The 98,740-nt window shown below is 75.6% G+C and carries 59 protein-coding genes and 1 pseudogene (1 of these 60 only partly in view); 25 read left to right on the top strand and 35 right to left on the bottom strand.

Annotation, left to right across the window (positions count from 1 at the left end; genetic code table 11):
- Positions 1-290: 290 nt before the first annotated feature.
- Positions 291-626 carry a GNAT family N-acetyltransferase gene (locus tag ACZ58X_RS17530; protein ID WP_470334517.1) on the top strand — a complete coding sequence of 112 codons (336 nt, stop codon included), beginning with the start codon at positions 291-293 and terminating at the stop codon, positions 624-626.
- 194 nt (positions 627-820) lie between these two features.
- Here ACZ58X_RS17530 and lpdA read toward each other — a convergent pair whose 3' ends face one another.
- Positions 821-2,227 (bottom strand): dihydrolipoyl dehydrogenase, encoded by a 1,407-nt coding sequence (gene lpdA, locus ACZ58X_RS17525; RefSeq protein ID WP_470334516.1) that lies wholly within the window; start codon positions 2,225-2,227, stop codon positions 821-823.
- 267 nt (positions 2,228-2,494) lie between these two features.
- Positions 2,495-4,096: a M28 family metallopeptidase gene (locus tag ACZ58X_RS17520; RefSeq protein ID WP_470334515.1), complete on the bottom strand. Its 1,602-nt coding sequence runs from the start codon at positions 4,094-4,096 to the stop codon at positions 2,495-2,497.
- Between the two features lie 147 nt (positions 4,097-4,243).
- On the opposite strand from ACZ58X_RS17520, the gene ACZ58X_RS17515 reads away from it, so the two are divergent.
- Positions 4,244-4,420, top strand: coding sequence for an antitoxin (locus ACZ58X_RS17515; protein WP_470334514.1), 177 nt, complete (start codon positions 4,244-4,246; stop codon positions 4,418-4,420).
- A gap of 39 nt (positions 4,421-4,459) precedes the next feature.
- Here the strand turns inward: ACZ58X_RS17515 and ACZ58X_RS17510 are convergent, their stop codons facing one another.
- The gene (locus ACZ58X_RS17510; RefSeq protein WP_470334513.1) at positions 4,460-4,627 is read right to left on the bottom strand and encodes a hypothetical protein; all 168 of its coding nucleotides are present in this window, start codon (positions 4,625-4,627) and stop codon (positions 4,460-4,462) included.
- 74 nt (positions 4,628-4,701) lie between these two features.
- Between ACZ58X_RS17510 and ACZ58X_RS17505 the strand changes: the two genes are divergently transcribed.
- Together ACZ58X_RS17505 and ACZ58X_RS17500 are read left to right on the top strand one after the other, a co-directional pair.
- Positions 4,702-5,292 carry a TetR/AcrR family transcriptional regulator gene (locus ACZ58X_RS17505; protein ID WP_470334512.1) on the top strand — a complete coding sequence of 197 codons (591 nt, stop codon included), beginning with the start codon at positions 4,702-4,704 and terminating at the stop codon, positions 5,290-5,292.
- The gene (locus tag ACZ58X_RS17500; RefSeq protein WP_470334511.1) at positions 5,289-6,671 is read left to right on the top strand and encodes an MFS transporter; all 1,383 of its coding nucleotides are present in this window, start codon (positions 5,289-5,291) and stop codon (positions 6,669-6,671) included. The genes ACZ58X_RS17505 and ACZ58X_RS17500 overlap by 4 nt, the downstream gene beginning before the upstream one ends.
- A gap of 79 nt (positions 6,672-6,750) precedes the next feature.
- Here the strand turns inward: ACZ58X_RS17500 and ACZ58X_RS17495 are convergent, their stop codons facing one another.
- The 6 genes from ACZ58X_RS17495 to ACZ58X_RS17470 form a co-directional block, all read right to left on the bottom strand.
- Entirely contained in the window at positions 6,751-7,278 is a 528-nt protein-coding gene (locus ACZ58X_RS17495; protein WP_470334510.1) for a DinB family protein, read from the bottom strand.
- Between the two features lie 72 nt (positions 7,279-7,350).
- On the bottom strand, positions 7,351-7,863 hold the full coding sequence (locus tag ACZ58X_RS17490) for a GNAT family N-acetyltransferase (RefSeq protein WP_470334509.1): 513 nt from the start codon (positions 7,861-7,863) through the stop codon (positions 7,351-7,353).
- A 34-nt stretch (positions 7,864-7,897) separates the two neighbouring features.
- Entirely contained in the window at positions 7,898-8,101 is a 204-nt protein-coding gene (locus tag ACZ58X_RS17485) for an MbtH family protein (RefSeq protein ID WP_470334508.1), read from the bottom strand.
- 66 nt (positions 8,102-8,167) lie between these two features.
- The gene (locus ACZ58X_RS17480; RefSeq protein ID WP_470334507.1) at positions 8,168-28,231 is read right to left on the bottom strand and encodes a non-ribosomal peptide synthase/polyketide synthase; all 20,064 of its coding nucleotides are present in this window, start codon (positions 28,229-28,231) and stop codon (positions 8,168-8,170) included.
- A gap of 13 nt (positions 28,232-28,244) precedes the next feature.
- Positions 28,245-47,207: a non-ribosomal peptide synthetase gene (locus tag ACZ58X_RS17475; RefSeq protein ID WP_470334506.1), complete on the bottom strand. Its 18,963-nt coding sequence runs from the start codon at positions 47,205-47,207 to the stop codon at positions 28,245-28,247.
- Between the two features lie 175 nt (positions 47,208-47,382).
- Positions 47,383-48,765 (bottom strand): serine hydrolase domain-containing protein, encoded by a 1,383-nt coding sequence (locus ACZ58X_RS17470; RefSeq protein ID WP_470334505.1) that lies wholly within the window; start codon positions 48,763-48,765, stop codon positions 47,383-47,385.
- Between the two features lie 1,051 nt (positions 48,766-49,816).
- Here ACZ58X_RS17470 and ACZ58X_RS17465 point away from each other — a divergent pair.
- Positions 49,817-50,305, top strand: a complete 489-nt coding sequence (locus ACZ58X_RS17465) for a flavodoxin family protein (protein ID WP_470334504.1) — start codon at positions 49,817-49,819, stop codon at positions 50,303-50,305.
- An 86-nt stretch (positions 50,306-50,391) separates the two neighbouring features.
- On the opposite strand, the gene ACZ58X_RS17460 is transcribed toward ACZ58X_RS17465, so the two are convergent.
- The gene (locus ACZ58X_RS17460) at positions 50,392-51,750 is read right to left on the bottom strand and encodes an MATE family efflux transporter (RefSeq protein ID WP_470334503.1); all 1,359 of its coding nucleotides are present in this window, start codon (positions 51,748-51,750) and stop codon (positions 50,392-50,394) included.
- Positions 51,751-51,897: 147 nt separating this feature from the next.
- Here ACZ58X_RS17460 and ACZ58X_RS17455 point away from each other — a divergent pair, with 147 nt between their 5' ends.
- From ACZ58X_RS17455 to ACZ58X_RS17435, 5 genes are all read left to right on the top strand, one after another.
- Complete coding sequence (locus ACZ58X_RS17455) at positions 51,898-52,446, top strand: PadR family transcriptional regulator (RefSeq protein WP_470334502.1); 549 nt, start codon at positions 51,898-51,900, stop codon at positions 52,444-52,446.
- A gap of 295 nt (positions 52,447-52,741) precedes the next feature.
- Positions 52,742-53,617, top strand: coding sequence for a class I SAM-dependent methyltransferase (locus ACZ58X_RS17450; RefSeq protein ID WP_470334501.1), 876 nt, complete (start codon positions 52,742-52,744; stop codon positions 53,615-53,617).
- Positions 53,618-54,075: 458 nt separating this feature from the next.
- Complete coding sequence (locus ACZ58X_RS17445) at positions 54,076-54,960, top strand: isocitrate lyase/PEP mutase family protein (RefSeq protein WP_470334500.1); 885 nt, start codon at positions 54,076-54,078, stop codon at positions 54,958-54,960.
- Positions 54,957-55,250, top strand: a complete 294-nt coding sequence (locus ACZ58X_RS17440) for a hypothetical protein (protein ID WP_470334499.1) — start codon at positions 54,957-54,959, stop codon at positions 55,248-55,250. The genes ACZ58X_RS17445 and ACZ58X_RS17440 overlap by 4 nt, the downstream gene beginning before the upstream one ends.
- On the top strand, positions 55,247-56,287 hold the full coding sequence (locus ACZ58X_RS17435; protein WP_470334498.1) for a bile acid:sodium symporter family protein: 1,041 nt from the start codon (positions 55,247-55,249) through the stop codon (positions 56,285-56,287). Before ACZ58X_RS17440 ends, ACZ58X_RS17435 begins: the two co-directional genes overlap by 4 nt.
- Here the strand turns inward: ACZ58X_RS17435 and ACZ58X_RS17430 are convergent.
- From ACZ58X_RS17430 to ACZ58X_RS17405, 6 genes are all read right to left on the bottom strand, one after another.
- Positions 56,253-56,726: a hypothetical protein gene (locus ACZ58X_RS17430; RefSeq protein ID WP_470334497.1), complete on the bottom strand. Its 474-nt coding sequence runs from the start codon at positions 56,724-56,726 to the stop codon at positions 56,253-56,255. The genes ACZ58X_RS17435 and ACZ58X_RS17430 overlap by 35 nt on opposite strands.
- A 240-nt stretch (positions 56,727-56,966) precedes the next feature.
- The gene (locus tag ACZ58X_RS17425) at positions 56,967-57,809 is read right to left on the bottom strand and encodes a hypothetical protein (protein ID WP_470334496.1); all 843 of its coding nucleotides are present in this window, start codon (positions 57,807-57,809) and stop codon (positions 56,967-56,969) included.
- The gene (locus ACZ58X_RS17420; protein ID WP_470334495.1) at positions 57,806-59,587 is read right to left on the bottom strand and encodes a GMC family oxidoreductase; all 1,782 of its coding nucleotides are present in this window, start codon (positions 59,585-59,587) and stop codon (positions 57,806-57,808) included. The genes ACZ58X_RS17425 and ACZ58X_RS17420 overlap by 4 nt, the downstream gene beginning before the upstream one ends.
- The gene (locus ACZ58X_RS17415; protein ID WP_470334494.1) at positions 59,584-59,982 is read right to left on the bottom strand and encodes a hypothetical protein; all 399 of its coding nucleotides are present in this window, start codon (positions 59,980-59,982) and stop codon (positions 59,584-59,586) included. The genes ACZ58X_RS17420 and ACZ58X_RS17415 overlap by 4 nt, the downstream gene beginning before the upstream one ends.
- Positions 59,983-60,194: 212 nt before the next feature.
- Entirely contained in the window at positions 60,195-61,241 is a 1,047-nt protein-coding gene (locus ACZ58X_RS17410) for a TIGR03617 family F420-dependent LLM class oxidoreductase (RefSeq protein WP_470334493.1), read from the bottom strand.
- Between the two features lie 149 nt (positions 61,242-61,390).
- Entirely contained in the window at positions 61,391-62,008 is a 618-nt protein-coding gene (locus ACZ58X_RS17405; protein ID WP_470334492.1) for a TetR/AcrR family transcriptional regulator, read from the bottom strand.
- A 101-nt stretch (positions 62,009-62,109) separates the two neighbouring features.
- Here ACZ58X_RS17405 and ACZ58X_RS17400 point away from each other — a divergent pair, with 101 nt between their 5' ends.
- On the top strand, positions 62,110-63,600 hold the full coding sequence (locus tag ACZ58X_RS17400) for a carboxylesterase/lipase family protein (protein ID WP_470334491.1): 1,491 nt from the start codon (positions 62,110-62,112) through the stop codon (positions 63,598-63,600).
- Positions 63,601-63,644: 44 nt separating this feature from the next.
- On the opposite strand, the gene ACZ58X_RS17395 is transcribed toward ACZ58X_RS17400, so the two are convergent.
- Positions 63,645-64,883: a styrene monooxygenase/indole monooxygenase family protein gene (locus tag ACZ58X_RS17395; RefSeq protein WP_470334490.1), complete on the bottom strand. Its 1,239-nt coding sequence runs from the start codon at positions 64,881-64,883 to the stop codon at positions 63,645-63,647.
- Between the two features lie 288 nt (positions 64,884-65,171).
- On the opposite strand from ACZ58X_RS17395, the gene argJ reads away from it, so the two are divergent.
- Positions 65,172-66,326 carry a bifunctional glutamate N-acetyltransferase/amino-acid acetyltransferase ArgJ gene (gene argJ / locus ACZ58X_RS17390; RefSeq protein WP_470334489.1) on the top strand — a complete coding sequence of 385 codons (1,155 nt, stop codon included), beginning with the start codon at positions 65,172-65,174 and terminating at the stop codon, positions 66,324-66,326.
- 102 nt (positions 66,327-66,428) lie between these two features.
- On the opposite strand, the gene ACZ58X_RS17385 is transcribed toward argJ, so the two are convergent.
- The 5 genes from ACZ58X_RS17385 to ACZ58X_RS17365 form a co-directional block, all read right to left on the bottom strand.
- Entirely contained in the window at positions 66,429-67,181 is a 753-nt protein-coding gene (locus ACZ58X_RS17385; protein WP_470334488.1) for a thioesterase II family protein, read from the bottom strand.
- A 147-nt stretch (positions 67,182-67,328) separates the two neighbouring features.
- On the bottom strand, positions 67,329-68,573 hold the full coding sequence (locus ACZ58X_RS17380; protein WP_470334487.1) for a serpin family protein: 1,245 nt from the start codon (positions 68,571-68,573) through the stop codon (positions 67,329-67,331).
- 77 nt (positions 68,574-68,650) lie between these two features.
- Entirely contained in the window at positions 68,651-69,193 is a 543-nt protein-coding gene (locus tag ACZ58X_RS17375; protein WP_402476558.1) for a GNAT family N-acetyltransferase, read from the bottom strand.
- A 43-nt stretch (positions 69,194-69,236) separates the two neighbouring features.
- Positions 69,237-69,812, bottom strand: coding sequence for an O-methyltransferase (locus tag ACZ58X_RS17370; protein WP_470334486.1), 576 nt, complete (start codon positions 69,810-69,812; stop codon positions 69,237-69,239).
- Between the two features lie 101 nt (positions 69,813-69,913).
- The gene (locus ACZ58X_RS17365) at positions 69,914-70,582 is read right to left on the bottom strand and encodes an AAA family ATPase (protein WP_470334485.1); all 669 of its coding nucleotides are present in this window, start codon (positions 70,580-70,582) and stop codon (positions 69,914-69,916) included.
- Positions 70,583-70,767: 185 nt separating this feature from the next.
- Here ACZ58X_RS17365 and ACZ58X_RS17360 point away from each other — a divergent pair, with 185 nt between their 5' ends.
- Positions 70,768-72,312: an AMP-binding protein gene (locus tag ACZ58X_RS17360; RefSeq protein ID WP_470334484.1), complete on the top strand. Its 1,545-nt coding sequence runs from the start codon at positions 70,768-70,770 to the stop codon at positions 72,310-72,312.
- A 151-nt stretch (positions 72,313-72,463) separates the two neighbouring features.
- Complete coding sequence (locus tag ACZ58X_RS17355; RefSeq protein ID WP_470334483.1) at positions 72,464-72,646, top strand: hypothetical protein; 183 nt, start codon at positions 72,464-72,466, stop codon at positions 72,644-72,646.
- Positions 72,647-72,673: 27 nt separating this feature from the next.
- Here ACZ58X_RS17355 and ACZ58X_RS17350 read toward each other — a convergent pair whose 3' ends face one another.
- The 3 genes from ACZ58X_RS17350 to ACZ58X_RS17340 all read right to left on the bottom strand — a co-directional run bounded on the left by ACZ58X_RS17350 (position 72,674) and on the right by ACZ58X_RS17340 (position 79,975).
- Complete coding sequence (locus tag ACZ58X_RS17350) at positions 72,674-73,663, bottom strand: ABC transporter ATP-binding protein (protein ID WP_470334482.1); 990 nt, start codon at positions 73,661-73,663, stop codon at positions 72,674-72,676.
- A gap of 169 nt (positions 73,664-73,832) precedes the next feature.
- Positions 73,833-76,649, bottom strand: coding sequence for a hypothetical protein (locus ACZ58X_RS17345; RefSeq protein WP_470334481.1), 2,817 nt, complete (start codon positions 76,647-76,649; stop codon positions 73,833-73,835).
- Positions 76,646-79,975, bottom strand: a complete 3,330-nt coding sequence (locus ACZ58X_RS17340; RefSeq protein WP_470334480.1) for an ABC transporter permease — start codon at positions 79,973-79,975, stop codon at positions 76,646-76,648. The genes ACZ58X_RS17345 and ACZ58X_RS17340 overlap by 4 nt, the downstream gene beginning before the upstream one ends.
- Positions 79,976-80,381: 406 nt before the next feature.
- Between ACZ58X_RS17340 and ACZ58X_RS17335 the strand changes: the two genes are divergently transcribed.
- Positions 80,382-81,116 (top strand): ABC transporter ATP-binding protein, encoded by a 735-nt coding sequence (locus tag ACZ58X_RS17335; protein WP_470334479.1) that lies wholly within the window; start codon positions 80,382-80,384, stop codon positions 81,114-81,116.
- Between the two features lie 530 nt (positions 81,117-81,646).
- Here the strand turns inward: ACZ58X_RS17335 and ACZ58X_RS17330 are convergent.
- Complete coding sequence (locus ACZ58X_RS17330; RefSeq protein ID WP_470334478.1) at positions 81,647-83,269, bottom strand: alpha/beta hydrolase; 1,623 nt, start codon at positions 83,267-83,269, stop codon at positions 81,647-81,649.
- Between the two features lie 401 nt (positions 83,270-83,670).
- Positions 83,671-84,315, bottom strand: coding sequence for a TetR/AcrR family transcriptional regulator (locus ACZ58X_RS17325; RefSeq protein ID WP_470334477.1), 645 nt, complete (start codon positions 84,313-84,315; stop codon positions 83,671-83,673).
- A gap of 143 nt (positions 84,316-84,458) precedes the next feature.
- On the opposite strand from ACZ58X_RS17325, the gene ACZ58X_RS17320 reads away from it, so the two are divergent.
- Entirely contained in the window at positions 84,459-85,640 is a 1,182-nt protein-coding gene (locus tag ACZ58X_RS17320; protein WP_470334476.1) for an FAD-dependent monooxygenase, read from the top strand.
- A 218-nt stretch (positions 85,641-85,858) separates the two neighbouring features.
- Positions 85,859-87,355, top strand: coding sequence for a purine-cytosine permease family protein (locus ACZ58X_RS17315; RefSeq protein ID WP_470334475.1), 1,497 nt, complete (start codon positions 85,859-85,861; stop codon positions 87,353-87,355).
- A gap of 155 nt (positions 87,356-87,510) precedes the next feature.
- On the opposite strand, the gene ACZ58X_RS17310 is transcribed toward ACZ58X_RS17315, so the two are convergent.
- The 6 genes from ACZ58X_RS17310 to ACZ58X_RS17285 all read right to left on the bottom strand — a co-directional run bounded on the left by ACZ58X_RS17310 (position 87,511) and on the right by ACZ58X_RS17285 (position 91,286).
- The gene (locus ACZ58X_RS17310; RefSeq protein WP_470334474.1) at positions 87,511-87,888 is read right to left on the bottom strand and encodes a bleomycin resistance protein; all 378 of its coding nucleotides are present in this window, start codon (positions 87,886-87,888) and stop codon (positions 87,511-87,513) included.
- A gap of 104 nt (positions 87,889-87,992) precedes the next feature.
- The gene (locus tag ACZ58X_RS17305; protein ID WP_470334473.1) at positions 87,993-88,559 is read right to left on the bottom strand and encodes a dihydrofolate reductase family protein; all 567 of its coding nucleotides are present in this window, start codon (positions 88,557-88,559) and stop codon (positions 87,993-87,995) included.
- Positions 88,560-88,706: 147 nt separating this feature from the next.
- The gene (locus ACZ58X_RS17300; protein WP_470334472.1) at positions 88,707-89,267 is read right to left on the bottom strand and encodes a hypothetical protein; all 561 of its coding nucleotides are present in this window, start codon (positions 89,265-89,267) and stop codon (positions 88,707-88,709) included.
- Positions 89,268-89,305: 38 nt separating this feature from the next.
- The gene (locus tag ACZ58X_RS17295) at positions 89,306-89,434 is read right to left on the bottom strand and encodes a hypothetical protein (protein ID WP_470334471.1); all 129 of its coding nucleotides are present in this window, start codon (positions 89,432-89,434) and stop codon (positions 89,306-89,308) included.
- Positions 89,435-89,500: 66 nt separating this feature from the next.
- Complete coding sequence (locus ACZ58X_RS17290; RefSeq protein WP_470334470.1) at positions 89,501-90,274, bottom strand: DUF4232 domain-containing protein; 774 nt, start codon at positions 90,272-90,274, stop codon at positions 89,501-89,503.
- A gap of 205 nt (positions 90,275-90,479) precedes the next feature.
- Complete coding sequence (locus tag ACZ58X_RS17285; RefSeq protein WP_470334469.1) at positions 90,480-91,286, bottom strand: pyrroline-5-carboxylate reductase family protein; 807 nt, start codon at positions 91,284-91,286, stop codon at positions 90,480-90,482.
- A gap of 264 nt (positions 91,287-91,550) precedes the next feature.
- On the opposite strand from ACZ58X_RS17285, the gene ACZ58X_RS17280 reads away from it, so the two are divergent.
- Both ACZ58X_RS17280 and ACZ58X_RS17275 read left to right on the top strand, forming a co-directional pair.
- A complete protein-coding gene (locus ACZ58X_RS17280; protein WP_470334468.1) occupies positions 91,551-91,826 on the top strand; it encodes a hypothetical protein in 276 nt (91 codons plus the stop codon).
- A gap of 139 nt (positions 91,827-91,965) precedes the next feature.
- On the top strand, positions 91,966-93,174 hold the full coding sequence (locus tag ACZ58X_RS17275; RefSeq protein ID WP_470334467.1) for a response regulator: 1,209 nt from the start codon (positions 91,966-91,968) through the stop codon (positions 93,172-93,174).
- Between the two features lie 67 nt (positions 93,175-93,241).
- Here ACZ58X_RS17275 and ACZ58X_RS17270 read toward each other — a convergent pair whose 3' ends face one another.
- Both ACZ58X_RS17270 and ACZ58X_RS17265 read right to left on the bottom strand, forming a co-directional pair.
- Complete coding sequence (locus tag ACZ58X_RS17270) at positions 93,242-94,237, bottom strand: hypothetical protein (RefSeq protein ID WP_470334466.1); 996 nt, start codon at positions 94,235-94,237, stop codon at positions 93,242-93,244.
- 123 nt (positions 94,238-94,360) lie between these two features.
- Positions 94,361-94,552: pseudogene (locus ACZ58X_RS17265) on the bottom strand (hypothetical protein); the annotation flags it as partial.
- Between the two features lie 289 nt (positions 94,553-94,841).
- On the opposite strand from ACZ58X_RS17265, the gene ACZ58X_RS17260 reads away from it, so the two are divergent.
- From ACZ58X_RS17260 to ACZ58X_RS17235, 6 genes are all read left to right on the top strand, one after another.
- The gene (locus ACZ58X_RS17260) at positions 94,842-95,333 is read left to right on the top strand and encodes a YcxB family protein (RefSeq protein ID WP_470334465.1); all 492 of its coding nucleotides are present in this window, start codon (positions 94,842-94,844) and stop codon (positions 95,331-95,333) included.
- Between the two features lie 88 nt (positions 95,334-95,421).
- Positions 95,422-95,556 carry a hypothetical protein gene (locus tag ACZ58X_RS17255; protein WP_470334464.1) on the top strand — a complete coding sequence of 45 codons (135 nt, stop codon included), beginning with the start codon at positions 95,422-95,424 and terminating at the stop codon, positions 95,554-95,556.
- 565 nt (positions 95,557-96,121) lie between these two features.
- Positions 96,122-96,643 carry a MarR family winged helix-turn-helix transcriptional regulator gene (locus tag ACZ58X_RS17250; protein WP_470334463.1) on the top strand — a complete coding sequence of 174 codons (522 nt, stop codon included), beginning with the start codon at positions 96,122-96,124 and terminating at the stop codon, positions 96,641-96,643.
- A gap of 156 nt (positions 96,644-96,799) precedes the next feature.
- Positions 96,800-97,303: a hypothetical protein gene (locus tag ACZ58X_RS17245; protein ID WP_470334462.1), complete on the top strand. Its 504-nt coding sequence runs from the start codon at positions 96,800-96,802 to the stop codon at positions 97,301-97,303.
- Positions 97,300-98,166 carry an NmrA family NAD(P)-binding protein gene (locus tag ACZ58X_RS17240; protein ID WP_470334461.1) on the top strand — a complete coding sequence of 289 codons (867 nt, stop codon included), beginning with the start codon at positions 97,300-97,302 and terminating at the stop codon, positions 98,164-98,166. Before ACZ58X_RS17245 ends, ACZ58X_RS17240 begins: the two co-directional genes overlap by 4 nt.
- Before the next feature lie 405 nt (positions 98,167-98,571).
- On the top strand, positions 98,572-98,740 hold the start of the coding sequence (locus tag ACZ58X_RS17235; protein WP_470334460.1) for a Pls/PosA family non-ribosomal peptide synthetase. 3,758 nt of this gene lie beyond the right edge of the window; 169 of the gene's 3,927 nt are visible here — the first part of the coding sequence; the start codon lies at positions 98,572-98,574; its stop codon lies off the right edge, out of view.

Here is a 98,740-nt window from a genome sequence, read left to right as displayed (position 1 = left end):
TGTAGGGAGGAGGCGGAGAGGGCCAGGACGCCGTTGCGAAACGAACCAGCAACGGCTCCTCCGCTCTCCTCTGGGGTAGAGACGGCCAAGGGCCCGGCGCCGTCGCGCCCACGTTAGGGGGCCGGGGCGCCCGGCGCCCCTCGGCCCGCACCCGTCCGGCTCAGTCGGCCGCCCGTCGCACGGCCCGGCGGGGTGGGCGCCGGCACGGTCCGGAACCGACCGTCCCGCCGGGCCGACGGATAGTCTGGCCCGGCACCGAAAGCCCGTACGAACCGCGAGAGGCCTTCCCGATGAGCACCCCCAGCACCCCCGTCGTCGAGCGGTCGGACGAGCGGCACCGCTACGAGATCCTGGTCGACGGCGAACTCGCCGGTTTCACCGAGTACTTGGACCACGACGGGCAGCGCGTCTTCTACCACACCCTGGTCGAGGAGGCCTTCGCCGGCCGCGGCCTGGCCGGGCGGCTGGTCCAGGAGGCGCTGGCGGACGTCCGGGCCGCCGGGAAGCGGATCGTCCCGATCTGCCCGTACGTGGCCGCGTTCCTGACCAAGCACCAGGAGTTCGCGGACCTCGCCGACGAGGTCACCCCCGAGGTCAAGGCCTGGCTGCGCGGCCAGCTGCGCTAGAGGGGTTGTCCGGCCCGGGGTGGTGGGGTGTTCTTCGCCGATCCGGCGGGCGGCCGGGGGCGGGTGCCCTACCGGCGCTCCGACGGCCGGCCGGGGCGGATCTCCGCCCGCGGCGGACCTCCGGCCGGGGCCGAGGGAACGGAGGACGGTGCGGCCCCGCCGGGCGGGGCCGCACCGTCGGCGCGTCCGGGTCGTCACATGTTGATCATGTGACCGGCGAGGCCGTGGATGGCCTCCTTGACGGCCTCGCCCAGGGTCGGGTGGGCGTGCACGTTGCGGGCGACCTCGTGGACCGTGAGGTCCCACTGCTGGGCCAGCGTCAGCTCGGGCAGCAGCTCGGTGACCTCGGGGCCGATCAGGTGGGCACCGAGCAGCTCGCCGTGGGTGTTGTCGCAGATCACCTTGACGAAGCCGATCGGGTGGCCGAGGCCGTGCGCCTTGCCGTTCGCGGTGAACGGGAACTTGGCGACCTTGACGTCGTAGCCGAGGTCACGGGCCTGGGCCTCGGTGTAGCCGAAGGAGGCGATCTGCGGCTGGCAGTAGGTGGCGCGCGGGATCATCGCGAAGTCGACCTCCATGGTCTCCGCCCCGCCGATGGTCTCGGCGGCGATCACGGCCATCGTCTCGGCGGCGTGCGCGAGCATCAGCTTGGCGGTGACGTCGCCGATCGCGAAGATGTGGTCGACGCTGGTGCGGCCGCGCCCGTCCACCGCGATGGCGTTGCGGTCGGTCAGCTTGACCCCGGTGTTCTCCAGGCCGTAGCCGTTGACCCGCGGCGCGAAGCCGATCGCCTGGAGCACCTTGTCGGCCTCCAGCACCTGCTGCGCGCCGTCCTTGGTGACGGTCACCCGCACCTTGGCGTTCGGGTCGCTGTCGTCGATCGACTCGACCCGGGTCGAGGTGAGCACCTCGATGCCCAGCTTGCGGTACTGCTTGGCGAGTTCGGTGGAGACCTCGACGTCCTCCAGCGGCACCACGCGGTCCAGGAACTCGACGATGGTGACCTTCACGCCGTAGTTGTGCAGCACGTAGGCGAACTCGACGCCGATCGCGCCGGCACCCGCGATGATGATGCTCTCCGGCAGCTGCTCGGTGAGGATCTGCTCCTCGTAGGTCACCACGCGCTCGCTCAGGCTGGTGCCGGGCAGCAGGCGGGTGGTGGCACCGGAGGCGATGACGCAGTGGTCGAAGGTGACCACGTCGAAGCCGCCGCCGCTGAGCGCGACCTGGAGGGTGTGGTCGTCGACGAAGGTGCCCCAGCCGTCGTACTCGGTGATGCCGTTCTTCTTCATCAGGTAGTGGACGCCCTTGACCCGGCCGTCGGCCACCGAGCGGCTGCGCTTGAAGGCCTCGGAGAAGTCGAAGGTCACCTGGCCCTCGACCTTGATGCCGAAGGTCTTGGCCTCCTTGGTGAAGATGTGGGCGAGCTCGGCGTTGCGCAGCAGGGCCTTGGAGGGGATGCAGCCGACGTTGAGGCAGACGCCGCCCCAGTACTTGGCCTCGATGACCGCGACCTTCAGACCCAGCTGGGCCGAACGGACGGCGGCGGTGTAGCCGCCGGGGCCCGCGCCGAGGACGACGACGTCGTAGTGCGTGCTCATGTTGCTGACTCCTCCGAGGGTGTCACGGTGTCGTGATCTCGGTCCCATGGTGTCAGGACCGGACTCGACGCACCCACCGGGTCTCGGCGGATGCGCTCCGCGCGGCACCGTACAGGGCCGGGGGCCGATTGTCAGTGGCGTCCACTACGGTGGCCCGTACCCTGACCCACCAGGGGCGATGGCGGACGGGAGGTGCCGGATGGACGGTGTGCGCACGGCCGGTGGGTGGGCCCGCCGCCCGAGGACGGCAGCGGGCCCACCCGGGCGTCAGGCCGCCACCGCGTGGGCGTCGGCGCCGCCCGCTCCGGCGCCGCCCGGGGTGTCCGTACCCGCTCCGCCGGCCGCCCGAGCGGCCGGGCGCTGCCCGGGTACGGGCCGCTGCAGCGAGGAGAGGTCCCAGGCGTAGGTGCCGACGGCATGGGCGATCACGTCGATGTTGTCGTCGAAGGCCGCCATGTCCAGGTTGTCCAGGTCGTCACAGGCCTTGTGGTAGCAGGCGTCGAAGGCGGTGCCCGCCGTGCCGCCGTAACGGGCCTGCTGCTCGGGGGACTTGATCACCTCGGCGCCGGTGTCGGTGCCGCCGGCCGGGATGCCCGCGTCGATGAACGGACCGTAGTCGGAGCGGCCGTCGAAGGCGCGCGGCTCGTGCGGCAGCTCGCGGTCGTCCAGGTAGTCGGTGAGGAAGCGCTCGATCTGGGCCGAGCCCTCCGGGCCCGCGCCGCCGCCCGCGTTGCCGGAGCCGTTGTAGACGAACTGCGCGTAGTTGGGGGATGCGATCATGTCGAAGTTGAGGTAGAGCCGGATGTTCTTCCGGTCCGCGTCGGAGAGCGACTTCACGTACGCCTCGGAGCCCTTGAGGCCGAACTCCTCGGCGGACCACCAGGCGAACCGGACCTTGTTCTTCACCGGCCGGGTGCCGAGGTTCTTCGCGACCTCCAGGATGCCGGCCGTGCCGGAGCCGTTGTCGTTGATGCCGGGCCCGGCCGGGACGGAGTCCAGGTGGGCGCCGATCATCACGGTGTTCGCCGGATCGCCGCCCCGGGTCTCGGCGATGACGTTCCAGGTCTTGCGCTGCTCCATGAAGGTGCGGAGGTCCAGGGTCACCCGCACCGGCCCGGCGGCGGCCTCGGCGGCCAGCGCCTTGCCCGCCGCCTCGGTGATCCCGCCGGTCGGGACCTTCCCGGCGGTGGGCTTGCCGAGGGTCCCGTTCAGCTCGCCGTCGGTGTTGTTGTAGATCAGCGCCCCGAGGGCGCCGGCCGTGGCCGCGGCCGCCTGCTTCTCGGCGAAGCTGCACCCGCCGCGCCGGATCAGCGCGATCCGGCCGGTGACGGAGCCCGCCGGGTAGTCGGCGGGCGTGCAACCGGTGGTGGCGCCCACCGGGGCGACGCCCAACTCGGCGGTCAGGCCCGCCTCCGGGCCACTCACCGAGTAGGTCATCGCCAGCACCGGCACCGACTCCGCCCGGGGCGACAGCACGTCCAGGCGCTGTGTCCGGGCGTCGAAGAAGGTGTACTCGAAGTCCTGCCGGGAGACCTTGAGCCCGGCCCGCCGCGCCTGGTCGTAGATGTACCGCGCGGACAGGTCGTGGCCCTTCGAACCGGCTGCCCTGGTACCGCCGTTGCGGTCGGCGAACCGTTGCAGCGCGACCAGGGTGTCCCGGGCGTCCTCGGCACTGCTGGCCCCGACCAGCCGCTCGGCCAGCTTGGCGCCCCGGCGGGCCGGGTCCGGGTCGGCATGGGCACTGCCCGCGCCGACGAGGAGTAACGGGGCGACCAGGGCGGCGGCGGTCAGGGCGGCGAGCGGGGACGTCCGGGACCGGGATCGAAAACGGGAGCGGGAACGGGATCGGCAACGGGGGCGGGGCTTCAAGGCGACTCCTTCCGACGGTCGGTGGGTTCACGATTTGACATGACGGCGACCGCCTTGCCAAGGGCGCCGCGCGGCCGCGAAGTGCGCGGGACGCCCAGGGCGGTGATCCTGGAGGGGTGGGGGCGTCTCATCCAGGAGGGTGACCACATGTCCATGCTGGATAAGCTCAAGGGCCTGTTGAAGGGCCACGAGGACCAGGCCGAGAAGGGTGTCGACAAGGCCGGCGACTACGTCGACGAACGCACCCAGGGCAAGTACCAGGGCCAGGTCGACACCGCCCAGGAGAAGCTCAAGGAGCAGTTCCGCGACCAGCCGCCGCAGTAGCGCGGCCCCGGTGCTGCTCGGCCGGGCCGGCGGCGGCGCTCAGGCGTCGCCCCGGCCCGGCCCTTCGGCGGGCCCGTCCGCCTCCGTGCCCGCCGCCCCGCCCGCGCCGCGGTTCTCGCACGGCCCGGGGCCGGGCCGCTCGCGCCACCGCCCACACTCCGGGCACACCCGGTCCAGCCGGCAGGCCGACTCGCCGCCTTCGTCCATGCCCGCGATGGTGCCCGATGGACCCTCGGCCCGGCGAGTAGACACTGTCTACGATGATCCGGTAGACAGTGTCCATGACCGAACAGGACCGCGACCTGCGCGCCCGCCTGGTGGCCGCCGGCATCGAGCTGGTGACCGAGGAGGGCGTCCACGCCCTCGGGCTGCGGGAGATCGCCCGCCGCGCCGGGGTCTCCCACGGAGCACCACGCCGCTACTTCCCCACCCACCGTGAACTGCTCGCCGCCGTCGCCCGACACGGCTTCGGCCGGCTCACCGACACCCTCGCCGGTGCCGACGCCCTCGCCGCCGGAACCGGGGCCGACCCCCGCACCCGGATCGAGGCCCTCGCCCGCGCCTACCTCGGCTTCGCCGCGGCCAACCCCGGCATGTTCGAGCTGATGTTCCGCCACGACCTGCTGGAGGGCAGCGGCACCGAACTGCGCCGCTCCACCCTGCCGCTGTTCCTCACCTTCGTCGGCCTGGTCGGCGAACTCCACCCGCAGGACGAGGACCCGACCGCCGCCACCGCCGCACTCTGGGCCAACCTGCACGGCCTGGCCCAACTCCGCACCTGGGGCAGCCTCGCCCTGGCCACCGGCGGCGACGGCATCGAACCCCTGCTGGGCGCCGCCCTGACCGCCCACCTCGGCCCGGCCACCCGGTGAAACCCCGGCGCCGCGAGCGGCTCACCCTCGCCACCAGCGTCACCGGTGCCGTCCTCGTCGCCCTGGACGGCACCGTGCTCGGCGTCGCCCAGCCGACCCTCCAGCGCGACCTGCACGCCTCCCTGACCGCCGTCCAGTGGACCAGTACCGGCTACCTGGTGACCGTCGCCGCCCTGCTGGTCTTCGCCGGCCGGCTCGGCGACCGCTACGGGCACCGGCGCACCTTCACCCTCGGGGTGGCCGGCTTCGCCGCCACCTCCACCGGGATCGCCCTCGCGCCCGACATCGGCTGGGTGATCGCACTGCGCGTGCTCCAGGGCCTCTGCGGCGCCCTGCTCCAGCCCGCCACCATCGGCCTGCTGCGCGCCGTCTGGCCCGCCGACCGGCTGCCCGGCGCGATCGCCCTGCGCACCGCCGCGCTCGGCGTCTCGGCCGCCGCCGGACCGCTGGTCGGCGGCGCGCTCACCACCCACTTCGGCTGGCGGGCGGTCTTCCTGCTCGGACTGCTGCCCGCCGCGGCGGCTCTGGTCGCCGCCCTCGCCGTCCCCCCGGTCCGCATCGAACCGGCTACGGCTACCGGCGGCCTCGACCTGCCCGGCGCGGGACTGCTCGCGGTCACCCTGGCCGCCCTGGTGCACACCCTGGTGACCCTGCCGACCGACGGCTGGTCGACCGGCACCGCGCTCACCCTCACGGCGGCCGCCCTGGCCACCCTCGCCCTCGCCCGGCACGAGCGCCGCACCGCCCGCCCCCTGCTGCCCGCCGCCCTGCTGCGCGCACCCGCCGTGGGCCCCGCGCTCGGAGTCCTGCTCGCGGCCTCGGCCGCGCTCTTCGCGACGCTCTTCCCGGCCAGCTACTTCCTCCAGGACGTCCTCGGCCTCGACCCCCTGCAGAGCGCCCTGCGGGCGTCGCCCCTCGCGGTGGCGATGGTCGTCGCCGCACCCGTCTCGGCCGCACTGGCGAAGCGTCGCGGCACCCGCGACACCGTGCTGGGCGCGATGGCGCTGCTCACGGCGGGCGCGCTGCTCACCGCCCGGCTCGGCCCGTCCTCGGGCGCCGTCGCGATCGGCGGCTGCTTCCTGCTGCTCGGCGGCGGCTTCGGCACGGTGATGGCCGTCGCCACCTCCGCCGTCGTCCGGGGCGCGGCCGCCGCCGAGGCGGGTGTGGCGGGCGGGCTCCAGCAGACCGCGATGAACATCGGCCCGGCCCTGGGCGTCGCCCTGGCCACCGTCCTGGCCGGGCGCGCGGCACCGGGCACGGCGCTCGCCCCGGCCGCGCTGGCCGCGGCCGCCGTGGCGGCGGCGGGCCTGCTGCTCGCCAGCCGGCTGCCCGGCCGGGCCGGCGCCGCCCGGCCTCGGGAGGCCGCCGGCCGCCCCTGACATCCGCCCGGCAAGGACGGCCAGGACGGCCAGGACGGCCAGGACGGGCCAGGGCGGGCCAGGGCGGCCCGGCGAACCGTCAGACGCCCGTGGTGCCGTCGAGGGCCTCGCGCAGCAGGTCGGCGTGGCCGTTGTGGCGGGCGTACTCCTCGATCAGGTGCACCAGGATCCAGCGCAGCGAGGCGGTCTCGGCGCCGAGGACCGCCGCCAACGGAGCAGGCAGCGGTCCGGCCGCGTCCAGCGGCACCCCGCGGGTGAGCTCCCGGCCGTGCTCGACCTCCGCCCGCCAGTCGGCCAGCGCCTGCGCCATCCCGCGCGCGGCGTCCAGCCCGTAACCGTCCGGGTTCTCCGGGCCGTACCGCGGCGGCACCTCCTGGCCGGCGAACACCCGCTGGTACCACGTGCGTTCGACCTCCGTCAGGTGCTGGACCAGCCCGAGCAGGGTCATCGTCGAGGGCGGCACCGAGGCCGTCCGCACCTGTGCGTCGTCCAGCCCGGAGGCCTTCTGCTCCAGGGTGGCCCGCTGGAAGTCCAGCCAGCCCTCCAGCGTGGCCCGTTCGCCTGCCTCCGGCGACGGGATCGGCCGCCCGTCCGGTGTCGTCGTCATGGCCGCCACTGTGCCACGCACCACCGACAGCGGCCCCCGGCGCGGCCGAGCGCGCCGGGAGCCGGTCCGGGGTCAGGCCTGGCCGGTCGTGGAGACCACCACCACCCGGGCCACCGTGCCGTCCTCGTCCACCGAGTCCCGCAGGTGGCGGAAGCCCAGCTTCTCGCACATCGCCAGGCTCGGCGTGTTCTCGGCGCCCACCAGGCCGTAGACCTCCTTGAGGCCCAACTCGTCGGCGGCGTACCGGATCAGGCCGCGGACCACCTCGGTGCCCAGGCCGCGGCCCCAGAACCCGGGGGCGAGGGCGGCGACCAGCTCGTGCCCGTCGACGTTCCCGGTCCGCTTCACCTCCGCGTGGCCCGCGTAGGCGCCGTCCACCCACAGGCCCCAGACGTCGAACAGCCGCTGGGGGTACACATCGCTCAGGATCGCGCGGAACAGCGTGCGCAGCTGCGGTTCGGGCACCAGCTCCTGGCCCATCCAGCGGCAGACCTCGGCGTCGCGGAGCAGGGCGACGAAGTCGTCCTCGTCCTCGGGCCGGTAGGGGACGAACTCCAGGCGTTCGGTGTGCAGCACGGGGGTCACGGCGGCTCCTCTGTCTCGTGGTGGGGCGGTCGGGTCAGGCCTCGGCGTTCTCCATGCGCTCGCGCAGGCTGCGCGGCCGCATGTCGGTCCACACCTCGTCGACGTAGGCGGAGCACTCGGCCTCGGTGCCCTCCTTGCCGACGGGCTGCCAGCCGGCCGGGACGTCGAGGTCGACCGGCCAGAGCGAGTACTGCTCCTCGTCGTTGCGCAGCACCTGGAAGCGGGTGTTCTCGTCCATGGCGTTCCTGCCTCTTCTCGTGGGTCGGTACGGGTCAGCGGGTCAGCGGGTCAGCGGGTCAGCGGGTCAGCGGCCCTGCCGGGCGTGCCGGGCGATGTGGCGCAGCGCCTCGGCGAACTCCTCGGCGGCCCGGCGCACCTCGGCCGGGTCGTGGACGGCGGGGCGGTGGTGCCAGGTGAAGGCGAGCCGGCCCCGCTGGGCGGCGCCGACCACCTCCAGCGGGTGGGAGCCGGGGTCACGGGGGTCGTGGTCCTGGCCGCAGGAGCCGAGTTCGGCGCGGACCAGGCCCTGGCCCCCGGCCTCGGGGCGGGCGTCCCACTGGCCGAGGTAGTTGAAGACCACCTGGCCGTGGGCTGCGGCGGCGAGGCGTTCGCGGACCTCGGGCGGGCCGAAGGTGCGCAGGGCGCCGAAGCCGAGCCCGTTGCCGGGCACGGCGCGCAGTTGCCGGCGGACGGCCTTGACCAGGGCGCGCCAGTCGCGGTCGGGGCCGAGCTGTTCGGGCGCGGGGACATCGAGGCCGACCGGGTGGACGGTGGTGAACCAGCCGACCGTACGGGTCAGGTCGACGCCGTCCAGCAGGTCCTCCCGGCCGTGGCCCTCCAGGTCGAGGCGGATCCGGGACTGCCCGGTCCAGCGGGCCAGGGCGAGGGCGAGGGCGGCCAGCAGCACGTCGTTGACCCGGGTGCGGTAGGCGGCGGGGGCGGCGCGCAGCAGGGCCTCGGTGTCCGCCTCGTCGAGTTCCACCGTGACGGCCGCGGTCTCGGCGCCGGCGCCGGATCCGTCGGCGCGGCCGTCGGCGGGGCCGTCGGCGGGGCGCGCGGGCGGTTCGGCGCGGCCCGTCACCGCCTGCTCCCAGTAGGGCAGTTCGTGGTCGAGGCCGCCCTCGGCGACATGGGCGGCGAGCCGCCGGGCCCAGTCCCGGAAGGAGGTGCCGCGCTCCCCCAGGCCGATCGGGCCGCCCGCGCGGGCCTGGTGGTAGGCGCTCTCCAGGTCGTCGCGCAGCACCCGCCAGGAGACGGCGTCGATCACCAGGTGGTGGGCGACCAGCAGGAGCAGCGGCGGGCGGTCCGGCTCGCCGGTGAAGGTGAACAGGGCGGCGCGCAGCAACGGGCCGTGGGCCAGGTCGAAGCCGCCGTGCAGCTCGTCGGCGGCCTTGGCGAGGGCGCTTTCGGCGGACTCGGGCGACTGCCCGGTCAGGTCGTGGTGGACCAGGAGGTCCGCGGTGCGGGCGGGCGGCGGGTTGAACTGGTGCCAGCCGGAGGCGTCGTGGGTGAAGCGCATCCGCAGCGCGTCGTGGTGCTCCAGCAGGGCGTCCAGCGCGGCCTCCAGGGCTGCGCGCAGGGCGGGTTGGTCGGGGTCGGGGCCGAGTTCGAGCAGCGCGGACTGGTTGAAGTGGTGGTGGGCGGCGCGCGGGGTGGTGAGGAACCACGTCTGGATCGGGGTGAGCGGCACGGCGCCGGTGACCGGTCCGTCGTCGGCGCGGTCGGGGGCGCCGCGCACCACGGTGGCGAGTTCGGCGACGGTCTGGTGGGTGAAGAGGTCGCGGGTGGCCAGGTGCAGGCCGTCCCGGCGCAGTCGGGAGACCACCTGCATGCTGAGGATGGAGTCGCCGCCGAGCAGGAAGAAGTTGTCGTCGGCGCCGACCTGTTCGACGCCGAGGACGTCGGCCCAGATCCGGGCGATCCGGCGTTCGGTGTCGTTCTGCGGCGGGCGGTGCGGGCCGGTCGAGGCCCGCACCGGGCCGGGGTCGGGCAGGGCCCGGCGGTCGGTCTTGCCGTTGGGGGTGAGCGGCAGCCGCTCCAGTGGGACGAACACGGCGGGGACGAGGTGCGGGGGCAGTGACTCGGCGAGCCGGGCGCGCAGTTCGAGGGCGGTGCCGGCCGGGTCGAGGGCGGCGGCGGCCGGGTCTGTGTGGACGACGTGGGCGACCAGCCGCCCGCCGCCGGGGGCGTCGGTGCGGACGGTGACGACGGCGTCGCGCACCAGCGGGCTGCGGCGCAGCGCGCTCTCGATCTCGCCCGGTTCGATCCGGAAGCCGCGCAGCTTGATCTGGTCGTCGGCGCGGCCGCAGTAGCGCAGCCGGCCGTCGGCGTCGCGGCGGGCGAGGTCCCCGGTGCGGTACATCCGCGTGCCGGGGGCGCCGTACGGGTCGGGCAGGAAGCGCCGGGCGGTCAGGCCGGGGCGGCCGAGGTAGCCGCGGGCCAGGCCGGGGCCGGCCAGGTGGAGTTCGCCGGTCACGCCGGGCGGGACGGGGCGCAGGGCGGCGTCGAGCAGGTAGGCGCGGGTGGCGCCGCTGGGGTGGCCGATGGGGGGTGCGGTGCCGGTGCCGGGGGTGAGCGGGCCGGTCCAGGTGGCGACCACGGTGGCCTCGGTGGGGCCGTAGGAGTTGACCATGCGGCGGCCGGGGGCCCAGGTGTCGACCAGGTCGGCGGGGCAGGCTTCGGCGCCGACCACCAGGGTGCGCAGGTCGGGCAGCGCGTCGGCGGTGCCGGGTTCGAGGGTGGCCAGGGCCGCCGGGGGGATCAGGGCGTGGCTGATCCGGCGTCCGGCGAGGGCCTCGGCGAGGCGTTCGCCGACCAGCGGGCCCTCCTCGCCGGTGACCAGGGCGGCGCCGCTGAGCAGGGAGATGCACAGTTCCAGTACGGAGGCGTCGAAGCTGGGCGAGGCGAACTGGAGCACCCGGTCGCCGGGGCCGACGGCGTACTGCCGGGCGGCGGCGGCCGCGAAGGAGGCGAGTCCGGCGTGGGTGACCACGACGCCCTTGGGGGTGCCGGTGGAGCCGGAGGTGTAGACGACGTACGCCGGGTGTCCGGGGGTGAGGGGGGTGGTGCGGTCGGCGTCGGTGGGGGCGGTGTCGGGGCCGTCGGCGGCCCACACCCGGGCGGGGTCGTCGATCAGGACGGTGGCGCCCGCGTCGCGGACCATGAACTCCCGCCGGGCGGGCGGGTAGTCGGGGTCGACCGGGAGGAAGGCGCCGCCGGCCTTGGCGACGGCGAGCTGGGCGACCACGGCGGCCGCCGAGCGGGGCAGGGCGAGGGCGACCAGCCGCTCCGGTCCGATGCCCTCGCGGATCAGCTGCCGGGCCAGGCGGTTGGCCGCGCGGTCGAGTTCGGCGTAGCCGATCACCCGGTCGCCGTCGAGCAGGGCGGGCGCGTCGGGGGTGTGGGCCGCCTGCCGTTCGAACAGCTGGGGCAGGGTCGCCGCCGGCACCGGTGGGAAGTCACCGGTGGCCAGGGCGAGTTCGGCGGCGAGCCGGTCGGGGCCGGCCAGCGGCAGGGAGCCGAGGGCGCACTGCGGGTCCGCGGTGACGGCGGTCAGCAGGGTGGCCAGCTGCTCGGCCATCCGCTCGGCGGTGGCGGACTCGAACAGGTCGGTGTTGTAGGTGAGTTGGCCGTGCAGCGCGCCGTCGTCGCCGCGGGCGAACTCCAGCACCAGGTCGAAGGCCGTGCCGGTGGCGTCGATCGGGACGTCGGTCACCTCCAGGCCCGGCAGGTCGAGTTCGGCCGTCGGGGTGTTCTGCAGGACGACCAGCACCTGGAAGAGCGGGCTGCGGCTGGTGTCGCGCACCGGCTGCACCTCGTCGACCACCCGCTCGAAGGGCACGTCCTGGTGGGCGAAGGCGTCCCGGACGGTCTGCCGGACCTCGGCGAGGAAGGCGGTGAAGGGCTGCCCGGGTTCGATCCGGGAGCGCAGCACCAGGGTGTTGACGAAGAAGCCGATCAGCTGCTGGGTCCCGGGGTGCTCACGGCCGGCGGTGACGGTGCCGACGGCGATGTCCCGGTCGCCGCCGAGCCGGGCCAGGTAGGCCTGGGCGGCGGCGACCAGGGTGGTGAACAGGGTGGCGTCGCCCTCGCGGGCGACCCGGGCGAGCCCCCGGGCGGTGTCGGCGGGCAGGTCGATCCGGACGCTGCCCGCGGAGCTGGTGCGGACCGTCGGCCGGGGCCGGTCGAGCGGCAGCCGGACCGGGTCGATGTCGGCCAACTGCGCCTTCCAGTAAGCGAGCTGGTCGGTGGCGTCGTGGCCGCGCTGCCAGTGGGCGTGGTCAGCGTACTGCACCGGCAGCGGGGCGAGCGGCGGGTGGGCTGGGTCGAGGGCGGCGCGGTAGAGGTGGGCCAGGTCGGTGAGCAGGACGGCGTTGGACCAGCCGTCGGTGACGATGTGGTGCAGGGTCAGGGCCAGGACGTGGTCGGCGTCGGCGAGCCGGACCAGCGCGGGGCGCAGCAGCGGGCCCCGGCGCAGGTCGAAGGGGCGGGCGCGTTCGGCGGCGAGCCGGCCGCGCAGGGCCTCCTCCCGCTCCCCGGGCGGCAGTTCGGCGAGGTCGTGGCGGGGCAGCGGCACCGGGTGGGGCGGGTGGACGAGCTGGACGCCGTGGCCGTCGACGCCGTCGAAGGTGGTGCGCAGCGACTCGTGCCGGGCGACCAGGGCGGTCAGCGCCGTACCGAGGGCGTCGCGGTCCAGCGGGCCGCGCAGCCGCAGGGCGAGGGCGGTCACGTACTCGGCGCCGCCGGGTGCGAACTCCTCCAGGAACCAGAGGCGTTGCTGGGCGTAGGACATCGGCGCCGCGCCGTCCCGGGCGACCGGGACCAGGGGCGCCACGGGGGCGGTGGGCGGCCGGTCCGGGCCGGGCCGCCCGGTGAGCAGTTCGGCCAGTCCGGCCGGGGTGGGATGGTCGAACACCGCGCGGGGCGTCAGCTCGGTGCCGAAGGCCTCGGTGAGGCGGGTGGCGAGGCGGATGCTGAGGATGGAGTCGCCGCCGAGCGCGAAGAAGCCCTCCGTCACGCCGGGCGGGCGGATGCCCAGCACCTCGCCGAAGACCTCGGCGGCCCGGCGTTCGGCCCCGGTGCGCGGCTCGACCCGTTCGGCGGCTCCGGCGGTGTGCCGCTGCTCCGGTGCGGGGAGCGCGGCGCGGTCGACCTTGCCGTTGCGGCTCAGCGGGAGGGCGGTGAGCGGGACGAAGGCGGCGGGGACCAGGTAGTCGGGCAGGGTGCGGGCGGCGAAGTCCCGCAGGCCCTCGGGGTCGGCGGTGCCGACGGTGTAGGCGACCAGCCGGCGGGCGCCGGGCCGGTCGGTGCGGGCGACCACGGCGACGTCGGTCACCCCGGGGTGGGCGGCGAGGGCGGCCTCCACCTCGGCGGGCTCGACCCGGAAGCCGCGGATCTTGACCTGGTCGTCGGCCCGGCCGAGGAACTCGACGGTGCCGTCGTGGCGGCGCCGGGCCACGTCCCCGGTGCGGTACATCCGGGTGCCGGGCGGGCCGTACGGGTCGGCGAGGAAGCGGGCGGCGGTCGCGCCGGGGCGGCCGAGGTAGCCGCGGGCCACGCCCTCGCCGGCGAGGTACAGCTCGCCCGCGCAGCCGGGCGGGACGGGCCGCAGCCGGCCGTCCAGGACGTGGACCCGCCGGTCGTCCAGCGGGCGGCCGATCGGCACGGGGTCGGGGACGGCGGCCGGGTCGGCGAGTTCGTGGGCGGTGGCGAAGGTGGTGGTCTCGGTGGGGCCGTAGCCGTCCACCACGGTCAGCCCGGGGCAGGCGGCCAGCACCCGGCGCACGGCCGTGGCGGGCACCACGTCGCCGCCGGTCCACAGGGTGCGCAGGCCGGCGAAGCAGTCGGGGGCGTCCTGGGCGAGCAGCCGGAAGAGCCCGGCGGTGAGCCAGAGCGCGGTCGGCCCCTGCGGTCCGGCGAGGCGGCGCAGCAGCGCGGCGTCCACCGGACCGGCGGGGGCGACGAGCACGCAGCCGCCGGTCAGCAGCGGGGCCCAGACCTCGAAGGTGGCGGCGTCGAAGGCCACCGGGGAGTGCAGCAGCACCCGGGCGCAGCGGCCGTCGGCGAAGCGGCCGTCGGTGCCGAGCGAGGCGACGTCGCGGTGCCGGACGGCGACGGCCTTGGGCTCGCCGGTGGAGCCGGAGGTGTGCATCACGTAGGCCAGCCGGTCGGGGTCGGCGGGCGGCAGCCGGCCGGGCGCCGGGGCGGTGCGGGCGGCGGCGACCAGGTCGGCGGTGAGCCGCCGGGTGGCACCGGCCCGGGCGAGCAGGGTGCGGCGGCGCTCCTCGGGGGCCCGGAGGTCGACGGGCAGGTAGGCGCCGCCCGCCTTGAGGACGGCCAGTTGGGCGACGACCAGTCGGGTCGAGCGCTCCAGTTCCAGCGCGACCGGCTCCTCGGGGGCCAGGCCCTCGGCGAGCAGCCGGCCGGCGAGCCGGTCGGACCACTCGTCGAGCTGCCGGTACGTCAGCCGGTGTTCGCCCTCGCGCACGGCGGGGGCGTCGGGGGTGCGCCGGACGTGCCCGGCGAGGACGGTCAGCGGGCTGCGGGGTGCGGCCGGGCGGGCGGTGGCCCGCCAGTCGGCGAGCAGGGTGCGGTCGGCCGGGGTGAGCGCCTCCAGCGCGTCGAAGTCGCGGCCGTCGGCGAGGGCCTCGGTGAGGGCGGTGAGCAGCAGGGCGAGCCGGTCGGCGGCGTCCTCGGCGGTCCGGTGGTCGAACAGCGCGGGGTCGTAGGCGAGGTCGAGGCCGAGCCGGTCGCCCAGCTGGGCGCGCAGGCACCAGGGGAAGGTGGTGGCGTCGTCGGCGCGCACCTCGACCACCCGGACGCCGGTGCGGGCCGCGGCGGACTCGTCCACCGGGTAGTTCTCGAAGACCAGCATGCTGTCGAACAGCGGCTCCCCGGCGGGCAGTTCGCCGAGGGCCTGGATCCGGGTCAGGGACAGGTGGTCGTGGGCGCGGGCCTCGCTCTGGCGCGCCTGGAGGTCCCGCAGCCAGGGCAGCACGCCGCCGGGGGCCAGGCGGACCCGGGTGGGGACGGTGTTGATGAACAGGCCGATCATCGACTCCACGCCGGGCAGTTCGGCGGGGCGGCCGGACACGGTGGTGCCGAAGACCACGTCCTCGCCGCCGCCGTGCCGGGCCAGCAGCAGGCCCCAGGCGCCCTCCAGCACGGTGTTGACGGTCAGTCCGGCGGCGGCGGCCCGGTCGCGCAGCCGCCGGGTGAGCGGCTCGTCCAGCTCGCGGTGGACGGCGGCGGTGGAGCGGGCCCGGTGGGCCTCGGCCGGGCGGCGGTCGTACGGGAGCGGGGTGCGGGCGGTGAAGCCGTGCAGGGCGGCGCTCCAGTGCGCCTCGGCGGCGGGCCGGTCGCGTGCGCCCAGCCAGCCCAGGAAGTCCGCGAAGGGGCGGCGGACCGGCCGCGGGGCCTGGGGGCCGCCGGTGAGCGCGGCGTACTCCTCGCAGACCTCGGTGAGCAGCTGGCCGGTGCTCCAGCCGTCCAGGACCAGGTGGTGGGTGGACCACAGCAGCAGCACCTCGTCGCCGGGCAGGGCGGCCAGGGTGAGCCGGGTGAGCGGCGCGGTGGTCAGCTCCATCGGGGTGGCCCGCTCCTCTGCGAGCAGCCGGTCGGTCTCGGCCGCCAGCTGCTGCCGGTCCGGGTCGCCGAGGTCGAGGTGGCGCACGGGCAACACGGCGTGCCGGGCGACCAGTTGGACGGGGTGCGGCAGGCCGCGCCAGTGCACGGCGGAGCGCAGCGCCGGGGTGCGGTCGGCGACCCGCTGCCAGGCGGCGGCGAAGGCCCGCGGGTCGCCGACCCCGGCGAGGCGCACCGCGATCCGGTCGACGTAGGCGTCCTCGGTGTCGACCAGGCCGTGGAAGAGCATGCCGGACTGCAGCGGGGTGAGCGGCAGCACGTCCTCGGTCTCGCGGCCGTCGCCGACCAGCCGGTCCAGCTGGGGCTGGTCGAGGCCGGCCAGCGGGAAGTCGGACGGGGTGCGCCCGCCGGCGTCGGGCCGGGCGCAGTGCTCGGCCAGTTCGCGCAGGGCGGTGCGCATCTCCTCGGCGAGGCCGCGGACGGTGGCCTCCTGGTAGATCTCCGCGGGGTAGGTCCAGGCCAGTTCGAGGCGGCCGTCCTGGACGGCTCCGGTGACCTCCAGCAGGTAGGGGCGCGGTTCGTCCGGGTCGGTGTCGCGCCCGGCCGGGGGCAGCTGGCCGCGGACCAGGCCGTCGGCGCCGGGGCCGTCGCCGGATTCGACGCTGTCGGGGTCGACGACGCCGGGGTCGAAGCGGCCGTGGTAGTTGAAGCCGACCTGCGGGGCGGCGCCGCCGGTCAGCGGGCCGTCCGGGTGGAGGTACCGCAGCGCGCCGTGGCTCAGGCCGCGCAGCGGGACGGCGCGCAGCTGCTCCTTGACGGCCCGCAGGGTGTGGTGCCAGCCCGCGGCCGGGTCGACGCGCAGGGCGAGCGGGAACTCCGCGGTGAACCAGCCGACGGTGCGGGAGAGGTCGAGGTCGTCGAAGAGGTCCTCGCGGCCGTGCCCCTCGACGCCGATCAGCACCTCGTCCCGGCCGCACCAGCGGGCCAGGGTGCGGCCCAGGGCGCTGAGCAGCACGTCGTTGACCTGGGTGCGGTAGGCGGCGGGCGCCTCACGCAGCAGGGCCGCGGTGGTGGCCCGGTCCAGGGTCACGGCGAGGGTGGCGGCGCCGGCCTGGGTGTTGGCGCCGGGGCGGCCGGCGGGCAGTGCGGCCGGGGCCGCGCCGGTGCGGGTCCAGTGGGCGGTGTGGGCGTCCAGGGCGCCCGCGCGGGTGTGCCGCTCCAGCCGGGCGGCCCACCGGCCGTGGGTGGTGCCCTCCGGGGGCAGGGTGACCGGGGCGCCGGTGCGGGCGGCGTGGTGGGCGGTGTCGAGGTCGGCCAGCAGGATCCGCCAGGACACCCCGTCGACGGCCAGGTGGTGGACGGTGAGGACGAGTTGGCCGGGCTGCCGCGGGCCGCGGTCGAAGAACAGGGCGCGCACGGTGCGGCCCTGGACCGGGTCGAGCGAGCGCTGGGCGGCGTCGGTGGCGTGCTGGACCTCGGCCTCCAGGGCGGCGGGGTCGAGGCCGGCGGCCGGGTGGTGGGTGAACAGGCCGCCGGGCGGCTGCTCGGCGACCTCCTGGCGCCAGCCGTCCGGGCCCGGGCGGAAGCGGGTGCGCAGCGCCGGGTGGTGCCGGACCAGGGCGTGGACGGCTTCGCGCAGGGCCGTCGGGTCGGTGCCGGGGGCGAGTTCCAGGCGCTGGGTCATGGTGAAGCGCAGCGGTTCGCCGGGGCGGCGGGTGTCCAGGTACCAGTGCTGGATCGGGGTGAGCGGCGCCTCGGCGGGCTCCGCCTCGACGTCCTGGCGTTCGGCCAGTTCCTCGGTGAACAGGGCCAGTTCGGCCACGCTCTGGTGCCGGAAGACGTCCTTGGTGGTCAGCGCCAGCCCGGCGGCCCGGGCCCGGGAGACGATCTGGATGCTCAGGATGGAGTCGCCGCCGAGCGCGAAGAAGTTGTCCCGGGCGCCGACCCGTTCGACGCCGAGCACCTGGGCCCAGATCTCGGCGAGCCGCTGCTCGGTGCCGGGCGCCGGGGCGACGTACGGGGTGGAGCGGTCGGGCTGGGCGGGCGGTGCGGGCAGGGCGCGGCGGTCGGTCTTGCCGCTGACGGTGCGCGGGATCCGGACCAGCGGGACGAAGGCGGCGGGCACCAGGTGGTCGGGCAGGGTGCGCCGCAGCCAGGCCCGCAGGTCGTCGGCGGGCGGCACCCGGTCGGCGGCCGGTACCGGGTAGCCGACCAGCACGGTGCGCCCGGCGTGCTCGCGGGCGGCGACCGCGCAGTCGGCGAGGTCCGGGTGGGCCAGCAGGGCGGCCTCCACCTCACCGGGTTCGATCCGGAAGCCGCGGATCTTGACCTGTTCGTCGGCCCGGCCGAGGAACTCCAGCTGTCCCCGGGCGTCCCGGCGGGCCAGGTCGCCGGTGCGGTACATCCGGGAGCCGGGCGGGCCGTACGGGTCGGCGAGGAAGCGGGCGGCGGTCAGGCCGGGCCGGTTCAGGTAGCCGCGGGCGACCTGGGCGCCGGCCAGGTACAGCTCCCCCGGCATGCCGGGCGGCACCGGGCGCAGCGCGCCGTCCAGCACGTGGGCGCTCAGGCCCCGGCCGGGGCGGCCGATGACGGGGCGCTCGGGGTGGTCGGCGCAGCGGGCCCAGGTGGCGTCGACGGTGCACTCGGTGGGCCCGTACACGTTGTACGCGGTGACGCCGAAGTCGGCCCGGGCGGAGGCGAGTTGACGCCAGGTGGCGGCGGGGACGGCCTCGCCGCCGACCAGCAGCAGCCGGGGGTGGTGGCGGCCGGGGGCGAGCAGCCCGGCGGCGGTGAGTTCACGCAGGAAGGACGGGGTGACGTTGACCAGGTCGAGGCGGCGGTCGGCGACCAGCGCGCAGAAGGCCTGCGGGTCCAGTCGGACGTCCTCGTCGATCAGGTGGATCTCCTGGCCGAGGGCGAGCAGCAGCGGGCCCTCCCAGCTGGTGTCGAAGGAGAAGGAGGCGCTGAGCGCGACCCGCAGCCGTTCGCCGTCGGCGGTGTGCGGGTCGACCAGGCCGAGCCGGTGGTCGCGGCAGAGGTTGACCAGCTGGCGGTGTTCGACGGCGACGCCCTTGGGGCGGCCGGTGGAGCCGGAGGTGAAGACCACGTAGGCGGTGCTGGACGGGTGCAGCGGCGACGTCCGGTCGGCGTCGGTCAGGTCGTGGTCGGGCAGGCTCTCCCAGGGCGTCCCGCGCAGGGTGCGCTCGGTCAGCACGGCCTGCGGCCGGGCGTCGTCGAGCAGCAGCGCGGCGCGCTCCTCGGGCAGCTCCGGGTCGACGAAGAGCACCGCGGCGCCGGCCTTGAGCACCGCGAACAGGGCCACCAGCAGTTCGGAGCCGCGCGGCAGCCGGATCGCGACCAGCTGCTCGGGGCCGGCGCCGAGGGCGACCAGGTGGCGGGCCAGCCGGTTGGCGCGGGCGTTGAGTGCGGCGAAGTCGAGGGTGGCGTCCCGGGCGACCAGGGCGGTGGCGTGCGGGGTGCGGGCGGCCCGGGCCTCGAACAGGGCGGTGAAGGTGGTGTCGGGCGCCGGCGGCAGCGGTTCGCCGTACCCCTGCCGCAGGGTGCGGTCGCGCTCCTCGGCGGTCATCAGCGGCAGGGCGCCGACCGGGGTGTCCGGGCCGTCGGCGACGGCCGTCAGCAGCACGGTGAGCCGCTCGGCCAGCAGTTCGGCGGTGCGGGCGTCGAACAGCGCGGTGCTGTACTCCAGGTGGCCGGTGAGGCCGCCGTCGCGTTCGACGAAGTCGAAGGAGAGGTCGAAGCCGGCGGTGCGCACCGGCGGGGTGAGCGGCTGCGCCGTCAGCCCGGGCAGCCGGGGTGCCTCGGCGCCGAGGTTGTGCAGGGCCACCATGACCTGGAAGAGCGGGGTGCGGCTGGTGTCCCGCTCCGGCTGGAGGGCGTCCACCAGCCGTTCGAAGGGCACCTCCTGGTGGGCCAGGGCGTCGAGCAGGGTGCCGCGGGCCCGGGCCAGCAGCGCGCGGAACGGCTCCTCCGGGCGGACGGTGCCGCGCAGCACCAGGGTGTTGACGAACATGCCGACCACGTCGTGGAGTTCGCCCTGCTCGCGGCCGGAGGTGACGGTGCCGACGGCGAAGTCCCGCTGCCCGGACCAGCGGGCCAGCAGCACCTGGCAGGCCGCCAGCAGCACGGTGTACAGGGTGGCGTCGGCCTCCCGGCCGCGTTCGCGCAGCCGACCGGTCAGCTCGGCGGGCAGGGTGAAGGTGACCAGCGCGCCCTCGGTGTCGCGTACGGCCGGGCGCGGCCGGTCGGTGGGCAGTTCCAGCGGCGGCAGCCCGGCCAGGGTCTTCCGCCAGTGGTCGAGCTCCGCCTCGGCGCGGTCGCCGCGGCCGCGCTGCCAGGCGGCGAAGTCGATGTAGCGGACGGGCAGTTCGGGCAGCTCGGGGCGGCGGCCGGCGAGCGCGGCGGCGTACAGCTCACCGAGGTCGCGGCCGAGCACGCCGATCGACCAGCCGTCGGTGACGATGTGGTGCACCGCCAGGACGAGCACGTGCTCGTCCGGGGCCGTCCGGGCCAGCCGGGCGCGCAACAGCGGGCCGGCGGCCAGGTCGAAGGGGGCGACGGCGATCCGCTCCAGCAGCGCCTCCAGGGCGGCCGGGTCGAGGTCCTCGCAGGGCAGCTCGACGGGGTACGGCGGGTGGACCACCTGCCGGGCCACGCCGTCCCGTTCGGCGAAGGTGGTGCGCAGCGCCGGGTGCCGTTCGACCAGGGCGTCCAGGGCCGCGCCCAGGGCGCCCGGGTCGAGCGTGCCGCGCAGTCGCAGGGCGGACAGCGTGGTCCAGTCGGTGCCGCCCGGCTGGAAGCGGTCGAGGAACCAGAGCCGCTGCTGGGCGTACGACAGCGGCGGTTCGGCGGCGTCGGCGTCCGCGAGGACCGGGATGACCGGGCCGACGGCCGGGCCGGCGGCCGGGCCGATGACCGGGCCGGCGGCCGGGCCGGATCCGGCGGGTTGCCCGCCCCCGGCGGCCGCGAGCGCCTCGGCGAGCCGGGCCAGCACGGGGTGGTCGAACAGCACCCGGGGGGAGAGCTCAGCCCGGCCGAAGGCCTCGCGCAGCCGGGCGGTGGCCCGCACGGCGAGGATGGAGTCGCCGCCGAGCGCGAAGAAGTCGTCCTCGGCGGCGATCTCGCCGGTGTCCAGCACGGCCGCCCAGGCCCGCGCCACCAGCCGCTCGGCCAAGGTGCGCGGTGCGGTGCGGTCCCGGCCGGCCGTCCCCGGGTAGCCGTCCGGTCCGGGGGCGGGCAGTGCGCGCCGGTCGAGCTTGCCGTTGGGGGTGAGCGGCAGCGCCGCCATCGGGACGTAGCCGGCGGGCACCAGGTAGGCGGGCAGCAGCCGCTCCAGGTGGGCGCGCAGTTCGGCGGCGGACGGCGGCTCGGCCGCGCCCTCCCCGGCGACGACGTGGGCGACCAGCCGGCGGGTGCCGCCGGCGTCCTGGTGCACGCCCACGGCGGCCTGGCCGACGCCGGGGTGGGTGAGCAGGGCGGCCTCGACCTCGCCGGGCTCGATCCGGAAGCCGCGGATCTTGACCTGCTGGTCGGACCGGCCCAGGTAGTGCAGGGTGCCGCCGTCGGCCGACCGGCGGGCCCGGTCGCCGGTGCGGTACATCCGGGTGCCCGGAGCGCCGAAGGGGTCGGCGAGGAAGCGGGCGGCGGTCAGCCCGGGCCGGTTCAGGTAGCCGCGGGCCAGGCCCTCCCCCGCCACGTACAGCTCGCCGACCGCGCCCGGGGGGACGGGTGCGAGGTCGGCGTCCAGCAGGTACAGCCGCAGGTCGGCCAGGCCGTCGCCGATCGGGGCCGGGCCGCCCGCGGCGGCGGTGGCGGCGTCCAGCGGGGCGTGGGTGACGTGCACGGTGGTCTCGGTGATGCCGTACATGTTGACCAGGCGCGGGGCGTCCTGGGGGTGGCGGGCGTACCAGTCGGCGAGCCGGGTGACGTCCAGCGCCTCGCCGCCGAAGACGACCGTGCGCAGCGCCAACCGGCGTGACAGTTCCGGGTGTTCGGCGTCGGCGCGGATCAGCGGCCGGAACGCGGACGGGGTCTGGTTGAGCACCGTGACGCCCTCGTCGGCGAGCAGCCGGAGGAACGCCTCCGGGTCGCGGGCGGTGTCCGCGGGCACCACGACCAGTCGGCCGCCGTGCAGCAGCGGGCCCCAGAGCTCCCAGACCGAGAAGTCGAAGGTGTAGGAGTGGAACAGCGTCCAGACGTCCTGCGGGCCGAAACCGAGGAGCTCCCGGGTGTGGTCGAACAGCCGGACCACGTTGGCGTGCGGCACCACGACGCCCTTGGGACGGCCGGTGGAGCCGGAGGTGTAGATGGCGTAGGCGGGGCTGTCGGGCAGCGGGCGGTGGCGGGGGCCGAGCGGGGCGGCCGGGCGGCGGTCCAGGTCGGCGCGCACGGCGCGGTCCGCCAGGGCGACCACCGGCACGTCGGCGGGCCCGGCGGTGAGCGTCACCAGGGCCACCGGGGCGGCGTCGCCGAGCAGTTCGGCGCGGCGCTCGGCGGGCAGGTCCGGGTCGAGCGGCAGGTAGGCCGCGCCGGTCTTGAGCACGGCGAGCACGGCGACCACCAGCTCGGCCGTCCGGGGCAGCGCGAGGGCGACGAACCGCTCGGGCCCGGCGCCGAGTTCGGCCAGCCGGTGGGCCAACCGGGCTGCTCGGGCGTCCAGTTCGGCGTAGTCGAGGTGCTCGGCGCCGCAGCTGACGGCCCGGGCGTGCGGGGTGCGCTCGGCCTGGGCCTCGAAGAGGTCCACCAGGGTGCGCCGGGGCCGGGCCGGGAGGGTGCCCGGGCCGGTCGCCCGGCGGCGCTCCTCGGGCGTGGTCCAGGCGAGTTCGCGCAGCGGCCGGTCCAGGCCGTCGGCCAGCCCGGTGAGCAGCAGGCAGAGCCGCCCGGCGAGGGCGCGGACGGTCGCGGCGTCGAACAGCTCCGGGTCGTACCCGAGGTCGAAGCCGAGCCGCTCCCCCTGGTGGGCGCGCAGCACCAGCGGGAAGTTGGTGGCGTCCCGGGAGGCGACCTCGGCCAGCCGCACCCCGGTGCCGGCCGCGCGGGCGTCGTCGAAGGGGTAGTTCTCGAAGGCGACGATGCTGTCGAACAGCGCGCCGCCCGGGGGCAGGTCGCTGTAGCCGGTGAGTTCGGCGAGCGAGACGGCGGCGTGCCGCCGGGCCTCGGCCTGGTCCTCCTGGAGTGCGCGCAGCCAGTCGGCGGCGGTGCGCCCGCTCTCCACCCGGACCCGGGTGGGCAGCGTGTTGATGAACAGGCCGATCATCGACTCCACGCCGGGCAGGTCCTCGGGGCGGCCGGAGACCGTGGTGCCGAACAGCACCTCCGGCTCGCCGGCGTAGCGGGCCAGCAGCAGCGCCCAGGCGCCCTGCACCACCGTGCCGAGGGTGAGCCCGGCCCGGCGGGCCGTGTCGGCGAGCCGTCCGGAGACCTCCTCGGACAGTCCCGCGCGGTGGCTCTGCGCCGAGCGGGCCCGGTGGGCCTCGCGCCGGGCCCGGTCGGCGGGCAGCGGGGTGGCGTCGGCGAAGCCCGCGAGTACGCCCCGCCAGTGGGCCCGGGCGGCGGCGGTGTCCCGGGCGGCCAGCCAGCGCACGTAGTCGCCGAAGGGGCGGCGCACCGCGGGGGCGGAGGCGGTGCCGGTGGTGAGGGCGGCGTACTCCTCGAACACCTCGGTGAGCACCTGGGCGAGGCTCCAGCCGTCCAGGATCAGGTGGTGGGAGGTCCAGAGCAGGTGCAGCCGGGCCTCCGGCAGCCGGACCAGGGTGAGCCTGGTCAGCGGGGCGGTGGCGATGTCCAGGCCCAGGGCGAGGTCCTCGGCGCGCAGCCGCTCCAGGCGTTCGGCCCGCTGCGCCGGGTCGAGGGCCCGCAGGTCGTGCTGGGTGACGGGCAGTCGGACGCCGCGGCGTACCAGCTGGAGCGGGGCGGGCACGCCCTCCCAGACCACCGAGGTGCGCAGGGCGGGCGTGCGGTCGGTGACCCGCTGCCAGGCGAGGGCGAAGGCCTGCGGGTCGGCGACGCCGTCCAGCAGCAGGGCGGCCTGGTCGAGGTAGACGTCGTCGGGGCCGCCGACCAGCCGGTGGAAGAGCATGCCCTCCTGGAGCGGGGTGAGCGGCAGCAGGTCCTCGACGTCCCGGCCGTCGCCGACGACGCGGTCCAGGGCGGCCTGGTCCAGCCCGGCGAGCGGGAAGTCGGAGGGGGTGCGGCCGCCCGCGCCGGGGCGGGCGCAGTGCTCGACGAGAGCGAGGAGCGCCGCGGCGGTGGCCTCGGCGAGGGCGCGGACGGTGGCGCTCTCGTGCACCTGGTCGCTGTAGTGCCAGGTGAGTTCCAGCTCGCCGTCGGCGACCACGGCGGAGACGTCCAGCAGGTGGTCCAGCGGCTCCCCGGGGGCGAGCTCCCGGCCGGGCGCCGGGCCGGCCGGGGCGAAGTCGCCGCCGGCGGGGGCGGTCCACTGGCCGTGGTAGTTGAAGCAGACCTGCGGCAGCGGGGCGTCCCGCAGGGCGCGGGCCGCCGGGTCGTCCTGGCGCAGCCTGGCCAGCGCCTCGAAGCTCAGGCCCCGGTGCGGGAGGGAGCGCAGCCGCTCCTTGACCCGCTTGAGGGTGGCACCCCAGTCGGGCGCTCCGGCCGGGCCGGCGGGGGCGAGGGTGACGGGGTACCGGGTGGTGAACCAGCCGACCGTACGGCTGAGGTCGAGGCCGTCGAACAGGTCCTCGCGGCCGTGGCCCTCCAGGGCGACGGTGACCTCCGCCTCGCCGGTCCAGTCGGCGAGGGCCCGGCCGAGGGCGCTCAGCAGCACGTCGTTGACCTGGGTGCGGTAGACCTCGGGGACGCTGCGCAGCAGGGCCGCGGTGGTGGCGGTGTCCAGGCGGGTGCGCAGGGTGCGCACGGAGCCGGCGGTCGGGGTGCCGGGGTGGTCGACGGGCAGTGGGCGGGCCGGCTGCCCGGTCCGGTCCGTCCAGTACGGGAGGGCCGGGTCGAGCGCGCCCGAGCGGACGTGTTCGGCGAGCCGGTGGGCCCAGTCGGTGAAGGGGACCGGCTCGGGCTCCAGCTCGGGCGTGGCGCCGGACTCGGCCTGCCGGTAGGCCCGTTCGAGGTCGGCGAGCAGCACCCGCCAGGAGACGCTGTCCACGGCCAGGTGGTGGGCGGTCAGCAGGAGTTGGGGCCGGGCGCCGTTGGGTGCCGGGAACAGGACGGCGCGCAGCAGGGCGCCGGTGGCCGGGTCGAGGCGGGCGCGGGCGGCGTCGGCGGCCTCGGCCCGGCTGTGGGCCGGGTCGGCCGTGCTCAGCGGTGCGGTGTCCGGGGTGTCCACGGGCTGTTGGCGCCGGCCGTCGGGGCCGTCGGTGAAGCGGGTGCGCAGCGCCGGGTGCACGGCGACCAGGGCCCGCAGGGCGGCCTCCAGCGCGGGCGGGTCGAGCCGGTGCGGCAGGTCGAGCAGCAGCGACATGGTGAAGTGCCGCAGCGGGCCGTGGTCGGCGAGGAACCACTCCTGTACCGGGGTGAGCGGGGCGGGTTCGTCCGTACGGCGCGGCGCGGGGACGGGACGCACCGGGGCACCGGCCGGGCGGGCGGCGGCGGCCAGGTCGGCGACGCTCTGGTGGCGGAAGACGTCCTGGGAGCCGATCAGCAGCCCGGCCGCGCGGGCCCGGGAGACGGCCTGGATGCTCAGGATGGAGTCGCCGCCGAGCTCGAAGAAGTTGTCGGTGACGCCGACCCGGGGCACCCCGAGCACCTCGGCCCAGATCGCCGCCAGGGTCTGCTCCTCGGGGGTCCGCGGGGCGACGAACTCCCTTTCCGGCACGTGGACTTCGGGGGCGGGCAGGGCGCGGCGGTCCAGTTTGCCGCTGGTGCTGAGCGGCAGGGCGTCCAGGGCGGTGTAGGAGGCGGGCACCAGGTGGTCGGGCAGGGTGCGGCGCAGCGCCGCCCGCAGGTCGGCGGCGGTCCGGGCGGCGCCGTCGGCGAACACCAGGTAGGCGGCCAGCCGGGTGTGGCCGTGCCGGTCGGGTACGGCGGCGACGGCGGCCGCGGCGACCCCGGGCAGGTCCAGCAGGGCCGCCTCGACCTCGCCGGGCTCGATCCGGTGGCCGCGCACCTTGACCTGGTCATCGGCGCGCCCGAGGTACTCCAGCCGTCCGTCGGCCGTCCAGCGGGCCAGGTCGCCGGTGCGGTACATCCGGGCCCCGGGCGGGCCGTACGGGTCGGCGGTGAACCGGGCGGCGGTCAGGCCGGGGCGGCCGGCGTAGCCGCGGGCGAGCTGCTCGCCGGCCAGGTGGAGCTGGCCGGCGACCCCGGGCGGCACCGGCCGGAGCCGGTCGTCCAGGACGTACGCCCGCAGGTTGGGCAGCGGGCGCCCGATCAGCGGGCGGTCCTCGGCGGCGATCCGGCAGGCCAGCGCGTCGACGGTGCACTCGGTGGGGCCGTAGTAGTTGTACGCGGCGACGTCCGGGTGGGCGGCGAGTTCGCGCCAGAGCCGGGGGCCGACCGCCTCGCCGCCGAGCATCAGCACCCGGGGGCGGTGCCGGGGGTCGTCGAGCAGTCCGGCGGGCAGCAGTTGGCGCAGGTAGGAGGGGGTGAGGTCGAGGAAGTCGATGCGGTGGCGGACCACGTACTCGACCAGGGCGGCCGGGTCCGTCCGGGTGGTCTCGTCGACCAGGTGCAGCGGGTGGCCGTCGGCCAGCAGCAGCACGCCCTCCAGGGAGGTGTCGAAGGAGAACGAGGCGGTCAGCGCGACCCGCAGCGGGCCGCCGCCGGCCTCGGCGACGAAGCCGGCCCGGTGCGCGGCGAGCAGGTGGGCCAGCGCGCGGTGCGGGACGGCGACGCCCTTGGGGCGGCCGGTGGAGCCGGAGGTGTACAGCACGTAGGCGGTGTGGGAAGGGTCCAGCGGGGCGGTGCGGTCGGCGTCGCCGGGGTCGCTGGCGGGGCCGTCGGCGGGCAGCGCGCGCAGCGCCGCCTCGTCCAGGACCAGGGCCGGGCGGGCGTCCGAGAGCAGGAACCCGACGCGTTCGGCGGGCAGCGCGCGGTCCAGCGGCAGGTAGCCGGCGCCGGCCTTCCAGACGGCCAGGATCGCGGTGATCATGTCGGCGGTGCGCGGCAGGTGCAGCGCGACCAGCTGTTCGGGGCCGATGCCGCGGGCGATCAGCTGGTGGGCGAGGCGGTTGGCGCGGGTGTTGAGCTCCGCGTAGCCGATCGTCTCGCCCCCGGCGACCAGGGCGGGGGCGTCGGGTGTCAGGGCCGCCCGGCGCGCCAGCAGTTCGGGGTGGGTGGCGGGTTCGACGGGCAGCCCGGTGCCGCTCCCGTCGTGGACGAGCTGCCGGGTCTGCGCCGGGGAGAGCAGCGGCAGAGTGCCGAGCGGGCGGTCCGGTTCGGCGGCGGCGCCGGCCAGCAGGCGGAGCAGCTGGTCGGCGGTGCGGCGGGCGGTGGCCGGGTCGATGAGGTCGGCGCGGTACTCCAGCAGGCCGGTGAGCGCCTCGCCGTCGGGGACGAACTCCACGCTGAGGTCGAAGGTGGCGGCCTGCCGGGGCACGTCCACCGGGGTGATCGCGGTGCCGGCCGGGGCGGTGGCCGCGGGCGGTGCGGGGTGCAGCAGCACCAGGACGTCGAACAGCGGGTTGCGGCCGGCCTCGCGGGGCGCGGCCACCGCCTCGACCACCCGCTCGAAGGGCGTGTCCCCGTGCGCGAGGGCCTCGTTGCCGGTCCTGGTGGCGGCCGCCAGCAGGTCGCGGAAGGACCCGGCCGGGTCGGCCCGGGTGCGCAGCACGACCGTGTTGACGAAGCAGCCGACGGCCCGCTCCAGTTCGGTGCGGGTGCGCCCGGGCGTCAGCGAGCCGACGGTGACGTCCGGCTGCCCGGACCAGCGGGCCAGCAGCGCCTGGACGCCGGCCGTCAGGGCGGTGTTCAGGGTGCCGTGCTGCTCGGCGGCGAGCGCGCGCAGCCGGGCGGTGAGCGCGGCGGGGACGGTGAAGGGGTGGACGGCGCCGGGGCCGGCCTCCTCGCCGCGCCGGGGGTGGTCCAGCGGCAGTTCGGGGGGCACCGCTCCGGCCAGTCGTTCCTTCCAGTGGGCCAGCTGTCTGTCCGCCCGGGGCCCGGTGTGCTGCTCGCGCTGCCAGGCCGCGTAGTCCGGGTACTGGACGGCGACGGGCGGCAGCCGCGGGGCCTCGTCGCGGGCCAGCGCCGCGTAGGCGGTGCACAGTTCGTCCAGGACCACGCCCATCGACCAGCCGTCGGTGACGATGTGGTGGGCGGTCAGCTGGAGCACGTGGGAGTGCTCGGACTCGCGCAGCAGCAGGGCGCGCAGCAGCGGTCCGTGCCGCAGGTCGAAGGGGCGGGAGTACTCGGCGAGCAGCAGGGCGTCCAGTCCGCCGCCCCGGTCGGCATCGCCGTCGACCTCGCGGACGGGCAGCGGCACCGGCCCGGCCGGCCGTACGGTCGGCACCGGGCGGCCGTCGGCCTCCTCGAAGACGGTCCGCAGCGCCTCGTGCCGGGCGACCACGGCGGTCAGCGCCCCGCCGAGCGCCGTGCGGTCCAGCGGCCCGGTGAACCGGACGGCGAGCGCGCTGTTGTAGCGCGGGTCGCCGGGCCGCAGCCGGTCCAGGAACCAGAGCCGCTGCTGGACGGAGGACGGCGGCAGCGGCCGGTCGCGGTCGGCGCGCGGGATGCCCGCCGGGGCGGCGGCGGACGTCCCGGCCAGCCGGAGCCGGAGCGCTTCCCGCAGATCGGCGGGCAGGGCGGCCGCCCGGTCCCGCCGTGCGGGCCCCGGGGGTGTCGAAGGCGTCGAAGGCGTCATGGTCGTCGGGTCCTCACCGTTCGTCATCGTCGGGGGCGCCGGAGGCGGCGGCTTCGAGTTCGCTCAGCACCTGGTCCTCCACCAGGTCGGCCAGGTCGGCCACGGTGCGGGACACCAGCACGTCGCGGGGGGTGAGCGTGACGCCGAAGGCATCGTTGGCGCGGGAGGCGATCAGCAGGGCCCGCATGGAGTCGCCGCCGAGCAGGAAGAAGTCGTCGGTGACGCCGAGGGCGGTGCCCAGGGTCTCGGCCCAGATCCCGGCGAGCGCCTCCTCGGTGGGCGTGCGGGGGGCCACCCGCTCGGCAGGGCCGGGGTCGACCGGCCGGGGGGCGGGCAGTGCGGCCCGGTCGGTCTTGCCGCCGGGGGTGAGCGGGAAGCGGTCGAGGACGGCGAAGGCGGTGGGGACCATGTGGCCGGGCAGTGAGCGGGCGGCCAGCGCCCGCAGTTCGGCGCCGGTCGGCGGCTCGGCGCCGGGTGGAGCGAGCAGGTGGGCGACCAGTCGGGGCAGTCCGGGCTCGTCCTCGCGGACGCTCACCACCGCGTCCAGCACGGCGGGGTGGCGCGCCAGGACGGCCTCGACCTCGCCCGCCTCGATCCGGTGGCCGCGCAGCTTGAGCTGGTGGTCGGTGCGGCCCAGGTAGTGCAGTTCGCCCCGGTGGTCGCGGCGCACCAGGTCGCCGGTGCGGTACATCCGGCTGCCGGGCGGCCCGTACGGGTCGGCGGTGAACCGGGCGGCGGTCAGGCCGGGGCGGCCGAGGTAGCCGCGGGCCAACCCGGGCCCGCTCAGCCACAGTTCGCCCGGCGTACCGTCGGGCACCGGCCGCCGCCGGGCGTCCAGGACGCGGGCGCCGGTGCCGGGCAGCGGGCGGCCGATCGGCGGTGCGGCGCCGTCCGCCGTCAGCGGCGCGGACCAGGTGGCGACCACGGTGGCCTCGGTGGGCCCGTAGGAGTTGACCATCCGGTGGTGCGGGGCCCAGCGGGCGACCAGGTCGGGGCCGCAGGCCTCGGCACCGACGATCAGGGTCCTGAGCGCCGGCAGCGTCCCGGGGGTGTCGGCGGGCAGGGTGGCCAGGGCGGCGGGCGGCAGCAGGGTGTGGGTGATCCGCTCGGCGCGCAGCAGTTCGGCGAGCCGGTCGCCGAGCAGCGGTCCGGGGGCGGGCACCACCAGGCGGGCGCCGTGCGGCAGGGCCAGACAGAGTTCCAGCACGGAGGCGTCGAAGCTGGGGGTGGCGAAGGCCAGCACCCGGTCGCCGGGGGCGACCCGGTAGTGGGCGGCCTCGGCGGCGGCGAAGGCGGCGAGGCCGCGGTGAGTGAGCACGACGCCCTTGGGGGTGCCGGTGGAGCCGGAGGTGTAGATGACGTAGGCGGGGTCGTCCAGGTCGAGCGGGCGGGTCCGGTCGGGGTCGGTGGGGCGGTGGTCGGGGGCGCCGTCCGGTCCGGCGGCGAGCAGCGCGGCGGTCTCCTTGGCGTCCAGGGTGAGCGCGGGGGCCGCGTCGCGCAGCATCGACTCCACCCGCTCGTCCGGGTAGGCGGGGTCGACGGGGAGGAAGGCGGCGCCGGTCTTGGCGACGGCGAGTTCGGCGAGCAGCATGTCCGCCGAGCGCGGCAGCAGCAGGGCGACCAGGGTGCCGGGGCCGGCGCCGCGGGCGATCAGCCGGTGGGCCAGCCGGTTGGTGTGGGTCTCCAGTTCGGCGTAGGTCAGCTCGGTGCCGTCGGCGCTCAGGGCCACCGCGTCCGGCCACCGGTCGACGGCGGCCTCGACCAGGGCGGGCAGGGTGGCCGGGGCGACCGGGTCGAGGGCCGGGCGGGCCGGTCCCCGCAGCAGTCGCCGCCGTTCGCGGGGCGGCAGCAGGTCGAGCTCGTCCAGTCGGACGGTGCCGTCGCCGCCGGCCAGCGCGGTGAGGATGTGCAGCAGTTGGTCGGCCAGGCTCTCGGCGGTCGCGCGGTCGAGGTGGCGGGGGTCGTGGCCGAGTTCCACGGTGAGCCGCTCGCCCGGCGAGACGACCACGGTGAGCGGGTAGTTGGTGGCCTCCCGGGCGTCCAGGTCGCGGATCCGCAGCCCGTGGGCGCCGGCCGAGGCCGCGCTGACGGGGTAGTTCTCCAGTACCACCAGGCTGTCGAACAGCGGGGTGCCGGGCGGGAGTTCGCTCAGCGCCCGGATCTCGGCGAGTGGCAGGTGCTCGAACCGGCGGTCCTCGGCCCGCTCCTCCTGGAGGCCGCGCAGCCAGTCGGCGCACGGCCGGGTGCCGTCCACGGTGACCAGGGCGGGCAGGGTGGTGATGAACAGGCCGACGATGTCGTCCGCGCCGGCCAGCTCGGCGGGGCGCCCGGAGACGGTGGTGCCGAAGCACACCCGGGCGTCGCCGCTGCGGTGGGCGAGCAGCAGCGCCCAGGCGCCCTGCACCAGGGTGTTGAGGGTGAGCCGGTGGCGGCGGGCGAAGGCCTGGAGCCGCGCCGTGTCGGCCTCGGTCAGCCGGTGCCGGAGCCACTGCCCGGAGCGGGCGGTGGCGCCGGGGCCGGGCCTGTGGTGGTAGGGCAGGGCGGTGGGGGCGGTGAGGCCCGCCAGGGCGGCGCGCCAGTGCGCGGCGGCGGCGCTGGTGTCCCGGGCCGCGAGCCAGCTCACGTAGTCGGCGAAGGGGCGGCGTTCGGGCAGTTCCGGCGCCCGCCCGGCGAGGAGTGCGGCGTGCGCGGCCAGGACGTCGGCGAGCACGTGGAAGACGCTCCAGCCGTCCAGCAGCACGTGGTGGAAGGTCCACACCACCCGGATGCTGTCCGGCCCGAGCCGGACCAGGTCGAGCCGCAGCAGCGGGGCGCGGTCCAGCGCCATCGGGCGGGAGCGCCGGTCGGCGAGCAGCGCCTCCAGCCGCTGCGCGCGCTCCGCCCCGGGGTGCCCGCTCCAGTCGTGGTGGGCGACCGGGAGGGTGGCGTGCCGGTGCACCAGTTGCAGCGGGACGGGGACGTCGTGGAGGGCGACGGCGGTGCGCAGCACGGGCGTGCGGTCGACCACCTGCTGCCAGGCGGCGGCCAGCGGTTCCGGGTCGCGGGCGCCGTCCAGCACGAAGGTGAGCTGCTCGACGTAGAGGCCGTGCTCGGCCTCGTCCAGGCCGTGCAGCACCATGCCGGTCTGGGTGGGGGTGAGCGGCTGGATCCCGGTCACCTCCCGCCCGGTGCCGACCAGCCGGTCGACGGCGGCCTGGTCCAGCGGGGCGAGCGGGAAGTCGGACGGGGTGCGGCCGCCGGCGCCGGGTTCGGCGCAGTGGCGGACGATCTCCCGCAGTTCGTCGAGCAGTTCGGCGGCGAGCCGGTCGACGGTGGCCCGGTGGTGCCGTTCGCGGGAGTAGGACCAGGTGAACTCCAGCCGCCCGTCCACCACCCGGCCGAGCACGTCGAGCAGGTGGGGGCGCCGGGCGGTGCGGTCGAGCCCGCCGGTGAGCGCGCCGTACGGGGCGTGCAGCAGGCCGCCGGGGGCGGGCGTCCAGTCCTGTCGGCCCAGGTAGTTGAAGCCGAGCTGCGGCAGCCCGGCCAGGCCGGGGGCCCGGCGCAGGTGGCGCAGGGCGCCGTGGCCGAGGCCGCCGTGCGGGACGGCGCGCAGGTTCTCCTTGACGGCCTTGAGCGCGGTGCCGGTGTCGGCGGCGCGGGGGACGTCCAGGGTGACGGGGTACATCGTGGTGAACCAGCCGACGGTGCGGGAGAGGTCGACGCCGTTGAGGAGTTCCGCCCGGCCGTGGCCCTCCAGGGCGACGCTCACCCGATCGCGTCCGGTCCAGCGGGCCAGCACCCGGCCGAGGGCGCAGAGCAGTACGTCGTCGATCCGGGTGCGGTAGGCCCCGGGGACGTCCTGGAGCAGCCGCCCGGTCCGTTCGGCGTCCAGGGCGACGGTCAGCGACTCCTCGACGGCGGCGGTGTCGGCGCCGTCCAGGTCGGTCGGCAGGCAGTCCTCCGCGTCGCCCTCCGGGCGCTGCCAGTGGGCGAGTTCGCCGTCGAAGCCGCCGGCGGCGGTGTGTGCGGCGAGCCGTTCGGCCCAGGCGCGGAAGGAGGTGGTCTTGGGGCCGAGGTCGGGCCGCCGCCCGGCCCGCAGGGCGCGGTGGGCGGTGTCCAGGTCCTCCAGGATCAGCCGCCAGGACACCGCGTCCACCACCAGGTGGTGCGCGGCCAGCAGCAGCACGGGGTGCGGCTCGTCGGCGAGGTGGCAGAGGGCGGCCCGCAGCAGCGGTCCGGCGGCCAGGTCGAAGCCCTCGGCCAGCTCGTGGCGCAGCACCGCGAACTCCGCGGCGCCCGGCAGGTGGTGGGTGCGCAGCTCCGGGCCGGGCCCGGGCGCGCTGCCGTACTGCCGCCACCCACCGTCCGGCTGCCGCCGGTAGCGCAGCCGGAGCGCGTCGTGCTGCGCCAGGACGGCGGCCAGCGCCGCCCGGAGCAGCTGTTCGTCGGTGTCGGGGGCGAGCCGGAAGGCGAGCGACTGGGTGAGCCGGGCCGGGTCCCCGTCGAGGGTGTCGAACAGCCAGTGCTGGACGGGGGTGAGCGGGGCGTCGCCGCTGACCGGGCCCTGTTCGGCGGTGCCGGCCGGGCTCGGTGACTCCTCGGCGGCGCGGGCGAGTTCGGCCAGGGTCTGGTGGGCGAACAGGTGGCGGGGGGTCAGCGCGAGGCCGGCCCGGCGGGCGGCCGAGACGATCCGGATGCCGAGGATGGAGTCGCCGCCGAGGGCGAAGTAGTTGTCGTCGGCGCCGACTTCGGGCACGCCGAGGACCTCGGACCAGATCGCGGCGAGGGTGCGCTCGGTGGCGGTGCGGGGCGTCCGTGCGGCGGCGTCGGCCGGGGCGTGCCACCGCGGTACGGGCAGGGCGCGCCGGTCCAGCTTGCCGGTGGCGCCGAGCGGCAGCCGCTCCAGCGGCACCACCAGGGCGGGCACCAGGTGGTCGGGCAGGCTCCGCCCGAGGAAGTCCCGCCACTCGGCGGGGTCGGGCAGCCGGCCGTCGCGGGCGACGGCGTAGCCGACCAGCCGCCGGTGGCCGTCCTGTTCGACCACCCGGGCGGCGGCGGCCGCCACCTCCGGGTGGCGGGCCAACGCTGCTTCCAGCTCGCCGAGTTCGATCCGGAAGCCGCGCACCTTGACCTGGTCGTCGGCGCGGCCGAGGTAGCGCAGTCGGCCGTCGGCGCTCCAGCGCACCAGGTCGCCGGTGCGGTACATCCGGGCTCCGGCCGGGCCGAAGGGGTCGGGCAGGAAGCGGGCGGCGGTGAGGCCGGGGCGGCGCAGGTAGCCGCGCGCCACGCCGGTGCCGGCCAGGTACAGCTCCCCGGGGGCGCCGACCGGCACCGGGCGCAGCCGCCCGTCCAGGACGTAGGCCCGGGCGCCGCCGGCGGGGCGGCCGATCGGCGGGTCGCGGTCGGGGTCGGCGGGGTCGCAGACGGCGGCGGTGGCGTAGACGGTGGCCTCGGTGGGGCCGTAGACGTTGAGGATCCGGCAGCCGGGGACGGCCTCCCGGACCAGGCGCACGGTGCGGGCGGGCAGTGCCTCGCCGGCCAGCACCACGGTGTCGGCGGTGAGTTCGACGGCGTTCCCGGCCAGCAGTCCGCCGAGGGCGGAGGGCACCGCGCTGACCAGTCCGGCCCGCCGGGGCCCGGGGCCCTCGGCGAGGGCGAGCAGGTCCCGGACCAGCTCGACGCAGCCGCCGGCGAGCAGCGGCGAGAAGATCTCGAACACCGAGACGTCGAAGTTGAGCGAGGTGGCGGCCAGCACGTGGGCCAGGCCGCGGCCGGTGAACTCCCTGGCCGCCCAGTCGGTCAGGGCCAGCACGGAGGCCTGGGCGACCACCACGCCCTTGGGGCGGCCGGTGGAGCCGGAGGTGTGGATGACGTAGGCCGGGTGCCCGGGCAGCAGCGGGGCGGATCGTTCCTGCGCGTCCAGCGCCTCGGCGGGCGCGGCGGCGAGCCGGGCCGCGCAGTCCGGGTCGTCGAGCTCGATCCGGGCGAACCCGCCGTCGGGCAGGCGCCGCCCGGCTCCGAAGTCGGTGATCACGGCCTCGGGCCGGACGTCCTCGAACAGATAGGCGATCCGCTCCGCCGGGTACCCGGGGTCGACCGGGAGGTAGCCGGCGCCGCTCTTGAGCACCGCCAGCAGGGCCACCACCAGCTCGGTGGTGCGGGGCAGCGCGAGCGCGACGAAGCGCTCGGGCCCGGCCCCGGCCGCGATCAGCAGCCGGGCCAGCCGGTTGGAGCGCTCGTCCAGCTCCCGGTAGCTCAGCACGGTGCCACCGGAGCGGACGGCCGGGGCCTCGGGGGTGCGGGCGGCCTGCCGGGCGAAGGCCTCGGGCAGGGTACGGACGGCGTCGGTGCGCTCGGGCTCGGCGTGCTCGGGCTCGGCGTGCTCGGGCTCGGCGTGCTCGGGCTCGGCGTGCTCGGGCTCGGCGTGCTCGGGCGCCGCGCCGCCGAGGCGTCGGACCAGCTCGCGGGCCGAATCCGGTGCCAGCAACGGGAGTTTGGCGGCGGTCCGGTCGAGGCCGTCCGCCAGCCCGGCCAGCAGCGTGCGCAGGCTCTCCCCCAGGCCCTCGACGGTCGCGGTGTCGAAGGCGGCCGGGTCGTGGTCGAGGTCGATCACGACGGACTCGCCGGGGGCGACCACCACGCTGAGCGGGTAGCTGGTCGGCTCCTGGACGCTCTCGGTCTCCACCGCCAGGCCGTGCCTGCTCAGCGCACCGGCGTCGAAGGGGTAGTTCTCGAAGACCACGATGCTCTCGAACAGGGCCGTCCCGCCGGGCAGTTCGCTCCAGTTCTGGAGCTGCGCCAGCGACACGGAGTCGTACCGGCGGGCCTCCGACTGGGCGCCCTGCAGCTCGTGCAGCCACTCCCGCAGCGGGCGCCGCTCGTCGATCCGCGCCCGGGTCGGCAGCGCGTTGATGAACAGCCCCACCATCGTGGTGACGCCGGGCAGTTCGGCCGGCCGCCCGGAGACGATGGTGCCGAACACCACGTCCTCCCCGCCGCCGTAGCGGGAGAGCAGCAGCGCCCAGGCGCCCTGGAGCACGGTGTTGACGGTCAGCCCCGCCTGCCGGGCGGTGTCGCGCAGCCGGTCGGAGAGTTCGGCGCCGAGGCCGATCCGCACCTTGGCGGAGGAGCTGGCCCGGTGCGCCTCGGCGGGGCGCCGGTCCCGGGGCAGTTCGGTGGGCGCGGGGAAGCCGGCCAGGGTGTCGCGCCAGTACCGTTCGGCCCGGGCCCCGTCCTGGGCGGCGAGCCAGCGGAGGTGGTCAGCGAAGGGGGCGCGCTCCACGAGCTGCGGCGGACGGCCGGCGGTGAGCGCGGCGTAGCGCTCGCAGACCTCGTCGAAGACCTGGGCCGCGCTCCAGCCGTCGAGCAGCACGTGGTGGAAGGTCCACACCAGCCGCACCCGGTCGGCGGCCAGCCGGACCAGGGAGAGCCGCAGCAGCGGCCCGGCGGCCAGGTCGATCCCGGCCTCCCGGTCGGCGGCGAGCAGCTGGGCGGTGTCCCGGGAGACCTGCTCGGCGGGCCGGTCCGACCAGTCGTGGTGGGCGATCGGCAGGACCGCCCGCCGCCGCACCACCTGGACCGGCTCGGCGGTGTCCTGCCAGTGGAGCCGGGTGCGCAGCACCGGGTTGGCGTCCGCGGTCCGCTGCCAGGCCTCGGCGAGCGCCCCCGGGTCGGTGACCCCGGTGAGCACCAGCTGCACCTGGTTGACGTAGGTGCGCCCGGCCGGCTCCAGCAGGCTGTGGAACAGCATGCCCGCCTGCATCGGCGTCAGCGGGAGGACGTCGGCGACCTCGCGCCCGTCCCCGACGATCCGGTCCACCGCCGCCTGGTCCAGCCGGGCCAGCGGGAAGTCGGCGGGGGTGCGCCCGCCGGCGCCCGGGTCGGCGCAGTGCGCGAGGATCCCCTCCAGCGCGCGCAGCATCGCCTCGGCGAGGGCGGTGACGGTGTCCGCGCGGTACCGGCCGGCGCCGTAGTACCAGCCGATCTCCAGCTCCTCGCCCTCGACCCGGGCGACCACGTCCAGCAGGTGGGGCCGCTCGGTGCCGGCCGCTTCCGAACCGCCCAGGCCGCCGGGGACGGCGCGCACCAGGGCGGCGCCCTCGGCGGACCAGTCGAAGCGGCCCAGGTAGTTGAAGCTGATGCCGGGCGCCGGGGCGTCGGCGAGTCCGCCGTCGGGCGCGAGGTGGCGCAGCGCGCCGTAGCCGAGGCCGTGGTCCGGCACCGCGCGCAGCTGCTCCTTGACGGACTTGAGCGCGCCGCCCCAGTCCCCGCCCGGGGCGTCGGGGACGTCCAGGGCGACGGGGTGGAGCGAGGTGAACCAGCCGACCGTACGGGACAGGTCGACGCCCTCGAACAGGCCGTCCTCCCGGCCGTGGCCCTCCAGGCCGATCGCCACGGTGCGCCGCCCGGTCCAGTCGGCGAGCACCCGGCCGAGCGCGGTGAGCAGCACGTCGTCGATCCGGGTGCGGTAGACGGCGGGCACCTGGCGCAGCAGTCGGTCGGTGCGTGCGCGGTCCAGCCGGACGGTCACCGAGCGCAGCTCGGCGGCGGTGTCGGGGCCGTCGCCGTCCACCGGCAGCGGGGCGGCGCAGGCCCGGGCGGCCTCGGCCCAGTGGGCGCGCTGCCCGGCGAAGCCGCCGGCCTCGGTACGGGCGCGCAGCAGGCGGGTCCACTCCCGGACGGAGGTGGTGCGGGCGGGCAGCCGCAGCGGGCGGCCCTCGACGGCCTGCCGGTAGGCGGTCTCCAGGTCCTCCAGCAGCAGCCGCCAGGAGACGCCGTCGACCACCAGGTGGTGGACGGCCAGCAGCAGCCGGGCCGGGCCGGTGGTGCCGGGCAGGAACAGCCGGGCGGTGAGCAGCGGGCCGGTGTCCAGCCGGAAGCCGGTGTGGGCGGACGCGGTCACGGCCGCCTCGTCGTCCTGGTGGTGGACCGTCAGCAGCTCGGGGGCGGTGGCGTCGACGGGTTCGCAGTGCTGCTGCCAGCTGCCGTCCGGGCCGGGGGTGAAGCGGCAGCGCAGGGCGTCGTGGTGCGCCCGGAGGGCGGCCAGGGCGCGGCGCAGGGCGTCCTGGTCGACCGCGCCGGGCGTCTCCACCACCACGGACTGGTTGAAGTGGTGGGCCTCGGCCGGGGCGGCGTCGAGGAACCAGTGCTGGATGGGGGTCAGGCCGACCTCGCCGCTGACCGGTTCGGTGCCGACCACGGTCACGGCGGTGCCGGCGGCCGCGGCCAGGGCGGCGACGGTGGGGTGCCGGAAGAGGTCGCGCGGGGAGAGCGCGAGACCGGCGGTGCGGGCGCGGGAGACCACCTGGATGCTGAGGATGGAGTCGCCGCCGAGCAGGAAGAAGTCGTCGTCGAGGCCGACCCGCTCGACCCCGAGCAGTTCCGCCCAGATCCCGGCCAGGGCGCGTTCGGCGTCGGTGCGCGGGGCGCGGTGGGCGGGGCCGTCGGCGGTGGCGCGGTCGGGGGCGGGCAGCCGGCGGCGGTCGACCTTGCCGTTGGCGGTCAGCGGGAGTGCGGGCACCGTGACGAAGGCGGTGGGCAGCATGTAGTCGGGCAGCTCGGCGGCCAGGTGGGCGCGCAGGGCGGCGGCGGCGGGGGGTTCGGCGGCTCCGCCTCCTTCGGCGTGCTCCGCGTCGTCGGCGAGCACCAGGTGGGCGACCAGCCGCTTGCGCCCGCCGTCCTGGTGCAGGCCGACCACGGCCTCGGCGACGGCCGGGTGGGCGGTCAGCCGGGCCTCGATCTCGGCGGGTTCGATCCGGAACCCGCGGATCTTGATCTGGTCGTCGGCGCGGCCGACGAACTCCAGGTCGCCGTCCTCGCTCCAGCGGACGGTGTCCCCGGTGCGGTACATCCGGCCGCCGGGCGGCCCGTACGGGTCGGCGAGGTAGCGGGCGGCGGTCTCCCCCGGCCGCCCGGGGTAGCCCCGGGCGAGGCCCGCCCCGGCCAGGTACAACTCACCCGTGGTGCCCGGGGGTTGCGGCTGGAGGGCGCCGTCCAGGACGTACGCCCGGGTGTTGTCCAGCGGGCGGCCGATCGGCAGTACGGCGGGCAGCGGGTCCCCGGCGCGGAAGGCCCGGCGGGTGGCGAAGGTGGTGGTCTCGGTCGGGCCGTAGACGTCGACCACGGTGAGCCCGGGGCAGGCCTCCAGCACCCGGCGCACCACCGCGCCCGGCACCGCCTCGCCGCCGGTCCACACCTCGCGGGCGCCGCGCAGGCAGCCCGGGTCCTCCTGGGCGAGCACCCGGAACAGCCCGATGGTCAGGAACAGGCAGCGCACGCCCTGCTCGGTGACGGCGCGCCGGACCACGGCGGCGTCCACGTCCCCGGGCGGGGCCAGTACGGCGGTGCCGCCGCGCAGCAGCGGCACCCAGAGCTCGTAGGTGGCGGCGTCGAAGGCGTGCGGGGAGTGCACCAGCACCCGGTCGTGCCCGGCGAAGGCGCCGTCCAGGGCGAGCGCGGCGACGTCCCGGCGGCGCACCGCGACGCCCTTGGGGGTGCCGGTGGAGCCGGAGGTGAACATCAGGTACTGGAGGTGGTCGGGGTGGACGGGCGCCGGCTCGACGCGCTCCGGCTCCGGACCGGCGGGGCCGCCGTCGACCAGCAGCACCCGTTCTGCCGGGCGCAGTTCGGCGGCCGGGCCGGCCCAGTCGGCGTCGGTGAGCAGCAGGTCGGCACCGGCCGCGGTGAGCATCCCGTGCAGCCGCTCGCGCGGGGCCCGGCCGTCCAGCGGGACGTACACCCCACCGGTGCGGACCAGGGCCAGCTGGGCGACGACCAGGGCGACGGAACGATTCATCAGGACCCCGACCGGGCGCTCCGGGCCGACCCCGAGCGCCGTCAGCCGGGCGGCCAACGCGGCCGCGCGGGAGTCGAGTTCGCGGTAGCTCAGGCGTTCCTCGCCCGCCTCCAGGGCGACCGCCCCAGGCACCCGCCGCACCTGCTCGGCGAACAGCTCGGCGACGTCCCGCTCCGGCCGTTCGACCGCGGTGTCGTTCCAGTCGACCAGGACCTTCCGGCGCTCCCCGGCGGACAGCAGCGGGATCCGCGCCGGGGGGCGGTCGGCGCCCTCGGGCAGCGCGGTCAGCAGGGCGGTGAGCTGCCGGGCGGTGCGCCGGATCGTCCCGGCGTCGAACAATCGCGGGTCGTAGCACAGCCGCAGGGACAGCTCCGGCCCCGGGTGGGCCAGCAGGGCGAGCGGGTAGTTGGTGGTCTCGATCCCGTCCAGCTCGCGCAGCCGCAGGCCGTGGGCGGCCGCCGCGCCGTCGTCGACCGGGTAGTTCTCGAAGACCACGATGCTGTCGAACAGGGCGGCCTGCTCGGGGAGTTCGGTGGCCGCCCGGAGCCGGGTGAGCGGCAGGAAGCCGTGTCGGCGGTCCTCGCTCTGGTCGCGCTGGAGCTCGCGCAGCCAGTCCAGCAGGGTGCCGTCGGCGGGCACCGCGGTGCGGGTGGGCAGGGTGGTGATGAACAGCCCGGTCATCGACTCCACCCCGGGCAGCTCGGGCGGGCGGCCGGAGGAGGTGGTGCCGAACAGCACCTCGCCGCGGTTCGCGCCACGGTTCGCGCCGCGGTCGAGCAGGATCGCCCAGGCGCCCTGGACCAGGGTGTTCAGGGTCAGGCCGGCGCCCCGGGCCAGCTCCTCCAGGCCCCGGGTCGCGGCGGCGGACAGGGCGAACGGCAGGGCCCGGCTGGACTCGGCGCGGTGGCTGCCGCGCGGCTCGCGGTCGTAGGGCAGCGGGGTCGGCTCGCCGACCCCGGCCAGTCGGGTGCGCCAGTGCCGCTCCGCCTCGGCGGTGTCGCGCCCGGCCAGCCAGGCGAGGTAGTCGCGGTAGGGGCGGCGGTCGGGGACGGTGCCGGCCGGGACGGTGCCGGGGGGTACGGTGCCGGGCGGGACGTCCCCCTCCGGGCCGGTCCGGGCCGGGGCGACATGGGCCAGCGCGGCGTGGGCCAGGGCGGCGTGGGCGGCGAAGACGTCCGTGAGCACCTGGAACAGGCTCCAGCCGTCCAGCACCAGGTGGTGGAAGGTCCACAGCACCCGCACCCGGTCCTCACCGAGCCGGATCAGCGCCAGCCGTTGGAGCGGGGCCCGGTCGAGGTCGAGGCCGCGGGCCCGGTCGCGGTCCAGCAGTTCGGCCAGCCGGGCGGCGCGCTCCGGCTCGGGGACCTCCCGCCAGTCCAGCTCGGTGACCGGCAGCTCCGCCCGGCGGTGCACCACCAGCAGCGGCTCGGGGACGTCCTGCCAGCGGACCCCGGCGCGCAGCACCTCGGTGCGGTCCGAGACCCACTGCCAGGCCGCGGCCAGCCGGCCGGGGTCGGGCACGCCCTCCAGGACGAAGTCCAGCTGCTGGAAGTAGGCGCCGCCGCCGTCGTCCGCGAGGTCGTGGAAGAGCATGCCGGCCTGGGTGGGCGTCAGCGGGAGGACGTCCGCGACCGCGCCCGGGTCGTCGCCGGTGATCCGGTCCACGGCCGTCTGGTCGAGCCGGGCCAGCGGGAAGTCGGACGGGGTCCGCCCGGCGGTGCCGGGGCGGGCCGCGAAGCGGGCGAGGTCGGCGAGTTCCTCGGCGTAGCGCCGGGCGAGCGCCTCGACGGTGGCCCGGCGGTGCCGGGGCTCGGCGTAGTGGAAGGTGAACTCCAGCGCTTCGTCGATGAGTTGGCCGACGACCTCCAGGGGGTGCGGGCGTTCGACCCCCGGGTCGGCGTCCAGCTCCAGCGGGCGGAAGGTGCCGCGCAGCAGCCCGGCCGGGTCGCCCGCACGCCCGTCGCCACCCGAAACGTCCATCCGGCCCAGGTAGTTGAAGCTGATCCGGGCGGCGGGTGCGGTCGGCGCCGTGCCGGGGCGGCCCAGGTGGCGCAGGGCGTCGAAGCCGAGCCCGCGCCGGGGGACGGCCCGCAGCTGCTCCTTGACCCGCTTGAGCACGGCGTCCCAGTCGGCACCGGCCGGCACGGCCAGCGCGACCGGGTGCCGGGTGGTGAACCAGCCGACGGTACGGCCGAGTTCGAGCTCCTCGAAGAGCTCCTCGCGCCCGTGCCCCTCCACGTCCACCAGCACCTGCGCCGGCCCGCCCGCCCCGCACAGCGCCCGCCCGAGGGCGGCCAGCAGCACGTCGTTGGCCTGGGTGCGGTAGGTCTCGGGCAGGGTGCGCAGCAGGGCGGCCGTGGCGGCGGGGTCGAGCCGTACGGTCACCGAGCGGGCCGAGGCGTAGTCGTCGGGGGCCGTCCGGTCCTCGGCCGGGAACGGCTCGGGGACCTGGCCGGGCGCGGACGGCGAGGGGAGGGCGCCCGCCCAGTACTCCGCCTCGTCCTCGAAGCCGCCGGCGGCCGCGAACCCGGCCAGCCGCTCGGCCCACTGCCGCAGCGGGGTGGACTTCGGCGGCAGCGCGGCCGCGCCGTCCCGGCCCGTACGGCGGGCCCGGTAGGCGGTGTCGAGGTCCTCCAGCAGCACCCGCCAGGACACCCCGTCGACCACCAGGTGGTGGACGGCGAGGTGCAGCACGGGCGGCCGCCCGGCACCCCGGTCGTGCAGCACGGCGCGCAGCAGCGGGCCGTGCTGGGCACGGTGCAGCGCGAAGGGGCCGAAGTGGGGGGTGTCGCCGTCCGGCCCGGTGTGCCGGCCGAGCCGGAGCCGGGGCGTGTGCTCCTCGACCCGCCAGTACGGGGCTGCCGCCCCACCGGTCGTCACGAACGTGGAGCGCAGGGCGTCGTGGTGCGCGACCAGGTCGTTCAGCGCCTCCTCCAGCGCCGCCGGATCCACCTGCGCGGGCAGCAGCAGGGACAGCGCCTGGTTGAAGTGCCCGGCCCGTCCGGCGGACCGTTCCAGCCACCAGCGCTGGATCGGGGTCGGCACCGCCGCCCCGGTGACGGCCACCGCGGCGACGGCGGCGGGCCGTTCGGCCGCGTCCGCGCAGCGGGCCAGCGCGGCGACGGTCTGGTGCCGGTAGAGGTCCCGGGAGGTCAGCGGCAGACCCTCCTGCCGGGCCCGGGCCACCACCTGGATGCCGAGGATGGAGTCGCCGCCGAGGTCGAAGAAGTTGTCGTCCGCGCCGACCCGCTCCAGCCGCAGCACGTCCGTCCAGATGGCGGCGAGCGCCTGCTCGGAGGGGGTGCGGGGGGCGACGTGGCGGACGGTCCGGGCGAGCGGGCCCGGGTCGGGCAGCCGGCCGCGGTCGAGCTTCCCGTTCGGGTTGAGCGGCAGCGCGGGCAGCAGGACGACGGTCGCGGGCACCAGGTGGTCCGGCAGCGTCAGGGCGAGCGCGCGCCGCACCGCCTCGGGCTCCACCCCGCCTGCCGGGCCCGGCACCACATAGCCGACCAGCCGCCGGTGGCCGCCGCTCTCGGCGACCGCGGCGGCCGCCTCGACCACGCCGGGGCAGCGCCGCAGCGCCTCCTCCACCTCGCCCAGTTCGATCCGGAAGCCGCGGACCTTGACCTGCTGGTCGATCCGGCCGAGGTACTCGAGGGCCCCGTCGGCGTTCCAGCGCACCAGGTCGCCGGTGCGGTACATCCGCGCCCCGGGCGCGCCGTACGGGTCGGCCACGAAGCGGGCCGCGGTCAGCCCGCTGCGCCCCAGGTAGCCACGGGCCAGGCCGCCCCCGCCGAGGTACAACTCGCCGACCACCCCCGGGGGTTGCGGGCGCAGACCGGCGTCCAGGACGTACGCCCTGGTCAGTCCCAGCGGGCGGCCGATCGGCGGGGCCCGGTCCGGCAGCCGGTCCCCGGCGAACCAGGCGGTGGCGTAGACGGTGGCCTCGGTGGGGCCGTAGAGGTTGGCGACGGCGCTGCCGGGCAGGGCCCGCCGCAGGTCGCGCACCGCCCGGGCGGAGAGCGCCTCACCGGCGAGCACCACGGTGTCCGGGGTGACCGGGGCGGCGCCTCCGGCGATCAGCCGGGCGACCGCCGAGGGCACGCCGCTGAGCAGGCCGACCGGCCGCGGGCCGGCACTTCCGGCCCCGGCTCCGGCTCCGGCTCCGGCTCGGGCCTCCGCGAGGACCGTGAGGTCGGCGACCACCTCGACGGATCCGCCCACCAACAGCGGGCAGAGCAGTTCGAAGACCGAGACGTCGAAGTTGAGCGAGGTGGCGGCGAGGACGTGCGCCAGCCCGTCGGCCCCGAACCGCTCCGCCGCCCAGTCCGCGAGGGCGGCGACGCTGCGGTGGGTGACCACGACGCCCTTGGGGCGGCCGGTCGACCCGGAGGTGTGGATGACGTACGCGGGGTGGTCCGGCAGCAGCGGGCCGAGCCGGTCGGCGTCCGTCAGGTCGCTGTCCGCCCCGGAGGCGCCGGAGACGCCGCCGTCGGAGCTGTCGGCCCCGGGGGCCTCGGCCCCGAACGCGGCGGTGCCGTCCTCCAGCAGCAGGACCGGGCACCCCGCGGGCAGCGCGGCCGCCGTCTCCCGGGTGGCGAGGACCAGCGCGGGCCCGGCGTCCGCCAGCAGCAGCCGGATCCGCTCGGCCGGGTACGCCGGGTCCACCGGCAGGTACGCCGCACCGGATTTCAGCACCGCCCACACCGCCACCGGCAGGTCGGCCGAGCGCGGCAGGCAGAGCGCGACCAGCCGTTCCGGGCCCGCGCCCCGGGAGACCAGCAGCCGGGCGAGCCGGTTGGCGCGCCGGTTCACCGCCGCGTAGTCCAGCCGGACCGGTCCGTGCACCACGGCGGTCCGCCCGGGGGCCTCGGCGGCCCGCGCCTCGAACAGGGCGGGCAGCACGGTGCCCGGCGACCCGGCCCGGTCGGTGGCCGGCGGGTTCCAGGAGTCGAGCAGGGTGCGCTGCTCCTCCTCGGAGAGCATGGGCAGTTCGTCGAGGGCGCGCTGCGGGCCGTCCGCCATGCCGGCCAGCAGGCGGTGCAGGTGCCGGCTCATCCGGGCCACCGTGCGCCCGTCGTACAGGTCGGTGCTGTACTCGACGGTCAGCGTGCAGCCGCCGGCCCCGTCGGGGGTGAACTCCAGCACCAGGTCGAACCGGGCGGCCGGGCGGGGCAGCGGGTGGTCGGCGAAGCGCAGGCCGGCGGCGGTGGTCGGGGCGGTGGGGCTCTGCTGGACGACCAGCACCTGCACCAGCGGGGTCCGGCTCGGGTCCCGGGGCGGGGCGAGTTCCTCGACCACCCGGTCGAACGGCGCGGCGGCGTGCGCGAAGGCGTCCAGCAGCACGGCGCGCAGGTGCTCCACGTACCGGTCGACGGTGGCCTTGCCGTCCACGTCGGCGCGCAGCACCACGGTGTTGACGAAGAAACCGGTGACCTCCTCCAGCTCCCGCCGGTCGCGCCCGGTGGTGACGGTGCCGAAGGCGACGTCCCGCTGGCCGGAGTAGCGCGAGAACAGCAGCGCGGACGCCCCGGCGAACAGGGTGAACACGGTGGTGCCGCGGCCGGTCGCGAGGTTCCGCAGCCGGGCCACCAGGTCGGCCGGGAGGTGGTGGCGGTGCGCCGCCCCGGCGGTGCCGCGCAGCGCGGGCCGGGGCCGGTCGGTGGGCAGTTGGAGCGGCTGGAGGTCCGCCAGGCAGCGCTTCCAGTGGGCGAGGTCGGCGGCCGGGTCCGCGCCCCGGCCGTGCTGCTCCCAGTGCGCGAAGTCGGGGTACTGGAGGGCGGGTTCGGGCAGCCCGTCCGGCTCACCGGTGGTCTCGGCCCGGTAGAGCGCGGCGAGGTCGCGGGTGAGCACGCCGACCGACCGGCCGTCGGTGACGATGTGGTGCTGGCCGAGCAGCAGCAGGTGGTCCTCGGCGGCGAGCCGGACCAGCAGCGCCCGGGTGAGCGGGCCCTGCGCCAGGTCGTACGGGCGGCCGAGCTCCTCGGTCAGCAGCCGCTCGGCGGCCGCCGTGCGCTCCTCGGCGGGCAGCGCGGCCAGGTCGGCGGTGCGCAGCGGCAGTTCGGCGTCCCCGGCGATGTGCTGGACGAGCCGGCCGTCGAGGGTGGCGAAGGTGGTGCGCAGCGCGTCGTGGCGCCCGGCCAGCCGGTGCAGGGCGCGGCGCAGCGCCTGGACGTCGGGGGCCCCGCGCAGCCGCAGGGCCGCGCCGGTGTTGTACTCGGTGCCGCCGGCGTCGAGGTCGTTCAGGAACCAGAGCCGGCGCTGGGCGCTGGAGGCGGGCAGCGGACCGCCGCGCGGGGCGGGCGGGATCGGCTCCGGCGCAGCGTCCCCCGGCCGGTCGTCCAGCAGGGGCGCCAGGGCGGCGACGGTGCGGGCGGTGAAGACGTCCCGGAGGGTGAGCCGGGCGCCGAGCCGCTCGGCGATCCGGGCCAGGGTGCGGGCGGCGAGGATCGAGTCGCCGCCCAGCTCGAAGAAGTCGTCGCCGACGCCGACCGTGTCGAGGCCGAGGGCGTCGGCCCAGATGGCGGCGAGGGCGCGTTCCCGGCCGGTGCGCGGGGCGAGCGGTTCGGCGGAGTCGGGGCGGGCGGGGGCGGGCAGGGCGCGCTGGTCGACCTTGAGCTGCGGGGTGAGCGGCAGGGCGGGCAGGACGACGACGGCGGAGGGCACCAGGTGGGCCGGCAGGGCGGCGGCCAGGGCGGCCCGCAGGCCGGCCGGGTCGGGGGCGTGCCGCGGGTCGGCGGGGGTGGCGTAGCCGACCAGCCGGGCGCGGCCCGGTTCGTCCTCCCGGACCACCACGACGGCCTGGTCGACGGCCGGGTGGGCGCGCAGCGCGGCCTCGATCTCGCCCGGTTCGATCCGGAAGCCGCGGATCTTCACCTGCCGGTCGAGCCTGCCGAGGAACTCCAGCCGGCCGTCGGCGGTCCACCGGGCGCGGTCGCCGGTGCGGTAGAGCCGGGCGCCGGGCGGCCCGAAGGGGTCGGGCAGAAAGCGGGCGGCGGTCAGGCCGGGGCGGCCCAGGTAGCCGCGGGCCACGCCCTCGCCACCGACGTACAGTTCCCCGTCGGTGCCGGCCGGCCGGGGGCGCATCCGCTCGTCGAGCACGTACGCCCGGGTGTGCGGCAGGGCCGCGCCGATGGTCGGGGTGCCGCTGCCGGCGGCGAGCGGGCCGGTCCAGGTGGCGACGATGGTGGCCTCGGTCGGGCCGTAGGAGTTGATCATGCGGCGGCCGGGCGCCCAGCGGTCGACCAGCTCGGCGGGGCAGGCCTCGGCGCCGACGATCAGGGTGCGCAGGTGGCGGCCGGCCCCGGCGGGCACGGTGGCCAGCGCGGCGGGCGGGATGAGCGCGTGGGTGATCCGGTGCCCGTCCAGCACCGCGGCGAGCTCCGCGCCCAGCCAGGGGCCGTCCGGCGGGACGACCAGGGTGGCACCGGCCAGGACGGAGATGAACAGCTCCAGCACGGAGGCGTCGAAGCTGGGCGAGGAGAACTGCAGCACCCGGTCGCCGGGGCGCACGGCGTAGCGCTCGACGGCCGCGGCGGTGAACCCGGCGATGCCCCGGTGGGTGACCACCACGCCCTTGGGGGTCCCGGTGGAGCCCGAGGTGTAGATGACGTACGCCGCGTGGTCGGTGCCGGACCCGGCGGCTTCCGGCGCCACGCCCGCCTCGGCTTCTGCGTCCGCTCCAGCTTCGGATTCGGCTTCCGCTCCGCCTTCCGCTCCGGCTTCCGCTTCCGCTTCCGCTTCCGCTTCCGCTTCCGCTTCCAGCGCCGCGGCGACCCAGTCCGGGTCGGCCAGCACCACTGCGGGCGCGGCGTCGGCGAGCATCAGCGCCCGCCGCTCGGCCGGGTAGTCCGGGTCCACCGGCAGGAAGGCGGCGCCGGACCGGGCCACGGCCAGCTCGGCGGCGACCAGTTCCATCGAGCGCGGCAGGACCAGCGCCACCGTGCGGTCCGTGCCCGCGCCGCGCCGTCTCAGCGCACCGGCCAGCCGGTCGACCCGGTCGGCCAGCTCCCGGTAGCTCCAGGTGCGGGAGCCGTCGGTCAGCGCCGGCGCGTGCGGCGCCTCGGCCACCCGGGCGGCGAACAGCCCGTCCAGGGTGCGGACCGCCGGGCAGGGGTCGGCGGCGCCGTCCGGCGCCCCGGCGGTGTCGCGGGCCGGCGGCGGGGCGGACGGACGCACGGGCTGGGCGGGCCACTCGGCCATGGCGGGGGTCCTTCCGGACGGGGAGGAGTCGACGCGGGCACCCGGGCGGGGACCGGCCCTCGGTGCGGCGGGAACGGTGCGGCGGCGGTGCACGGAGCGTGGGGGTACGCGGAGCGCGGGGGCGCGCGGTGAGACGGGAGCAACGGCAGGACGGGAGCAGCGGCAGGACGGCGGCTCAGGCGGGCCCGGTCCGCCGCGCGGTGCGTCCGGACACCTGCACCAGGTCGACCACCCCGGTGGCCGGGTCACGGTGGAACCACCCGCCCGGCTCGGGCCGACCGGTGTCGGGCGCGATCAGGTCGTAGCGGAGGTCGGCGTAGCAGCGCAGCGGGAGCGGCAGGTCGCCGTCCACGGAGAGGGTGAGCCCTCCGTCGCGCGCCGCCTCGACGCGGTACCGGATCCCGCCGTTGCGGTAGTCGCCCGCGCAGTCCGGCAGTTCAGCCGGGACGCCCGGGGGCTCCTGCTCCCCGGCGGCCACCGGGGCGATCGCGGCGGGCACCGCGATTCCGGTCAACTCGGCCAGTTCTGACGCGAGTTCCCGCCAGAGTGCGGTGGCACTGCCCGCGTTGCCGGTGAAGGCGACCACCACCCCGCTGTCCGGTTCGGCCCGCAGGTGGCAGGAGGTGCCCATGGCGTTGCCGTCGTGGCCGCACCAGAGCCGACCGTCCTGGCGGTAGAGCGCCAGGCCCGCGCCCCAGCCGTCCGCGAGCGCGCCCGGGCGGGCCCCGGGCTGGGGGCGGCGCAGCTCGTCGGCGGCGTCCGCGGGCAGTGCCTTGGCCCGGCCGAGCGCGGCGGTGCCGAACACGGCCAGGTCGGCGGCGCTGAGCAGCAGCGCCCCGGCGGGCGCCTCCACCGGGGCCAGGTTCTGCCGGACCGGCCGGACCCGGCCGGTCGCGGCGTTGTACGCGTGCCCGGCGGCCACCGGGCGCCCCGCCGTGGCCGGGCCGGCCGCCAGCGGGCCGAGGAAGGCGGGCACGGTGTCCAGCGGTTCCAGCAGCAGGGCGGCGACGGCCTCCGGCCAGGGCATCCCGGTCACCGTCTCCACCAGGCGACCGGCGGCGACGTAGCCGGCGTTGGAGTAGGAGAAGCCCGTCCCGGGCGGGAACAGCGCGTCCCGGGCGGTGCAGACCCCGGTCAGGTAGTGCGCCGCGGTGGTCCGGGCGGCCGCGTCGGAGTCCGGCCCGGCGGGCAGTCCTCCGGTGTGGCTGAGCAGTTGACGGACCGTCAGGTCACGGAGCGGACGGAACTCGGGGAGGTGCGCGGCGACCCGGTCGTCGAGGTCGAGGTCCCCGTCGTCGGCGAGCAGCACCACCAGGGCCGCGGTGTACGGCTTGGTGAGCGACCCGACCGGTACGGCGGTGTCCCCGGTGAGGGGCGCGCCGGTGGTGGCGTCGGCCACGCCGGTGTGCAGGGCGACGACCTCCGCCCCGGTGTCCAGGACCAGTTGGGCCCCGGGCACCCGGTGGCGGCGCGCGAGCGTGTCGAGCCGGTGCTGCAACTCGCGCCGCAGCAGCTGCGGGGCGCGCTCGCGGACCGGCGCGGAGGCGGGGTACGGCATGGGCGGTGGCTCCCGTTGACTGGTTCTCGGGTGCGGACGCGACGACGCGTCCGTGAAGGAATTCCGGATTACTGCGGAACGCTCTGCCGAATTTCCGGTCGGCGGCGCAGCGCGGCGCGAAGAGCCGCGCGCACAACGCGATTGACCGGGCGCCGTCCGGCAGCAACCGGCCCGACACGAACGGGAACGGGGGCGCCTCCCGGCGCAGTACGGCGCGACGACGGCGCACGCGGGGGCATTCCGGGCCGCGACGGCACGCGGCGGCCGGACGGCACGAATACGACCCGGTTTTTCCCGCTACGCGGAAAGCCCCGGGCGACCGAATGCCCGACCCGGGCCGGCGGAACCGGACCGACACCCCGGACACTCCGGCCTGCGGGCCCGTCGGCCCGCACCCCGCAGGGTCGCCCCACCCGGCATCGCAATCCCCCCTGCGCCCCTCCCCTCGACCACCGTGCGGAACCCGCCGCAACGGCCCCGGGCGACAGCGCAATCCTTGACGGACCGAACGTTCGAAAGACGAACGCGGAACAGTCTTCACGGCGGATCACCCGCTCGCAACCCCTTCCGATTGAACGGAAAGCAATTCTCATGGGAATCGGACCGGCGAAATCCCTGGCATGGCTCCCGACCACGGGCGGAACGCCTGATGACGCCTGTGAATTGGTTGGCCGAAACCGTGACCGTCGGATCCCGACGGGTCGGAACCAGATTTTCGCGGACACCGCAGAGTGGCCACGAGGGCGCTCGGGACGGCTGTGCGGAAATGCGACGGAATGCATCGGGGGTGAAGAGGAAGAGCCAGTGGTTCGGGCGTGCCGTGCGGTGTTCCCGGAGCCGGCGGCGCACGGTGGTGCGCCGTACCGGGGGACTCGCGTTCCGCAACGGCTCACGGCGGCTCGGGACGGCTCACGGGGCTCGGCGGCGCACGGGGGCCGGGCCGCGCGCCGCTCGACGCTCGGCGCCGCACGACCCCGCGATGTCACGTTCCGCCGCGCTGCCCGGTCCATCCGGTACCTGCACGACGAAGAACGAAGGGAGCGTCCTCACCATGAAGGCCGTCATCGTGTGTGTCTCGGTGTCCCACGGCAACACCCGGCGGATCGCCGAGGAGATCGCCCGGCCGCTGGCCGCGCCGGTGGTCGCACCGGAAGAGCTGGACCCGGCCGACCTCAGCGGCTACGACCTGGTCGGGTTCGGCTCAGGCGTCTTCACCGGCCGCCTGCACCCGCGCCTGCGGGCCTTCGTCCGCAGCCTTCCGTCCGCCGTCCCGTCCGCCGAACGCCCCTGCCGGGCCTTCGTGTTCGCCACCAGTGGCCTACCCCAACCCGGCTTCCGCCCGTTCACCCGGCCGACGGAGCGCGCCCTGGCGGCGAAGGGCTTCCGGATCGTCGACGGCTTCACGGCCCGCGGCCACGACACCTGGCTCCCGTTCCGCCTGGTCGGCGGCATCAACAAGCACCGCCCCGACAACCGTGACTTCGCGGCCGCCCACACCTTCGCCGAGCACCTCCGGACCGCGTCCACCCCGACGTCCTGAACCCCACGCCCCATGCCCCACGCCCCACGCCCGGTGGCCGGGCCCCCGCCCGGCCACCGGATCTACCTACCTACCTACCTGCCTACCTACCTACCCCGGAGACCCGACACCCGCGCCCGCGCCCGCCCCACCCGGACCTCCCGGACCGCTCCCCCGTCCCGACGCCGGGAGAGCACCACCAACAGCACCAACTGCACCACCGCACCCACCCCCTGACCGGCCCACACCCCGTCCACCCCCCACCAGCGCGACAGCACCACCGCCGCCGCCAACTGCCCACCGAGACCGACCACCGCCGACACCACCAACGCCCGCCCGGCCCCGGCCGCCTGGTGGTAGCCGCCGAGGGCGACCGCCGGGGCGTACGGCAGCAGGTAGAGGGCGGTCAGGTGGAGGAACCCCGTGGCCTGGGCGGCCACCGCCGGGTCGTCGGTGAACCGCGCGGTGAGCGGCCCGGCCGCGCCGGCCGCCAGCAGCGCCGCCCCGGCGCCCAGCCCGACGGCGAGGCGGGCGGTGGCGCGCCGGAGGTCGCGCAGCGGCCCGGGCGCACCGGCCCCGGCGAGGTGGGCGGCCCGGAGGGCGGCGGCCTGGCGCAGCGCGTAGAAGGCCATGGTGAGCACGAGCAGCAGCCGGTAGCCGATGCCGTACCCGGCGACCGCCGCCACCCCGAAGCCCGCGACCAGGGCGAGTTGGGCCGTCCCGACGGCCATCCGGGCGGTGAAGTCCAGACCGTACGGCGCACCGGCGCGCAGGATGCCGACGGCCGCCGCGCCGACACCCCGGACCTCGCCGACACCCCGGACCGGTCGGCCGGCCCGGGGCCGCAGGCGCAGGGTGACGGCGAGGGCGACGGCCCGGGAGGCGGCCAGGGCCAGTGCCGCGCCGGGCACGCCGAGGGCGGGCAGCGGGCCGGCGCCGAGGATCAGCAGTGGGTCGAGGACCAGCAGCAGCGCGTTGGAGAGCAGCGCGATCCGCATCGGGGTGCGGGTGTCGCCGCTGCCCTTGAAGAGTTCGTCGGCGACCCGCTGGGCGAAGAACAGCCCGAAGGCCGGGAAGGCGACGGTGAGGTACTCGGCGGCCCTGGCGGCGGCCGCGCCGTCGAGGAAGGCGCCCGCGATCCGGTCCCGCAGCAGGAAGCCGGGGACGGCGAGGGCGAGGGTGCCGAGCGCGCAGAGCCGCCAGGCGGCGCGGGTGATCCGCCCGGCCTCGGCCCGGTCCCCGGCGCCGAGGGCCCGGGCGAGCCGGACGCTGACGCCGGAGGACACCACCAGGACGAGTCCGAGCAGCAGGTTCTCCAGGGTGCCGGCCAGGGTGACGGCGGCCACGGCGGCCCCGCCGAGGCCGGCCACCCAGAGCGTCCCGATCACCGTGGCGATCACTCCGGACAGCAGTTCGGCGTAGACCGGTCCGGCCAACAAGGCCAGCCGGACGGACTGTTCGCGCACGGGTTCCCCCATCGTCGGGCCACCCGCACCGGAGCGAGCGGCTGCCTCGAATGGATATACATCGATTCGAGGCACCTCGACAAGAGGTAGCATCATCCGCGGTACGGGGCGCATCATGGGGCGCACTCAGACGAAAGGGCTCCGACCGTGCTGACCCTCGCGATCCTCGGCTTCCTGTACGACCAGCCCCTGCACGGCTACGAACTCAAGTCCCGGATCACCGGGTTGACCGGTCACGTCCGACCGGTCAGCGACGGCGCGCTCTACCCCGCGATCACCCGGCTGGAGAAGGCCGGGCTGCTGCACCGCCGCACCGAACCCGGCAGCGGCGCCGCGCCGCGCCAGACCCTGGAACTCACCCCGGAGGGCCGGGCGGAGCTGCTGCGGCGACTGGCCGACCCCGAGCAGGCCGAGATCACCGACCAGATCCGCTTCTTCACCCTCGCCGCCTTCCTCCACCAACTGGCCGCCCCGGCCCGGCAGGCCGCCGTGCTCCGGCGCCGACTGGACTTCCTGGAGGCGCCGAGCAGCTTCTTCTACGACGGGGACGGCCGGCCCGTCACCGCCGAGCGGGAGCCGAACCCGTTCCGACGCGGCATGCTGCTGGTCGCCCGGGCCTCCGGCGCCGCCGAGCGCGCCTGGCTGGCCGAGACCATCGCCGGACTGGAGGGCACCGCGGGCGGCGCCGCGCGGTGACCGCCGACGGCACCCCGCCGGAATCCGGTGGCACCCACGGCGGACCGGCGGCCCCACCCGGAGGACGGCAGCACCCGCCGCCGACCGGTGGCGCCCGAACCGCCCGGGCGCCCCACGGGGCGCGGGCCACCAGCCCGAACACCAGGACGAACGGCCTTGCCCCGGCGCGGAACGCCCCCGCCGACACCACTCCCGGGGCGGCCCGGGCGTGGCTATGATGATCTGCCTCACGACCACGGCGCCCCTCCGCTGGCGTGATCAACCACCGCGCCCCGCCCGCCCTCTGGAGGCAGCCGTGCCCAGTGAAGTGACCACAGCCGCCGGCCCCGCTCCGCAGAAGCGGGACGACATCCCGGGCTGGTTCTTCGGCCTGGACCGGGCCGCCTTCTCCCACCTGCTGTCCGCCCAGACGGCCGCCGGGGTCGGCGGGGACATCCTGGAACTGGGCAGCTACCTCGGCCGCAGCGCCGTCCTGCTCGGGGACCACCTCCAACCGGGCGAGCGGCTGACCGTCTGCGACCTCTTCGACTCCGAGGCCGCCGACGCGGAGAACGCCGCCGAGATGTCCATGTCCTACCGCAAGACCCTCACCCGCAGCGCCTTCGAGTCCAACTACCTCGCCTTCCACGCCGAGTTGCCCGAGATCGTCCAGGCCCCCACCTCGGTGCTGGCCGACGGCCGGATCCCGGCGGGCAGCTGCCGTTTCGTCCACGTCGACGCCTCGCACCTGTACGAGCACGTCAGCGGGGACATCCTGGTGGCCCGGGCCGCGCTCGCCCAGGACGGCCTGATCTCGCTGGACGACTACCGCTCGGAGCACACCCCGGGCGTCTCGGCCGCCGTCTGGGAGGCCGTCTTCACCGGCGGACTGCAGCCGGTGCTGCTCACCCCAATGAAGTTCTACGGCACCTGGGGCGACGCCGCGGCCGCCCGCCGGACCCTGCTGGCGCGCGACTGGCGGGCCGAGGACTACGCCGTCGACGAGGACACCATCGCCGGCCACCAGGTCCTCCGCCTCAACTACCAGGTCAAGACGCCCGCCCAGCTCCAGCGTTCGACCTCCCGCCGGATCGCCCTGGACCTCCTCCCCCCGGTCGCCACCCGCGCCACCCGCCGGGTCCTGCGCACCCTGCGCGAACGCCGCGCCGTGCGCCCCACCCCGAGCGCCTGACCCCGCCGGAGCGACCCCCGAACCGGCCCCGAACCGGCGCCGAACCGGCGCCGAACCGGCGCGATCCCGACAGATCCGACGCGACCCCCGGACGCCCCGAACGCGACCCAGGACACCGCCCCGGACGCCCACCCGGGCCACACCACCACCTCCCCCACCACCGCCGTCGCAGCGCCCGCTGCGGCGGCGGTTCGCGTTGCGGCGCCGCTCCCCGCCGTTGAGCGGGCCGTGGCACCGCCGTCACCCGGCCGTCAGCTCGGACTCCGGCCGGACTCCGATCGGACCCGGAATGTTTACGTCATATGACTGACGCATTGTCGAAAATTCGTTCACTCACATGGGTGAATCTCCATTAAAGGTTTGCCCATGGACCTTTAAAGACCGCATAGTGATGGCACCTCAGTTTGGTCTTGGGAAAGCCAAGTTCAGGCAAAATCCTTGTGAGTGAGGAGAGACCCATGTTCCACGCTTCCACCTCCGCGGGCCCCGGGCAGCGGCTCCGCGCGGCGATCGCGGACCAGGGCACCACCCCCCTGATCGGCGTCCACGACATGTACTCGGCCTCCATCGCGGCCGAGCACTACGACGGCATGTTCGTCTCCGGCTTCGGCTTCGCCGCCTCGTACTACGGCCTTCCGGACATCGGCTTCATCGCCTGGCCCGACATGGTCGCCTTCGTCGAGCGGCTGCGCGGCGCGTTCCCCTCGCACCACCTGCTGGTCGACATCGACGACGGCTACGTCGACCCCGAGGTCGCCTGCCACGTGGTGCGCCGGCTGGAGGCCATCGGCGCCTCCGGCGTGATCCTGGAGGACCAGAAGCGCCCGCGCCGCTGCGGGCACGCCGACGGCAAGCAGGTCCTCCCGCTGGAGGAGTACCTCACGAAGCTCGAGCTCGTCCTGGCCGACCGCACCGACCTCCTGGTGGTCGCCCGCACCGACGCCACCGAGGAGGCGGACATCCTGCGCCGCGCCCGCGCGCTCGCCGAGACGGACGCCGACGTGGTCCTGGTGGACGGCGTGCGCAGCGAGGAGTGGATCCGCCGGATCCGCAAGGAGGTCGGCGACAAGCCCCTGCTGTTCAACCAGATCGCGGGCGGCAAGTCCCCCCGGCTGTCCCTCACCGAGCTCACCGAGCTGGGGGTGGACGTCGCGATCTACAGCACGCCGTGCCTGTTCGCGGCCCACCGGGCGATCGACGAGGCGCTCACCGGCCTCAAGACCGCCGACGGGCGACTGCCCTCCCAGGCCGAGCAGGCCAAGCCGGTCGGCGTGCGGGAGTCCACCGAACTGCTGGAGCGCAACATCACGCGCTCCCGGCGGCTCGCGGACGTGCCGGCTTGAGCCCCGGGCCGCGCCGGCCCGCCCCGTCCTCGGCGGCCGCCGCACTGCGGGCCACCGTCCTGGGGCTGACCGGGGCGTGCGCCCTGCTCGCGGTCGGCGCGGCCCCGGCCGCCGCGGGTGGCAGCCTGATCACGGTCATCGACAACTCGCACGCCGACTCCTGGCTGGAGGTCGACCGCACGGCCAACCTCCAGCAGGGCAGCGGCTCGGCGGGCAGCGACCACGACGGCGCCGGATCCCTGGTCGGGGGCCTGGTCGGGGGCCCGGCCGGCAACGGAGGTGGGCCATGACGGCCCGCGCCCAACGCCCGTCGTGGTGGCGCAGGTTCGACCCGTACCTGCTGGCACTGGCGGGGACGGTCGGCCTGGCCGCGCTGTTCCCCGCCTCCGGCGCCGGGGCCCGGTTCGCCGCGACGGCCTGCGACCTCGCCGTGGCCCTGCTGTTCTTCCTGTACGGCGCCCGGCTGTCCACCCGGGAGACCTTGGCCGGGCTGCGCCACCTGAGACTGCACGGGCTGGTGCTCGCCGCCACCTTCGGTCTCTTCCCGCTGCTCGGCCTGGCCACCGCGCTGCTGACGCCGGTTCCGCTGACCGAACAACTCCAGGCCGGGGTGCTGTTCCTCTGCCTGGTGCCGTCCACGGTGCAGTCCTCGGTGGCGCTGACCGGCGCCGCCGGGGGCGACGTCCCGGCGGCGATCTGCGCGGGGACGTACTCCAGCCTGGCCGGGCTGGTGCTCACCCCGCTGCTGGTCGCCGGACTGCTGGGCTCGCACGCCGGGCTGTCGGCGGACGGGCTGCTGCGGATCGGGCTCCAGCTGCTGGCGCCGTTCCTGCTGGGGCAGCTGCTGCGGCCGTGGATCGGCGGGCTGGTGGCCCGTCACAAACGGCTGCTGACCCCGGTGGACCGCGGCTCGATCCTGCTGGTCGTCTACACGGCGTTCAGCGCGGCGGTGGCCCAGGGCATCTGGCACCAGGCGACGCCGTTCGCCCTGCTCGGGATGGTCGTGGTGCTACTGGCCCTGCTCGCCGTGACCCTGGCGGTCACCGGGCTCGGGGCACGCGGTCTGGGGCTGGCCCGCCCGGCCGCGATCGCGGCGATGCTGTGCGGCTCGCAGAAGAGCCTGGCCAACGGGCTGCCGATGGCCACCGTGCTGTTCGGGTCGGAGGCGGGGGTGATGGTGCTGCCGCTGATGGCCTACCACCAGCTCCAACTGGTGGTCGGCACCGTCCTGGCCGGGCGCTGGGCCCGGGCGCCCGAGCCGGTCCCGGCCGGCGGGCCGCCCACGGCCGAGCTCAGCCCGGCGGGCGGGCCGCCAGCGCACGGCTGATCCCCCGGCGGAGCCGGCTGGAGGCACCGGGCAGGTGCCCCAGCCGGCTCAGCCGTTCCTCCGTCAACTCCGGCCGCCGGGCCAGCAGCAGCACCGCGGCGTACGGGCGCTCGCCCTCCCGCAGCCGCTCGGCCACCAGCTCGACCACACCGTCCAGGGCCTCACCGGTCACCGCCGGGTGGGCGGCCAGCAGCCGCAGCAGGTAGTTGTCGTTCCAGGTGCTGTGCCGCCGGACGGACAGGGTCACCAGCAGGTCGAGCGGCGCGGCCGGGTTCCGCACGATCGTGTACCAGACGAACGGGTACTCGCACCGGGCCAGCACGCGCAGCACCCCGGGGTCGGCGGTCCGCTCGGCCAGCCGCCGGTAGGCCCCGGGTTCGTGCAGGTGGTCGAGCGCCTCGGCATCGCTCAGCCCGTCCATCGCGTGGGTGTCGTCCATGTCGGGACGCGAGCCTACCGGGGCCCGTCCTCGACGACGACGGGCCCTACTCCCAGCCGGCGGCGGTCCAGCCGGCGGGGCGAGGCTCCCGGTGCCGGGGCGGGCGGTCATGGTCAGGGCGGTGCCGTCGTCGGCGAGCACGGTCTACGGCACGGCCGTCCGGATCCGTCCGCCGATGACCTCCCGGCGCGCCGCGGTGCTGTGGTGCTGTGGTGCTGCCGGCCGGGAAGGGGCACACCGTCACCGGACGTAGTAGGCGCGGTGGTGGGCGGCCACCGGGGCGGACTGGTAGGTCCAGACGCCGGCCGCCGGGGCCTCGCCGATCAGCTGGGCGAGGTCGCGGGCGGCCTCCTCGGCCGGGTTGCCGAGGTCGAGCCGGACCCGGTCGGCGGTGCGGTCGTCCAGGGCGTAGTAGCGGTACGGGTGGTGGACGTTGAGCGGTCCGGCGAGCAGCCTGCCCTCGTCGTCGGTGCCGTAGCCGGTGATCGGGGTGTTGTTCACCGGCTCGGGGGTGAGGCCGACCAGGTCGACGTCCAGGGCGAGGATCTCCTCCTGGTACCGGTGCAGCCCCTCCGGCCCGATCTCGGCCCGGCGGCAGGAGATGCTCCACCGTTCGCGCACGGCGGCCGCGTTGAGCGAGGGCAGGGTGGTCTCGAACCAGCCGGGGTGCTTGGGTTCGGCGTACAGCCGGCGCCCGGCGTCGATGGCGAGCGGGTTGTCGCACAGCACGTGCAGCCGGGCGATGCCGAGCAGCTTGGTCTGGTCGTACCCCCGGGCGTACTGCCCGTAGTTGACCACCGGGATGCGCTCCTCGGCGAACACCGGGTGGGCGATCAGGTTGATCTCCAGCTCCTCGGTGATGCCGCCGCCGTTCGGGTACTGGGCGAAGTACAGCTGGTAGTTGAGCGAGACGCAGGCCCCGCCGTCGAAGGTCGCGGCGCTCAGCCCGGGGTGGCGCTTGTCGAGCAGTCGGCGGGCCCGTTCCGGGTCCACCAGGTAGTCGACGCCGATGTTGTGCAACGCGCCGTAGTGGAAGGGCAGGTGGTACGGCTCCGGGACGGGCGGCAGCGGCAGGCCGGTCATGAGGGCTCCGAAAACAAGGGGGGCACGGGCGGGGAGAGGGTGGTCGGCCGCCGCAGCGCCAGCAGGTCCTGGTGCATCCGTTCGGCGCTGCGCAGCGCGAGGGCGGCCATGGTGAGCGAGGGGTTGGAGGTGCCGAGCGAGGGCATCGAGCCGCAGCCGACGGCGTACAGGTTGGGGTGGTCCCAGCAGCGCTGCCACTGGTCGACCACGGAGTTGCCGGGGGAATCGCCCATCAGGTGGGTGCCGCCGGCGTGGCCGGCCCCCCGGTAGCCGTGGACGGCGCCGCGGTGCTCCAGCCGGCCGGGCCACCCGGCGCCCGGGTAGGCGGTGTGGTCCTCGGCGCCCAGCAGGGCGAAGAGCTGGTCGGAGACGGCCCGGGCGGAGGCCATGCCCTCGCGGACGTAGCCGTCCAGGTCGTAGTGGATCGCGGGGGCGGGCAGGCCGAGCGGGTCGCGCCGGTCCGGGTCGAGGGTGACCCGGTTGGCCGGGTCGGCGGGCTGCTCCAGTTCGAACTGGAGCGAGAACTGCCGCCCGAGCCGGTCGCCGAGGCGTTCGCGCAGTTCCTTGCCGCGCAGCCCGGCGGCGAGCAGCGCGGCGGCCTCGGTCGCCGGGTCGCCGCCGGCCCAGGACCAGCCCCAGTTGCCGATCTCGATCCGGAACGGTGCCCGGTGCCGGCGGGCCCCGCCGAAGCGGAAGGCCTCCAGTCCGCTGGTGGAGCCGGGGCCCCGGTAGGGGCCGACCTGGCGGGGCATCAGCCCCCAGGTGAGCAGCGCGGGGTGGTCCATCAGGTTCCGGCCGACCTGGCCGCTGCGGTCGGCCAGGCCGGACAGCAGCAGCAGTCGGGCGTTCTCGATCGCGTGCGCGGCGATCACCACCAGGTCGGCGCTCACCCGGTGCGCGGTGCCGCCGGCCAGGTACTCGACCCCGGTGGCCCGTCCGGTCCCCGGGTCGGCGAGCACCCGGCTGACCACCGCCTCGGTGCGCAGTTCGACGGCGGGCGCCCAGCGGGCCTGGGTGCGCAGCGGGGTGTACTTGGCGCCGCCCGGGCAGGCCGGGACGCAGCTGGCACTCCCGGCGCAGGGCGCGCCGTGGCCGGTGCCGGGCCGGGTGGGCAGGCCGTTGCGGGCGTGCGGGGTGCGGGTGACGGCGAGCCGGGCCGGGTCGGTCATGGCGGGGTCGCGCACGGTCCGGCCGTCGAGGGCGCGGGCCAGCTGCCGGTCGAGGTGGCTGGCCGGGATCGCCCGCATCGGGTAGGCGTAGTCCGCGGGGAGGGGCAGGCCGACGGCCCGGCGCTGTTCCTCGGCGTCGGCGGCGACGCCGAGTTCCTGTTCGGCGTCGCGGTAGTGGGGTTCCAGGTCGTGGTAGCCGATCGGCCAGTTGCGGCCGTGGCCGAGGTCGCCGGTACGGAAGTCCTCGGGGTGCATGCGCGGGGTGAGGCCGGTCCAGAGCAGTCCGGTGCCGCCGTTGGCGCGCAGGTAGCCGCTGGCGTAGGGCAGCGGGCCGTACTGGCGCAGGTGTCCGTCGGCGGTGTAGCCGCCGTCCGGGTGGCCGGTGAGGTCGGTGACGTCGGGTGACGGGGCGTCGGGGTTGTGCGGGTAGGGCGAGGTGGGCGGGCCGCCGCCGGCCGCGCGGTGGGCGGCGGAGGTCTCGGCGCTCCCCGGTGCGGTCCGGCCGGCCTCCAGGACGAGGACCCGCCAGCCCCGGGCGCCGAGGCGCTGGGCGACCAGGCTGCCGGCGAAGCCGGCCCCGACCACGACGGCGTCCCAGTGGCCGCTCACCGCTGCTCACCTCCGGACGGGGCGCCTCCGGACGGGGCGCCTCCGAGCGGGGCCGCGGCCCAGCTGCCGTGCCCGGGGGCGGCGGCGCCGGGCGGGCTGGCCCGGAAGGTCCGCCAGACCAGTCCGTGGTCGTGGGCGCGGGCGGAGCTCGGCGCCTCGCCGGGCCAGGCGCCGACGTACCAGAGGTGGACCAGGGCGTGCTCGTCGCGGACCCTGTGGGCCAGGGTGGTGCGGTGGTGTTCGTCGGCCATGCCGGTGGCACGGAGTTCGGGGACGTCGAAGCCGGTGAGTTCGGCGCTGACGCGCAGGAACTCGTCGAGGTCGGCGAGTTCGTCCTCCTCGGCGGGCCCCCAGGGCCCGTAGAGGTCGTCGGCTGCGGTGCGATCGTCGGACACGGACACGCGGGCACCCCCACGATCGTCGGCGGACGGCCAGGAGCGGATGGCCAAGACATGACAGGCTCGTGCCGAGCGGGCACGCTCCGCCTGCTCAGCGCGATCCTCCCGCCCGGGCGGGCCGCCGGGGGCCGCTTGCCCGAATGTGACGCATCTTGATCAGTTCATGACCGATAGCCGTTCCTCCACGGCGGTTCCCGGACCGTTGACGCTCAGCCCAGCGCGCGCACCGCCGCCAGCACGTCCAGGCCGAGCGCCGGGTCCGCATCCTCGGGCAGGTTGACGGACAGCCGGGTGACCAGCCCCGCGTACCGGCGGTGGATCTCCCGGGCGGCCTCCTCGACCGTGCCGGAGACCGCGAAGGCGTCGAACACCTCGTCCGAGATCAGCGCCGTCATCTCGGCCCAGCGCCCGCGCACCGAGTGGGTGTGCAGCTCCTCCTGCAACCCCTCCCAGCCGTGCTGCGCCAGCACCGGGCGGTAGGCCGGGGTGGAGGCGTAGAAGGCCAGCCGCTCGCGCACCCCCGCCCGGTTGGCCGCCAGCTCCTCCTCCGTCCGGCCGGTGGCGGTGAGCACGTTGCCGACGGTCTCGAACGGCCGCCCGGTCCAGTCCGCCCCCTCGGCCTCCGCCCGCGCCCGCGCCTCGACCAGCCCGGGCAGCACCTGCTCGGTCAGGTAGGCGGTGGAGGAGAACGGGTGCGCGAGGAAGCCGTCCGCCACCGCCCCGGCGGTGCGGGTCATCAGCGGCCCGACGCCCGCGAGCAGGATCCGGGGCACCCCGGACGGGACCGGGTCGGGCGAGAACACCGGCGTCATCACCGTGTGGGTGTAGAAGTCGCCCCGGAACCGCAGCCGTTCACCGGTCTGCCAGCTGTGCCAGATCGCCCGCACCGCGTGCACGTACTCCCGCATCCGGGCGGCCGGCCGGTCCCAGGGCATCCCGAAGCGCTTCTCGATGTGCGGCTTGACCTGCGAGCCCAGTCCGATGACGGCCCGCCCGCCGGAGGCCGCGTGCAGCCCCCAGGCCTGGTAGGCCAGCGTCATCGGGGTGCGGGCGAAGGCCACCGCGATGCCGGTGGCCAGCTCGATCGACATGGTGCGGTCGGCCGCGCGGGCGAGCTGGAGGAACGGGTCGTACGCGGTCTCGGCGACCACCAGCCGGTCCATGCCCCGGCGTTCGGCCTGTTCGGCGGCGTCGAGGATGCCGGCCGGGTGCCCGGAGGCGGTGGCGTCGAGGCGGAGGGCGGCGGGTCGGTCCATGCGGGTGCTCCTGGTCGCGGGGCTTGCGTCGTGCCGGGCTCGTGCGGTGCGGCGCGGCGGGATCGTGCGGTTGCGGTGCACCGGGCCCGTGCGGCGCCGGGCCCGTGCGGTGTCGTGCGGCGGCGGTACCCGCCCAGCCTGCCACGCCGTCACGGGCCGGCCGGTCGGCCCTCCCCGGCGAACAGCCGGTCCAGGTGCCGGTCGACGGCGGTGAGCGCGGCGTCCGGCCCGACCACGCCCAGCTCCAGCAGGGTGGTGAACCCGGTCAGCGCGAGCAGCAGGTCCGTCTCCACCACCGGGTCCCGGTCGGCCGCCACCAGCCCGTCGGCGATCGCCCGCCGCACCACCCGCTCCACCTCCGCCCGCCCCCGCAGCAGCCCGCCGCGCGCCCGCTCCCGGACCTCCTCGTCGTGCAGCGCCTCCAGCACGTAGGCGGCGCCCATCCGGCTGGTGACCCGCGAGTCCGGCTGCAGCGGCAGCAGTTGGACCAGCATCGCCCGCAGCACCGCGCGCGGGTGCGGCCGTTCGCCCAGCCCGGCCAGCGACCGGGCGACCCGCAGGCCGCTCTGCTCCCCGGCGAGGTCCATCGCGAAGCCGAGCAGCTCCGCCCGGGAGGCGAAGTAGTGCTGGAGCTGGCCGAGCGAGATCCCGGCCTCCCGGGCGACCTCGCGCAGGGTCAGCCGGGTGGTGCCGCGCTGCTCCACGATCCGCCACAGCGCGCGGGCGATGGTCTCGCGGCGCTCCCGATGGTCCACCTGCTTGGGCATGCCCCGGCACTCCTCGACGACTCCCGACCGGCCTTTTCCATACGCTTGACATAATACAGCCGACCGACAACGCTGGACGCATTCCGAGGGAGGAGCGCCCCGTGCTCGTACAGCCCGTCGCCCGCACCACCGGGGGAACCGTCCGCGGCTTCGTGGACCGCGGCCTCGCCGCCTTCCGCGGCATCCCCTACGGCCGGCCCCCGGTCGGCCCGCTCCGCTTCGCCGCCCCCGCCCCGCCCGAGCCCTGGGACGGCGTCCGCGAGGCCGTCGCGTACGGCCCCGTCGTCCCCCAGTCAGGGCCCCTCCAGGCCGAACCGACCACCGGCACGGACTGGTTGACGCTCAACGTCTGCACCCCGCACCCGGATTCGGCCGGGCTCCCGGTGCTGGTCTGGCTCCACGGCGGCGGCTTCATCTCCGGCACCGCGGGCGACCCGCTGTACGACCCGACCGAGCTGGCCCGGGCCGGCCTGGTCGTGGTGACCGTCAACTACCGGGTCGGCGCCGAGGGTTTCGCCCTCCTCGACGGCGCCCCGGCCAACCGCGCCTTCCTCGACCAGTTCGCGGCCCTGGAGTGGGTACGGGACAACATCGCCGCGTTCGGCGGCGATCCCGCCCGGGTCACCGTCGCCGGCCAGTCGGCCGGGGCCTCCTCGGTGGCCGCGCTGCTGGCCGTGCCGCGGGCCCGCGGCCTGTTCCACCGGGCGATCGCCCACTCCGTCGGCGGCACCCTCGCCACCCCCGCGCTGGCTGCCGAGATCACCGCCGCCCTGGCCGAACGGCTCGGCACCGACCCCACCGCGGCCGGCCTCGCCGGCACCGATCCCTGGCAGCTGGCCGAAGCCGTCACCGAGCTCGGCGCCGCCCTCCCCGGGCACCTCGCGCGCTGGGGCCGGCTCGCCCGCACCGGCGTTCCCACCGTGCCGGTGGTCGACGGCGAGCTCCTCACCGAGGAGCCCTGGACAGCGCTGGCCGCCGGACGGGCCGAGGGCATCGAGCTGCTGGTCGGTCACGCCCGGGAGGAGTTCCGGCTTTTCGCCGTGCTGGCCGGCCGGCGCGGCGCCTTCACCGAGGAGGACGCCCGCACCGCGCTGGACCTGCTCGCCCCGCGCCCGGGCGGCCCGGACGCCTACCGAGCCGCCTTCCCCGGCGCCACGCCCGACGCCCTGGTCGAGGCCGTCTTCTCCGACTCGCTGTTCCGGATCCCCTCGCTCCACCTCGCCGAGGGCAACACGGCGGCCGGCGGCACCTCCCACCTCTTCCGACTCGCCTACCCGGCCCCCGCCCTGGGCGGGGTGTTCGGCGCCTGCCACGGCCTGGACGTCCCGCTGGCCTTCGGCTCCCTGGACAGCCCGATGGGCCGGCACTTCCTCGGCGACCCGCCCGCCCCGGAGGCCGTCGCGGTCTCCCGGGAGCTCCAGCGGGCCTGGATCCGCTTCGTCGGCACCGGCGACCCCGGCTGGGCCGCCCACGAGCCGGAGCAGCAGCTCACCCGGGTCCTGGGCACCCGCTCGGAGACCGTCCGCTACCCGGACCAGGCCTCCCGGGGCATCTGGGCGGGGGGCGGTCCGACCCGCTTCGACCTGGTCTGACGCTCCCCCGGCCCGGGCGGGCACTCCCGCCCGGGCCGGGGGGCTCAGCGCCCGACCGAGGCCAGGTACCCGGCGGTCAACTCGGGCGTGGCCAGCCAGGCCGCGTGGTCGCTCGGCTCGGCATAGGTGTTGGCCAGCCTGCGGGCGACCTCCGGGTGTTCCGCCGCAGCCGCGAAGACGCCCTGGAGGTGGTCCGGCATGGTCAGCAGGGCGGTGGTGAAGTCGACGGCGTGGCGGGCGTGCCGCTGCCAGAACCGTTCGGCGGTGCGGCACATCCAGTCCGCCGTGAACGGGGCGTCGCCGTGCTCGCCGATCGCCCGCCGGTACGCCTGCGCCGCGCGGGCGGCGCCGTTGGCGCCCTGGCCGGTGATCGGGTCGTTGACCACCACCGCGTCACCCAGGCCCAGCACGTGCACGGCGTCGACGCCCGAGCCCAGTTCGGCCACCGGACGGCGGACGGTCGGGGTGACCGCGCCGCACAGCCCGGCCCCGGCGTCGGTCGGCTCGGCCTCCCGCCACAGCTCCGCCTCCCAGGGCAGGTGCTCGGCCAGCAGGGCGCGGATCCGGTCGAGGTGGACGTCGGGCGCGGGCCCGTCGCCGAACACGTCCAACGGGCCGCCGGGCAGCGCCTCCCAGAGCAGGATGTCGCACGGGCCGGTGCGGGTCAGGGCCGGCTGGAGGTAGAGCTCGCCCAGGCCGGGCAGGGCGTGCATCCGGGCCCTGGGCCCGGCGGCCGGGTCGGGTGCCCCGACGCCGTGCGCGTACAAGCAGGACAGGGCGCGCTGCGGCCGGTCGAACGGTGAGCGGCGGGGGTCCCGTTCGAAGATCCGGGCGAGCTCGCCGCGCCCGGTCGCGACCACGGTCAGCTGGTGCCGGCGGGCCAGTTCGTGCAGTCCGGCGCGGTCCAGGGAGCGGTACTCGACCCGGCCGCCGCGCTCGGCGAACAGCTCCAGCCAGCGGGACAGTTTGATCCGCTGGTCGACGGACCGGGCCGGCTCGTCGAGGGTCATGGTGAACTCCAGCGCGCGGACGCCCGGCGGTACCACCAGCGCCGCGTCGACCGAGTCCACGGCCGGGGCCTCGGCCGCCCACAGGTCCAGCCCGGCCGCCGCCTCGATCCGCAGCGCCGGGCCGAACATCGCCTGGGTGGAGAGCACCCGCCCGTCCCGCAGCTGGTCCGGGGTGCGCTCGGCGACCAGCGTCACCTCGCAGCCGTCGGCCACCAGCCCGAGCGCGAGCTGGAGGCCGGCCTGGCCTGCTCCGACGACGGCGATCCGGCGCATGCGGCGGCCTCCCGGGCTCTGTCGACGATCCGTTGACGGTGCATCAACCAGGCACAGTAGTCGAGCCGCCGGGCCACCGGCAGGGGCCGGACGCGACGGAACGCGGGGTCCTCGTGCGGGCCACTCCGACCACCGAGCCAGTTCGCATAGTCATGCACTGAGATAACTCATTGACCACGCCGAAACGCTTGATGTATTCAGTTCTCCGCAAATCTATTCGCCGACTCACGGTTCGAGCTCGCCCACCGCGACCCGCGCCGGGACCATTCGGAGAGGGATCGATCCACCATGCAGCCCGTCGCACCCCGCGGCTTCCGCGCCGTCACGACCAACATGGGCCTCAAGGACGTCGAGGACGACTTCGCGGCCGTCGTCTCCGAAGTCCCCTGCCGATCGGCCGCGGTGTTCACCCGCTCCCGCTTCGCCGGCCCCAGCGTCCTGCTCAGCCGCGGGGCGGCCGCCCTCGGGGCCTGTCGCGGGATGGTCGTGCTGTCCCGCAACGCCAACGTCGCCACCGGGCGCACCGGGGCGGACAACGCCGCCGAGGTCCGCGACCGGGTCGCCGGGATCGTCGGGATCCCCCCGGAGGAGCTCGTCATCGCCTCCACCGGTGTGATCGGTCGCCCCTACCCCATGGACGGCATCCGCGCCGGGCTCGCCGCCCTGAACTGGCCCTTCCCGGAAGCCGATTACACCGCGGCGGCCAAGGCCATCATGACCACTGACACCCGCCACAAGGAGGTCCGGGTCCGCTGCGGCGACGCCGTACTGGTCGGCATCGCCAAGGGCGTCGGCATGATCGAACCCGACATGGCGACCCTGCTGACCTTCTTCTTCACCGACGCCGACCTCCCCGCCGACCAGCTCGACGCCCTGTTCCGCCGCGTCATGGACCGGACCTTCAACGCGCTCAGCATCGACACCGACACCTCCACCAGCGACACCGCCGCGCTCTTCGCCAACGGACTGGCCGGCCCGGTCGACCCGGCCGCCTTCGAACAGGCGCTGTACGAGTGCGCGTTGCACCTCGTACGGGAGATCGCCTCGGACGGCGAGGGCGCGTCCAAGCTGATCGAGGTCCGGGTGACCGGCGCCCGCGACGCCGCCCAGGCCAAGCGCGTCGGCAAGAGCGTGGTCAACTCCCCGCTGGTCAAGGCCGCCGTGCACGGGGCCGACCCGAACTGGGGCCGCATCACCATGGCCGTCGGCAAGCTCCGGGACGAGACCGACATCGACCCGGCCGCCGTCCGGATCGGCTTCGACGAGCTCCCGATGTACCCGGAGGAGCCGGGCGACGCCCTGCTCGAAGCGGCCCGCCGCTACCTCGGCGGCGACGAGGTGGTGATCCGGATCGACCTGGGCATCGCCGACGGCGCCTTCACCGTCTACGGCTGCGACCTCACCGAGGAGTACGTCCGGCTCAACTCCGCCTACACCACCTGACGCCCGGCCCGGCTCCGGCCGCCCGACCGCTGTCCGCTCCCGGTGACCGACGGAAAACGGGCAGCGGCCGGGCGGCGGCGGGCGGTTGAGGCCCGCTACCGCTCAGCCGCGCAGGTGCGCGGTGAGCAGCCGCACCACGGCGTCGATCTGCTCCGCCACGTAGAAGTGCCCGCCCGGGAAGACCCGCAGGCTGAACCCACCGGTGGTGTGCCGCTCCCACTGGGCGACCTGATCCACCGTGGCGTTGGCGTCGGTCTCCCCCACCAGGGCGGTGATCGGCTGCGGAACGGCGGCGTCCGGCGCGGCCAGGTAGGTCTCGATGGCGGTGTAGTCGGCCCGCAGCGCCGGGATGATCAGCTCGCGCAGGGCCGGCACGTCGAGGATCCGCTCGTCCGTGCCGCCGAGCCGGACGATCTCCTCCAGCATGCCGTCGTCCGACATCAGGTGCACCGCGCTGTCCCGGGGCAGCGACGGGGCGCGGCCCGCCGAGACGAACAGCCGCTCCGGCCCGGCCAGGCCGTCCCGGGCGAAGCGACGGGTGACCTCGAAGGCGACCGCCGCGCCCATGCTGTGCCCGAAGAACACGACCGGGCGGTCCACCCAGCCGCGCAGCTCCTGGTAGACCTGCTCGGCGAGTTCCGGCACCGAGTCGATCGTCGGCTCCGCATAGCGGTTCTGCCGGCCCGGGTACTGGACGGCCAGCACGTCGGCGTACGGCGCGAGCGCGTTGGCGTAGTCCATGTAGTAGCTGGCCGATCCGCCGGCGTGCGGGAAGATCACGATCCGGGCGGGAGCGAAGTCGGACGGGTTGAACCGGCGGAACCACGGGTTGTCGACGGCTGCGCTGCTGGGCATGCGGGGTGTGACCTCTCTCCGTGACGGACTCTGCTCACCCCAGTCTCGCAGTGCACCCGCACCACCGGGGGCGGTTACGGTGGGCGACCCGGATTCCGGCACTCCGGTCGGCCGCTCGCGCTCCCGGGGACGGGCTCCGCTCCGACCTCACCGGTCCCCTTCGGACTCGTCCAGTGCGACCCCCCAGGGGTCCACGGCCGCGTCCGGTTCGGTCACCCAGCCCGCCGCCAGCACCAGCCGGGAGAGCCGGTGGACGGCGAGGAAGCCGAACGGGCGGCCGAATTCCACGCTGACGTGGCGCTGCAGGAACGGCGGCCGCGACACGGCCGCGGCGCCGCCGCACATGATCCCGACGGCCGTCACCGCGGAAGCCCGGAACCCGCGGGCGCCGAAGGTCGCGGTGGCCTTCTGCCGCGCGCTGTTGACGAACAGCGGCAGCCCGCCGACCTGGAGCCCGGGCAGCCGGTCCTCCGTCTCGGACGGGGTGCTCAGCGTCGTCAGCCCGAAGAGTTCCTTGCGGGCCAGCAGATCGTGCTCGGCCGCCACGGTGAACTGCGGGACGCCCACGGTCAGCAGGTCCGCCGGCTCGTACCGCGCCAGCGCGCCGACCGAGAGCCCGGGGCCGGTGGTGCCGACCGGCAGCCGGTCGGCGGTGGTGCGGCGGTACCGCTGCGAGAGCGACCCGATCCCGGCCGCCAGCACGCCGCCCGGATCGGCTCCGGGCTCGCCGAGCAGCAGGTGGACGGTGATGTCGCCGTACCCGAGCACCTGGAACTCGGTGACCGGGCCCGCGGGCGTCTCCACCAGGGCCGCGCGGTCCAGCAGACGCGTCGCCCCGGTCAGGTGGCGAACGGGCCGGCCCCAGTCGTCCGTGTGGTTCCCGCCGAAGCCGCCGGAGTCCTGGAACGGTCGGATCCAGTCCGTCCGGAGGGTGAGCGCCGAGGCCAGCACCAGACGGCTGTCCGGATTCAACTCGACCGGCATCTCGTCGATCGCCGCGTCGGTCTGCTCGCTCGCCCAGGCGTCCAGCAGCTTCTTGTCCCGCTCCGTGTCACCGCTCAACCGCCCGACCAGGTCCGCCGGAACGGAGGCCAGCCACTCCGGGCGCAGCCGCAGCCGGTCGTCGGCCCAGACCCCCAGCGCGGAGCGCACCGCCGGGATGTCCCGCAGCAGGCCGAGCAGGTCGCGGGCGCGCTCGGCGGCGGCCGCGACCGGCACTCCGAGCGCCTGCGCCAACTCGCCCCGGACGGCGGTGCTGCCGGCCGGGGCCACCAGCCCGAGCAGCGGCCAGACACCCGCCGGCATCAGGACCGGCCCCCGCCGCAGGTCGGCCTGCTCCACCCAGCGCTCCCCCAGCGCGTTGACGGCCCGTACGGCCTCGGCCCTGCTCATCCGTTCCCCCGTGCTCGGCGTTCCACCGCCGCCGAGCCTAGGAGCAGAACACCGGCCGGGGCCAGCGGTTTTCCCGGTCAGGACGCCCGGGCCAGGTACCGCGCGCGAGTCAGTTCGTGGACACGGACGGCGTTGCCGTTGCCGGGGACGGTGGTCTCCCGCTCGGCTCGCAGACCGAGCTTGGCCATCACGCGCTCGGAGGCGGTGTTGCCGATCTGCGCGATGCTGACGATCCGCTCCAACCCGCAGTCCTCGAAGCCGAACCGCAGCGCCGCCGTCGCCGCCTCGGTCGCGATGCCCCGGCCCCAGAACGACCGGCCCAGCCGCCAGCCGATCTCGACGGCGGGCAGCACCTCGGGCAGGAACCGCGGCACCGCCAGGCCGGTGAACCCGGCGAGTTCACCGGTCCCGCGCAGCTCCACCGCGAACAACCCGAAGCCCTCGTCCTCCCAGGCCCGTTCCCACCGCTCGATCGCCGCACGGCTCAGCTCCGGGGTGAGGACCCGCCGGTCGCCGATCCACCGCATCACCTCGGGGTCCGCGTGCACCTCGGCCATCACCGGCACGTCGCTCTCGCGCCAGCGCCGCAGGATCAGCCGGGAGGTCTCGATCGTCACCATGCCCCCATCATCCCCTCCACTCATCCCCCGCACCGTGCCGTGATCAGGCCCGTCGCACCGCCAGCACGGCCGAACTCCCGGGCGTGGTCAGCACCTCGCTCGCCTCCAGCGCCGGGTGCGTCAGGTAGTGCAGGCGCAGCTGGTCGACCTCACCGCCGTAGCGGGGCGGCCAGTGCGGCGAGGGCGTGAAGTCGTCCAGGAGCAACAGACCGCCGGGGGCGAGCAGGTCGACCACCCGGTCGGGGTGGTCGCGCTTGCCGCCGCCGTCGCAGAAGAACACGTCGAACGGGGCGTGATCCTCCAGCAGCCGCCAGTCCCCGTGCAGCACCCGCACCCGTTCGTCCCCCTCGAACAACGCCGCCGCCTCCCGGGCCAGTCGCCCGTCCCGCTCGACGGTGACCAGCCGTCCGCCCGGGCCGAGCCCGCTGCGCAGCCAGGCCGTGCCGACGCCCGCACCCGTGCCGCTCTCGGCGACCGTCCCGCCCGGCTTCGCCGCCGCGGCGAACGCCAGCAGCCGGCCGACCTCCCGGGTGCAGCTCCTCCCGAACCCAAGCCGGGCGGCGCCCCGCTCGGCCGCCAACACCCGCTCGGGAACGCCCCGTTCCACGCCGTCCACCATCCTCCCGATCCCCCTCCGCGACTCCGGACGGACCATCATGCCGTGCTCCACCACCCCCGGGCCGACGGTCGGCCACGGAACGCCTGGCCCGCGACTGATCCTCAGCGCACCGCCCCGAAGGCGACCGCCGCCGCCCTCGACCGGGAGACGCCGTCCAGCAGCAGTACGGAGGCCGCCTCCGGGGTCGGCGGCGGTCCGCCGGACCGGGCGTGCCGGGTGAACTCCGCCGACAGCACGGCCAGGCCCCGGCGGTGCCGGGCGAACACCCGGGCTGAGGCGTGCCGTCCGCGCGCCCGCTGGCCGTCGAGGGCGGTGGCGGCGCCGACGTCGAGCAGCACCAGGTGGAGTTCGCGGCCCTGCCGCCCGGCCTCCCGGGCGAGCCAACGCCGCATCCAGGCGCGGCTGCCGCAGTCGTGCACCAGCAGCGGTCCGCCCCGCCGCACCGAGCTCCGCAGCAGCCGGAAGTGCTCCAGTCGGGCCCACGGCCGGTAGACCGCGTACGGCAGGCGCGCGGGCATCACCGCCTCGCAGGCCTCGTGCACCGTCCGCGGGTCCACCGTCGCGGCCTCGCCACCGGCCGACCAGCGGCGCAGCAGCGTGCTCTTGCCGGCCCCCGGCAGGCCCGACACCACCACCACGGCCCCGGCCGGGTACCCCACCACGAACGGCGCCCCGGCCTCGCCCCGCAGGTCCAGCACCCCACGCGGCGCCAGCACCGCCACCCCCGCCAGCTCCGCCGTGCCGGCCGTCCCCGCTTCGCCGCTGTCCACCGCTCCCCGTTCCCTGTCCGATCGACCGCCGACCCTAACAAGCCGGACGCCCGCGCCGGCGCGACGCCGACGCCCCCACCCCGGTGTTCCCGCCGCCCGACGCAAGGAGCGGGACCCACCCACCGGGCACCCGTGGTGCCGCCGCGCCCTAGACTGACGCGTCGTCAGTCGCGGAAAGGGTGGGCATGACAGAGGCCGGCGGGACGTACACCGGGCTGGTGCTGGACGGACTGGCGCGGGATCCGGGCCGGACGGCCCTGTCCTGCGGCGCCACGGCGCTGACCGCCCGGGACTGCCTGGACTCGGTGTTCCGGACGGCCCGCGCGCTGGAGCGGGCCGGGCTCGGGCCCGGGGACGGCGTCACCGTGCTCGCCGGGAACACCCCGGAGGCGGTGCTGGTCCGGCTGGCGGCCAATCTGCTGGGCTGCCGGGTGGCGATGCCCGGCCCGGACCTCCCGGTCGCCGAACTGGTGGCGCTGGCCGGGTTCGCCGAGACCGCGGTGCTGGTCTTCGACCCCCTCCGGTACGCCGCGGCGGCCGGGGCGGTGGCGCGGGCGCTGCCCGCCGCGGGGGTGTTCGCCCTCGGCCCGACGGCCTTCGGCACGGACCTCGTGGAGCTCGCCGCGGCCTGCTCCGCCGCCCCGCTGGAGCCGCGCTGCCGCCCCGAGGACGTGATGGCGATCCGGTTCACCAGTGGCACCACCGGCCGGCCGAAGGGCGTGCTGCGCCGCTTCGCCCGTCCGCCCCGTCCCGCACTGCTGTCCGGGGCGTCCTTCCTGCTCTGCACCCCGCTGGCGCACGGCGGCGGCACGAGTGCGGACCTCGCCCTGGCGGCCGGGGGCACGGTGGTGCTGCAGGAGGGCTTCGCGGCCGAGGAGGTGCTCGCGGCGGTGGAGCGGCACCGGGTGTCCCGGGTGTACCTGCCGCCGCACCTGCTCTACCGGCTGCTGGACGACCCGTCGCTGGCCGTGGCGGACACCGGCAGCCTGCGCCGGGTCGGCTACACGGGCTGCCCGCCCTCGCCGCGCCGGCTGGCGGAGGCGACCCGGCGGCTGGGCCGGGTGCTGCACCAGACGTACAGCCTGACGGAGTGCGGGCCGGTCTCCCGGCTGAGCCCGGACGAACACCTGGACCCCCGGCTGCTGACCACGGCCGGGCGCCCGTACCCGGACACCGGGGTGCGGATCCTGGACGAGGAGGGCGCGCCGCTGCCGCCGGGCCGGACCGGGGAGATCTGCGTCCGCACCCCGACCGCGATGGCCGGGTACTGGCGGGATCCGGAGCTGACCGCACGGGTGCTGCGGGAGGGCTGGCTGCACACCGGGGACCTGGGCAGCCTGGACGCGGCGGGCTATCTGACGGTGGCGGGCCGACGGGACGCGATGGCCGTTGTCGAGGGGCACAATGTGTTCCCCCATCAGGTCGAGGAGCCGCTGCGCAGCCATCCGGACGTCCGGGAGGCGGTGATGTTCACCAGCACCGACCCGGACCGCCTGGAGCGCGTCCACGCCGCGGTCGCGGTGGCTCCGCACGCCCGGGTGACGGCCGACCAGCTGCGCCACTGGGCCGGGGAGCGCGGGGACGCCCGGTGCGTCCCGGACACCGTCCTGCTCCTCCCGGCGATCCCGCTGACCGGGCTGGGCAAGCCCGACGTAGCGGCCCTGCGCGCGCTGGCCGAGGAGCGGAGCGGGCGGCCCGTCACCGCCACGGGGGCGCGCGAAACCATGTGACGCGCCCCTCCGGTGCTTCGAGCGCCCGCGTAGGCCACCTGTTGCGCACCAGTCGACGGGAAGAACCCCCACCGTGGGCACTCGACCGTGCGGGCCGAGCTGCCGATACACCCCGGCGGCGCTCCCTCGCACCGCCTCCAGGAGGCACCCCTTGACCTGGCTACGCGTCCTGACCGCGCTCGGCATCCTCGCCGCGGCGGCCGGTGCCCTGTTCCTCTTCGCCCGCTGCACCGCGCCCTCCCGGGGGGAGCGCGCCGGCGGAACCGCGCCGCCCGACCTCCGGCAGGAGGCCGAGGGCAGCGGCCTCTTCCCGCGGATGGGCGGCGACAGCTGAGTCGCCGCCCCTCAGCACCCCGCGATCTCAGCTCCCCGCGAGGTCGTCCGGGCGGACCTCGATGTGGTCGGCCGCGAGATCGACCGCCACCCGGTGCTCCATGCCCAGCGACTCCAGGAACTTGACGGGCAGCTGGACCCGGCCGGCGCGGTCGAGCATCACGTACTCGCGCTCGCTGACCGACTCCTCACCGTGCTCGTCCGTCACGGTGCGGCGCAGCACCTCGCTGCTGGTCCGCCCGTCCCGGATGGCCACCGTGCGGCGGACCTCGCCCGCGACCATCGGGTCGTGGGTGACGATCACGACGGTGGTGCCGAGCTCCCGGTTGACGGTGCGGAAGGACTCGAAGATCACCCCCGCGGTCTCGGAGTCCAGCTCACCGGTCGGCTCGTCGGCGAGCAGCACCGGCGGGTTGTTGGCCATCGCCACCGCGATCGCGACCCGCTGCTGCTGACCGCCGGAGAGCTCGTTGGGGCGCCGGTGGGCGAGGTCCCCGATCTCCAGGGCCTCCAGCAGCTCGGCCACCCGGGCGGCCTGCTGCTTCGAGCCGGTCGCCCCGCTCCGTCGGCCGCGCAACTGCATCGGCAGCGCGACGTTCTCGGCGGCGGTCAGGAACGGCAGCAGGTTGCGGGCGGTCTGCTGCCAGATGAAGCCGACCACCTCGCGGCGGTAGCGCAGCCGCTCCTTGGCGGACATCTCCAGCAGGTCGCAGCCCGCGACGGTGGCGGTGCCCGCGGTCGGCACGTCGAGGCCGGCCAGGATGGTCAGCAGGGTCGACTTGCCGCTGCCGGAGGCGCCGACCAGCGCGACCAGGTCGCCCTGCTGGATAGTCAGCTCCAGGCCCTGCAGGGCCTGGACCTCGATCCCCTCGGCGCTGAAGATCCGGACCAGCCGGTCGCAGACGATGGCCGCGCCCGCTCCGTAGGCCTGGGGCGAGGCGGCGGCCAGGGCCCGCTGCCGGAGCTCCTGCAGGCTGGGCGCCTCGACCGCCGGCCGCTCCTGGGAAGTGCTCTTCACGGCTGCTCTCCTGTCTCGACGGTCCGGTGCGTCCGGCGGGTCCGGTCGGTGCGGTCGGTGCGGTCGGTCTGTGCGATCCGGCTGGTCGGTCCGGTTGGTCCGGTCGGTCCGGTCGGTCCGGTGCAGGTGGTTCCCCCGGCGCCGGCCCCGACCGGTGCCCGTTGCGGTGTCATGACTGTTCCCCCGCTCGGAGTTCGGTGGCGATCTGGCGCCGTCCGGCGACGAGGGTCTCCAGGACGATGCCGAGGCCGACCAGCAGGGCCAGGCCCGCGGTGGGCAGCAGGACGGGCAGGAGGGCGGGGGTGATGACGTCGCCGACCTTGGCGCCGACCAGGGTGGAGATGTCGAAGGCGCCGCCGAGCAGGGCGACGGCCGCGAGGGCGACCAGGCCGCCGCCGGCGGCGGCCGCGAGGGTCTGCGGCAGTGCCTCGGTGATGATCAGTGCCAGGCCCTGGCGGGGGCGCAGCCCCATGGTGCGCAGGCGGGCGAGGACGGCGGTGCGGTCGGGTGCGGCGCGGAACAGTGTCAGCAGGACGGCGAGCAGGGCGTAGCCGGCTCCGGCGGCGGCCGCGTACCAGAACAGCCGCTCGGCGGCGTGCTGCAAGGGATCGTCGCCGAGCGCGGTGGCCGTCTCCGCGCTGCTGTGCACCGTGTACCCCACGGGCAGGCCGTGGGTGGCCTTGCCGGCGGCCGCGGCGTCGTCCGCGACCAGCTTGGCCAGACCCGTCGGCTGGGCGCCGCCGTTGTCCCGCAGGGCCGACCTGACCTGCTCGGGGTCGATGTCCCCGACGGCGAACCACTTGTTCACCCGCTTCGCGTCCGGCAGGCGCTCCCAGGCCGGACCGGCCGGAACCACGACGAAGGGCTTGCCCGGGTCCGGCAGGGCCGGGGTCGCGGCGACGGTCGCGGCGACGCTCAGGTGCAGGGCGTTGCCGTTGGGCGTGCGCACCTGGGCCGGTCCGGCGGCCAGTCGCCTGGTCAGATCGCGGCTGACCAGGGCGGGCACCGGGGTGTCCCGGCCGCCGGGGGCGGCGGCCAGCTTCGCCGGGTCGAACTCGCCGACCCCGACCGTGCGGGAGATCTCGGCGTAGGCCGCCGGCTCCACCACCACCAGGTAGGCCTCGGTGTAGTCCTGGTCGGCGCCGACGAAGCGGGCCTTGGGCTCGACCCACGCACCGGTGGAGGCGTGGACGCCGGGCAGGGCGTCGGCGGCCTTGGTGAAGGAGTCGCCGAGGGTGGCGTAGTCGGGCAGGGAGACGCCGATGTCCCCGCCGGTGGCGATCCGCGCGGCCCGGGTGCGGACGTGGTCGACGGTGTCCAGCACCGTGGCACCGAACCCGGTGGTGGTCACCGCGATCAGCAGGGCGAGCAACGGCAGCACGGAGGGCCGGCGCCGCCCCGTACTGTCCCGGGCCGCCCGGGCCAGGCCCAGGAACGCGATCAGGCCACGGCCCCGCCCGGCCAGCGCCGCCAGCCGGCCGACCGCCACCGGCTCGATCCGCGCCAGCACCAGCCCACCCGACACCGCGAGCAGCAGCGGCGCGGCCACCAGCAGCGGATCCAGCCCGCCACCGGTGCCCACACCCCGGCGCCTGACCTCGGCCACGGCCGCGACGGTGACCGCCAGCACCGCCAGCTCGCCCACCAGCCGACGCCGACCGCCCACGGCCCGCCGACGCGACCACAACAGCGCCGCACGCGCCGGGAAGGCCAGCACCGCGATCAGCGCCGCCACCGCCGCCGCCAGCACCGCGCCCTCCCACCGCGGCGTCGGCAGCAGCACCACCGCCAGCGCCGCACCGGCCACCGCGGCCGGCAGCACCGTCACCGCCCCCTCACCCACCAGCCGGCCCAGCACCCCGGTCCGCGAACCACCACGGGCCCGCAGCAACCGGATCTCCGCGCCGCGCCGGTCGGTGGTCAACGCCGCCGCCAGGAACAGCACCACGACGGCGACCCCCGCGACCCCGGCCGGACCGATCGTGCTCAGCGGCAACGACGCCCGGTAACGGTCGTCCGCCCGGCTCAGGATGTCGGGGAGGCTGGAGCCGGTCCGCAGGTCGCCGCGCAGGGTGGCGCTGGACAGCGCGGTGGCACCGGGCCCGGTCAGGATGGAGCTGACCACGGTCCTGGTCCGGGCGAGCCGGTCGGCGCGCAGCGAGGCGGGGTCGACGGGCAGCCGCCAGAAGTTCTCGGCCCCCGCGCCCCAGCGGGCCAGCGCGGGCAGGCTGCCGCCGTCGACGAACCCGCTGGTCGCCCAGTGCTCGTGCTCGGGCACCGGCTTGAGGCAGGCCCGGGCCGGGCAGCCGAGGTTGTCCCAGAACGGGTCCTGGGGGTCGTTGATCCGGTAGAGGCCGACCACCACGGTGGTCCGCTGGGCGCCCGGTCCGTCCACGCCGTTGTCGATGACGTCACCGAGCTTGATGTGGAGGGTGTCGGCGGCCGCCCTGCTCAGCACGATCGGCAGCGGACCGTCGCCGCTGCCTGGGGTCGGCCAGGTGCCGTCCGTGAGGGTGGCCCGGCCGGCCAGGTCCTGGAGGTAGAACAGGCCGAGCTCGGGGTCGGTGTTGTCCGAGATCCGAACGTACTCCCGATTGCGCATGCTGCGCCCGCTCAGGGCCCGGGCGCCGTGGGCCTGGCCCGCCTGGGCCAGCGTCAGCTGCCGGCCGACCGTCTCGGTCAGCTTCCGCTGCACCCGGTCGAGCACGACGGCGTTGTCGTCGCCCTGCGTCCGGGAGGTGACCTGGAGGCTGGTCGCGTTGAGGCCCTTCTGGCCGACGAAGTCCCGGAGCGCCGCGTCCGCGCCCCGGTCCGCGATCCGCGGGAAGGCCGCCGCCAGGAAGACGGTGACGAACGCGAGCACCGCCATCAGCAGCGCGGCCGACGGGTTCGCCCGCAGCCGGGTGGGGACCCAGCGCGCGGGCCGGAGGGCCGGGCGGTGGGCGGTGTCGGGGGCGGGCACGCGGGTGCCGGCCTGGGTGGTCACATCTCCTCCACGTGGCGCAGCCGGTTGGCCACGTCTCGACGGCGGCGTCCGATCAGGAAGGCCGACAGCAGCGGGGCTACGGCGATCGCGGCCGCGAACAGCAGGGCCTGGCCGACGGGCAGGTCGATCAGGGCCTCGGGCAGGGGGCGGTGGGCGGTGGGTGTCAGGACCACGAACGGGACGATCAGGTGGACCAGCAGGGCGCCGAGGGCGAGCCCGACCGTCCCGCCGAGCCCGACCAGCAGCGCCTGTTCGGCCGCGACGGTGCGGGTGACCTGCTTGCGCGGCGCGCCCAGGGCGAGCAGCAGCGCGGAGTCCCGGGCGCGCTCGTGGGCGGAGCCGGCCACGGCGGCGACGAAGCCGATCGCGGCGAGCAGGGCGGTGACGAGCGCGATGGCCATCAGCGCGTTCTGCGGGGCGGCGCCCACCGGGTCGCTGAGCATCCCCTCGGTGACCTCCTCGTGGAGCTGGACGTCCTGGGTGCCCGGGGCGGCCCGCAGCGCGGCGGCCAGTTCGGCCGGAGCACGGTCGTCGGGCCCGGTGGCCGGCAGCCACCACTCGGCGTGGCTGGGCAGCACCCGGCCCTGCGCGGCCAGGAGCCGCCCCACGGTGTCGAGGTCGACGACCAGTGCGCTGCGGCCGCCGACCGGCACGGCCTCGACCGCCTTGGTGATCTTGACCGGGACGACGCCCCCGGCGAACGGCACCCGGACGACGTCGCCGGCGGAGCCGCCGATGAGTTTCAGGTAGTCCTTGGTGGCGACGCCGGACACGGTCGTCGGAGCGTCCGTCCCGGCGACGCCGAGGACGGCCCGCAGGGAGACGCCGGTGCCCCTCGCGAAGCGGTAGGCCGCGGTGAACAGCCGCCCGGTGTCCGCGGGTTCGGGCGCGACGGTGACGAACGGGGGCTCCCCGCTCTTGGGTGCCGGACCGTCGACCAGGTCCCCCTTCCAGGAGAGGCCGGCCGGCACCGGGACCTCGGTCGCGGGGCCGTCGGCGCTGTCCGAGACGGCCAGCCGACCGACGGTCACCGCGCCCTCGGCCCGGTCGCTGTAGGAGACGGTCGCGCCGACCAGGGTCAGCGGCGCGGCGACGGAGCCCATCGGCGCGTCGACCAGGGTGGTCAGCGGGGCCGAGGCGTGCTGCCGGCCGCTGACCGGGAGGCCGACGAACGGGGCCTTGTGGACATAGCCGTTGCGGTCCCGCAGCAGCAGGGTCACCTCCGGCGGGGAGGGGGCCATCGGGTACCGGCCGGTGTACAGGCCCGTGTTGTCGACCGTCTGCCGGATGGACAGGTCCGCGTCGATCCGCAGCGGGCGGCCGGGGAGCGGGACCCCGCCCTTGGCAGCGGTCGGCGCCGGCTGGGCGAGCGGGCCGAACACCGCCGCCCGGTCGGCCCCGTCGAGCAGGTCGGCGCGGATCGGGACGCGGTCGGCCACGGCGGCCGTGTCCAGGGCGAGCAGCTGGCCCGTGCCGTTCTGGAGCGGCTGCTGCTCGTGGTAGACCGGGATCAGCCGGTCGCCGCCGGGCAGTGCGCCGTAGCGTCCGCCCTGGCCCATCAGCGCGGTGTGCGCGGCGGATATGCGCAGGCCCCCGGCCGTGTCGAAGGCGGCCTGGTCGCGCTGGGAGTCGGTCCAGGTGGCGTGCTGGCCGAGCGCGAGCACCCCGGTGGCCACGGCCATCACCAGCAGCAGCACCGGCCCGTTGGCGCGGGCGGGCTGACGGGACAGCTGCCAGCCGACCATGGCCGGGCCGAGGCCGCTGCCCCGGGCGGCGACCCGGGCACCCAGCCGGGCGACCAGCGGCAGCAGCCGCAGCACCACCAGTGTTCCCGCGCACAGTGCCAGGGTGGGGGTGGCGACCAGCAGCGGGTCGACGCCGAGCCGGCCGGAGGAGTCGGCGGACAGTCCGCCGCCGTACTGGTCGAGTTGCTGGTAGGCGAGCACGGCCAGGGCGAGCACCGCGAGGTCCCCGCCGTTGCGGGCGATGCCGGAGACCACCGCCTGGCGGCGGCCGGCCTTGCGGCGCAGTGCGGCACCGGCACCGCGCAGCAGGCCGGGCGCGCTGGCCAACGCGATGCACAGCAGGGCGCAGAGCACGGCCACCGGCCAGAGCGTCCAGCCCAACCGGGTGTCCAGGGCGACCTGGTGGGCGCGGCCGAGGCCGGCCAGGACGCGGACCAGGAACGGTGTGAGCAGGGGTGCGAACAGCGCGGCCGGGAGGGCGAGCAGCACCGACTCCAGGGCGGTGAAACCGCCGAGCCGGGCACCGGAGGCGCCGCGGGCGGCGAGCAGTTCGTTCTCCCGCTCCTGGCGGGTCGAGATCAGCCGGACCACCAGCAGCAGGGCCGCGGTGGCGAGTACGGCGAGTTGCAGCGCGCCGATCAGCAGGGTGGACCGGGCGACCATCAGACTGGCCGACAACTCGTGCACCAGATCGGGGAGTTCGGTGGTGGCACTGAGGCTGGAGGCCTTCCGCAGGTCGTCCGCCAGGGGTTGGACCCGGCCGCCGATGGCCTCGGCCGTGTCCTGGTCGACGCCCGCGAAGTCGGCGTCGAGCAGCCAGCCGCGGCTGCTCTGCGGCAGGGCGCCGGCCGCGAAGGCGCTCGGGTCGACCATCATCGGGCCGTAGGTGGTGAATCCGCCGGTCTCGACCTCGTGGCCGCCGACCGGGTCGATGCGCCAGTACGCGGCGAACGGATCGGCGGCCCGGTAGACGCCGGTGACCCGGACGATCAGCGCCGTGCCGTCGAGCCGGTCGGTGAGCGGGACGTCCACGGGCAGCGCCTGGGCGGTCAGGCCGAGCCGGGCCAGCATGGTCTGCGGCACGGCGACCTGCGCGGCCGCGGAGCGGACCGGCCCGGTGACGGCACCCGGCCAGGCACCGGCGACCAGGCTCACCCGGGAGCGGTCGAGATCCGCAAGGACCGTCAGGTCGACCTTGTCCGTGCCGGACTGACCTCCCGACGGCGCGGCCGGGGCCGCAGCGTTCCCGGCCGCCGGGGCGTCACCGCCCGCCAGGCCGAAGGAACGGCTGCGCAGCAGGCTGTCGGTGTGGACCGGTAGGTCGCCGAAGAGCTTCTGCCGGTAGGAGGCGAGCGCCTCCTCGTCCTTCTGCCGCTGGTCGGAGCCGTGTTCCGCGGTCACCACCACAGCGGTCCGGGCATGGCCCGGCCCCTGGAGCGCCTGCCGCAGGCCGGCCTGGCCGACACTGCTGTTGAAGGTCACCAGAGCGGTCAGTACCGCCGTGGTGATCAGTACCGTCAGCAGGACGGCAGCAGCCAGCGGCAGTCGCCCGCGCACTCTGCGCACGACGAAGCCGAGCATCAAGTTCCTCCCCCGGTCTCAGACCCGGTCGCGATCCAGCCCCCACCCGTCGATCCGTCCCGGACCCTCATCGGTCACGGACGGGCACCCCACGGGCGTACCGGCGCAGTGATCACCGGCATTCGGTCGCCGGATAGCGGACGATGCTGTCAGATTCGATCCGAGAACGGAAGGGACTTGCGCGAATCAAGTAAGCAATGAGCAAATTCCTTGTATTGGCGACATCCCCAGCGGGGAGAAGCCACTGAAATGCCATGCACACTTCATGACTTCGAGTTCGCCGACCTCCTTCTGACCAGGGAACTTCTCTTTTTCGAATTCTCTGATCGGGAGATTGAACCCACGAAACCACCTCATCCGTTGACCCGGACAGAACCGGGTAGTCACCACCCCAGGGGGACGCCGCATGACGCAAGACCAGGCCGCCGACACCACCCTGACGGCCACCGGCCCGATGGTGGCCGTGTCCGATCTGCGGCGCAGCTTCGGCAGCGGGGAGCGGACCGTCCACGCCCTGCGCGGCATCGACTTCTCCATCGAGCGCGGTGAACTCACCGCGCTCAAGGGCCGCTCCGGATCCGGCAAGACCACCCTGCTCAACCTGGTCGGCGGCCTGGACGCGCCGACCAGCGGCAGCATCGCCCTGGACGGCATCGACCTCGGCGGCCTCGACGAGGACGGCCGGCTCGCCCTGCGGCGGGAGCGGATCGGATTCGTCTTCCAGTCCTTCGGACTGATCCCGATGCTCACCGCCGCCGAGAACGTCGGCGTGCCGATGCGACTGCGCAAGGTCCCGCCGGCCGAGCGCGAGGAGCGCGCGCACACCCTGCTCGCCCTGGTCGGCCTCGCCGACCACGCCAACCAGCGGCCCGGCGAGCTCTCCGGCGGCCAGCAGCAGCGCGTCGCGATCGCCCGCGCGCTGGCGAACGACCCCGGCCTGATCATCGCCGACGAGCCCACCGGCCAGCTGGACTCGGAGACCGGCCGCTCGATCATGGAGCTGCTGCGCGCCGTGGTCCGCAGCGAGGGCGTCACCGTTCTGGTCGCCACCCACGACCCGACGCTGATGAACCTCGCCGACCGGGTCATCGAACTCCACGACGGCCGGATCGTCGAGGAGGGCACGGAGCAGGCCGCCTGACGACGGCGGGCCAGGGCTACGGGGGACTGCGGGGGACTGCGGGGGACTGCGGGCGGGACTGCGGGCGGGACTGCGGGCCGGGGTGCGGCGGGCGGTGCAGCCGACCGCACCCCGCGGCTCGGCCTCGCCCTGATGCGCATGCGCCTCCCCCGCGTTCCCGGTTCGGGAGAGTACGGCGAGCGGCACGCCGACAGCCGTATTCGGCTTCGTGAATTCATGTGCGCATCCATGCGGCCGTACGTCATTTCCCGGTCTCTGCGCGTGAGCTGGTGAACCGTCGAATCGCGTGCCGATTGTCAGTGGCATCGACTACGGTCCAACGCACGTCGCAGGAATCCGCTCCACCGGGAGGTTCGATGACGATCTGCCGCCGCTTTCTCCACCGTCTCCGCGCGCTCTTCGCCCTCCGTGCGCTCCAGCGCCCCCGCCCGCCCCGGAGCCCGGGCCGCCGCACACGACTGTGGTGGCCGACGGGATCGTCGACCACCACAGCCCCGGCCTCAACGGCCGGTCGTTCGAGGGGAGATCCCTCAGGCCGCCGGGAAGATCTCGGCGTCCGGCTTGAGCAGCTGGCCCGGCTTCGGCGCGGTGCCGTCCACCAGGTAGCGGGTGACCAGCGCGTTCAGCGCCTTGCTGCGGCCGACGGCGCAGTGCTCGATGGAGTCGACGCTGACCAGCACGGCGTTGCCCAGCTCCTGCTGCATCCGCTGGGCGAACTTGTACTGGGTGGCCGGGTCGTAGAGGTTGCCGATCACCATCACGGTGTTGGAGGTCTTCTTGTTCCAGGGGCCGGTGAAGCGCTCGGCGTCCCGGGCCGGGGCCGGCCAGCTCGCGCACGCCGGCGCGTCGAAGGCCTGGTAGCGGCCGAAGGTCGGCGACTCCTTCTCCCACGCACGGGCGGCGTTGGCGAACACCCGGTCGTTCGACGGGTACGGCTTGTCCTGGCAGTTGACGCCCATGTAGGAGTCGTCACCGGCGTACTCGGAGTCGGCCGGCGCCTCGCGCAGCGCGCGCGGCACGTTCACCGTGAGCTGGTTGGCCTCGTCGTCGGAGACGTTCGCCTTCGGCGCCACCAGGGCGGCCGCGGCCGGCTTCTGCATCACCTGGTAGGTGGCCTGCAGCGACTTCGCCAGCGGAGCCAGCTTGGCCTGCGAGTACAGCGCGCTGGCCACCTCGCTGGTGAAGCTGCTCAGCGTCACCTGGGAGCCGTTCGACAGCGTGATCGGGCTGGCCCGCAGGTGGTCGCGGAGCGCGTCGAACTTGGCGCGGGTGTCACCGTCGCCGAAGGCGCAGCGCGGGGCACCGGCGGTCTGGCAGCGCTTGAGGAACTCGTCCAGGGCGATCTCGAAGCCGCCGGCCCGCTGGCGGTCGTACTCCAGGCCGTTGTGCAGGCGCAGGTTGGGGTCGACGTTGCCGTCGACGATGACCGCGCGCACCTTGTTCGGGTACATGGCGGCGTAGGTGGACCCGATCAGGGTGCCGTAGGAGAACCCGGCGAAGGTCAGCTGGGAGTCGCCGACGGCGCGGCGCATCCGGTCGAGGTCACGGACCACGTTGATGGTCGACATGTGCTCGATCAGCGGGCCGGCGTTCTTGCTGCAGGCGTCGGTGTAGTCCTGGTCGGCGTCCAGGGTCTCGTCGACCTCGGCCTTGGTGACGGGCACGCCCACCATGCGGTTGTTGACCGCGTCGGCCTCTTCCTGGGTCTTGAAGCACTTGAGCGGGTTGCTCCGGGCCACCCCGCGCGGGTCGAAGCCGACCAGGTCGAACTTGGACTGCACCTCGGCGCCGAAGCGGGTGGTGGTCGCCCACAGGTAACCGCTGCCGCCGGGGCCGCCCGGGTTGAGGAACAGCGAACCGATCCGCTTGGCCGGGTCGCTGGCGCGGTGCCGCATCATGGCGATGCCGACCTTCTGGCCCGACGGGTCGTCGTAGTCCAGCGGCACGGGGTAGACGGCACAGTCGAAGCCGCCCGGGTCCGGCTTGGTCGGGTCGGGGTTGCAAGGCTTCCAGTCGATGGGGTCGACCTTCGCTTCGGCGGCCGCCGCACCCGGGGCCTGGTCGATCGGCGCGGCCGAGGCGGCCACAGCGGTTCCGGTGACAAGGGCGAGCGCGCAGGTGACCGCTCCGGCCAACGTGGATATGCGGGACAAGGAACCTCCTCCGTACTGAAAGGGCGGCCCCAGCCTGTCAGTCTGAGATCTCCCTGTGAAGACCTCGTGGCGGCGGAATTGTTCCTGACTTTCCTGTCGTTCTCCCCCGGAACATTCTGTGAATGAACCAACTTGACGGTTGATTGACCTGATGGTGGTTCAAGCAAACCCGCTGGATGAACGGCGACGGTCGACCGGGCCGTGGGCTTTCGGTGTCACCCCGGCCCGAGCAGTTCACCGCCCTGGACGGAACCGCCTACCCCCACCTTGCCCAGGCCTTCGCCACCGGCGAGGGCCTGGACTCCGAGCAGCGCTTCCGGAACACGCGGCGCATCCTGCTGGCCGGCTACGCCGCGGAGTTGGCCATCGGGAAGGGGGAGTCCCGGCGAACCCGGAACCCGCTAACCGCCGGTCGCGCCGCGGAGGGCAGCCGCCACCAGCCCCTGGAGTTCGTCGGGCCCGGTCTCACCGCCGCCGACCAGGCGGTCGAAGACCAGCCCGTCGATGCAGGCCAGCAGGGTGGCGGTCCGCCCGTCCGGATCGGCCACGCCCTGATCCGCGAGGAAGGCCCGGACGACGGCTCGCCCGGCGTTCTCCCGCGGCACCAGGATCTCCCGCAGCTCGGGGTCGCGCACGCTCTCCACCGCACAGGCGTACCGGGCCAGCGAGCGCCGCCGCCCCTCGCCGGTCAGCCGATGACGCATCAACTCCCGGATGCTCTGCACCAGTTCGTCCGCCGAGCGAAGCACCGCCCGCTCCCCCAGGGCCTGCAGCTCGCCCTGGTCCAGTTCGACCAGCCGTCGCACCAGCGCGGTCAGCAGCGCCTGCCTGGTCCGCAGATAGGCCGAGGTGGTACCGACCGGCAGCCCGGCCGCCGCGTCCACCGCCCGGTGGGTCAGCCCCCGCACGCCCGCGTCCGCGAGCACGCCGATCGCCGCGTCCGCCAGCACGGTCCGCCGGTCCGGCCTCGCGGCAGCGCCCGCGCCGCCCCGCTCCTGCCCCTTCCCCTCGCCCTGCCCCTGGCCCCGGTCCCGATCTCGCCGCATCCCCCCTTTCTACCGGAGCGGCACCCCGCCCCCAGCACCCGCCCACCAGCCCCGCCCCCACCCGTCCACCGCTTCCCGTAAGCCCGTAGTACGCTCCTTCTACAGCTGTAGAAGGCGGTGCGACGACAGGGGAGGGACCGGGCATGAGCAGCGGCAACAGCGCGGTGGTGGTCGGGGGCGGGATCGGCGGACTGGCCGCCGCGATCGGGCTCCGGCTGGCGGGATGGCAGGTGACCGTGATCGAGCGGGCAGCCGTCCTGGACGACGCCGGCGCCGGGATCTCCCTGGCCGCCAACGGGATGCGGGCACTCGCGGCGCTCGGCGTGGCGGAGGCGATCGAGGCGGCATCCCGGCGCCAGTACACCGGCGGCACGCGCACACCGGACGGCCGCCGCCTCGCCGCGATGGACGGTGCGGCGCTGGAGCGCGAGCTGGGCGCGCCGATCGTCGGCATCCCCCGGGCGGACCTGCACCGGATCCTGCGCGAGGCCCTGCCCGCCGAGTCCCTGGTGATCGGCGCGGAGGTGACGGACCTCGACACCAGCGCCCCCGAGCGGATCAGGGTGAGCCACGGCGGCAGCACCGTCGCGGCCGACCTCGTGGTCGCGGCCGACGGCATCAACAGCCGGATCCGGCGCCGGCTCTTCCCGGCCCACCCCGGGCCGGCGTACAGCGGCTCGACCGTGCTGCGGGCGATCACCGAGCGCCCGGTCGACGGGCTGACCACCGACTTCGAGCTGACCTGGGGCCACGGGGCCGAGTTCGGCCACATCGCCTTCCCGGACGGCCGGGCCGAGTGGCACGCCGTCCTGAACGCTCCGGCCGGGGTCCGCTACCGGGACCCGCTGACCGAGGTCCGCCGCCGCTTCGCCCGCTGGCACGACCCGATCCCCGCCCTGCTGGCGGCGACCGCCCCGGAGGCGGTGCTGCACCACGACGTCAATGCGCTGGTCACCCCGCTGCCCTCGTACGTCGCGGGCCGGGTCGCGCTGCTCGGCGACGCGGCGCACGCGATGACGCCCCACCTCGGCCAGGGCGCCTGCCAGGCCCTGGAGGACGCGGTGACCCTCGCCGCCGCGGTCGCCGCGGGCCCGACGGTGGAGGGCGCGCTCGCCCGCTACGACGCGGCCCGCCGCCCGCGCAGCCAGACCGTGGCCCGGGACGCCCGCCGGGCCGGCCAGATGGGCCAGCAGCTCGCCCATCCGCTCGCGGTCGGCCTGCGCAACGCCGCGATCCGCCTGACCCCGCCGGGCGCGATGATGCGGACCGTCCTCAAGCACGCCGACTGGACGCCGCCCCGGATCGCCCCGGGCGCCGGGGCCTGACGGGCCGCGCCACCGAGGAACGGCACCACCGAGGAACGGCACTCCAGCAGGCGGCGGCGCTCCGCCGGAGGGCTCCGGGCGGCGAGCGGCAGGGCAGTGCAATCGGGATGCATCCGGAACAAAGTAGGATGACTCAACTCCCGCGCTACGCGCGAAGAGTTCCATAAATGTTCCATTTGCCCGATTTACTACCGCTTCACACGCCCGGAGCCACCCTCATGGACAACACGTCCACCGCCGACACCGCCGCCGGCGCGATAGAGACGCGCGGAATCGAACCCGTCCCCGACCACGAGCGTCAGGGCAGAGTCCGCGAGCTCTTCCCGACCTGGGTCGCGGCGAACATCAGCGTCCTGCTGCTCACCATGGGTGCCGCCCTGGTGGTGCTGAACCAGCTGAACTTCTGGCAGGTCCTGATCGTCGCCGCGTGCGCCGCGCTGGTCTCGTTCGGCCTGGTCGGCGTGCTCTCGGTCTCCGGCAAGTGGGGCGGGGCACCGGGCGCGACCCTCTCCCGGGCCACCTTCGGGGTGCGCGGGAACCTCTTCCCCGGCGCGATCCTCTGGATCGCCCGGTTCGGCTGGGAGACGATCAACGCCGTCACCGGCGCCTACGCCGTGCTGACCGTGCTCGACCTGCTCTTCGGCGTCAAGAGCAACACCGCGCTGATCGTGGTCACGCTGTTCACCTTCGTCGCCTGCACCTTCCTGGTCTCCGGCATGGGCCGGAAGGCGCTCAACGTCTGCAACACCTGGTCGACGTACCTCTTCGGCGTGTTCAGCGTGCTGGTGCTGGGCTACCTGATCGCGACCATGCACTGGAGCGAGGTCTTCTCCAAGCCCGCGGGCACCACCGCGATGATGATCGCCGGCATCGGGACCATCGCCGCCGGCGGCATCAGCTGGGTCCCCACCGGCCCGGACTTCGCCCGCTACCTGCCGCACTCCGCCTCCGGCAAGAAGATCGTCGGCGTGACGGTCTCCGGCGCCGGCCTGGTCATGGTGCCGATGGTGCTGATGGGCGCCGTGATGGCGGTGGCCTCCCCCGGCCTGGCCCAGGCCGCGGACCCGGTCTCCTTCCTCGGTGACCTGCTGCCGACCTGGCTGGCCGTGCCCTACCTGCTGACCGCGATCGTGGGCATGCTGCTGATCAACAGCCTCTCCATGTACTCGGCCGGCTTCACCGCGCAGACCATGGGCGTCAAGCTGCCGCGCGCCCTGGCCGTCAGCATCAACGCCGTGATCTCGCTGGTCGGCGGCCTGCTGCTGATGCTGGTCGCGAAGAGCTTCCTGGGCTCCTTCATCACCTTCCTGATCCTGCTCGCCGTCTCCTTCTCGGCCTGGATCGGCGTCTACGCGGTGGACATGTTCCGGCGCCGGACGCGCGCGGTGCGCTACGACGCCGCCGCGCTGATGGACACCACCCGGAACAGCCGCTACTGGTACGCGGGCGGCTTCTGCTGGCAGGCGATGGTCTCCTGGGTGCTCGCGCTGCTGTTCGGGCTCGCCTTCACCAAGTGCGACTGGTTCGCCGGCCCGCTCTCCGACACCCCCGTCGGCAAGTACGGCCTCGCCTGGGCCGCCACCATCGTGATCTCCGGCGTGATCATGGCCGTGCTCCCCACGCCCCGCGAGAACACCCCGGCCACCGGCGACCAGCCGGCCGCCGAGCAGGCCACCGCCGGTTCGGCCGAGCGGACCGACCAGGTCACCGTCTGACCCCGGCCAGACCTCGGACCCGAACCCCGGGCCCGCACCCCGGACCCGCACCCCGGACCGCCCGGTCGCAGCGACTCAGCCGAGTCGAGGCGACCGGGCGGTCCCGTTGTCGTCCGCCCGAGCAGCACTCCCCCGCAGAACGACGACCGCAGGTCTCAGCGGGCCGCCGGGCTGCCGACGCGCAGCAGGTTGCCGCTGCGGTCGACGAGGGCGAACTCCCGCGTCCGGTGGTCGGTGCCGTTCACCGGCGTCAGCCGGCTGCCGGTGGCCGGGTCGGCCGGAACCCCGATCCGTTCCCACTCCCGGTGCCAAGCGTCCGCGTCCCGGACGTGGAGGTAGCAACTGCCCGCGGTGGCCAGCGGGTCCACCCCCGGTTCATGGCGGAAGTGCAGTTCGACCGTGCCCCGGACGACGATCAGGTAGCCGTCCGGCCCGTCCCAGCGGCCCCGGGGCTCGAACCCGAGCCGCCCGTAGAACTCCTGGGTCTCGTCCAGGTCCCGGCTCGGCAGGACCGGAGCCGCGTATTCATCCATGCCGCCACCCTATCCGCCGCCTCGGAACGGCGTGTTGACAGGGCGTCAGGCCGTTGCGCTCGGCACCTGTCACGACCTACGGGAGGAGGAGGTGCTCGAACTGCTCAGCGCCTCCTCTCGTACCTGGCCAGGAGCACGCCCCCGGGGAACGTCCGCGTCTCCACCAGGTTCAGGTTCACCCAGCCGTCCAACGCGGTGAAGAACGGTGTGCCGCCGCCCACCAGGACCGGATGGGTGGCGATCACGTACTCGTCGATCAGCCCGGCGCGCATGGCGGCCCCGGCGAGCGTTGCGCCGCCGATGTTCATCGGGCCGCCGTCCTCGGCCTTGAGCCGGGTGATCTCGGCGATCGCGTCGCCGGTGACCACGCGGGTGTTCCAGTCGACCTCGTCGATCGTCGAGGAGAACACCACCTTCGGCGTGTCCCGCCAGTTCCGCGCGAACTCGATCTCCGCCGGGGTGGCGCCGGGCCGCTGGTCGCCGGTCGGCCAGAAGGAGCTCATCGTCTCCCACAGCTTGCGCCCGTACAGCGACAGGTCGCTCGCCTGCTCCAGTTCCAGCCACCACTGGAAGAGCTCGGGGCTCGGCGGTCCGCTCCAGCCGATGTCGTCGCCGGCCGCGGCGACGTAACCGTCCAGGGTCAGGTTCATGCCGTAGATCAGTTTCCGCATGGTTCGGCCTTCCGTCCGTGGATGTCCGGGGTAAGGACCAGCGTGGCGCGGGAAGCTCATCGGCGCACGGACCCGGGACCGGTCGTGGGTGACGAGCCCCGCCGACGGCAGGCCTCGCCGGGCGCGGCCGGTCCGGCCGCCCGTGCCTCACCCGCCGTCCAGCAGCGCCGCCGGCTCGAGCGTCGGCAGCCGGGACAGCGCGTCGAGCAGGGAGGCCCGGCCGCCGTGCGTCACGAACAGATCGGCCCGGCGCGGCAACGCGGGCTGCGGTACGTGCTCGACGACGCTGATCGCGCAGACCGCCGCCGTGATCTCCCGGTGGCCGCCCGCGACCGTACCGCGCAGGCCGGACATCCTGGTCGTCAGGGTGCCGAGGCTCACGTAGACGAGCGGGCGGGCGGAGGGCGGCCGGTCCAGCCCGGCCGGGAGCTCGGTGCGGAACTCCGCGACGGTGCGTCGGACGGCTCGCGCTGCGGGCGCCGGCGGCCCACGGAAGAACCACGGGAGCTGCGCACCCGGGTCGCTGCACTCGGCGATCACCAGGTCGGGCCGCGAGCGCGTCCACGCGGCGATCAGGTCACGGGCCTTCGCCTCGGCGTGGTCCGGCCAGGGCCGACCGAAGACGTAGCGGTTGAAGGACGCGTTCCCGGCCTCCCGCCAGATCCCGCTCGCCGCCCGCTCGACGGTGACGGCTGTCCGTAGTGCCATGGGGGCTCGGAGGTAGGGGTGGGTGTCGCGGCGCACCGTCAGTGCCGGGCGAGGCCGGCCTCGCAGGAGAGGTCCGGGTCCACCGGGGCGCCGAGGACGAGGATCCGGAGGGCCGCGCCGACGCGGACGACCAGGAGCCGGGCGATCCTGCGGGGCGTGCCGGGCATGGTTGTTGTCCCTTGCTCTCGTGCTCTCGTGCTCTCGTTCTCTCGCCGGAGGGCCTGGCCGGGGTGTCACCAGGAGGTGGCGTCGTCCATCGACTGCTGCCAGTAGGTGACCTTGAGGGAGTCGTCCACGTAGACGCCCTTGGCGGGCAGCGAGGGCTGGGCCCCGGCGCCGACGCTCTCGTTCCCGGAGGGGCCGTGGAAGTAGACGACCAGGGAGTTCACCGTGTGGCCGTTGGTGCTGTCGGTGCCGTCGGTGGAGGACAGGTTCACGGAGGCGAAGCCGGACTCGCCGGGCTTGAGCGTGACGACGGCCTGCGGCTTGGAGTCGGTGATCACCGGGGGCACGGACTGGGCCTCCCCGAACCGGACCGCCGGGTAGCCGTGCAGGTAGCAGCTGCCGCTGCCGGTGTTGGTGACCGTGAGCAGCATGTGGTTCACGGGGCGGTTCAGCGGGGCGGCCGTCGTCCGGGTGTTGTCGCCCGTGCAGGTCACCGGCCTGGCCGCCTCCGACGCCTGCCCGCCGGACGACTTGGGCGCGGGGGCGTTCGCGCCGGGCTTCGCACCGGTGGAGGCGGACCCGGCGGCCGAGGGCGTTCCGGTGCCGCCGGCTCCACCGGTGGTACCGGCGCCACCGGCGCCACCGGCCGGAGCGGCGGGCGCCGCCGTGCCGGACGAGGGCGAACCGGATCCGGTGGCCCGGAGGGTCGGGCCGGTCGTCGTCGCGATGTCCCCGGCGTCCCCGTCGCCGGTGCAGGCGGAGACCGACAGGGCGGCGAGCGCGACGCCCACGGCGGCGGTGACCAGCCGGGTGCGGGAGGTGCGGGAGGTACGGACGGACATCTGCTCGGTCCCCTTCGGCAAGCGGTCGAACCGTTCGTCGACCGGATGACCGAAGCCTGCGCAACGGTCCGTCCCAACCGCCAGACCGCACGCCCCACTGGGGACACTGGAACGGCGAAAAGGCCTCTGACCTGTGGGAACGAGGCACCCCTGGAACGCCGAAACGGGACACCGAGGAGGGGTTGCGGGCCCTCGCGGCCCGCCGTCAGTGCGGCTGCCGGTCGGACAGCTCGTTCTCCCGCGTCGCCCGGAAGGCAGCGCGCCACGCCGCGTCGAGGCCCTCGCGGGCCGCGGCGATCCCGGCGGCGGTGTTGCCGCCTGGTACGGCCACCCGCTCGATCACCTCGGCCGGCGTGGCGCCGCCGCCGACCAGGCGGCCCGCCGCCTCCAGGCTGCACATGACGAGCCGCTCCGCCAGCTCCCTCGACAGCGGGGCCCCGCGCTCGCACCGGGCCCGGACCATCGACGCCGCGGCCTCGGCCAGCAGCGCCGGGCCGCAGGACGCCAGGTCGGTCGCGGCGCGGCCCTGCTCCTCGCCGATGACGAACGGGGTGGAGAACGAGCGCAGCAGCCCCAGGAGGCTCGCGGTCGTCGCCTCGGTCATCCCGGGCCCGGGCACCAGGAGCGTCGCACCGGTGCCGATCTCGTTGCCCGCGCTGGGGATCAGCTTGGCCACCGGGCCCGGCACGGCCTCGGCCAGCGCGGACAGCGGCTGCCGGTTGCTGATGGTGACCACGACGTGGTCAGCGGTCAGTCCGGGTCGCAGTTCGTCCACGACGGCGGGCAGGGCCGACTGCGGCGTGCACAGGACGATCAGCGCCGCGGCGCCGGGCAGCTCCCGCACGGACGTGATCCGCGCACCGGGGACGGCCCGCTCGAACCGCTCGACGCTCGCGGCGGAGCGCCCGCCGGCGTGGAGGCCGCCCGGCCCGACGGCCCGGCCGAAAGCCGCCGCCAAGGTCCGGCCCATGCGGCCCATGCCGACGATTCCCACCGTTCGAAGCTCGCTCATGGCCGCAAGCATCCCAGATGCCGATCACCGGTCTCCGGCCACCGATCACCGATCACCGATCACCGGCCGCAGCGCCGAGGGCCCGAACGCGCGACCCACGCCACCGCCCCGTGTTGCCGCCCGTGTTGCCGATCAGTGTTGCCGCCCCGGAAACGGGGGCGCAACGGGGGCCGGACTGTCCATGCTGTGACGCACCGTCAGCTCGGTCCGACTGGCGGGAAGGTCGTGGTCGGCGGAGGCCGCCACGGATCGAGGAGGTTCACGGTGCGGCGTGCGCTGCTGTCGACCAGGGCGACCCTGGTCCTGCTGATCGGCGTGCTCACGGGGATAGGCGCGGGCGTGCTGGCCGCCGCTGGGGGCGTGCACGCGGCCCAGTGCGTGCTGTACGGTGCCGGGGCCTTCGGCGTCGGCGTGCCCTTCGTCGACCGGCTCGTCGCCGGTCCGGAGCAGGAGCCCGCCGAGAAGGCTCCGGCCGAACGGGCCCCGGCCGGAACGGAGCCCGCCGGAACGGGACCGGCCGGAACGGCGCCCACGTCCTGACGCCGGCGCGGCCCGGGCCCCGGGCTCCCCGGTTCCCGGGCCGCGACCGAACCGACCAACCCACACTCCGATACACCGATACACCGAGACTGCGAGGATGGTGCCGTGGTGGAGCCCGTAGGACGCCGGGGGTGACCGGGTGGGGAACCTGCAGCCGCTGAGCCCCGATCTGAACGAGGAGTGCCGTGCCTTCGCCGAGGCCCTGCGCAGCCTGTTCGCCGGGCTGTGGCCCACGGTGTCGGTGCGCCGCTACAGCTCGCGCCGGCACCTGAGCCCGGGAGCACTGTCCCGCTACCTGTCCGGGCAGCGGATCCCGTCCTGGCAGTTCGTCCAGGACCTGCTCACCGACGTGGGTGCGGACCGGGGCACCGTCGCGACCCTGGAGACCGTCGAGCTGCTCCGTTCCCTGCACGCGACTGCGCTGCGGACCAGTGCCTCGGTGGGCCACGCCGTACAGCAGCTGCAGTTCCAACTGGCCGAGGCCGACCGGCTGTCGCGGCGCTCGGCCGCCCACAGCGACGTCCTGGGCGACGCCCTGCTCGACAAGAACCACCGCATCGCCGATCTGGAACTGCGCCTCAACCAGTTGGAGAGCGACTGGGCGCGGGAGCGCGCCCGTGCGGACGAGATCGCCGTCTACGTCGACGACCGCGCGGACCTGCTCCTGGAGAAGCAGGACCTGGAGAAGGAAGTCGCCCGGCTGGAGACCGAGTTGGGCGAGGCGCTCCGGCGCCGGCTGGCCGCCGAGGCCCGCTGCGAGCTGCTGGAACGCCAGCTGATCGCAGCGGAGCAGCAGGCCGGCGAGGACCCGCTGCGGATCGAGGCGGCCATCACCGCGACCGCCGTCCCGACCGTCACCGGTCGGCCCAGGGTCCTGGTGGTCGACGACCAGCCCGCGAACCTGGTGGCCCTGGAGGCCGTCCTCGCGGCCGCCGACTGGGACGTCCTGGCCGTCACCTCCGGTCCGGACGCGCTCAAAGCACTGCTCCAGCACAACGACATCGCCGTCATCGTCCTGGACGTGCAGATGCCCGGCATGGACGGCTATGCGACCGCGGCCCAGATCAAGGGCCGCGCACAGACCCGCGACATCCCGATCATCTTCGTCACCGCGATCGGCTCCGACCCGGAGAACACCCTGCGCGGCTACGACGCCGGGGCGGTCGACTTCATCGTCAAGCCCTTCGACCCCTGGCTGCTGCGCGCCAAGGTCACCGCCCTGACCGGCATGTACCTGAGCTACCGCGGCACCCCCCGCCCCGCCCCCGCGGACCGGCCCCCGCACGCCACCACCGACTGGCTCCTGCCCTCCACCCCCGCGCCCGCTCCCCCGCACCAGCCGCTCTGACCACACCTTCGGGCCGAGCCGCCCTGTCCGGGCAGAGCCCTCGTGGTCGGGCTGCCGGCTGGGACGGTCAGCACGGTGCGGTGGGGCTACGGGTGACGCGCGCGGTCGTCCAGTCCGTCGTTCCCCGGCCAGGGCTGAACTCGAGCCGCTGGGAGTCACCGCCCAGGAGTTCGGCGCACACCGTGCCCTCGGCGTTCACGGAGCCGTCCACGTTCAGCAGCGTGACGACGATGCCGAACTGCCTGGCGAGCCCGGTGTTCGGATCGTGCGAGGTCACATCGAGGAGGAGGTCAACGGTCATGGTGTCGGCGGGGTTCGCCGGGCTCATCCTGACGCTGTAGTCGCCGACCGTGTAGGCCTGGGCGAGCGCCTTCCGCTGCGCTGCCGCCGTCCTGACGGCAGCCGCGGGAGCCGAGGCGGACGCAGCCGCCGACGCGGACGCCGAGGCAGACGCCGATGCCGATGCCGATGCCGCAGCGGAGGCCTCGGCCCGCGCAACGGCCGGCGCCCCGGCGGACGCCGGCGACGACGCCCCCGCGCCGACCGGACCGGAACCACCACCCGTTCCCTGCCGCTCCAGCGCGGCTGCCAGCACACCGTCGGGGGACGCCGCCGGCTCCGGCCTGCCGTCCTCCGGAGTCAGCTCCTGGGCGCTCACCGGACCGATGTGACAGGCCAGATCGCGATCGGTGACGCTGTCCAGGATGCCGTCGGCGGCGATGGTGTGCCGACCGGGCGGCACGTAGTAGAGCATGCGGCCGGCATCGAAGGCATGGCGCTCCGCACTCGTGCAGGCGAGGTCGATCGTGTACGCCAGCATCCGGGGAGAACGGTTGTCGACCGATATCGCGCACCGGTCCGTTCGTATCCGACCGCCCAGGACGGGATCGGTGCCTTCCGACGCACACAGGATGAGTCCCACCTCCGCGCCGTGGTCCCGATCCGCCACCGAGGAGGAGCAGCCGGACAGCATCGTGACGGCCGCCAGTGCCGCGGTGACGCAGGCGGAGGTGACGGCGGAGGCGGAGGCGGAGGCGGAGGCGGCCATGGAAGCACGGCGCATGAAGGGGCGCTCCTCAGCTCGGGCGGGACGACGCCGACATCCTGCCGCAGAACGCACCCCACGGGTGGGGTGATACCGGATGCCGGGCGCCGACCCCGTGCCGCCACCGGAGCGCGGTCGCGATCAGCTTCGGGGCGTCATCCCGTCGAGGAGGTGGGCGAGTTCGGCGGGCCGGGTGAACATGGGCCAGTGGCCGGAGTCGATGTCGACGAAGTCGACGTGGTCGGCCCGGGCGAGTTCCGGGGCCTCGCCGGCGGCGATCCACTCCCGGGCCTGCTGCGGGGTGAACTCCGGGCAGACCACCACGACCGGGACCTGATGATCCGACACCCGCCTACGCCGCCCGACGCGCAGCCCCCGGAGATGTACGCCCAGGAACGGCCGGCGGCCGTCCCGTTCCCGTTCCGGGTCGAGGGCGGGCCGGAACTCCGGGCTGCGGTCGCCGCCCTGGCCGCCCGTCTCTCCGCGGCCGTGTCCGGACCTGCGGGACCGTCCCGCTCCTGATCACCGAACCCCGTTGCGGCCCGCAGCACTTGGCGCCCGCCGCCGCTGCTGGCAGGATGCCGGGACGACGGGGCAGTGGACGAACCACCGGGGGGCGACTGTGAGCATCCACGTGAGCTACGAGCTGACGGCCGACGAGGAGTACCGCGGGGTACGGCGGGCGTACCGGCGCCGCTTCGCGATGGTCCGGGCCTGCTGCGCGGTGCTCGCGGCCTGCGGCGTCGCCCTGTTGGTGACAGGTGGTCAGCTGGCGCTCGGCGTGGCACTGGTGGTGGTCGCGCCGCTGCTCGCCTTCTGGCAGTCGTTCGTCACCAGGCTCCGCGTCGCCCGCCACCGGGCGGAGTACCCCGGCCCGCTGACCATCACCTTCGCCGACAGCGGCTGCGCCTTCACCACGGGGAACTTCCGGCAGGCGTTCTCCTGGTCGCGCTTCACCCGGATCACGGACGACCGGGACCACCTGTACCTCTATGCGCGCGGTGAACTTCCGGTGGCCGTACCGAAGAGCGAGTTCCACCCCTACGAACTGGGCGAACTGCTGCGGGTTTTGGGGTCCAGGCCAAACTACCGCCCGCCCCGGCGCCATTCCTGAGGCACGGTCGGACGGAGTAGCCGCGCGGTCGCACGGCGGTCGAGGGCCCCGGCGCTCCGCGGACGGCCTGGTCCGCGTCCGTGGCGGCGTGGTCGGCCTTGCGGCGCTGGTCGAGCACGACGGCGAACTGCTGCCCGGCCGTCGCATCTCGCCCATCCAGGCGGTCAGGTGGTCGTCGGTCGACTCCCCCGCGTCCAGGCCGGCCGAGGAGACGTCGTCGTAGGGGCGCACGGCGTCCAGGTAGCGGCGCTGCCGGGCGGTCAGGCGGGAGGTGTCGGCGCGCAGCGGGCGGGCGTCGGCGTCCCCGCGTCCGAGCTGTGCCCACCGGCGGTGGCCCACCGGCCCGCTGGCATGTCCGCGGCCGAAAGTTCGCAGGTCAAAGCTCTGTTCATGCGGCCCGGACCGGTCTAGCATTCCGGGTCACAGCAGCCCCACCACCCCCTTGCGGGGCTGCTGGGCAGACCGGCCACGCCCCCACGTCGGCCGGTGCCTCCCACGGCCGGGACCGCGGGCCTCCCCCGTCCCCGCGGTCCCGGCCGGCCCGTACGCTGTCGGCGGTGGCCGCGACAATCGGCCACCGACGAGCGGACGGACGGACGAGCAGGCGCGGAGTGGCGGAAGTGAAGGAGCTCGCGGGGGACTTCGGCCACCACGCCGGGCGCCGTCGAGCCCACCGGGCGCTGACCGACCGAAGGGGCCCTACCGCGCCACCGCCGCCCGGCCTGCCTCCCGGGCACGGGCGACCGGGGCGGCTTGACCAGAATCTGATGAGGCGCCATATTACTTTCATGACGCAGCACCCCGAGGCCGGTCCCGCCGCCCCCAGCATTGAGCAGGCCCGTCGGCAGATCGCCCGCTACGGCCTGTCGGCCGATCCGCAGGCGATCCTGGTCGCGGCCCGGCTGATGGCGGCGGGGGCGCGGCTCGGGCAGGCCGGGGAGGCGCACTTCGGTCGGTTCGGCCTCTCGACCGGCCGGTACCGGCTACTGGCGGACCTGGAGGACCACGGCGGCGAGAAGTCACCGTCCCAGCTCGCGGCGACCCTCGGGGTCTCCCGGGCGACCGTGACCGGCCTGGTCGACGGGCTGGAGCGGGAGGGGCTGGTGGTCCGCCGGCCGTCGACCGAGGACGGTCGCGGCAACGTGGTGATCCTGACCGCGCGCGGCGCCGACCGGCTGCGCGAACTCGCCCCCGAGCACTTCGCCCGGATGCAGTCGATGGTCGGCGGCCTCAGCGTTGAGGAGCGCGCGACCTTCCTGGACCTGCTGGGCCGGATCGTCGCGGGCATCGACGCCCTCACCGAGGACTGACGCCCCACATCGAGGACCGACACCCCGCCCCGAGGGCGGCAGGCGCCACCCGAGCCCGCGGCGGGCCGCCGAGCGGTCCGCCTTTTCTTCACCCCAATAGTTAGGTACCTAAGTACAAATACTTAGGCACCTCACCAGATCCATCGAGGAGCAACCGTGAGCAAGAAGGCCCCCGGGGCACCCTCGCCCTTCGTCCTCTGGCGGGAGGTCCTGACCTCCTACGCGATGCCCGCCGTCAGCGCCGGGATCGGCGGCGCCGTCACCCGGCAGCCCCAGCTGATCCTCGCCGCCTTCACCACCATCGGCGGCACCTCCGCCCTGGTGGCCGCCGTGCTCGGCGCCGCGCTCCGCCGCCGCCCGGCCCGGACCACGCCGCCCCGGACGCCCCGGGCGCTCGCGGCCGCCGCCTCCGGACTGCTCGCCGCAGCCCTCGGCCTCGCCGTCGGCCTCGCCGCCGCCCGCTGGCTCCCGCACCTCCCGCCGCTCGCCGCCAGCCCCTGGCCACGGCGGCTGCCCATCGACCTGCCGGTCTCCTCGGCGATCGCCGGGACCATCACCACCTGGCGCTGGCGCGGCAGCCGGCCCACCCGGGTGCCGCAGCACCGGTTCCCCACCAACACCAGCACCACCACCCCCCGACCCGAAAGGCAGACGTCATGATCGTCATCATGGGCGCCGGTGGCGCCACCGGCGGCGCCACCCTGCGCAGCCTGGCCGCCCTCGGCGCACCGACCCGCGCCCTCAGCCGCGACCCCGCCCGACTGGCCGCCGCGCTGGACGACCACACGCTCGCCCGGACCACCACCCTCCCGGCCGACGCCGCCGACCCGGCCTCACTGCGCCGGGCGTTCCAGGGCGCGCACCAGCTGTTCCTCACCATGGCCAACGGCCCGCGCCAGGTGCAGTACGAACTGGCCGCGATCGAGGCGGCCGTCGACTGCGGCGTGGCGCACATCGTCAAGGTGTCCGCCCCGGCCGCGGAACCGGACTCCCCGGTCGCCGTCTCCCGGGGCCACCACCTGATCGAGGAGCACCTGCGGTCGCTGCGCGTCACCACGACCGTCCTGCGGCCGTACGCCTTCCTGCAGAAACTGCTGCTGCTGGCGCCCGGCGTGGCGGCCGGCGGGGTGCTGCACGGCGCGATGGGGCAGGCCCGGTGCAACTACGTGGACGTCCGGGACATCGGCGACGCCGCGGCGGAGGTGCTGACCCGCCCGGAGCTGGCCGGCGGCAGCTACCCGCTCACCGGCGGGCGCGCCTACAGCTACCCGGAGCTCGCCGCCCTGCTGGGCGAGCTGCTGGGCCGGCCGGTCCGCTACCTGGACCTGGCGCCCGGCGAACTGCACGCCCACCTGGTCGGCCGGGCCGGGATGCCGGACTGGCTGGCCGCCCACGTGGTGGAGATCCAGCAGCTGGCGGTGGTCCGCAAGGAGGTGCCGGACGACACCTTCACCCGCCTGACCGGGCGCTCCCCGCGCAGCCTGGCGGCCTTCCTCGACGAGCACCTGCACCTCTTCCACTGACCGTCCGGCTTCCACTGACCGTCCACCTTCCACAGACCGTCCACCCCCGGCGGGCCGGGCCCGGCACCACCCCGGCCCCGGCCCGCCACCCGGATGGAGCAGCATTTCCTGTGGCGTGGGTCACGATCGGAAAATCGATCTGACGATCCGTCAATTCGACTGACGCGTCGTCACATCAATACGAACGGGCATCAGTTGTTGCCTGATATGACGTCAGATTCGGCCGTTCAAGGCCAAGTTGGGCCTTCTGCGGCCCACTGCCGGTTCGCCGCCCCGGGGCTACCATCGGTCGGGTTGTCCGTTCCGGCCCCGGAGCGGGGTCACCCGTCGAACAGGTGATCCCGCCGCCCCAGGGGCCGGACATCGGTAGGAACGGGGCGAGGACAGAGGAGCGCACGGCCTGCCATGACCGCTGAACCGAGCCACCCGAAGCAGAACGCCACGCCGCCGCGGCCCGCGCCGGAGCCGGTGACGGACTCCACGCCGCCGCGGCCCGCGCCGCCCCGGGCCCTGTTCCCCGGCCGCCCGGCCGCCGCCCCGCGCACCCTGGTCGACGTGCTGGACGCCACCGTGC

It is taken from the genome of Kitasatospora sp. NPDC040550 (assembly GCF_055594965.1).
The sequence above is the reverse complement of the archived record's forward strand: the minus strand, read 5'-3'. Positions and strand labels throughout refer to the sequence as shown.

Coding starts and splice junctions, on each gene's coding strand:
- ACZ58X_RS17465 (WP_470334504.1), top strand. CDS start 49,817: ATGAAGGCCGTCATCGTGTGTGTCTCGGTGTCCCACGGCAACACCCGG.
- ACZ58X_RS17335 (WP_470334479.1), top strand. CDS start 80,382: ATGACGCAAGACCAGGCCGCCGACACCACCCTGACGGCCACCGGCCCG.
- ACZ58X_RS17510 (WP_470334513.1), bottom strand. CDS start 4,627: ATGGACGAAGGCGGCGAGTCGGCCTGCCGGCTGGACCGGGTGTGCCCG.
- ACZ58X_RS17385 (WP_470334488.1), bottom strand. CDS start 67,181: ATGCCCAGCAGCGCAGCCGTCGACAACCCGTGGTTCCGCCGGTTCAAC.
- ACZ58X_RS17375 (WP_402476558.1), bottom strand. CDS start 69,193: ATGGTGACGATCGAGACCTCCCGGCTGATCCTGCGGCGCTGGCGCGAG.
- ACZ58X_RS17425 (WP_470334496.1), bottom strand. CDS start 57,809: ATGACCGGCCTGCCGCTGCCGCCCGTCCCGGAGCCGTACCACCTGCCC.
- ACZ58X_RS17290 (WP_470334470.1), bottom strand. CDS start 90,274: ATGTCCGTCCGTACCTCCCGCACCTCCCGCACCCGGCTGGTCACCGCC.
- ACZ58X_RS17360 (WP_470334484.1), top strand. CDS start 70,768: ATGACAGAGGCCGGCGGGACGTACACCGGGCTGGTGCTGGACGGACTG.
- ACZ58X_RS17395 (WP_470334490.1), bottom strand. CDS start 64,883: ATGCGCCGGATCGCCGTCGTCGGAGCAGGCCAGGCCGGCCTCCAGCTC.
- lpdA (WP_470334516.1), bottom strand. CDS start 2,227: ATGAGCACGCACTACGACGTCGTCGTCCTCGGCGCGGGCCCCGGCGGC.
- ACZ58X_RS17315 (WP_470334475.1), top strand. CDS start 85,859: ATGGACAACACGTCCACCGCCGACACCGCCGCCGGCGCGATAGAGACG.
- ACZ58X_RS17270 (WP_470334466.1), bottom strand. CDS start 94,237: ATGCGCCGTGCTTCCATGGCCGCCTCCGCCTCCGCCTCCGCCTCCGCC.
- ACZ58X_RS17505 (WP_470334512.1), top strand. CDS start 4,702: ATGACCGAACAGGACCGCGACCTGCGCGCCCGCCTGGTGGCCGCCGGC.
- ACZ58X_RS17295 (WP_470334471.1), bottom strand. CDS start 89,434: ATGCCCGGCACGCCCCGCAGGATCGCCCGGCTCCTGGTCGTCCGCGTC.
- ACZ58X_RS17410 (WP_470334493.1), bottom strand. CDS start 61,241: ATGGACCGACCCGCCGCCCTCCGCCTCGACGCCACCGCCTCCGGGCAC.
- ACZ58X_RS17285 (WP_470334469.1), bottom strand. CDS start 91,286: ATGAGCGAGCTTCGAACGGTGGGAATCGTCGGCATGGGCCGCATGGGC.
- ACZ58X_RS17405 (WP_470334492.1), bottom strand. CDS start 62,008: ATGCCCAAGCAGGTGGACCATCGGGAGCGCCGCGAGACCATCGCCCGC.
- ACZ58X_RS17485 (WP_470334508.1), bottom strand. CDS start 8,101: ATGGACGAGAACACCCGCTTCCAGGTGCTGCGCAACGACGAGGAGCAG.
- ACZ58X_RS17530 (WP_470334517.1), top strand. CDS start 291: ATGAGCACCCCCAGCACCCCCGTCGTCGAGCGGTCGGACGAGCGGCAC.
- ACZ58X_RS17340 (WP_470334480.1), bottom strand. CDS start 79,975: ATGCTCGGCTTCGTCGTGCGCAGAGTGCGCGGGCGACTGCCGCTGGCT.
- ACZ58X_RS17480 (WP_470334507.1), bottom strand. CDS start 28,231: ATGACGCCTTCGACGCCTTCGACACCCCCGGGGCCCGCACGGCGGGAC.
- ACZ58X_RS17240 (WP_470334461.1), top strand. CDS start 97,300: ATGATCGTCATCATGGGCGCCGGTGGCGCCACCGGCGGCGCCACCCTG.
- ACZ58X_RS17310 (WP_470334474.1), bottom strand. CDS start 87,888: ATGGATGAATACGCGGCTCCGGTCCTGCCGAGCCGGGACCTGGACGAG.
- ACZ58X_RS17300 (WP_470334472.1), bottom strand. CDS start 89,267: ATGGCACTACGGACAGCCGTCACCGTCGAGCGGGCGGCGAGCGGGATC.
- ACZ58X_RS17475 (WP_470334506.1), bottom strand. CDS start 47,207: ATGGCCGAGTGGCCCGCCCAGCCCGTGCGTCCGTCCGCCCCGCCGCCG.
- ACZ58X_RS17430 (WP_470334497.1), bottom strand. CDS start 56,726: ATGGACGACACCCACGCGATGGACGGGCTGAGCGATGCCGAGGCGCTC.
- ACZ58X_RS17305 (WP_470334473.1), bottom strand. CDS start 88,559: ATGCGGAAACTGATCTACGGCATGAACCTGACCCTGGACGGTTACGTC.
- ACZ58X_RS17470 (WP_470334505.1), bottom strand. CDS start 48,765: ATGCCGTACCCCGCCTCCGCGCCGGTCCGCGAGCGCGCCCCGCAGCTG.
- ACZ58X_RS17495 (WP_470334510.1), bottom strand. CDS start 7,278: ATGACGACGACACCGGACGGGCGGCCGATCCCGTCGCCGGAGGCAGGC.
- ACZ58X_RS17370 (WP_470334486.1), bottom strand. CDS start 69,812: ATGGTGGACGGCGTGGAACGGGGCGTTCCCGAGCGGGTGTTGGCGGCC.
- ACZ58X_RS17250 (WP_470334463.1), top strand. CDS start 96,122: ATGACGCAGCACCCCGAGGCCGGTCCCGCCGCCCCCAGCATTGAGCAG.
- ACZ58X_RS17320 (WP_470334476.1), top strand. CDS start 84,459: ATGAGCAGCGGCAACAGCGCGGTGGTGGTCGGGGGCGGGATCGGCGGA.
- argJ (WP_470334489.1), top strand. CDS start 65,172: ATGCAGCCCGTCGCACCCCGCGGCTTCCGCGCCGTCACGACCAACATG.
- ACZ58X_RS17445 (WP_470334500.1), top strand. CDS start 54,076: ATGTTCCACGCTTCCACCTCCGCGGGCCCCGGGCAGCGGCTCCGCGCG.
- ACZ58X_RS17515 (WP_470334514.1), top strand. CDS start 4,244: ATGTCCATGCTGGATAAGCTCAAGGGCCTGTTGAAGGGCCACGAGGAC.
- ACZ58X_RS17435 (WP_470334498.1), top strand. CDS start 55,247: ATGACGGCCCGCGCCCAACGCCCGTCGTGGTGGCGCAGGTTCGACCCG.
- ACZ58X_RS17380 (WP_470334487.1), bottom strand. CDS start 68,573: ATGAGCAGGGCCGAGGCCGTACGGGCCGTCAACGCGCTGGGGGAGCGC.
- ACZ58X_RS17325 (WP_470334477.1), bottom strand. CDS start 84,315: ATGCGGCGAGATCGGGACCGGGGCCAGGGGCAGGGCGAGGGGAAGGGG.